This is a genomic window from Rhodococcus parequi (assembly GCF_046042785.1).
GTDB classification, from domain to species: Bacteria; Actinomycetota; Actinomycetes; order Mycobacteriales; family Mycobacteriaceae; genus Prescottella; species Prescottella parequi.
This window is the reverse complement of sequence record NZ_JBDLNV010000005.1, coordinates 230,687-342,940: the sequence shown is the minus strand read 5'-3', so window position 1 is coordinate 342,940 and position 112,254 is coordinate 230,687. Positions and strand designations below refer to the sequence as shown.

Annotated in this window: 112 protein-coding genes and 1 riboswitch (2 of these 113 only partly in view); of the genes, 56 read left to right on the top strand and 56 right to left on the bottom strand. The window is 69.1% G+C overall.

Going from position 1 to position 112,254, the window contains the following annotated elements:
• A protein-coding gene (locus ABEU20_RS16135) for an NAD(P)H-quinone dehydrogenase (protein ID WP_420165394.1) crosses the window boundary here: on the bottom strand, positions 1-165 show its start. Its footprint begins 1,239 nt before the window's first position; only the first 165 of its 1,404 coding nucleotides appear in the window; its start codon is at positions 163-165; its stop codon lies off the left edge, out of view.
• Positions 166-343: 178 nt separating this feature from the next.
• Here ABEU20_RS16135 and ABEU20_RS16130 point away from each other — a divergent pair, with 178 nt between their 5' ends.
• Complete coding sequence (locus tag ABEU20_RS16130; protein ID WP_420165393.1) at positions 344-814, top strand: gamma-glutamylcyclotransferase; 471 nt, start codon at positions 344-346, stop codon at positions 812-814.
• Between the two features lie 7 nt (positions 815-821).
• On the opposite strand, the gene ABEU20_RS16125 is transcribed toward ABEU20_RS16130, so the two are convergent.
• From ABEU20_RS16125 to ABEU20_RS16115, 3 genes are read right to left on the bottom strand one after another with little or no spacing between them, the layout of a single operon-like run.
• Complete coding sequence (locus ABEU20_RS16125) at positions 822-1,973, bottom strand: M20 family metallopeptidase (protein WP_420165392.1); 1,152 nt, start codon at positions 1,971-1,973, stop codon at positions 822-824.
• Positions 1,970-3,118 (bottom strand): M20 family metallopeptidase, encoded by a 1,149-nt coding sequence (locus tag ABEU20_RS16120; RefSeq protein WP_420165391.1) that lies wholly within the window; start codon positions 3,116-3,118, stop codon positions 1,970-1,972. Before ABEU20_RS16120 ends, ABEU20_RS16125 begins: the two co-directional genes overlap by 4 nt.
• 58 nt (positions 3,119-3,176) lie before the next feature.
• Positions 3,177-3,875: an enoyl-CoA hydratase/isomerase family protein gene (locus ABEU20_RS16115; protein WP_420165390.1), complete on the bottom strand. Its 699-nt coding sequence runs from the start codon at positions 3,873-3,875 to the stop codon at positions 3,177-3,179.
• 54 nt (positions 3,876-3,929) lie between these two features.
• Between ABEU20_RS16115 and ABEU20_RS16110 the strand changes: the two genes are divergently transcribed.
• From ABEU20_RS16110 to ABEU20_RS16095, 4 genes are all read left to right on the top strand, one after another.
• Complete coding sequence (locus tag ABEU20_RS16110; RefSeq protein WP_420165389.1) at positions 3,930-4,715, top strand: purine-nucleoside phosphorylase; 786 nt, start codon at positions 3,930-3,932, stop codon at positions 4,713-4,715.
• Positions 4,712-6,208: a phospho-sugar mutase gene (locus tag ABEU20_RS16105; protein ID WP_420165388.1), complete on the top strand. Its 1,497-nt coding sequence runs from the start codon at positions 4,712-4,714 to the stop codon at positions 6,206-6,208. Before ABEU20_RS16110 ends, ABEU20_RS16105 begins: the two co-directional genes overlap by 4 nt.
• Before the next feature lie 48 nt (positions 6,209-6,256).
• Entirely contained in the window at positions 6,257-6,883 is a 627-nt protein-coding gene (locus tag ABEU20_RS16100; protein ID WP_420165387.1) for a PepSY domain-containing protein, read from the top strand.
• 90 nt (positions 6,884-6,973) lie between these two features.
• On the top strand, positions 6,974-7,399 hold the full coding sequence (locus ABEU20_RS16095) for a PepSY domain-containing protein (protein WP_420165386.1): 426 nt from the start codon (positions 6,974-6,976) through the stop codon (positions 7,397-7,399).
• On the opposite strand, the gene upp is transcribed toward ABEU20_RS16095, so the two are convergent.
• Complete coding sequence (upp, locus tag ABEU20_RS16090; RefSeq protein WP_420165385.1) at positions 7,396-8,019, bottom strand: uracil phosphoribosyltransferase; 624 nt, start codon at positions 8,017-8,019, stop codon at positions 7,396-7,398. The two genes, ABEU20_RS16095 and upp, sit on opposite strands and share 4 nt — an antisense overlap.
• 109 nt (positions 8,020-8,128) lie before the next feature.
• Between upp and ABEU20_RS16085 the strand changes: the two genes are divergently transcribed.
• Genes ABEU20_RS16085 through ABEU20_RS16065 form a run of 5 tightly spaced genes read left to right on the top strand, consistent with a single transcriptional unit; the run spans position 8,129 to position 11,550 of the window.
• The gene (locus ABEU20_RS16085; RefSeq protein ID WP_420165384.1) at positions 8,129-8,449 is read left to right on the top strand and encodes a type VII secretion target; all 321 of its coding nucleotides are present in this window, start codon (positions 8,129-8,131) and stop codon (positions 8,447-8,449) included.
• Positions 8,446-9,594, top strand: a complete 1,149-nt coding sequence (locus tag ABEU20_RS16080; protein ID WP_420165383.1) for a C40 family peptidase — start codon at positions 8,446-8,448, stop codon at positions 9,592-9,594. The genes ABEU20_RS16085 and ABEU20_RS16080 overlap by 4 nt, the downstream gene beginning before the upstream one ends.
• Positions 9,595-9,620: 26 nt before the next feature.
• Positions 9,621-9,965, top strand: a complete 345-nt coding sequence (locus ABEU20_RS16075) for a hypothetical protein (protein ID WP_420165382.1) — start codon at positions 9,621-9,623, stop codon at positions 9,963-9,965.
• A complete protein-coding gene (locus ABEU20_RS16070; protein ID WP_420165381.1) occupies positions 9,962-10,267 on the top strand; it encodes a YbaB/EbfC family nucleoid-associated protein in 306 nt (101 codons plus the stop codon). Before ABEU20_RS16075 ends, ABEU20_RS16070 begins: the two co-directional genes overlap by 4 nt.
• Positions 10,268-10,314: 47 nt before the next feature.
• A complete protein-coding gene (locus ABEU20_RS16065) occupies positions 10,315-11,550 on the top strand; it encodes a primosomal protein (RefSeq protein ID WP_420165380.1) in 1,236 nt (411 codons plus the stop codon).
• Positions 11,551-11,570: 20 nt separating this feature from the next.
• Here the strand turns inward: ABEU20_RS16065 and ABEU20_RS16060 are convergent, their stop codons facing one another.
• A complete protein-coding gene (locus ABEU20_RS16060; protein ID WP_420165379.1) occupies positions 11,571-12,659 on the bottom strand; it encodes an adenosine deaminase in 1,089 nt (362 codons plus the stop codon).
• Positions 12,660-13,248: 589 nt separating this feature from the next.
• Here ABEU20_RS16060 and sdhC point away from each other — a divergent pair.
• From sdhC to ABEU20_RS16035, 5 genes are all read left to right on the top strand, one after another.
• On the top strand, positions 13,249-13,653 hold the full coding sequence (gene sdhC, locus ABEU20_RS16055; RefSeq protein WP_107983715.1) for a succinate dehydrogenase, cytochrome b556 subunit: 405 nt from the start codon (positions 13,249-13,251) through the stop codon (positions 13,651-13,653).
• A 1-nt stretch (position 13,654) separates the two neighbouring features.
• Entirely contained in the window at positions 13,655-14,098 is a 444-nt protein-coding gene (locus ABEU20_RS16050; protein ID WP_420165378.1) for a succinate dehydrogenase hydrophobic membrane anchor subunit, read from the top strand.
• Positions 14,099-14,113: 15 nt separating this feature from the next.
• The gene (sdhA, locus tag ABEU20_RS16045; protein ID WP_420165377.1) at positions 14,114-15,865 is read left to right on the top strand and encodes a succinate dehydrogenase flavoprotein subunit; all 1,752 of its coding nucleotides are present in this window, start codon (positions 14,114-14,116) and stop codon (positions 15,863-15,865) included.
• A complete protein-coding gene (locus ABEU20_RS16040; RefSeq protein ID WP_420165376.1) occupies positions 15,865-16,641 on the top strand; it encodes a succinate dehydrogenase iron-sulfur subunit in 777 nt (258 codons plus the stop codon). Before sdhA ends, ABEU20_RS16040 begins: the two co-directional genes overlap by 1 nt.
• A gap of 116 nt (positions 16,642-16,757) precedes the next feature.
• Entirely contained in the window at positions 16,758-18,095 is a 1,338-nt protein-coding gene (locus ABEU20_RS16035) for a D-alanyl-D-alanine carboxypeptidase family protein (RefSeq protein ID WP_420165375.1), read from the top strand.
• A gap of 28 nt (positions 18,096-18,123) precedes the next feature.
• Here ABEU20_RS16035 and yhjD read toward each other — a convergent pair whose 3' ends face one another.
• From yhjD to ABEU20_RS16000, 7 genes are all read right to left on the bottom strand, one after another.
• Positions 18,124-19,149: an inner membrane protein YhjD gene (yhjD, locus tag ABEU20_RS16030; RefSeq protein WP_420165374.1), complete on the bottom strand. Its 1,026-nt coding sequence runs from the start codon at positions 19,147-19,149 to the stop codon at positions 18,124-18,126.
• 7 nt (positions 19,150-19,156) lie between these two features.
• On the bottom strand, positions 19,157-20,200 hold the full coding sequence (trpS, locus tag ABEU20_RS16025) for a tryptophan--tRNA ligase (RefSeq protein ID WP_420165373.1): 1,044 nt from the start codon (positions 20,198-20,200) through the stop codon (positions 19,157-19,159).
• 14 nt (positions 20,201-20,214) lie between these two features.
• Entirely contained in the window at positions 20,215-20,652 is a 438-nt protein-coding gene (locus ABEU20_RS16020) for a barstar family protein (protein WP_420165372.1), read from the bottom strand.
• Positions 20,652-21,116 carry a ribonuclease domain-containing protein gene (locus ABEU20_RS16015; protein WP_420165371.1) on the bottom strand — a complete coding sequence of 155 codons (465 nt, stop codon included), beginning with the start codon at positions 21,114-21,116 and terminating at the stop codon, positions 20,652-20,654. Before ABEU20_RS16015 ends, ABEU20_RS16020 begins: the two co-directional genes overlap by 1 nt.
• Positions 21,116-21,919 (bottom strand): exodeoxyribonuclease III, encoded by an 804-nt coding sequence (locus ABEU20_RS16010; protein WP_420165370.1) that lies wholly within the window; start codon positions 21,917-21,919, stop codon positions 21,116-21,118. Before ABEU20_RS16010 ends, ABEU20_RS16015 begins: the two co-directional genes overlap by 1 nt.
• Before the next feature lie 20 nt (positions 21,920-21,939).
• The gene (locus ABEU20_RS16005) at positions 21,940-23,070 is read right to left on the bottom strand and encodes an MFS transporter (protein ID WP_420165566.1); all 1,131 of its coding nucleotides are present in this window, start codon (positions 23,068-23,070) and stop codon (positions 21,940-21,942) included.
• Positions 23,071-23,266: 196 nt separating this feature from the next.
• Complete coding sequence (locus tag ABEU20_RS16000) at positions 23,267-24,484, bottom strand: NADP-dependent isocitrate dehydrogenase (RefSeq protein ID WP_420165369.1); 1,218 nt, start codon at positions 24,482-24,484, stop codon at positions 23,267-23,269.
• A gap of 301 nt (positions 24,485-24,785) precedes the next feature.
• A riboswitch (SAM riboswitch) is annotated at positions 24,786-24,901 on the top strand.
• 142 nt (positions 24,902-25,043) lie between these two features.
• Between ABEU20_RS16000 and ABEU20_RS15995 the strand changes: the two genes are divergently transcribed.
• A complete protein-coding gene (locus ABEU20_RS15995; protein ID WP_420165368.1) occupies positions 25,044-26,354 on the top strand; it encodes a bifunctional o-acetylhomoserine/o-acetylserine sulfhydrylase in 1,311 nt (436 codons plus the stop codon).
• Complete coding sequence (gene metX / locus ABEU20_RS15990; RefSeq protein ID WP_420165367.1) at positions 26,351-27,496, top strand: homoserine O-acetyltransferase MetX; 1,146 nt, start codon at positions 26,351-26,353, stop codon at positions 27,494-27,496. The genes ABEU20_RS15995 and metX overlap by 4 nt, the downstream gene beginning before the upstream one ends.
• 30 nt (positions 27,497-27,526) lie before the next feature.
• On the opposite strand, the gene ABEU20_RS15985 is transcribed toward metX, so the two are convergent.
• Both ABEU20_RS15985 and ABEU20_RS15980 read right to left on the bottom strand, forming a co-directional pair.
• Positions 27,527-27,802 carry a DUF3017 domain-containing protein gene (locus ABEU20_RS15985; protein ID WP_420165366.1) on the bottom strand — a complete coding sequence of 92 codons (276 nt, stop codon included), beginning with the start codon at positions 27,800-27,802 and terminating at the stop codon, positions 27,527-27,529.
• 9 nt (positions 27,803-27,811) lie between these two features.
• Positions 27,812-28,672, bottom strand: coding sequence for a bifunctional methylenetetrahydrofolate dehydrogenase/methenyltetrahydrofolate cyclohydrolase (locus tag ABEU20_RS15980; protein ID WP_420165365.1), 861 nt, complete (start codon positions 28,670-28,672; stop codon positions 27,812-27,814).
• 31 nt (positions 28,673-28,703) lie between these two features.
• Between ABEU20_RS15980 and ABEU20_RS15975 the strand changes: the two genes are divergently transcribed.
• Positions 28,704-29,210, top strand: a complete 507-nt coding sequence (locus ABEU20_RS15975) for a GNAT family N-acetyltransferase (RefSeq protein ID WP_420165364.1) — start codon at positions 28,704-28,706, stop codon at positions 29,208-29,210.
• 9 nt (positions 29,211-29,219) lie between these two features.
• Here the strand turns inward: ABEU20_RS15975 and ABEU20_RS15970 are convergent, their stop codons facing one another.
• Positions 29,220-29,837 (bottom strand): pentapeptide repeat-containing protein, encoded by a 618-nt coding sequence (locus ABEU20_RS15970; protein WP_420165363.1) that lies wholly within the window; start codon positions 29,835-29,837, stop codon positions 29,220-29,222.
• Between the two features lie 79 nt (positions 29,838-29,916).
• Between ABEU20_RS15970 and ABEU20_RS15965 the strand changes: the two genes are divergently transcribed.
• Positions 29,917-30,381 carry a tRNA (cytidine(34)-2'-O)-methyltransferase gene (locus tag ABEU20_RS15965; RefSeq protein ID WP_420165565.1) on the top strand — a complete coding sequence of 155 codons (465 nt, stop codon included), beginning with the start codon at positions 29,917-29,919 and terminating at the stop codon, positions 30,379-30,381.
• On the opposite strand, the gene ABEU20_RS15960 is transcribed toward ABEU20_RS15965, so the two are convergent.
• A complete protein-coding gene (locus tag ABEU20_RS15960) occupies positions 30,378-31,280 on the bottom strand; it encodes a LysR family transcriptional regulator (protein WP_420165362.1) in 903 nt (300 codons plus the stop codon). The two genes, ABEU20_RS15965 and ABEU20_RS15960, sit on opposite strands and share 4 nt — an antisense overlap.
• Positions 31,281-31,382: 102 nt before the next feature.
• Between ABEU20_RS15960 and ABEU20_RS15955 the strand changes: the two genes are divergently transcribed.
• Positions 31,383-32,420, top strand: coding sequence for a YeiH family protein (locus ABEU20_RS15955; RefSeq protein ID WP_420165361.1), 1,038 nt, complete (start codon positions 31,383-31,385; stop codon positions 32,418-32,420).
• Positions 32,421-32,592: 172 nt separating this feature from the next.
• Complete coding sequence (locus ABEU20_RS15950) at positions 32,593-33,615, top strand: alpha/beta hydrolase (RefSeq protein ID WP_420165360.1); 1,023 nt, start codon at positions 32,593-32,595, stop codon at positions 33,613-33,615.
• A gap of 30 nt (positions 33,616-33,645) precedes the next feature.
• Here ABEU20_RS15950 and ABEU20_RS15945 read toward each other — a convergent pair whose 3' ends face one another.
• On the bottom strand, positions 33,646-34,539 hold the full coding sequence (locus ABEU20_RS15945) for a LysR family transcriptional regulator (protein ID WP_420165359.1): 894 nt from the start codon (positions 34,537-34,539) through the stop codon (positions 33,646-33,648).
• Positions 34,540-34,630: 91 nt separating this feature from the next.
• Here ABEU20_RS15945 and ABEU20_RS15940 point away from each other — a divergent pair, with 91 nt between their 5' ends.
• On the top strand, positions 34,631-35,695 hold the full coding sequence (locus tag ABEU20_RS15940; RefSeq protein ID WP_420165358.1) for a TDT family transporter: 1,065 nt from the start codon (positions 34,631-34,633) through the stop codon (positions 35,693-35,695).
• A 13-nt stretch (positions 35,696-35,708) separates the two neighbouring features.
• Here the strand turns inward: ABEU20_RS15940 and ABEU20_RS15935 are convergent, their stop codons facing one another.
• From ABEU20_RS15935 to ABEU20_RS15910, 6 genes are all read right to left on the bottom strand, one after another.
• Positions 35,709-36,095: a DUF302 domain-containing protein gene (locus tag ABEU20_RS15935; RefSeq protein ID WP_420165357.1), complete on the bottom strand. Its 387-nt coding sequence runs from the start codon at positions 36,093-36,095 to the stop codon at positions 35,709-35,711.
• 21 nt (positions 36,096-36,116) lie between these two features.
• On the bottom strand, positions 36,117-36,383 hold the full coding sequence (locus tag ABEU20_RS15930) for a metal-sensitive transcriptional regulator (protein WP_420165356.1): 267 nt from the start codon (positions 36,381-36,383) through the stop codon (positions 36,117-36,119).
• A 95-nt stretch (positions 36,384-36,478) separates the two neighbouring features.
• Complete coding sequence (locus ABEU20_RS15925) at positions 36,479-38,644, bottom strand: MMPL family transporter (protein WP_420165355.1); 2,166 nt, start codon at positions 38,642-38,644, stop codon at positions 36,479-36,481.
• A gap of 190 nt (positions 38,645-38,834) precedes the next feature.
• Positions 38,835-39,143, bottom strand: coding sequence for a rhodanese-like domain-containing protein (locus ABEU20_RS15920; protein ID WP_420165354.1), 309 nt, complete (start codon positions 39,141-39,143; stop codon positions 38,835-38,837).
• Positions 39,125-40,828: an FAD-dependent oxidoreductase gene (locus ABEU20_RS15915; protein WP_420165564.1), complete on the bottom strand. Its 1,704-nt coding sequence runs from the start codon at positions 40,826-40,828 to the stop codon at positions 39,125-39,127. The genes ABEU20_RS15920 and ABEU20_RS15915 overlap by 19 nt, the downstream gene beginning before the upstream one ends.
• A 64-nt stretch (positions 40,829-40,892) precedes the next feature.
• A complete protein-coding gene (locus tag ABEU20_RS15910; protein WP_420165353.1) occupies positions 40,893-44,174 on the bottom strand; it encodes an error-prone DNA polymerase in 3,282 nt (1,093 codons plus the stop codon).
• A 564-nt stretch (positions 44,175-44,738) separates the two neighbouring features.
• On the opposite strand from ABEU20_RS15910, the gene ABEU20_RS15905 reads away from it, so the two are divergent.
• From ABEU20_RS15905 to ABEU20_RS15895, 3 genes are all read left to right on the top strand, one after another.
• Positions 44,739-45,248 (top strand): MaoC family dehydratase, encoded by a 510-nt coding sequence (locus ABEU20_RS15905; protein WP_420165352.1) that lies wholly within the window; start codon positions 44,739-44,741, stop codon positions 45,246-45,248.
• Positions 45,238-46,920, top strand: a complete 1,683-nt coding sequence (locus tag ABEU20_RS15900; protein WP_420165351.1) for a PHA/PHB synthase family protein — start codon at positions 45,238-45,240, stop codon at positions 46,918-46,920. The genes ABEU20_RS15905 and ABEU20_RS15900 overlap by 11 nt, the downstream gene beginning before the upstream one ends.
• A gap of 84 nt (positions 46,921-47,004) precedes the next feature.
• The gene (locus ABEU20_RS15895; RefSeq protein WP_420165350.1) at positions 47,005-47,346 is read left to right on the top strand and encodes a hypothetical protein; all 342 of its coding nucleotides are present in this window, start codon (positions 47,005-47,007) and stop codon (positions 47,344-47,346) included.
• A 24-nt stretch (positions 47,347-47,370) separates the two neighbouring features.
• On the opposite strand, the gene ABEU20_RS15890 is transcribed toward ABEU20_RS15895, so the two are convergent.
• Both ABEU20_RS15890 and ABEU20_RS15885 read right to left on the bottom strand, forming a co-directional pair.
• Positions 47,371-47,745 (bottom strand): helix-turn-helix domain-containing protein, encoded by a 375-nt coding sequence (locus tag ABEU20_RS15890; protein WP_420165349.1) that lies wholly within the window; start codon positions 47,743-47,745, stop codon positions 47,371-47,373.
• 10 nt (positions 47,746-47,755) lie between these two features.
• Positions 47,756-48,361: a DUF459 domain-containing protein gene (locus ABEU20_RS15885; RefSeq protein WP_420165348.1), complete on the bottom strand. Its 606-nt coding sequence runs from the start codon at positions 48,359-48,361 to the stop codon at positions 47,756-47,758.
• Positions 48,362-48,474: 113 nt separating this feature from the next.
• Between ABEU20_RS15885 and ABEU20_RS15880 the strand changes: the two genes are divergently transcribed.
• From ABEU20_RS15880 to ABEU20_RS15835, 10 genes are all read left to right on the top strand, one after another.
• Positions 48,475-49,380 carry a MurR/RpiR family transcriptional regulator gene (locus ABEU20_RS15880; protein WP_420165347.1) on the top strand — a complete coding sequence of 302 codons (906 nt, stop codon included), beginning with the start codon at positions 48,475-48,477 and terminating at the stop codon, positions 49,378-49,380.
• Between the two features lie 128 nt (positions 49,381-49,508).
• Positions 49,509-50,642, top strand: coding sequence for an ABC transporter ATP-binding protein (locus tag ABEU20_RS15875; protein ID WP_420165346.1), 1,134 nt, complete (start codon positions 49,509-49,511; stop codon positions 50,640-50,642).
• A complete protein-coding gene (locus ABEU20_RS15870; RefSeq protein WP_420165345.1) occupies positions 50,635-52,002 on the top strand; it encodes an ABC transporter substrate-binding protein in 1,368 nt (455 codons plus the stop codon). The genes ABEU20_RS15875 and ABEU20_RS15870 overlap by 8 nt, the downstream gene beginning before the upstream one ends.
• 8 nt (positions 52,003-52,010) lie before the next feature.
• Positions 52,011-52,769, top strand: a complete 759-nt coding sequence (locus ABEU20_RS15865; protein WP_420165344.1) for a tyrosine-protein phosphatase — start codon at positions 52,011-52,013, stop codon at positions 52,767-52,769.
• A 32-nt stretch (positions 52,770-52,801) separates the two neighbouring features.
• Positions 52,802-53,701 (top strand): phosphodiesterase, encoded by a 900-nt coding sequence (locus tag ABEU20_RS15860; RefSeq protein ID WP_420165343.1) that lies wholly within the window; start codon positions 52,802-52,804, stop codon positions 53,699-53,701.
• Positions 53,702-53,730: 29 nt separating this feature from the next.
• On the top strand, positions 53,731-54,696 hold the full coding sequence (locus ABEU20_RS15855; protein WP_420165342.1) for a carbohydrate ABC transporter permease: 966 nt from the start codon (positions 53,731-53,733) through the stop codon (positions 54,694-54,696).
• Between the two features lie 9 nt (positions 54,697-54,705).
• Positions 54,706-55,590 carry a carbohydrate ABC transporter permease gene (locus ABEU20_RS15850; protein ID WP_420165341.1) on the top strand — a complete coding sequence of 295 codons (885 nt, stop codon included), beginning with the start codon at positions 54,706-54,708 and terminating at the stop codon, positions 55,588-55,590.
• Positions 55,591-55,620: 30 nt separating this feature from the next.
• On the top strand, positions 55,621-57,741 hold the full coding sequence (locus ABEU20_RS15845; protein WP_420165340.1) for an MMPL family transporter: 2,121 nt from the start codon (positions 55,621-55,623) through the stop codon (positions 57,739-57,741).
• Positions 57,742-57,808: 67 nt separating this feature from the next.
• Positions 57,809-59,803, top strand: coding sequence for an SDR family oxidoreductase (locus tag ABEU20_RS15840; RefSeq protein WP_420165339.1), 1,995 nt, complete (start codon positions 57,809-57,811; stop codon positions 59,801-59,803).
• Between the two features lie 129 nt (positions 59,804-59,932).
• A complete protein-coding gene (locus tag ABEU20_RS15835) occupies positions 59,933-61,390 on the top strand; it encodes a flavin-containing monooxygenase (RefSeq protein WP_420165563.1) in 1,458 nt (485 codons plus the stop codon).
• A gap of 7 nt (positions 61,391-61,397) precedes the next feature.
• Here ABEU20_RS15835 and ABEU20_RS15830 read toward each other — a convergent pair whose 3' ends face one another.
• The 7 genes from ABEU20_RS15830 to ABEU20_RS15800 are packed head-to-tail and all read right to left on the bottom strand — an operon-like array spanning position 61,398 to position 68,705.
• Positions 61,398-62,318: a sucrase ferredoxin gene (locus tag ABEU20_RS15830; protein ID WP_420165338.1), complete on the bottom strand. Its 921-nt coding sequence runs from the start codon at positions 62,316-62,318 to the stop codon at positions 61,398-61,400.
• Between the two features lie 21 nt (positions 62,319-62,339).
• Positions 62,340-62,915, bottom strand: a complete 576-nt coding sequence (locus ABEU20_RS15825; protein WP_420165337.1) for a YdeI/OmpD-associated family protein — start codon at positions 62,913-62,915, stop codon at positions 62,340-62,342.
• A 1-nt stretch (position 62,916) separates the two neighbouring features.
• Entirely contained in the window at positions 62,917-63,438 is a 522-nt protein-coding gene (locus ABEU20_RS15820) for a hypothetical protein (RefSeq protein WP_420165336.1), read from the bottom strand.
• A 38-nt stretch (positions 63,439-63,476) separates the two neighbouring features.
• Complete coding sequence (locus ABEU20_RS15815; protein ID WP_420165335.1) at positions 63,477-64,244, bottom strand: alpha/beta fold hydrolase; 768 nt, start codon at positions 64,242-64,244, stop codon at positions 63,477-63,479.
• Positions 64,241-66,331 carry a heavy metal translocating P-type ATPase gene (locus ABEU20_RS15810; RefSeq protein ID WP_420165334.1) on the bottom strand — a complete coding sequence of 697 codons (2,091 nt, stop codon included), beginning with the start codon at positions 66,329-66,331 and terminating at the stop codon, positions 64,241-64,243. The genes ABEU20_RS15815 and ABEU20_RS15810 overlap by 4 nt, the downstream gene beginning before the upstream one ends.
• Positions 66,332-66,369: 38 nt before the next feature.
• The gene (locus ABEU20_RS15805) at positions 66,370-67,926 is read right to left on the bottom strand and encodes a DNA polymerase Y family protein (RefSeq protein WP_420165333.1); all 1,557 of its coding nucleotides are present in this window, start codon (positions 67,924-67,926) and stop codon (positions 66,370-66,372) included.
• Positions 67,923-68,705 carry a hypothetical protein gene (locus tag ABEU20_RS15800; RefSeq protein ID WP_420165332.1) on the bottom strand — a complete coding sequence of 261 codons (783 nt, stop codon included), beginning with the start codon at positions 68,703-68,705 and terminating at the stop codon, positions 67,923-67,925. Before ABEU20_RS15800 ends, ABEU20_RS15805 begins: the two co-directional genes overlap by 4 nt.
• A 166-nt stretch (positions 68,706-68,871) precedes the next feature.
• On the opposite strand from ABEU20_RS15800, the gene ABEU20_RS15795 reads away from it, so the two are divergent.
• On the top strand, positions 68,872-70,101 hold the full coding sequence (locus tag ABEU20_RS15795) for a serine/threonine-protein kinase (protein ID WP_420165331.1): 1,230 nt from the start codon (positions 68,872-68,874) through the stop codon (positions 70,099-70,101).
• A 13-nt stretch (positions 70,102-70,114) separates the two neighbouring features.
• Here ABEU20_RS15795 and ABEU20_RS15790 read toward each other — a convergent pair whose 3' ends face one another.
• Both ABEU20_RS15790 and ABEU20_RS15785 read right to left on the bottom strand, forming a co-directional pair.
• Positions 70,115-70,789: a response regulator gene (locus ABEU20_RS15790; RefSeq protein WP_420165330.1), complete on the bottom strand. Its 675-nt coding sequence runs from the start codon at positions 70,787-70,789 to the stop codon at positions 70,115-70,117.
• Positions 70,790-70,798: 9 nt separating this feature from the next.
• Entirely contained in the window at positions 70,799-72,154 is a 1,356-nt protein-coding gene (locus ABEU20_RS15785; protein ID WP_420165329.1) for an ATP-binding protein, read from the bottom strand.
• 104 nt (positions 72,155-72,258) lie between these two features.
• On the opposite strand from ABEU20_RS15785, the gene ABEU20_RS15780 reads away from it, so the two are divergent.
• The gene (locus ABEU20_RS15780; protein WP_420165328.1) at positions 72,259-73,551 is read left to right on the top strand and encodes a PspC domain-containing protein; all 1,293 of its coding nucleotides are present in this window, start codon (positions 72,259-72,261) and stop codon (positions 73,549-73,551) included.
• Positions 73,552-73,585: 34 nt separating this feature from the next.
• The gene (locus ABEU20_RS15775) at positions 73,586-73,807 is read left to right on the top strand and encodes a hypothetical protein (RefSeq protein ID WP_420165562.1); all 222 of its coding nucleotides are present in this window, start codon (positions 73,586-73,588) and stop codon (positions 73,805-73,807) included.
• 65 nt (positions 73,808-73,872) lie between these two features.
• On the opposite strand, the gene guaA is transcribed toward ABEU20_RS15775, so the two are convergent.
• The 4 genes from guaA to guaB all read right to left on the bottom strand — a co-directional run bounded on the left by guaA (position 73,873) and on the right by guaB (position 80,131).
• Positions 73,873-75,444 carry a glutamine-hydrolyzing GMP synthase gene (gene guaA / locus ABEU20_RS15770; RefSeq protein ID WP_420165327.1) on the bottom strand — a complete coding sequence of 524 codons (1,572 nt, stop codon included), beginning with the start codon at positions 75,442-75,444 and terminating at the stop codon, positions 73,873-73,875.
• A gap of 41 nt (positions 75,445-75,485) precedes the next feature.
• A complete protein-coding gene (locus tag ABEU20_RS15765) occupies positions 75,486-77,237 on the bottom strand; it encodes an FAD-dependent oxidoreductase (protein ID WP_420165326.1) in 1,752 nt (583 codons plus the stop codon).
• Positions 77,238-77,437: 200 nt separating this feature from the next.
• Complete coding sequence (locus tag ABEU20_RS15760; protein WP_420165325.1) at positions 77,438-78,577, bottom strand: GuaB3 family IMP dehydrogenase-related protein; 1,140 nt, start codon at positions 78,575-78,577, stop codon at positions 77,438-77,440.
• A 30-nt stretch (positions 78,578-78,607) separates the two neighbouring features.
• Positions 78,608-80,131: an IMP dehydrogenase gene (guaB, locus tag ABEU20_RS15755; protein ID WP_420165324.1), complete on the bottom strand. Its 1,524-nt coding sequence runs from the start codon at positions 80,129-80,131 to the stop codon at positions 78,608-78,610.
• 193 nt (positions 80,132-80,324) lie between these two features.
• On the opposite strand from guaB, the gene ABEU20_RS15750 reads away from it, so the two are divergent.
• Positions 80,325-80,729, top strand: coding sequence for a DUF5319 domain-containing protein (locus ABEU20_RS15750; protein ID WP_420165323.1), 405 nt, complete (start codon positions 80,325-80,327; stop codon positions 80,727-80,729).
• Positions 80,730-80,820: 91 nt separating this feature from the next.
• On the opposite strand, the gene ABEU20_RS15745 is transcribed toward ABEU20_RS15750, so the two are convergent.
• The 3 genes from ABEU20_RS15745 to ABEU20_RS15735 all read right to left on the bottom strand — a co-directional run bounded on the left by ABEU20_RS15745 (position 80,821) and on the right by ABEU20_RS15735 (position 83,295).
• Positions 80,821-81,801, bottom strand: a complete 981-nt coding sequence (locus ABEU20_RS15745; RefSeq protein ID WP_420165322.1) for an anti-sigma-D factor RsdA — start codon at positions 81,799-81,801, stop codon at positions 80,821-80,823.
• Positions 81,794-82,372: a sigma-70 family RNA polymerase sigma factor gene (locus ABEU20_RS15740; RefSeq protein WP_420165321.1), complete on the bottom strand. Its 579-nt coding sequence runs from the start codon at positions 82,370-82,372 to the stop codon at positions 81,794-81,796. The genes ABEU20_RS15745 and ABEU20_RS15740 overlap by 8 nt, the downstream gene beginning before the upstream one ends.
• 128 nt (positions 82,373-82,500) lie before the next feature.
• Positions 82,501-83,295 (bottom strand): hypothetical protein, encoded by a 795-nt coding sequence (locus tag ABEU20_RS15735; protein ID WP_420165320.1) that lies wholly within the window; start codon positions 83,293-83,295, stop codon positions 82,501-82,503.
• Positions 83,296-83,800: 505 nt separating this feature from the next.
• On the opposite strand from ABEU20_RS15735, the gene ABEU20_RS15730 reads away from it, so the two are divergent.
• From ABEU20_RS15730 to ABEU20_RS15715, 4 genes are all read left to right on the top strand, one after another.
• Positions 83,801-84,091, top strand: coding sequence for a WhiB family transcriptional regulator (locus ABEU20_RS15730; RefSeq protein ID WP_420165319.1), 291 nt, complete (start codon positions 83,801-83,803; stop codon positions 84,089-84,091).
• A gap of 194 nt (positions 84,092-84,285) precedes the next feature.
• On the top strand, positions 84,286-84,954 hold the full coding sequence (locus tag ABEU20_RS15725) for a fasciclin domain-containing protein (RefSeq protein WP_420165318.1): 669 nt from the start codon (positions 84,286-84,288) through the stop codon (positions 84,952-84,954).
• A 65-nt stretch (positions 84,955-85,019) separates the two neighbouring features.
• Positions 85,020-85,685: a sigma-70 family RNA polymerase sigma factor gene (locus ABEU20_RS15720; protein WP_420165317.1), complete on the top strand. Its 666-nt coding sequence runs from the start codon at positions 85,020-85,022 to the stop codon at positions 85,683-85,685.
• Between the two features lies 1 nt (position 85,686).
• On the top strand, positions 85,687-86,421 hold the full coding sequence (locus ABEU20_RS15715) for an anti-sigma factor (protein WP_420165316.1): 735 nt from the start codon (positions 85,687-85,689) through the stop codon (positions 86,419-86,421).
• A gap of 86 nt (positions 86,422-86,507) precedes the next feature.
• Here ABEU20_RS15715 and groL read toward each other — a convergent pair whose 3' ends face one another.
• The 4 genes from groL to ABEU20_RS15695 form a co-directional block, all read right to left on the bottom strand.
• A complete protein-coding gene (gene groL / locus ABEU20_RS15710; RefSeq protein ID WP_420165315.1) occupies positions 86,508-88,121 on the bottom strand; it encodes a chaperonin GroEL in 1,614 nt (537 codons plus the stop codon).
• Between the two features lie 116 nt (positions 88,122-88,237).
• The gene (gene groES / locus ABEU20_RS15705) at positions 88,238-88,540 is read right to left on the bottom strand and encodes a co-chaperone GroES (protein ID WP_005518479.1); all 303 of its coding nucleotides are present in this window, start codon (positions 88,538-88,540) and stop codon (positions 88,238-88,240) included.
• Between the two features lie 197 nt (positions 88,541-88,737).
• Positions 88,738-89,172 (bottom strand): hotdog fold thioesterase, encoded by a 435-nt coding sequence (locus ABEU20_RS15700; RefSeq protein ID WP_420165314.1) that lies wholly within the window; start codon positions 89,170-89,172, stop codon positions 88,738-88,740.
• Positions 89,169-90,140, bottom strand: coding sequence for a zinc-binding dehydrogenase (locus tag ABEU20_RS15695; protein WP_420165313.1), 972 nt, complete (start codon positions 90,138-90,140; stop codon positions 89,169-89,171). The genes ABEU20_RS15700 and ABEU20_RS15695 overlap by 4 nt, the downstream gene beginning before the upstream one ends.
• Before the next feature lie 234 nt (positions 90,141-90,374).
• Here ABEU20_RS15695 and ABEU20_RS15690 point away from each other — a divergent pair, with 234 nt between their 5' ends.
• The 10 genes from ABEU20_RS15690 (at position 90,375) to ABEU20_RS15645 (ending at position 99,676) form a co-directional block, all read left to right on the top strand.
• The gene (locus ABEU20_RS15690; protein WP_420165312.1) at positions 90,375-91,712 is read left to right on the top strand and encodes an aromatic ring-hydroxylating dioxygenase subunit alpha; all 1,338 of its coding nucleotides are present in this window, start codon (positions 90,375-90,377) and stop codon (positions 91,710-91,712) included.
• Positions 91,709-92,056, top strand: coding sequence for a bifunctional 3-phenylpropionate/cinnamic acid dioxygenase ferredoxin subunit (locus ABEU20_RS15685; protein ID WP_420165311.1), 348 nt, complete (start codon positions 91,709-91,711; stop codon positions 92,054-92,056). The genes ABEU20_RS15690 and ABEU20_RS15685 overlap by 4 nt, the downstream gene beginning before the upstream one ends.
• On the top strand, positions 92,053-93,291 hold the full coding sequence (locus tag ABEU20_RS15680; RefSeq protein WP_420165310.1) for an NAD(P)/FAD-dependent oxidoreductase: 1,239 nt from the start codon (positions 92,053-92,055) through the stop codon (positions 93,289-93,291). The genes ABEU20_RS15685 and ABEU20_RS15680 overlap by 4 nt, the downstream gene beginning before the upstream one ends.
• A gap of 7 nt (positions 93,292-93,298) precedes the next feature.
• Positions 93,299-93,868, top strand: a complete 570-nt coding sequence (locus ABEU20_RS15675) for an aromatic-ring-hydroxylating dioxygenase subunit beta (RefSeq protein ID WP_420165309.1) — start codon at positions 93,299-93,301, stop codon at positions 93,866-93,868.
• A gap of 65 nt (positions 93,869-93,933) precedes the next feature.
• The gene (locus tag ABEU20_RS15670) at positions 93,934-94,803 is read left to right on the top strand and encodes an alpha/beta fold hydrolase (protein ID WP_420165308.1); all 870 of its coding nucleotides are present in this window, start codon (positions 93,934-93,936) and stop codon (positions 94,801-94,803) included.
• Entirely contained in the window at positions 94,800-95,636 is an 837-nt protein-coding gene (hcaB, locus tag ABEU20_RS15665; protein ID WP_420165307.1) for a 3-(cis-5,6-dihydroxycyclohexa-1,3-dien-1-yl)propanoate dehydrogenase, read from the top strand. Before ABEU20_RS15670 ends, hcaB begins: the two co-directional genes overlap by 4 nt.
• The gene (locus ABEU20_RS15660) at positions 95,633-97,234 is read left to right on the top strand and encodes a long-chain-fatty-acid--CoA ligase (RefSeq protein WP_420165306.1); all 1,602 of its coding nucleotides are present in this window, start codon (positions 95,633-95,635) and stop codon (positions 97,232-97,234) included. Before hcaB ends, ABEU20_RS15660 begins: the two co-directional genes overlap by 4 nt.
• A complete protein-coding gene (locus tag ABEU20_RS15655) occupies positions 97,231-97,629 on the top strand; it encodes a hypothetical protein (RefSeq protein WP_420165305.1) in 399 nt (132 codons plus the stop codon). The genes ABEU20_RS15660 and ABEU20_RS15655 overlap by 4 nt, the downstream gene beginning before the upstream one ends.
• A 156-nt stretch (positions 97,630-97,785) precedes the next feature.
• Positions 97,786-98,607: a class I SAM-dependent methyltransferase gene (locus ABEU20_RS15650; RefSeq protein WP_420165304.1), complete on the top strand. Its 822-nt coding sequence runs from the start codon at positions 97,786-97,788 to the stop codon at positions 98,605-98,607.
• Between the two features lie 67 nt (positions 98,608-98,674).
• On the top strand, positions 98,675-99,676 hold the full coding sequence (locus tag ABEU20_RS15645; RefSeq protein ID WP_420165303.1) for an endonuclease/exonuclease/phosphatase family protein: 1,002 nt from the start codon (positions 98,675-98,677) through the stop codon (positions 99,674-99,676).
• Here ABEU20_RS15645 and ABEU20_RS15640 read toward each other — a convergent pair.
• The 4 genes from ABEU20_RS15640 to ABEU20_RS15625 form a co-directional block, all read right to left on the bottom strand.
• Positions 99,646-101,331 (bottom strand): HNH endonuclease signature motif containing protein, encoded by a 1,686-nt coding sequence (locus tag ABEU20_RS15640; RefSeq protein WP_420165302.1) that lies wholly within the window; start codon positions 101,329-101,331, stop codon positions 99,646-99,648. The two genes, ABEU20_RS15645 and ABEU20_RS15640, sit on opposite strands and share 31 nt — an antisense overlap.
• A gap of 530 nt (positions 101,332-101,861) precedes the next feature.
• Positions 101,862-102,680 carry an alpha/beta fold hydrolase gene (locus ABEU20_RS15635; protein WP_420165301.1) on the bottom strand — a complete coding sequence of 273 codons (819 nt, stop codon included), beginning with the start codon at positions 102,678-102,680 and terminating at the stop codon, positions 101,862-101,864.
• A gap of 104 nt (positions 102,681-102,784) precedes the next feature.
• Positions 102,785-103,717: a 3-carboxyethylcatechol 2,3-dioxygenase gene (locus tag ABEU20_RS15630; protein ID WP_420165300.1), complete on the bottom strand. Its 933-nt coding sequence runs from the start codon at positions 103,715-103,717 to the stop codon at positions 102,785-102,787.
• A 60-nt stretch (positions 103,718-103,777) separates the two neighbouring features.
• Positions 103,778-104,509, bottom strand: coding sequence for an IclR family transcriptional regulator (locus tag ABEU20_RS15625; RefSeq protein ID WP_420165561.1), 732 nt, complete (start codon positions 104,507-104,509; stop codon positions 103,778-103,780).
• A 289-nt stretch (positions 104,510-104,798) separates the two neighbouring features.
• On the opposite strand from ABEU20_RS15625, the gene ABEU20_RS15620 reads away from it, so the two are divergent.
• Complete coding sequence (locus tag ABEU20_RS15620) at positions 104,799-105,395, top strand: helix-turn-helix domain-containing protein (protein WP_420165299.1); 597 nt, start codon at positions 104,799-104,801, stop codon at positions 105,393-105,395.
• An 83-nt stretch (positions 105,396-105,478) separates the two neighbouring features.
• Positions 105,479-107,215 carry a TIGR03767 family metallophosphoesterase gene (locus ABEU20_RS15615; protein WP_420165560.1) on the top strand — a complete coding sequence of 579 codons (1,737 nt, stop codon included), beginning with the start codon at positions 105,479-105,481 and terminating at the stop codon, positions 107,213-107,215.
• A 40-nt stretch (positions 107,216-107,255) separates the two neighbouring features.
• Here ABEU20_RS15615 and ABEU20_RS15610 read toward each other — a convergent pair whose 3' ends face one another.
• Positions 107,256-107,837, bottom strand: coding sequence for a potassium channel family protein (locus ABEU20_RS15610; protein ID WP_420165298.1), 582 nt, complete (start codon positions 107,835-107,837; stop codon positions 107,256-107,258).
• 248 nt (positions 107,838-108,085) lie between these two features.
• On the opposite strand from ABEU20_RS15610, the gene ABEU20_RS15605 reads away from it, so the two are divergent.
• A complete protein-coding gene (locus ABEU20_RS15605) occupies positions 108,086-109,501 on the top strand; it encodes an exopolyphosphatase (protein ID WP_420165297.1) in 1,416 nt (471 codons plus the stop codon).
• Here the strand turns inward: ABEU20_RS15605 and tsaD are convergent.
• The 5 genes in view from tsaD to ABEU20_RS15580 are tightly spaced (at most 26 nt apart) and all read right to left on the bottom strand, a layout consistent with a single transcriptional unit that may run on beyond the window.
• A complete protein-coding gene (tsaD, locus tag ABEU20_RS15600; RefSeq protein WP_420165296.1) occupies positions 109,446-110,486 on the bottom strand; it encodes a tRNA (adenosine(37)-N6)-threonylcarbamoyltransferase complex transferase subunit TsaD in 1,041 nt (346 codons plus the stop codon). The genes ABEU20_RS15605 and tsaD overlap by 56 nt on opposite strands.
• A gap of 5 nt (positions 110,487-110,491) precedes the next feature.
• The gene (rimI, locus tag ABEU20_RS15595; protein WP_420165295.1) at positions 110,492-110,989 is read right to left on the bottom strand and encodes a ribosomal protein S18-alanine N-acetyltransferase; all 498 of its coding nucleotides are present in this window, start codon (positions 110,987-110,989) and stop codon (positions 110,492-110,494) included.
• Entirely contained in the window at positions 110,986-111,642 is a 657-nt protein-coding gene (tsaB, locus tag ABEU20_RS15590; RefSeq protein ID WP_420165294.1) for a tRNA (adenosine(37)-N6)-threonylcarbamoyltransferase complex dimerization subunit type 1 TsaB, read from the bottom strand. Before tsaB ends, rimI begins: the two co-directional genes overlap by 4 nt.
• A 26-nt stretch (positions 111,643-111,668) precedes the next feature.
• Positions 111,669-112,169: a tRNA (adenosine(37)-N6)-threonylcarbamoyltransferase complex ATPase subunit type 1 TsaE gene (tsaE, locus tag ABEU20_RS15585; RefSeq protein ID WP_420165293.1), complete on the bottom strand. Its 501-nt coding sequence runs from the start codon at positions 112,167-112,169 to the stop codon at positions 111,669-111,671.
• Positions 112,159-112,254, bottom strand: the 3' end of a protein-coding gene (locus tag ABEU20_RS15580) for an alpha/beta fold hydrolase (RefSeq protein WP_420165292.1). It continues 999 nt past the right edge of the window; the window shows 96 of its 1,095 coding nt (coding positions 1,000-1,095); the start codon falls outside the window, past its right edge; the stop codon is at positions 112,159-112,161. Before ABEU20_RS15580 ends, tsaE begins: the two co-directional genes overlap by 11 nt.

The window sequence follows — 112,254 nt, the reverse complement described above, 5'->3', positions numbered from 1 at the left end:
GCCGGTGGAGGCGATGAAGGTCTTCGACGGGACACAGTCGAACAGCACGCACGCGCCACCGATGCCGTCCGAATCGATCAAGGACACCGAGGCGCCGTGCTGGGCCGCCACCAGGGCGGCCTCGTATCCGGCAGGTCCGCCACCGATGATCACGATCCGGGTCATTCGTCCTCCAAGCTTGCCTCGACGGCCGGGATCTCCAGCCAGGCCCGGGTACAACGCTATTCCAGTGACCGGGAACACGCAGGCAAGGGCCCCCTCCCATGCGCCGAACATGTCGGATCCCGCGCCGGACGGTTCTCCCGCTTCCCCAGTTCCGAGCGGACGGATTAGGCTTGCCGCCGTGCCGATCTACGCCGCCTACGGGTCCAACATGCATCCGGAACAGATGCTCGAGCGCTGCCCACACTCCCCGATGGCGGGCACCGGGTGGCTCCGCGGCTGGCGGCTCACGTTCAGCGGCGGCGACATCGGGTGGGAGGGCGCACTCGCGACCGTCGTCGAGGACCAGGACGATCCGGACGCCGGCGTCTTCGTCGTCCTCTACGACGTTCCCACCGAGGACGAGGAGCGCCTGGACCGCTGGGAGGGCTCCGAACTCGGCATCCACCGCAAGATCCGGCTCCGCGTCGACACCGCCGACGGCCCCGTCCTGGCCTGGCTGTACGTGCTCGACGCCTACGAGGGCGGCCTGCCCTCGGCCCGCTACCTCGGTGTGATGGCCGAAGCCGCGGAGATCGCCGGCGCCCCGGCCGACTACGTCCGGAGCCTGCGCACCCGCAACAGCCGCAACGTCGGGCCCGGCACGCCCTAGCCCGCGTTCAGGACTGCAACACCAGATTGGTCAGCACCCGGACGCCCGTGACCAGCGCCCGCTCGTCCAGATCGAACGTGGGCTGGTGGATGTCCAGCTGCGGGCCGTGCCCGGACCACACCCCGAGCCTCGCCATCGCGCCGGGCGCCTCCTCGAGGTACCAGGAGAAGTCCTCGCCGCCGCCCGACTGCGGGGTGTCGGCGAGCGCGTCCGGCCCGATCGCACGCACCGCGTCCTCGAACATCCGAGCCGAGACCTCGTCGTTGACGACCGGGGGCACCCCACGGCGATAGTTGAGTTCGTAGCGCACCCCGGTGGGCGCGAGCAGTCCGTGCACGATCTCCCGGACGGTCGGCTCGAGCAGAGCCCAGGTGTCGTGGTCGCCGGTGCGGACGGTGCCGGTGAGGATGCCGCTGCGCGGGATGGCGTTGGGCGCCTGCCCGGCGCTCACCGCGCCCCACACCATCACCGTCCCGCTGCGCGGATCGATGCGGCGGCTGAGCATGCCCGGTAGTCCCGTGATGACCGTGCCGATCGCGTACACCAGGTCGGTCGTCAGGTGCGGACGCGACGTGTGCCCGCCGGGCGAGTCGAGGACGAGTTCGACGGTGTCGGCCGCCGACGTGATCGCGCCGACCCGCACCCCCACCTTGCCGGCCTCGAGCCGCGGATCGCAGTGCAGCGCGAAGATGCGCGAGACGCCCTGCATCCCCCCGGCGGCCACGACGTCGATCGCACCGCCCGGCATCACCTCTTCGGCCGGCTGGAAGATCAGCCGAACTCCGATAGGCAACTGCGGCATCGAGTTCAAGGCCAGAGCAGTTCCCAGCAGGATCGCGGTGTGCGCGTCGTGTCCGCACGCGTGCGACACACCGGGCACCGTCGACGAGTACGGTGCGCCCGTCGCCTCCTGCATCGGCAGGGCGTCCATGTCGCCGCGCAACCCGATGCGCATGCCACCGGGACCGATGTCGCAGATCACGCCGGTTCCGCCGGGCAGCAGCAACGGCGACATCCCGGCCGCGGACAGCTGGCTCGCCACGAACGCGGTGGTCGCGAATTCGTGCCGTGCCAGCTCCGGGTTGGCGTGGAAGTGTCGACGCCACCGCGACAGGTCCATCGTGTGCTCGGCGAGCCACTTCTCGACATCCTCGTTCACCGGCGTTCCACCCTCTCGAGCAGCCGCGCTCGCTGGTCCTCGTCGAGCGCGGCGCGAATCGTCGTGCGTGCCAGAGCGATCGCGCCGTCGAGCACGGCACGGTCGGCCGACTCGCCCACTGCGGCCGCCGCGAACTCCGGCTGGTGCGTCACGGCACCGCCGGAATCCAGACCGACCACCGGGTGGATCCCCGGCACCACGTGCGTGACGTTGCCCATGTCCGTACTCCCCAGCGGCCGAGAAGATTCCAGTTCGGCGGACAACGGAGTCCGTCCGAGGTCCACGATCTCGTCGCGGTACACGTCGGACAGCCACGGGTCCGGGCGTAGTTCGGTGTACGGCGGCGAGACCGTACGGATCTCGTGCGTACACCCGGTCGCGAGCGCTCCGGCCGCGAAGCATGCCTCGGCGCGGGCGGTCAGTTGCTCGAGTGAGTCCGCGGTCCGGGCGCGCAGGTAGTAGAGCATCTCCGCATGCGCGGGAACGATGTTGGGGGCCGCACCGCCGTCACTGACGATGCCGTGCAGTTGCTGGCCCGGCGACAGATGCTGTCGCAGCAGCGCGAGACCCACCTGCGCGACGGTGACGGCGTCGGCGGCGTTGCGCCCGAACTCCGGTGCGGCCGACGCGTGCGCCTCCCTGCCGGTGAACGTGATCGCGAGGTCGGCGAGCGCGAGCGACATGGCCCCGACGATGTCGAACGGCCCGGGATGCACCATCAACGCCGCGGCGACGTCGTCGAAGATGCCGCGCTCGAGCATGAGGATCTTGCCCCCACCGGTCTCCTCGGCCGGCGTACCGATCACGCGGACCGTGATGCCCAGCTCGTCCGCGACCGGCGCCAGCGCGAGGCCGGCGCCGACCGCGGACGCCGCAATGATGTTGTGGCCGCAGGCATGACCGATCTCGGGCAGCGCGTCGTACTCGGCGAGGATGCCGATCACCAGATCGCCGCTGCCGTAGCTCGCCTCGAACGCCGTAGGCAGGTCCGCGATCCCGGTGCGCACGTCGAAGCCGCGGCCGCGCAGGAACTCGACCAGTTTGGCGGCGCTGCGATGCTCCTCGAACGCCAGCTCCGGCTCGGCGTGAATGGAGTGCGACAGCGCGATCAGATCCGATCGCGCGGCCGACACCGTGTCCGACACTGCTGGGGATCCTGATCTCACAGACCCCAGTCTCTCATTCCTGCGCGCAGAGTCCCGATCAACCGAACTTGAAGTTGCTCTCGTCGGTCTTCGTGTCGAGGGCCTCGAGCGTCTCGCGATGGATGCCGCGCTTGATTCCGGCAAGGTTCGCACCGCGCGTGGAGACCAGTGCGGACGCCCGCGCGACGGCGGCACCGAGGACCAGATCGCCTTCGACCGCGTCGTCGACGATGCCCGCCGCGAGGGCATCGGCTCCGCCGTAGCGGCGGCCCGTCGTCATCGCCTCGACAGCCGTCTGCCGTGCCAGCCGGGACGTGAGCAGCGACGACATGCCCACCGTGAACGGCATGTTCAGGTTGACCTCGGGCAGGCAGTAGTAGCCCCGGTCGCTGCGCATCACCCGGAAGTCCTGCGCGACGGCCAGCATGGCGCCCGCGCCGAAGGCATGGCCCTGCACGGCGGCGATCGTCGCCATCGGGAAGGTGAGCAACCGGGAGAAGACCGTGTGCACGCGATCGAGGTAGCCGGGCAGCTTGTCCAGGTTGCCGAAGATCCAGTCGGTGTCGAGGCCGTTGGTGTAGAACTTGCCGGTTGCCGTGGTGACCAGCGCGGCGGGCCCCTCGTGCGCCTCGACCTCGTCCAGCAGCGCGTGCGTCGCGTCGATCCAGTCGGGGTGGAACCTATTCTCGTTGTCCGTCTCCCCCTCGTTGCCGAGGTACAGGACGAAGACGTCGCCTTGGCGATTCAGGTATGGCATGAGCGCGATACTACCCGCGAGTAACATCGCGTGTCGCCACTACTGTGTCCCTTCATGGACACCCTCGAGCAGCAGGCCGCCGACGCCCTCGCCGACCGCACCGGGATCGCGAAGCACCGCGCCGCGGTCGTCCTCGGATCGGGCTGGCAGGCCGCCGCCGACGCGCTGGGCGAACCGGTCGCCGCCGTGCCGATGGCCGACCTGCCCGGATTCGCCACACCGTCCGCCTCCGGACACGCCGGGACGGTACTGTCCGTCCGCGTCGGCGACACCCCCGTCCTGGTGCTGCTCGGCCGCGCGCACGCCTACGAGGGACACGACCTCTCGCGCGTCGTGCACCCGGTTCGCACCGCGATCGCGGCAGGCGCCGAGACCGTCGTCCTCACCAACGCCGCGGGCGGGATCCGCGAAGGAATGAGCGTCGGACAGCCCGTCCTCATCAGCGACCACCTCAACCTCACCGCGCGCTCCCCGCTGGCCGGCGCACAGTTCGTCAATCTGGTCGACGCCTACAGCCCCCGGCTGCGGGCGCTCGCCCGAGAGATCGACCCGACACTCGCCGAGGGCGTGTACGCCGGACTGCCCGGCCCGCACTACGAGACACCCGCCGAGATCCGGATGCTCCGGACGCTGGGCGCGGACCTGGTCGGGATGTCGACCGTGCACGAGACCATCGCGGCCCGCGCGCTCGGCGCGGAGGTCCTCGGCGTCTCCCTCGTGACGAACCTCGCCGCCGGCATCACCGGGCAGCCCCTCGACCACGCGGAGGTCCTCGCCGCGGGGCAGGCGTCGGCCGGGCGCATGGGCGGGCTGCTGCACGACCTGCTGGCGCGGTTGTGACCCTCCGTTTCGGGACCGCGGGCCTGCGCGGACCGGTCGGCGACGGGCCCGGCTGCATGAACGTGGGCGTCGTCGAGCGCACGACGGCGGGACTCGCGGCGTGGTTGCGCGACAGGTGCCTCGGCGGCGGCGTGGTGGTCGTCGGCCGCGACGCCCGGCACGGATCCGAGGACTTCGCGACCGCCGCCGCCGAGGTCCTCGCGGCCGAGGGTTTCGACGTCGTGCTGCTGCCGCGCCCGCTGCCCACTCCCGTCGTCGCGTTCGCGGTGCGCCGTCTCGGCGCGGTCGCCGGCGTGCAGATCACCGCGTCGCACAACCCGCCCGCCGACAACGGTTACAAGGTGTACGTGCACGGCGGGGCGCCGCTCGCCGCCCCGGCCGACCGGGAGATCGAGGAGGCGATCGGCCGCGTCGCCGGCATTCGGCGCGCTGCTGTCGCTCCGGTGGACGACACGCTCGTCGACAAGTACCTCGAGCGGGTCGCGTCGCTGCCGTTCGGCGACCGCCGCGGCGTCCGCATCGCACTCACTCCCCTGCACGGCGTCGGCGGCGACATCGCGGTCACAGCGCTGCGCGACGCCGGGTTCACCGATGTCCACACCGTCACAAAGCAATTCGCGCCCGACCCCGACTTCCCGACAGTGACGTTCCCGAACCCGGAGGAACCCGGGACCACCGACGAACTGCTCGCGGTCGCCGCAGCCGTCAGTGCCGATGTCGCGATCGCGCTCGATCCGGATGCCGACCGCTGCGCCGTCGGCGTTCCCGGTCCGGACGGCTGGCGCATGCTCACCGGCGACGAGACCGGTGCGCTGCTCGGCGACCGGATCCTCACGCACACGCCCGGGGACGCTCTCGTCGCGACGACGATCGTGTCGTCGACGCTGCTCGGGAGGATCGCCGACGTCCACGACGTCCGCTCGGCCCGAACGCTCACCGGGTTCAAGTGGCTCGTGCGCGCCGGCGAGGGCCTGGTGTACGCGTATGAAGAGGCCGTCGGGCACTGCGTCGACCCGGACGTCGTGCGGGACAAGGACGGCATCTCGGCAACCGTGCTGATCGCCGATCTCGTGGCCGATCTGGCGGCCGACGGGCGCACTCTGCTCGATGCGCTCGACGACCTCGCCGCACGGTTCGGCGTCCACGTCACCGGCCAGGTGTCGCGCCGGTTCGACGACCTCGCCGAGATCGGTGGTGCGATGGACCGGCTCCGCACCCACCCGCCGACCGAGATCGCCGGAATCGCCGTCGAGGCAACGGACCTCGCGTCGGTGCGCGGACCGCTCCGCACCGACGCTGTCATCCTCGCCGGCCCCGGACTCCACGTCACCGTTCGGCCGTCGGGCACCGAACCGAAGCTCAAGGCCTACTTCGAGGTGGTCGAACCGGTTCCGTCCGCCGCGGACCTCGCGGCGGCCCGTGTCGCCGCGCAGGCTCGGGCCGACGCCGTGCGAGCCCACCTTGCGAGTGGTAGCGGGCCCGGCACATCCTGAAGGTCGAGCACTCCCATCCGAAGGCGACCACGGAACGGAGAACGAGACATGTCTTATCGGAACGGCTCCCCCTCGCGAACCAGCGCCGCAGCACTCGCGGTCACGGGGGCCGCACTCGTCGCTCTGGCCGGTTGTGGCGGAAGCGACGACAGCACACAGGACGCCACCACGACCACGAGTACTGCCACCCCCACGAGCACGACAACTGCCACGAGCACCGGCACGGCCAATGCCGCGGCCCCGAGCACGCAGGCACTCGAACGAGCGGGCGCCACCGCCGTGGCCGCGGTTCCCGGGAGCGTCCTCGTCTCGATCGAAACCGAGCACGACGGCACGTGGGAGGCCCAGGTCGTCACACCCGACGGGGTGGAACACCACGTCGACGTCTCCTCCGAGGGTGCGACGGTCCTCGGGACGCCTCGGGTCGACGACGAGGACGAAGCCGACCGCGCGAAGCACCGCGATCGCGTGCAGGCGGCGACCCTCGACTTCGCCGCGGCCGCGGCCGCCATGCTCGCCGAGGCCCCGGGCGGAGCCGTCACCGAGCTCAACCTCGACACGGACAACGGCACCACGGTGTGGGAGGCCGACGTGCTCGACGGGTCCGGTACGAAGCACGAAGTGACGATCGACGCGGCCACCGGCACCGTCATCTCGAACACCACCGGACGCTGACCGCTCAGCGGAACTTCGAGCCCGGTCGCATCAAACTCTGATACAACCTTCTGGTCATCGAAGTTCGGCGATTCGAGAGGTTCGGGCGATATGAGAGTTTTCCGAGACAGTGCCACCTCCCGGGTGCGGGCGGCTGCCGTGCTCGGTGTCGCGCTCGTCGCCCTGGCCGGCTGCAGCAGCGACGACGGAAGCAGCGCGGCTACCACCACGTCCAGCGCTGCGGCGCCGAGCACCTCCGCGAAGTCCTCGGCGTCCTCCGGAGCCTCCGCGAACGCGACGACGTCTGCCCAGGGGGCTCCGAACCCGGGCACCGAGGAAGCGACACTCGACTACACCGCCGCCACCGGCGTCGTGCTCACGGAGGTCCCCGGCGGCCGGATCACCGATCTCCGGTTCGTGGTGGAGAAGGGCGGCACCTACGTGTGGGAAGCCGACGTGCTCGACGCATCCGGAGCTCAGCGTGCGGTGGACGTCGACGCAGTCTACGGCCGGATCCTGCAGAACGTGCCGCGCTAGCGCGGACCGAACTGCCGATCACCGGCGTCGCCGAGGCCCGGCACGATGAAGGCGTTCTCGTCGAGACGTTCGTCGACGGTGGCCGTGACCAGGCGCACCGGGTGGCCGGAGTTCGCGAGCGCCTCCACGCCCGGCGGGGCCGCGACCACGCATACCGCGGTGATGTCGGTGGCGCCACGCGCGACGAGCAGGTCGATCGTGTGCACCATCGAGCCGCCGGTCGCGAGCATCGGATCGAGCACGAAGACGGGCAGACCCGAGAGGTCGGCCGGCAGCGATTCGAGATAGGGCACCGGCTGGTGCGTCTCCTCGTCCCGGGCCATGCCGACGAACCCGACCCGTGACTGCGGAATCGTCAGGCTCGCCTGATCGACCATGCCGAGTCCCGCCCGCAGGACCGGAACCAGCAGCGGCGGCTGCGCCAGGCGGTAGCCCGTCGTCACCGCCACCGGCGTCGTGACGTCGAACTCCTCGACCTGAGCGTCGCGGGTGGCTTCGTAGATCAACATCTGGGTCAGTTCGCGCAGTGCGGAACGGAACGTGGGGCTGTCACTGCGCTCGTCCCGCATCGTCGTCAGAAGAGCAGCTGCCAGCGGATGGTCGACCACGTGCGTTTCCATGACTGCACAGAATAGTGGGCCGGTTCCCGCTCCCGAATTCGATGGGAACCGAACGGCTCCCCGCGACGTCCAACCCATCGACGGAATTCTTTTCGACGGGGGGAACCGCATGGGTGAGTTCTCGGCACAAACTGCTGGAATCGCGGCGTTCGGCGCCACGGCGGCCGCTCTGGCCGCACAGACAGAGGCTGCGGGGGTGTCTGCCGCCACGGCAGGTCCCGCGCTGCTCGGGCCGGTGTTCGGGATCGTCGGGGGCGATTTCGTGGCGGCGCTCGCAGCCGCGCAGTCCGTCCACGTCTCCGAGGTCGGCCGCCTCGCCGCCGCCTGGTCCGCCATGAGCGCGGCCGCCGCGAGCACCGCCGCCGCATACGACACCACGGACGCCGGAAGCGCCGACACGCTCACCGGCACGGGTGCGGGGTTGTCGTGATCGACGTTCTCGCGCGCCCCGTCGTCGACCTCCTCTCCGCCTTCGGCTCGGGCGCCCTTCCGGGCGCGTCCCCCGCCACATCGCTACGGGCGGCATCGGACGCCATCGACGCTGCCCATGCCCTCGGCCGGACCGGGATCAGCGAGCTGGGCGGGGTCTGGACCGGTGTCGCCGCCGACGCTGCGGTCGCCAAGGCCGAGACCACGCAGTCCGCGTCGGTCCAGCTGTCGGACCGCGGCCGCGAGATCGCGGTCGTCGTCGAGGCGGCGTCCGAATGTGTGCGGGCCGGGAACGCCGAACTCGCCGCGATCCTGCAGTCCTTCCTGTCGCTCGCCTCGTCCGCACTCCCCGCGCTGGCGACACCGGCCGGCCAGATGATGCTGATCGGCGCCGCGATCGAGCACCTCGGTCGCGCCCTGACCGTCGTCGAGCGGGTGCGCGCCGAGCTGGCCGTGCACACCGCGAAGGTCGTGGACCTCACCGCCCCGGACCCCGTACCCGCCGACGCCCGCACGGTCGCCGCGTCCGCCGGCGTGCCCGCAGGAATTCCGGCGCCGCCGCAGGCCGACGTCGCCGGTCGGGTGCTGTCGGCGCTCGCCGGTGCCCCCTCCGGGTCGTTCGGATCACTCGGCGACACCGCGACACCCGTCTCGTACGGATCCGGCTCCTACGGTTCCGGTTCCGCCGTGGCCTCCACCGAGAGCGGCAGCGCGGGAGGTTCGAGTTCGTACGATCCGCGCTTCGGTGGGGTCGGAGTCGAGATCGTGCTGCCCGACGGCAGCACCGCCGTCGCCCCCAACGAGGAGGCCGCCGACGCGGTGCGCAACGCCCTCACCCAGCAGGGCGTGCCGTACCAGTGGGGCGGCACGACGCCCGGACAGGGACTGGACTGCAGTGGCCTCACCCAGTGGGCCTACCGCGAGGCCGGGGTGGAGCTGCCCCGACTGGCCCAGGAGCAGAGCGTCGGTGTCCCGGTCACACAGGAGAACGTCATGCCCGGCGACCTCGCGGTGTGGGACGGCCACGTCGCGATGGTGATCGGCAACGGCCAGATGGTGGAAGCCGGCGACCCGGTGTCCGTCAGCGCGATCCGAACCAGCAACAGCGGCATGGGCTTCCACGGGTTCTACCGGCCCACGGAATGAGTGCCTCGTCCCACGATCGGAGTGACATGACAGAACCCTTCCCACCCCCACCGCCGTGCTCGGCGAGCGTCGCCAACCGCGCGCGCACCGTCGCGGTCCGTGCCACGGAGACGGGCCTGCCGCTCGACATCCGCATCGACCGCAACGAACTGCGCTACGGCGGCGAACGTCTGGCTGCCGAGATCCTGCGCCTGTGCCGGGAGGCGGGTCGAGAGGCCGGCGCCCGGCGACGCGAACAACTGAGCCGCGACGGTGTTCCCGGCGACGTGCTCGATCGGCTCGGGCTACCCACCCGCGAGCAGGTCGCTGCCGGCCAACGCGTCGACGACGAGAACCGGGCCGCCCCTGCGAGTTGGATGCGGCCGGCATGAGCGGACGCGACATGGACGCCCTCGTCGAGCGAGCGACGGCACGACTGGATCTCCTCGACGGTGCCCTGTCCGCGCTGCACGCCGTGCGGGCGGAGGCCGTGAGCGACGACGGCCGTGTGCGAGTCGAGGTCGACGGCAACGGCAGCCCGACCGGGTTGTGGCTCAGCGATTCCCTGCAGGACCTCGACGCCGCGGTGCTCGCCCGGGCCGTCACGCACACCGCGCACCTCGCCGCGGCCGCGGCGGCCGAGGAACGCAACCGGATCACGTCCGAGCTGTTCGACACGTTCGAGACGCGATGACTGTGTCCAGCTATATCTTTGCGCCGCGGCTGGCTAGGCTTCCGGCCATGGCTGGAGACATCGTCCCGATCGAACTCGGTCTCACCCGAGGCGACCTCGTCACACTGTGGGCCCCGAGCTGGCGCGAGGGCGACGACGAGTGGGAGGCGTTCCTCGGCCACGAGGAGGATCTGTACGGGTTCCCCACGGTCGCCGAGCTCGCCGCGTTCATCCGAACGAACCGCGACAACGACCTCGTCGACCACCCGGCCTGGGCGACCGTCTCCCGGCTCGCCGCACCCGAACTCGAGCCGGACGACACCCACGGGTTCGATCTGATCGGTGTCCCCGAGCTGGCGGCGAGCGATCCTGAGCCGGCGATCGTCGCCGAGCTTCGCAGCACCCTCGACATGGTGCGAAACCTGGGCGAGGTGTGCGAGCTCGAACCGGTCGTGAAGTTCTTCGCGAACCACTCCGAGCTGAACTATCTGCGCGGCGGCGTGGACGTGTTCGCCGGGCGCGAGGGCGAGGAGCTGTGGGACCGGATCGGGACCGCGGTCGCCAAGGACTGGGACGCGGTGATCGACGCCGTCGACTCGATCGTCTCCACCCCCGATGTCGATGCGGAGGCCCTCTCCGTCGCCGAGGCCGAGGTCCTCGCGGCGGAGGAGAACGTGGTCGACGCCGACGACGAGGCCGACGCGGACGAGGATCTGGACGAGTACGACACCGATTCCGCGGAGGACGAAGAGGAAGAGACGTTCTGGACCGAGGTGGGTATCGACCCGATCCAGATCATCACCTCCGAGACCACCTACTACTCGCTGCGCTGCTATCTCGACGATCACGCGGTGTTCCTGGGCCGCGGCGGAAAGATCTCGGTGTTCGGTTCGGAGCGCGCACTGGCCCGCTACCTCGCCGACAACCACGACCACGCGCTCGCACAGTTGAGCACGTACGAGCAGGTCCAGAACGCCGCGGTGGACGGTTCGCTCGACATCGAGGTCACCGACCAGAACGTCTACGTCCTTCCGGGGTTGGCCGACGACCTGGCGGACGGCCCGGACACCGTCGACGCCGACCAGCTCGAGCTGGCCGTCGAGCTGTTCACCGACGCGGCGGACTTCGCCAAGGACGACGCCACCGATGCCGCGCTCGCCGCGTCGACACCGCTCGGCTGGTACGTCTCGTACATCCTCGAGCCCGATCCCGGACGCATGACGCCGAGCCCGCCGTTCCAGGCCGAGGCCGAGTCGTGGCGCGCGCTGGAGAACGAGTTCGAGACGCGCCTGCGGCCCGAGTAGCCGGCAGTCGGTCGTGCTGATCAGCCGATCAGCACGGCGTAGCCGGGTTTGATCACCTCGTCGATCAGCGCCAACCGCTGGTCGAACGGGATGAACGCCGACTTCATCGCGTTGATGGTGAAGCGTTCGAGATCGCTCCAGCCGTACCCGAACGTGTTGACCAGCGCCAGCATCTCGCGGCTCATCGTGGTGTCGCTCATCAACCGGTTGTCGGTGTTGACGGTCACCCGGAACCGCAGCCGCGCGAGCAGGTCGAACGGGTGCTCCTCGAGGTTCGCGACCGCGCCGGTCTGCACGTTCGAACTGGGGCACAGCTCGAGCGGGATCCGCTTGTCGCGCACGTAGTTCGCGAGCAGTCCGAGGGTCATCTCACCATCGGGGCCGACCGTGATGTCGTCGGTGATGCGCACCCCGTGTCCCAGCCGGTCCGTGCCGCAGAACGCGATGGCCTCGTGGATCGACGGCAATCCGAACGCCTCGCCGGCGTGGATCGTGAAGTGGGCATTGCACGTGCGCATGTACTCGAAGGCGTCGAGGTGCCGACTCGGCGGATACCCGGCCTCCGCGCCGGCGATGTCGAAGCCGACGACGCCGCGATCGCGGAAGCGGACCGTCAGCTCTGCGATCTCGCGTGAGCGGGCTGCGTGCCGCATCGCGGTGAGCAGGCAGCCGATCCGGATCTCCCGTCCCTGCGCGCGGGCGCTCTCCTCTCCCTCCCGGAAACCGGCGAGAACGTGCTCGACGACCTCGTCGAGACTCAATCCGCTCTCGAGATGCTGCTCGGGCGCGAACCGCACCTCGGCGTAGACGACGCCGTCGGCGGCGAGATCCTCGGCGCATTCCCGTGCGACCCGGCGCAGACCGACCGGTGTCTGCATCACCGCGACGGTGTGTGCGAACGTCTCGAGGTAGAGCTCCAGCGAACCGCTGTCGGCGGCTTCCCGGAACCACGTGGCGAGTTCGTCGGCCGTCTCCGCGGGCAGTTCGGTGTAGCCGCATTCCGCGGCCAGTTCCGCGACGGTGCCCGGCCGCAGTCCACCGTCGAGGTGATCGTGCAGCAGCACCTTGGGCGCGCGGCGGAGATAGTCGAGATCCAACGGCGCTGTCATGGCTAGACGGTAGCCGCGGGACCTGTCGATCGCGTGGCATCCGCATGCCGAGTGTCGGAACGAGCTGTGGCCGGCAGGTGGGATCACGAATTGCTGTGGACCACTTCCGTCACACAAGATGACGGCCGTAACCATGCGAAATGATGTTACCGGCGAGTAGAAACTCGCCGACGCGGCACAGACCGTGTGAGACATTTTCCACATTGCATCCGCAGGCCACAGACCCATGGCCCCGAGGCGCGATCCCACGTCGCACGCGTGCACACCGGACGCGACGCCGACCATCGCAGACCGATGACCATTGTCCTGCAACGGTTTACGTCGAAACAGGGCCCTTGGTCCCCAGTCGGGGCCCACTACTGAATGCATGCAGACAATCGACTGTCACCGCCAGACTCGATATGGGAAGGCAAACCTAACAACCATTTTCGACGCCGTACGAACCGCAGAGGGAATTAGTTCCCGGATTCAGTTGGGTTTAGAGTTCACAGAAGTCGGTTTAGGTTCTCGTCGAGCCCGAGCTGCTGGACACTCGAAAAGCTGTGCAGGCTCGACGCGCCCACCAAAGACGTTGGAGGCACAGCACTCGATGAGCAGCACGACTGAAGCCGCTCCCGCTAAGGAGCGCACCCGGTCGCTTTACCGGGGAGACCCGGGCATGTGGTCCTGGGTTCTACACAGGATCACTGGCGTAGCGACATTCTTCTTCCTTTTCGTCCACGTCCTGGACACCGCGCTCGTGCGCGTCAACCCGGACACGTACGACCGAGTCATCGAGACCTACAAGAACCCCCTTGTCGGCCTCATGGAGCTCGCCCTCGTCGCCATGGTGCTGTACCACGCACTCAACGGCGTGCGCGTGATGCTCGTCGACTTCTGGTCGAAGGGACCCCAGTACCAGCGCGTCATGCTCTGGGTGATCATCGCGATCTGGTTCGTGGTGATGATCCCGGGTGCCGGCCGCATCTTCTACAACATGTTTGCGGGGCACTGACATGACGACAGAAGCCAAGTCTCTCGGCACGGCGTTCGATCGCCCCGCCAGCCTGGACAACCCCCGCTCGCCGCGTAAGCCGGCGAAGAACAACTTCGAGCTCTACGCGTGGCTGTTCATGCGTTTCTCGGGCCTGGCGCTCATCATCCTGGTCCTGGGTCACCTGTTCATCATGCTGATGCTCGACGACGGCGTGCATCGCATCAACTTCGCGTTCGTCGCGGGTCGCTGGTCCAGCCCGTTCTGGCAGTTCTGGGACCTCACCATGCTCTGGCTCGCCCAGCTGCACGGCGGTAACGGCCTCCGTACGGTCATCGCGGACTACTCGCGCAAGGACTCCACCCGGTTCTGGCTCAACACGATCCTGGTCGTGTCGATGATCCTGATCATGGGTCTGGGCACCTACGTCATCTTCACCTTCGACCCCAACATCTCGGCGAGCTAGGGGAGCAGAGACTTCATGCAGGAACATCGTTATGACGTCGTCATCGTCGGCGCCGGTGGCGCTGGCATGCGCGCAGCCATCGAGTCCGGCCCCCGCGCCCGCACCGCGGTCCTGACGAAGCTGTACCCCACTCGTAGTCACACCGGCGCCGCCCAGGGCGGCATGTGCGCCGCTCTGGCGAACGTCGAGGAAGACAACTGGGAGTGGCACACCTTCGACACCGTCAAGGGCGGCGACTACCTCGCCGACCAGGACGCCGTCGAGATCATGGCCAAGGAAGCCATCGACGCGGTGCTGGACCTCGAGAAGATGGGTCTTCCGTTCAACCGCACCCCCGAGGGCAAGATCGACCAGCGTCGTTTCGGTGGTCACACCCGCGATCACGGTAAGGCTCCGGTTCGCCGTGCGTGCTACGCCGCCGACCGCACCGGCCACATGATCCTGCAGACGCTCTACCAGAACTGCGTCAAGCACGACGTCGAGTTCTTCAACGAGTTCTACGCGCTCGACATCGCGCTGACGGAGACCCCCGAGGGCCCCGTCGCCACCGGTGTCATCGCCTACGAGCTCTCCACCGGCGAGATCCACGTCTTCCACGCGAAGTCGATCGTGTTCGCCACGGGTGGCTCGGGCCGCATGTACAAGACGACGTCCAACGCGCACACCCTCACCGGTGACGGCATGGGCATCATCTTCCGCAAGGGCCTGCCGCTCGAGGACATGGAGTTCCACCAGTTCCATCCGACAGGCCTCGCCGGCCTGGGCATCCTCATCTCGGAGGCCGTCCGAGGCGAGGGCGGCATCCTCCGCAACGCCGACGGCGAGCGGTTCATGGAGCGCTACGCCCCCACCATCAAGGACCTCGCGCCGCGCGACATCGTCGCCCGCTCGATGGTGCTCGAGGTGCTCGAGGGTCGCGGTGCCGGTCCGAACAAGGACTACGTCTACATCGACGTCACGCACCTCGGCGAGGACGTGCTCGAGGAGAAGCTCCCCGACATCACCGAGTTCGCGCGAACCTACCTGGGCGTCGACCCGGTCACCGAGCTCGTTCCGGTGTACCCGACGTGCCACTACGTCATGGGCGGCATCCCCACCAAGATCAACGGTGAGGTGCTGCGCAACAACGAGGACCACGTGCCCGGCCTGTACGCCGCCGGCGAGTGCGCGTGCGTCTCGGTGCACGGCGCCAACCGCCTCGGCACCAACTCGCTGCTGGACATCAACGTCTTCGGTCGTCGCGCCGGCATCGCCGCCGCGGAGCACGCCGAGAAGTCCGACTTCGTCGAGCTGCCCGAGAACCCGGCCGAGAAGGTCGAGAAGTGGCTCGAGGTCATCCTGTCCGATCACGGCCACGAGCGCGTCGCGGACATCCGCACCGAGCTGCAGCAGTCGATGGACAACAATGCGTCGGTGTTCCGCACCGAGCAGACGCTGTCGCAGGCGCTCGAGGACATCCACGCCCTCAAGAAGCGCTACAACCACATCACGGTCCAGGACAAGGGCAAGCGCTACAACAGCGACCTGCTCGAGGCCGTCGAGCTGGGCTTCCTGCTCGAAATGGCCGAGGTCACGGTCGTCGGTGCGCTCAACCGCAAGGAATCGCGTGGCGGCCACGCCCGCGAGGACTACCCGGAACGCAACGATGCCGAGTACATGCAGCACACGATGGCGTACAAGGAAGGGTCGGAGCTCATCTCCCCGATCCGTCTGGACTACAAGCCGGTTGTCCAGACCCGCTACGAGCCGATGGAGCGTAAGTACTGATGTCCGCACCTGTCATGGACAAGGACGCACCCGCGCTGCCGCCCGTCCCCGAGGGCGCGGTCATGGTCACCCTCAAGATCGCCCGGTTCAACCCGGAGGACGGCGAGGGCCAGCGCTGGGAGAGCTTCCAGGTTCCCACCCTGCCGACCGACCGTCTGCTGAACCTGCTGCTGTACGTGAAGGGCTACCTGGACGGCACGCTGACGTTCCGTCGGTCCTGCGCGCACGGCGTGTGCGGTTCGGACGCGATGCGGATCAACGGCGTCAACCGTCTGGCCTGCAAGGTCCTGATGCGCGACATGCTGCCCAAGGACGGCCGTCCGATCACGATCACCGTCGAGCCCATCAAGGGTCTGCCGGTCGAGAAGGATCTGCTGGTCAACATGGAGCCGTTCTTCGACGCGTTCCGCGCCGTGAAGCCGTTCCTCATCACCACGGGCAACGAGCCGACCCGCGAGCGCATCCAGTCGCAGGCGGACCGTGCCCGGTTCGACGACACCACCAAGTGCATCCTGTGTGCTTGCTGCACCACGTCGTGCCCGGTGTACTGGAGCGACGGCACCTACTTCGGCCCGGCCGCGATCGTGAACGCGCACCGCTTCATCTTCGACAGCCGTGACGAGGGCGCGTCCGAGCGTCTCGACATCCTGAACGACAAGGACGGCGTGTGGCGCTGCCGCACGACCTTCAACTGCACCGACGCGTGCCCCCGTGGCATCCAGGTGACGAAGGCGATCCAGGAAGTCAAGCGCGCGCTGCTGTTCGCCCGCAAGTGATGCTCTCGTAAGCACCCACAGCACCACCGTTTTGCGCACTTGGCGCTGCTCCCGACCAGTTCGGGGCAGCGCCAAGTGCGCAATACGCGTTTCAGGGCCTACCCTGGAATTTCGTTATGGCTGCTCACCCGATGTCCGCGCGGCGGCGAATCCTCCTGACCGCCACTGCCTCCGCACTCCTCCTCGGTGCCGGGGGCGCTCCCGCCGTGGCCCTGCCCCTGGCGGGGCAGGCTCCCCTCCCAGCGGACCCGGCGGTCGCGCCCACCACCACTCCCCCGTTCAGCACACCGAACACCGACGCGTGCCCGCAGCGGCTGTCGCCGCCGCCCGCGATCGACCTGTCGGAGGTGCCGCGTCCCGGTGAGACCGCGCCCGCCCCGGTTCCGGTGCCGGAGGAGCCGGTCGGCGGAGAGGCCCTCGGCAACTGCGGCATCGTCGCCGCACCCGGCACCCCGCCCCTTCCCGCCGAGATCTCCGCGACCGGGTGGGTCCTGTCCGACCTCGACACCGGACAGGTCCTCGCCACGAAGGATCCGCACGGCCGCTACCGACCCGCCAGCACCATCAAGGTGCTGCTCTCACTCGTGGCGCTGGACGAACTCGACCTGGACACGACGATCGTGGCGGATGCGGCGGCAGCTTCGATGGAGGGCAGCTCGGTGGGTCTCGGCGCCGGCGGCACGTACAGCAACCTGCAGCTGATGCAGGGGCTCGTCATGCGGTCGGGCAACGACGCCGCTCAGGCCCTCGCACAGCAACTCGGCGGCGAGCAGGCCACCGTGGCCAAGATGAACGCCAAGGCCGCGTCGCTGGGCGCGTCGGACACCCGGACGGCGTCCGTGTCCGGACTGGACGGGCCGGGCATGTCGACGTCGCCGTACGACCTCGCGCTGTTCTTCCGCGCGGCCATGCAGAACCCGACGTTCGCCCAGCTGATCACGACGGACACCGTGATGTTTCCCGGTCATCCCGCCGATCCGACGAAGCCCGACGACAAGCCCGTCGATCCGTACCCGATCTTCAACGACAACCAATTGCTCGCCAACTACCCGGGCGCCCTGGGTGGCAAGACCGGATACACCGACGACGCCCGTCAGACGTTCGTCGGCGGTGCCGAACGCGACGGCCGACGCCTCGCGGTCACGTTGATGGCGGCGGATGTGCTGCCGATCCGTCCGTGGGAGCAGGTCGCGCGCCTGCTCGACTACGGCTGGGCTCTCGACCCTGCCGTCTCGGTGGGGGTCCTCGTCGATCCGACGAGCACGTCGGACGAGCCCGCGGTCCAGGTCTCCGGACCCGAGACACACGGTCCCGGAGGCATGGACCTGGCGTCGGGCTCGGATCTACCGAACAAGGACCTCGCGGGACGCGTCGCGGTCGGCATCGTCGGGACGGGAATCGTTGTCGGACTGCTGGGGTGGGCGCGGGTGATCACCCGCCGGAAGCGACGCTGATCCGGCCCTGATCCGGCGCTGTTGCCGCTCAGTCACCACGCCTGCGCCACAGGCCGGCCAGCCCGATCGCGGCGAGCGCGCCGGCGCCGGTGAGTGCCAGCGCCTCCTTCGCCGACGCACCCTCGCGGACCTGCACGCGGGGCTTGATGACGGCGGCCTCGGGCGGCGGCACGTACGCGTTGGCGAGGTTCTCCCGGGCCGTGGCCGCCCACGCGGTGGCGAACAGGATGAGGCGCGCGCTGAGGTTCGCGAACACCAGGAGACCGATGATCGGACCGAAGGCCGCACCTGCCGGACCCCGACTCACGGCCTCGAGGTAGATCGCACCGACCTGACGGAAGATCTCGAAGACGATGGCGGCTGCGAACGCTGCGCGCCCGGCGCTGCGCAGCGTCACCGTCTCGCGCGGCATCCGCGCGATCACCCAGGACAGCAGCGCCCAGGTGGCGAGCACGCCGATCGCCAACGAGGTGATCCGCAGCAGGACGCCCACACCGGTCACGTTCTCCACACCGAGCCACTCGACGACCTGACGGGCGACCGGACCGTTGCTGAGCGCCGACAGTCCGAACGTCACGAGCATCGCCCCACCCAGACCGAGGAGCGCCCCGAAGTCCTTGAGCTTCGTGATCACGAAGTTCCCGGCCTCGTGGGTGTGCTCCCACATCGCCGTCAGCGCGTCCCGGAGGTTGGTGATCCAGCCGATGCCGGCATACGCGGCGCCGAGGAGACCGAACACACCGACACTCGTGCGCGCGGAGATCGCGGAGTCGATCAGTCCGTTGACGGTGTCGCCGAGCCCGCTGGGCATGTTCTTGCTGACCTGGTCCTGGATCTCGGTGACCCACTCCGGATTTCCCGCGAGCGCGAAACCGGCGATCGCGAACGCGACCATCAGGATCGGAACGATCGCGAGGATCGTGAAGTACGTGATCCCGGCGGCGTAGTAGTCGCCCTTCTGCTGCTGGTAGCGACCGCCCGCCCGCACGAGGTGATCGAGCCACGGCCGCGCCGCACGCTGCCTGTCGAGAAAACTGGGCGCGGCCTCGGCCATGTACGGGTTACCTCCTGGTTGTCAGGAATCCCACCTTCTCATAGACCTGCCCGAGTGTCCGGGCAGCGACAGCACGGGCCCGATCGGCACCGGAGGCGAGAATGCGGTCCAACTCCGCGCGGTCCGAGAGGTAGCCGTCGACCTTCTCGCGCAGCGGCGTCACGAACTCGGCGAGGACCTCGGCGGTGTCGGCCTTGAGGTCGCCGTAGCCCTTACCCTCGTAGCCCGCGACGAGGTCGTCGATGCCCTTGCCGGACAGTGCCGACTGGATCGTGAGCAGGTTGCTGACGCCGGGCTTGTTCTGCGGGTCGAAGCGGATCTCCCGCTCGTTGTCGGTGACTGCGGACTTGATCTTCTTGGCGGAGACCTTGGGGTCGTCGAGGAGGTTGATCAAACCGGCCGGCGTCGGGCCGGACTTGCTCATCTTCGACGTCGGATCCTGCAGGTCGTAGATCTTGGCGGTGCCCTTGATGATCTGTGCCTCGGGGATCACGAACGTCTTGCCGAAGCGGGTGTTGAACCGGCCGGCGAGGTCGCGCGCGAGCTCGAGGTGCTGGCGCTGGTCCTCGCCCACCGGCACACGCTGCGGGCGGTAGAGCAGGATGTCGGCGGCCATCAGCACCGGGTAGGTGAACAGCCCGACGCTGGCGTGGTCGCTGCCCTGCTTGGCCGACTTGTCCTTGAACTGCGTCATCCGGCTCGCCTCACCGAAACCGGTGATGCAGTTGAGGACCCAGGCCAGCTCGGCGTGCTCGGGCACCTGGCTCTGCACGAACAGCGTCGACCGCTCGGGATCGATGCCGAGCGCCAGCAGCTGAGCGACGGCCCGAAGGGTGCGCTGCCGCAGTTCCTTGGGGTCCTGCGGCACGGTGATCGCGTGCAGGTCGGGGATGAAGTAGAAGGCGTCGAAGTCGTCCTGCAGGGGCACCCACTGCTGCAGCGCACCGAGGAAATTGCCGAGGTGGAACGAGTCGGCGGTGGGCTGGATACCGGACAGGACGCGAGGCTTCGCGGTCGGTGCGGTCGTGGGGTTCTCTGCAGTGCTCGACATAATTCCCGATACTTTCACGCGCCGGGATCGGCGATGCGAGGGAGGTGCACGCCGACCGAGGTGAAACGTTCGACGACGGCGTCCGCGTGTCCGGACCGCACCTGCAACGCGATCGACGCGACACGGCCGCCCATCGCCTCCGCGAACCACGCCAGTTCGGTCGGCTGTTCGTTCAGCAGCGTGTCGGCGTCGAGTACCAGCACCACCGGGTCCACGCCGACCGTGTCGGCGAGCTCGCCGAAGCACTCGTCGAACCCATCCTTGTTGCGGCCGAAGTAGTACGGGAACTGCAGCGCCGCAGCGAACTCGTCGAACAGCGCCGCGACCGTCGGCATCCGTCGGCCGCGCACGTGCCGCACCGGGCGCGCGGTCCGCAGCTCCTCCTCGATCCCGGCGGTGCGGCGGGGATCGGCGACCAGCAGGGACAGTCCGTGCGGAAACGTCGGGGTCATCAGCGCATCCTCGCGAACGTCTCGTAGTGGTCGTCGGTGTACCACGCGGACCCGTCGCTGCCGGTCACGATCCGCTCGGCATCGCGGCCACGGCCGTCCACCTTCCGGTTGACGTCCCACTCCTGGTAGCGGACCTTCTGCCCGCCGGCAGTCGCGGGCAACCGGCCCTCGTGATTCCCGAACGTCCGGCCGCCCTGTGTGCCGGGGGCGTCGCCCGGCGGCCAGCGTCCGGCGTCGACGGCCGCGAGGGTGACCCACGCGGCCTGGGGCACGCCGCTCACCTGCCGGGGAGCCGTGGTGGTCGCGGCCTTCGCGGACGCGGCGGCGCTGCTCGTGGCCGACACCGACGACGCGACGGACGATTTCTCGTCGCCCCCGTTCTGGGTGCCCACGAACAGCGCGACCGCCAGTCCCACGAGGGCGACCAGCAGGGCGACGATCGGGCTCTTGCGCCGCGCGGCCATCAGCGGAACTGCACGGTGACGGGCGCGTGGTCGGACCAGCGCTCCGCGTACGTCGCGGCGCGTTCGACGCGAGCCTCCTTCGCGCGCGCGGCCAGGCCGGGCGTGGTGAAGTGGTAGTCGATACGCCACCCGGCGTCGGTGTCGAAGGCCTTGCCGCGGTACGACCACCACGAGTACGGGCCGTCGACCTCGGGGTGCAGTTCGCGCACGACGTCGACCCACGCGCCGCCGGTGAGCAGCGCAGCCACCCACTCGCGCTCACCGGGCAGGAACCCCGACTTCTTGACGTTGCCCTTCCAGTTCTTGATGTCCCGTTCGGTGTGGGCGATGTTCCAGTCGCCGCACACGAGCACGTCGCGTCCGGCCGCCGTCGCCGCCTGGGCGCTCGCCGTCAGATGCGCCGCGAACGACGCCATGAAGCGTTCCTTCTGCTCCTGCTTGGGCGTCTCGGCCTCGCCGGTCGGCAGGTAGAGGCTGCCGACGGTGAGCGCGTCGAAGTCCGTCTCGATGTAGCGTCCGGCGTCCGCGAACTCGTCGTCGCCGAAGCCGATGCGGACGGCGTCGGCCGGCCGGCGCGAGAGCACCGCCACACCGTTGCGTCCCTTCGCGGACGGTTCCGCGGACGCGACGTGCCAGCCCTGCTCGAGGGCCGGTGCCAGCGTCTCGTGCAGTTGCTTGTCCGACGCCCGCGTCTCCTGCAGGCACACGACGTCGGCCTGGGATCCGGCGAGCCAGTCGATCAGGCCCTTGCGGGCGGCGGCGCGGACGCCGTTGACGTTGACGGTGGTGATGATGTGCGGCACGCGGAGAACCGTATCGGACGTCACCGACGAGCCGTCACCACCGCGACGGCCAGCACCGCCAGGCCGGCGAGCGCCAGCCCCGACCCCACCAGTGCGGGCGCCGTGTAGCCGAGACCGGCCGCGATCACCACACCACCGATCCACGCCCCGAAGGCGTTGGCGATGTTGAGAGCGGAGTGGTTGAGTGCGGCCGCGAGCGCCTGCGCGTCGGCGGCGACGTCCATCAGCCGGGTCTGCAGTCCCGGCACGAGCGCCGACCCCGCCGCCCCGACGAGGAACAGCACCACCATCGCGGTGTACGGGTTGTGCGCGGCGAGCGCGAAGAGCGCAAGGAGCGCCACCAGGGCGGCGAGCATCGCGAACAGCCCGGGCGTGAGCGCCCGGTCCGCGAGGCGGCCGCCGAAGACGTTGCCGACCACCATGCCGAGCCCGTAGACCATGAGCGCGAGCGGCACCAGCGCCACCGGAAGTCCGGCGACGTCGGTCATGGTCCAGCCGACGTACGTGTAGACAGCGAACATGCCGCCGAAACCGACGGTGGCAACGACGAGCGTGAGCCACACCTGCCCACGCCGCAGCGCCGCGAGCTCGGTCCGCGGATCGGTGGTCCGCACGTCGTGCAGGGGCGGCACCCGGAGCGCGATCGCCGCGACCGTCAGCGCACCGATGATCGCGACGACACCGAACGCGCTGCGCCAGCCCAGCCCCTGTCCGATCCACGTGGCGGCGGGTACCCCGACGACGTTCGCGACCGCGAGCCCGCTCATGACCATCGCGACGGCCTTCGCGCGGCGTCCGGGACCGGCCAGGTGGGCGGCGACCAGCGACGCGACCCCGAAGTAGGCGCCGTGCGGCAGTCCGGCGACGAAGCGCGCCACGAGCAGCCCTCCGTAGTTCGGCGCGACGATCGTCGCCGCGTTGCCGACCGTGAAAGCGATCATGAGCGCGATCAGCAGCGTCTTGCGCGCCGCCCGCGCCGTCAGGGCCGCGATGACCGGCGCCCCCACCACGACGCCGAGCGCGTACGCGGTGATGACGTGCCCGGCGGTGGGCTCGGAGATTCCCAGACCATCGGCGATCTGGGGCAGCAGGCCCATCGCGACGAACTCGGTGGTGCCGATGCCGAACCCGCCCATCGCGAGCGCGAGCATCGCGCGGCGGCGACCGGCGGCCGAGAGTTTGTCGGCAACGGGCGTGGAAACAGTGGCCGAGACGGTCAAGAAGTGGAGCCTTCCGAGCTCGATACGAACGGACGCGACACCGAACGGCGACGTCCGACGGTAGCGGGGAAACGGAAACGGGACGTTCCCACGAAGGGAACGCCCCGTTTCGGCGAGGGTTACGCGATTATGCGCGGGCCTTCTGCAGGTTCTCGTCGAGGGTCGCGAGGAACTCCTCGGTGGTCTGCCAGGCCTGGTCCGGACCGACCAGCAGTGCGAGGTCCTTGGTCATCTGGCCGTTCTCGACGGTCTTGATGACGACGTCCTCGAGCTGCTGAGCGAAGTCGATCAGCTCCGGGGTGTTGTCCAGCTTGCCGCGGTGCTCGAGGCCACGGGTCCAGGCGAAGATCGACGCGATCGGGTTGGTCGACGTCGGCTTGCCCTGCTGGTGCTGACGGAAGTGGCGCGTGACGGTGCCGTGTGCGGCCTCCGCCTCGACCGTGCGTCCGTCCGGCGTCATCAGCACGGAGGTCATGAGGCCCAGCGAGCCGTAGCCCTGCGCAACGGTGTCGGACTGGACGTCACCGTCGTAGTTCTTGCAGGCCCAGACGTAGCCACCCTCCCACTTGAGCGAGGATGCGACCATGTCGTCGATGAGGCGGTGCTCGTAGTGCAGGCCCGCGGCGTCGAACTCGGCCTTGAACTCGGTCTCGTAGATGTTCTGGAACTCGTCCTTGAACATGCCGTCGTAGGCCTTGAGGATGGTGTTCTTCGTGGAGAGGTACACCGGGTAGTTCTGCTGCAGGCCGTACGCGAGCGAGGCGCGCGCGAAGTCCTGGATGGACTTCTTGTAGTTGTACATACCCATGACCACGCCGCCGTCCTCGGGCAGGCGGCACACCTCGTGCTGGATCGGCTCGGAGCCGTCGTCCGGGGTGTAGGTGATGGTGACGGTGCCGGCGCCGGGAGCCTTGAAGTCGGTGGCGCGGTACTGGTCACCGAAGGCGTGACGGCCGACGATCACGGGCTTGGTCCAACCGGGGACCAGACGCGGGACGTTCGAGATCAGGATGGGGGCGCGGAAGATCGTGCCGCCCAGGATGTTACGGATGGTGCCGTTCGGCGAACGCCACATCTTCTTCAGGCCGAATTCCTCGACCCGCGCCTCGTCCGGGGTGATCGTGGCGCACTTGACGCCGACGCCGTGCTTCTTGATGGCTTCCGCGGCGTCGATGGTGACCTGGTCGTCGGTGGCATCGCGATGCTCGATCCCCAGGTCGTAGTACTCGAGATCGACATCCAGGTACGGATGGATCAGCTTGTCTTTGATGAACTGCCAGATGATGCGCGTCATCTCGTCGCCGTCGAGTTCGACGACCTTGCCTTCGACCTTGATCTTGGACATGGGGGCTTCGCGTCCTCCTAGGAAGTGTCCCTGGTTCCGTTCCCTGGGTACTGGGGGTGCACGGGCCGCTTTGTGGGCGGACCCGCCAACGGTTCAATTATCAAACGTAGACGTTTCGGATCCCCCTCGGCAGGGACGACCCAAACATGACGAGCGTACTGCTATTGATTCGGAGCGCAAGCACGCCCCCTGGGCTCACACACCTACCTACCGGTAACTTTGCGTGTTTCACCACCCCTCGGGTTCGAAGTTCCGCACCCTCCTTCCCGTGTGCCCGTTTCTGCCGCTAAGATCACGGCCAGGTCATGAGTGTCAGCGTCAAGCCCCGGCTCGCTGGCCGGCAACCCTCCAACCGCGGTGGGGTGCCCCGGGTGATGACCAGGTCTTCCGACGCAGGTCGGGAGACAAGCGCGGGTCCGCTGGGACGGACCCACTGACCGGGCCATGCCCCACCGGAGGTTCTTCATGTGTAGTTGTCACGAGTAGCCGGTCCACAGGCGCGCAGACGATGCTGCGCCAACCTCATCTGCAGACTTCACAACCTGGAGTAGAACGACTCATGACCGAAATCACGGACGCAGTCGACCCGACGGCGAACTGGAGCTTCGAGACCAAGCAGGTCCATGCCGGGCAGTCGCCCGACGGAGCCACCAACGCCCGCGCGCTGCCGATCTACCAGACCACGTCGTACACGTTCGACAGTACCGATCACGCCGCGGCGCTGTTCGGCCTGGCCGAGCCGGGCAACATCTACACCCGCATCATGAACCCGACGCAGGACGCCGTCGAGCAGCGCATCGCCGCGCTCGAGGGTGGCGTCGCCGCTCTGCTCCTCGCCTCCGGCCAGGCCGCCGAGACGTTCGCGATCCTCAATCTGGCCGAAGCGGGCGACCACATCGTGTCGAGCCCGCGCCTGTACGGCGGCACGTACAACCTCTTCCACTACTCGCTGCGCAAGCTGGGCATCGAGGTCTCGTTCGTCGAGGATCCCGACGACATCGAGCAGTGGCGCGCCGCGATCCGCCCGAACACCAAGGCGTTCTACGGCGAGTCGATCTCGAACCCGTTGGGCGACATCTTCGACATCCCCGGGATCTCGAAGGTCGCGCACGAGAACGGCATCCCGCTGATCGTCGACAACACCGTCGCGAGCCCGTACCTGATCCGCCCGCTCGAGCACGGCGCCGACATCGTCGTCCACTCGGCCACCAAGTACCTCGGCGGCCACGGCACCGCGGTCGCCGGTGTCATCGTCGACGGCGGCACGTTCGACTGGACGCAGGGCCGGCACACCAACTTCACCACCGCCGACCCCAGCTACCACGGCGTCGTCTACGCGGACCTGGGCGCACCGGCGTTCGCACTCAAGGCCCGCGTGCAGTTGCTGCGCGACCTGGGCGCGGCCATCTCGCCGTTCAACGCCTTCCTCATCTCGCAGGGCATCGAGACGCTGAGCCTGCGGATGGAGCGGCACGTCGCCAACGCGAAGGCCGTCGCCGAGTACCTCGACGCCCGGCCCGAGGTCACGTCGGTCGCGTACGCCGGCCTGCCCTCGTCTCCGTGGCACGAGCGCGCGAAGACGATCGCCCCGCGCGGCACCGGCGCGATCGTCGCGTTCGAACTGGCCGGTGGCGTCGAAGCCGGAAAGAAGTTCGTCAACGCGCTGTCCCTGCACAGCCACGTCGCCAACATCGGTGACGTGCGCTCGCTGGTGATCCACCCGGCGTCGACGACCCACTCGCAGCTCACTCCCGCGGAGCAGCTCGCCTCGGGCGTCACCCCGGGTCTGGTCCGGCTCGCCGTCGGCATCGAGGGCATCGACGACATCCTCGCCGACCTCGACGCCGGCTTCGCGGCGGCAACATCTTGACCGTCAGCTCTGTCCGCAACGCCCGTCCGGCGGGGTTCCCCCCGCCGGACGGGCAGTTGTGTTTTATCCCCATCGGCTCGCTCGAACTCGAGAGCGGCGTCGTTCTGCCCGACGTCACGGTCGCGGTCCAGCGGTGGGGTGCACTGGCGACCGACCGGGACAACGTGATTCTCGTCGAGCACGCCCTGACCGGCGACTCGCACGTCACGGGACCCGCGGACGACGAGCACCCCTCCCCCGGCTGGTGGGACGGCATGGTGGGCCCGGGCGCCCCGATCGACACGAACGAGTGGTGTGTGATCGCCACCAACGTGCTCGGTGGCTGCCGCGGCACCACGGGTCCCGGATCGATCGCCGCCGACGGTGCGGTGTGGGGTTCACGCTTCCCGGAGATCTCCATCCGCGACCAGGTGGCCGCCGAGGTGGCCCTCGCCGACGTGCTCGGCATCGAACGTTTCTCCTCCGTCGTCGGTGGGTCGATGGGTGGCATGCGGACGCTCGAGTGGATCGTCGGCCATCCCGATCGGGTGGACTCGGCGCTGGTCCTCGCGGTCGGCGCCCGTGCCACGGCCGATCAGATCGGCACCCAGACCACCCAGATCGCCGCCGTCACGAGCGACCCCGACTGGCAGGGTGGCGACTACCACGGCACCGGACGGATCCCGCGTGTCGGCCTGGGGCTGGCCCGCCGCATCGCCCATTTGACGTACCGCACCGAGGCCGAACTCGATTCCCGATTCGCCAATGATGCGCAGGCCGACGAGAACCCCCGCGACGGTGGCCGTTACGCGGTCCAGAGCTACCTCGACCATCAGGCCGAGAAGCTCGTCGCCCGGTTCGATCCGGCGACGTACGTGCTGCTGACCGAGGCGATGAACCGACACGACGTCGGCCGTGGCCGCGGCGGTGTCGCCGCGGCGCTGGCGTCGACGAACGTCCCGGTGATCGTCGGTGGCGTCGACTCCGACCGGCTGTATCCGCTGCGCCTGCAGCAGGAACTCGCCGACGGGCTGGCGGGCAGCGACCGGTTGCGCGTGCTCGCGTCGAAGGACGGCCACGACGGCTTCCTCACCGAAGCGGATGCGGTGGCCCAACTGTTGAAAGAGACGATGGAACTGGCGCGCGCCGCCCGTCGGGGCTGAGCACGGACGACACCCGGATGCGGCCGCGCGTCAGTCGGTCCCGAGCGGGTCGATCGACGCCGCCAGTGTGATGATCGTGGCGCCGACCACCGCCATCGCCGCCACGTCGAATCCCTTGCCACGCACGGCCAGCAATCCGACTCGGTCCGGCGACAGCACCGCACGCAGGAAGGCCGCGAGCACCATGGCGCCCCCGAGAACGAGGGCGCCACGGCGCCAGCGGTCGGCGAGAACCAGCACGAAGGCCGCCGCCACCACGAGGAGGACGGCGAGCAACGGCCAATTCCTGCGCACGAACTGCGTCACGGACGAGTCCTAGTCGGACAGGCCGGCGAGCTGCTCGGCCCGCTCCACGACGTTGCTGAGCAGGAAGGCGCGCGTGAGCGGTCCGACACCACCGGGGTTGGGCGACACGAAACCGGCCACCTCGCGGACGTCGTCGGCGACATCCCCGCGCAGGCCGTCGGCGGTGCGGCTGACGCCCACGTCGAGAACCGCGGCACCGGGCTTGATCATGTCGGCGGTGACGAGTCCCGGGACGCCGGCCGCGGCGATCACGATGTCCGCCTGACGCACCTGTGCGGCCAGGTCACGGGTTCCGGTGTGGCACAGCGTGACCGTGGCGTTCTCGGTGCGGCGGGTGAGCAGCAGGCCGATCGGGCGGCCGACGGTGACGCCGCGGCCGACGACGGCGACGTGGGCACCGGCGATCGGAACCTCGTAGCGGCGCAGCAGGTGCACGATGCCCCGCGGGGTGCACGGCAGCGGCGCTTCCTTCCCGAGGACGAGGCGTCCCAGGTTCACCGGGTGCAGGCCGTCGGCGTCCTTGTCGGGGTCGATGCGCTCGAGCGCGGCGTTCTCGTCGAGGTGCTTGGGAAGCGGGAGCTGCACGATGTACCCGGTGCACTCGGGGTTGGCATTGAGCTCGTCGATCGTGGCCTCGAGCTCTTCCTGGGTGATGTCGGCCGGCAGGTCGCGGCGGATCGAGGTGATCCCGACCTTTGCACAGTCGCTGTGCTTGCCGCGCACGTACGCGGCCGAGCCGGGGTCGTCGCCGACGAGGATGGTGCCCAGTCCGGGCGTGATGCCCTTCTCCTTCAGGGCTGCCACCCTGGCCTCGAGGTCCTCGAAAATCTCGTCGCGGGTTGCTTTGCCGTCCAGGATCGTTGCAGTCACGGCGACCATTGTTCCAGGCTAGGGTCGCTGCATGTCACCGGCTCCGGATCTTCGTGGTCCCCGTGTCCTGTTGACCCCCGTCCGGCCCGCCCACCACGAGCGGCTGAGGGAGATCCATCGGCTCCCGGAAGTGAGCCGATGGTGGAAGGAACCCGACGCCGACTGGCCGGCCGCCGAGCCCGACACGGTCGCGTACGCAGTAATTCTCGACGACCGGGTCGTGGGATTCGCGCAGTGGTATCAGGAGGCCGATCCCGAGTTCCGGCACGCCGGCGTGGACCTGTTCCTCGACACCGCGGTGCACGGACTGGGTTGGGGAACCGAGGTGGTCCGGACGCTCTGCACCCACCTCGTCGACGACCTCGGCTTCCACCGGATCGTCATCGACCCCGAGGCCGCGAACGCGCCGGCGATCGCGTGCTACCGCAAGGTGGGCTTCCGCGACGTCGGTGTCATGCGCGAGTACTGCCTGGGCGCCGACGGTGTGTGGCGCGACGGGCTCCTGATGGACCTGCTGGCGCGTGAACTGGTGCGCTGACCGACGCCGTCACCACGGTTCGACGACCAGGCCGTGCGCGGCCGCGTAGGCGACCGCCTGCGTCAACTCGACCTGGGTCTTGTCGAGTTTCGCGGCGGTCCACAGTCCGGGGTCGGCGTGCGCGCCACGCAGATCCGCTCCCTCGAGCCGGATCGCCTCGACCCGCGCGCCCGACAGGTTCACCGAGCGCAGGACTGCGCCGCGCAGATCGGCCTGCACCAGGTTGGCCTCCCGGAAGCGGCAATCCGTGAAGTCCAGCCCCCGCAGATCCGCGCCGCCCATCGACGCCAGCGTGAAGTCGACCTCCTCGAGCACCAGCGGTCGCATCTGGCACTCGACGAAGATCGAACCGAGCATGCTGCAGCTGCGGAAGCTACTGTGCCACATGGTGGTCCGCGCGAACATGCACGACCGGAACGCACTGCCGTGGTGGTGCGAATCGGTGAGGTCGGCACCGGTGAAATCGCATTCGGTGAACACCACGAACTCGGTGTTCAACTCGGACAGGTCGGCGTCGCGGAACGAGCACGCGGTGTAGTGCTGCCGGCTCCACTTCTCCCGGGCCAGGCGGGCATCGGAGAAGTCCTCCCCCACGATCTCGACGATTTCTCCGGTCATGAGTCCCATGCTGCCCCCGCACACCGACAAATTCGACCGGCGTGATCCGCTCGGCGGCCGGCTGTCCGCGCCTGGCAAGCTGAACGGCGTGTTCCGAGTGATGTTCCACGAGCCCCGCATCCCACCCAACACGGGAAACGCGATCCGCATGGTCGCCGGGACGGGCTGCGAACTGCACCTCGTCGGCCCGCTCGGGTTCGACCTGTCCGAGCCCAAGCTTCGGCGCGCGGGCCTCGACTACCACGACCTCGCGTCGGTGACGGTGCACGAGAACCTCGAGGCCGCGTGGACCGCGCTGCAACCCGACCGGGTCTTCGCGTTCACCGCGCACGCATCTACGTCGTACGCAGACCTCGCCTACCAGCCGGGCGACGTGCTGCTCTTCGGCCCCGAGCCGACCGGGCTGGCGCAGGAGGTCCTGGAGGATCCGCACGTCACCGCGCAGGTGCGGATCCCGATGGTGCCGGGCCGGCGGTCGCTGAACCTGTCGAATGCGGCGGCGGTCGTCACCTACGAGGCCTGGCGCCAGCACGGCTTCGCCGGGGGCGTCTAGCCGACGGCCGTTCGGCGCACCATCCGCACCAGGTCTCCGGCGGGACCGGACAGCTGACGCGGACCGCGCCACACCGCGCGCAGGCTGCGTTCGAGGACGAGCCCGTCGACGTCCACCACCTTCAGCTCGCCCGCGGCCACCTGATCGGCCACTGCGAGGGTGCTCATCACCGCCGGCCCGACACCCGCGATGATGCTGGTGCGGATGGCCGCGGCGCTGCCGAGCTCGAGCAGCGGCGGCGTGCGCGGCAGGTCCTGCAGGGCGACGTCGAGGGTGGTGCGGGTGCCCGAGCCGGGTTCGCGGACCACCAGCGGTGTCTGCGCGAGTTCGGCCACGGTGATCGGCTTGCGGCGCCGCGTCCACGGATGCGCCGGATGCACGACCACGACGAGCTTGTCCCGCGCGACGGTCACGCTGTGCAGGCTGCGCGGCAGCGTCGGTGATTCGACGAATCCGACGTCGCACGCGCCCGACTCGAGCCGCTCGAACACCTGGGTGGAGTTGAGCACCTGGAGGTGGATGGTGACGTCGGTGTCGAGACCCCGGAAGCGGCCGAGCCACCCGGGAAGCAGGTGTTCGGCGACGGTCATGCTGGCGCCGATCGTCAGTTCCGCGGATCGTTCGGCGCGCAGCCCGTCGGCGACGTCGAGCAGTCGATGTGCCTCGCCGAGCAGTCGGCGCGCCCAGTGCACGATCACGGTGCCCTGCGGGGTGAGCGTGGATCCGGTGGTGCGCCGATCCAACAGCGGCATGCCGAGTTCCCGCTCGAGTTGCTTGATGGCGCGGCTCCCGTTGGGCTGCGCCATTCCCGCGTTTCTGCTTGCCGCGCTGAGACTTCCGTGGTCGTCGACGCCCACGAGCAGTTCCAGGACATCGAGGTCGGGCCAGCGGCGGCGCATTCGCAGATTGTATGCGCCCAACTATTGACATATCCGATCGATATGCCCTCATGCCGTTTTGCCGTCTACCGAACGACCGTTCAGTGCCGGAATCTGGAAGTCATGAGCAGTAGCGTCGACCAGCAGACCGCCGCCCCGGCGGCGTCCACCCGCGCGCGGGCCGCCGCGTCCTCACTGCTGCCGGGTGTCGCGGTGGCCGCCGTCGCCACCGCCGTCGCGATGGGCATCGGACGCCTGCTGCCGACCGTCAGCCCGCTGCTGATCGCAATCGTGCTCGGCGCCCTCGCCGCCAACACCGTGCACCTGCCCGCGACGATCCGGCCCGGGCTCACATTCTCGTCGAAGAAACTCCTGCGGGTCGGCATCGCCCTGCTGGGTCTGCAGCTGATGCTCAGCGACATCGTGGGACTCGGGTGGGGCATGATCGCCGTCGTCGTCGCGATCGTCACGCTCGGTATCACCGGAACCATGGCGATGGGTCGCATGCTCGGGCTGTCGTGGACGCAGCGTCTGCTGATCGCGTGCGGGTTTTCGATCTGCGGTGCGGCCGCGACCGCCGCGGTCGACGGTGTCGTCGACGCCAAGGAGGAGGAAGTCCTCACCGCGGTGGCGCTCGTGGTGCTCTTCGGCACCTTGATGATCCCCACCATCCCGCTGCTCTCGCGCGCACTGGGCATGGACGAGACCGAGGCCGGAATGTGGGCGGGCGGCTCGATCCACGAGGTCGCCCAGGTCATCGCGGCCGGCGGCGCGCTCGGCGGCGGCGCTCTCGCCGTCGCGGCCGTCGTGAAGCTCGCCCGCGTCGTGATGCTCGCTCCGGTCATGGCCGTGATCGGCCTCCAGCAACGCCGCCGGTCCGACGGTGCGACGACCGGCACCCGCCCGCCGCTGGTACCGCTGTTCGTGGTGGCGTTCCTCGCGTGCGCGGCACTGCGCTCGAGCGGCATCCTCCCCGACAGCTTCCTCTCGGCCGCCAAGTTCACTCAGACCGCGCTGCTGACCGCCGCGATGTTCGCGCTCGGCACCGGCGTCCACATCGCCACCATCAGGAAGGTGGGACCGCGCCCCCTCGCGCTGGCCGCGATGTCGACGGTGTGGGTCGCCGCGATCGCGTTGGTCGGCGTGCTGATCGTGAACTGAGTCCGCGCGGGTGAGCAGCGCCCGCGGTGCGATTGTCCGATCTGCCCCACTCGGACCGAGGGACGCGATACAGTGCCTCCGAAAACCGGATGTATCAGGGGAATTGCACGTTACGCAGCGTTTCGGGTATGTCGGGTCCAGCCCTCTCGGAACCATCGAAGGACCAACACCCATGCGAAACGGAGCATTTCGCCGTGCGAGAAACGCCGGTGCCGCTCTGGCCATGTCTCTCACGGCCCTGCTGATCCCGCCCCTGGTGGGCCACACCGCTGTCGCGAACGCCCAACCGGCATCGCACCTGGTGCGAATCGACGACGCCGACTCCCGTGCGGTCACAGCGCAGGTGTACTCGGAGTCGATGGACCGCGTCGTCCCGGTCCGTGTGTTGCTGCCCGCCGACACGTCCCGGACACGCCCGACCCTGTACCTGCTCAACGGCGCCGGCGGCGGCGAGACCGACGCGACCTGGCAGGCCAACACCGACGTCACCGAGTTCTTCGCCGACAAGCAGGTCAACGTCGTGACCCCGATGAGCGGCACCGCCAGCTACTACACCGACTGGGAGCGCGACGACCCGGTTCTGGGACGCAACAGGTGGCAGACCTTCCTCACCCGAGAACTGCCGCCGATCATCGACGCCGAGTTCGGCGGGAACGGCACCAACTCGATCGCAGCCATCTCCATGACCGCGACGTCCGTCCTCAACCTCGCGATCGCCGCGCCCGGTCTGTACAAGGCCGTCGGGTCCTTCAGTGGGTGCGCCGAGACGAGCACCCCGATGGGATCGGCGTTCGTCGACCTGGTGGTCCGTTCGGCAGGAGGCGGGGATCCCGTGAACATGTGGGGGCCGCCGGGGAGCCCGGCACGGCTGGCCAACGACCCTGTTCGCAACGCGGAGAAGCTCCGCGGCACCGAACTGTTCGTCTCGTCCGGCTCGGGCCTGCCGGGGACGCACGACTACCTGGACGCGCCAGGTGTCGACGGGGATCCGGTCGCGTTCGCACGTCAGGTCGTCGTCGGCGGCGCGATCGAGGCCGCGACCGACGTCTGCACCCGGAATCTCGCGAATCGTCTTCGCGCCCTGGACATCCCGGCGACATTCGACTTCAACCCCACCGGCACCCACTCGTGGGGGTACTGGCAGGACGACCTGCACCAGTCGTGGCCGCTGATGGCGCGGTCGATGGGTATCTGAGGCCGCCCGCCGCGAACCGACACCGGCCGCTCAGCTACGGCCGCACGCGATGTCGAGGAAATCGCGCGCCGCACCGCGCAGCCCGCGGGAGCCGTCCCACACGGCGAGCAGTCGACGCGGCATGCGCAGGCCCTCCACCCGGACGGACGCGAGCCGTCCGTCGTGCAGATCGGTTTCGACCGCGAGTGACGAGACGACCGCCGGGGCGTTGCCCGCGACGACCGCGGCCTTGACGGCGGTGCACGACGTGAGCTCGAGCAACGGGTCGACGCAGCCGGGCACCGCGTGTTCGAGTGTCGTGCGCGTGCCGGATCCCGGCTCCCGCTGGATGAGCGGGGTGGCCGCGAGTTCGCTGGGGTCGATCGGGGCCCGCGCGATCCACTTGTGTCCGGGCGGCACGATCACCACCAGTTCGTCGTGCGCGACCTCCACCGCGCGCAGGCCGTCCGGGGCGGCCGGGCCCTCGACGAACCCGAGATCGGCCTCACCCGCTCGCACCTGGGCGGCGACGTCGGTGGAGTTCAGCAGTCGCACCGAAGTGACGACGTTGGGGTACTTGCGCCGCATCGCGACAGTCCAGCCCGGCACGAGGTATTCGGCGATCGTCATGCTGGCGGCCACCGTCAGGTTCGCGTCCCGCTCGCCGCGCAGGGCGGCGACACCGGAGGCCATCTCCTCCGCCGAGTCGAGGATCGCCGACGCCCATTCGAGGATCAGCGCGCCCTCCGCGGTGGGCTGGACACCGCCCGCGCCGCGATCGAAGACCCGCAGCCCGAGCTGACGTTCCGCGGAACGCACCCGCGCGCTGACGGCCTGCTGACTGAGTCCGTGTTCACGTCCGGCGGCGCCCATGCTTCCGAGCCGGCCCACCGCGACCAGCACGTCCAGCGCGGCGAGTTCGGGAACACGGTTCGAAAGCGGCATACCCCCAAGGCTAGACCCACAAACGGCGTTTGTATCCCGTCCACTCCGAGGCTTCTACCGGGAACAACACTGGAACGGCAGTGTTGGTTTCATGCTTACCGCCCCGCGTCTGGCCCATCTGACACCCAACTGGTTCGCAGTGGTGATGGGTACCGGCATCATCGCCGTCGCCACGTCGTCGCTCCCGGTGAACCTGCCGGGTCGCCGCGGGATCGCGCTGATGTTCTGGATTCTCGCGGTGGCCCTGCTCGCGGTGCTCGTGACGGCCTTCGCCGTGCACTGGATCCGACACACCGAGCACGCCCGCGACTACGCACGCAGCACCACCATGTTCCCGTTCTACGGCGCACTGCCGATGGCCGTGCTCACGGTCGGAGCCGGCACCGCAGCGGTGGGGTCGACGGTCCTCCCCGCCGGTCTCGCTTTCGCTGTCGCGGGGACCCTGTGGGCGATCGGCACGATCGGTGGCCTGGCGACGAGCGCGGTGATGGCGACGCGGTTGCGCGCCGTGGCCGATCGCGGCACCCCGGTCCCGGCGTGGCTGATGCCGGTGGTACCGCCGATGGTGTCGGCCGCGACCGGCGCCGCCCTGGTGACGCACCTGCCCGAGGGTCCGGCGCGCGCCGCGATGCTCGCGGGCTGCTACGCGTTGTTCACGCTGGCCCTCGTCTTCGCCCTGTTCATCGTCGCGCTGATCGCGGCCGAATTCCGCGACGGTGGGCTGCCGCCGCTGCAGGCGCTGCCGACGATGTGGATTCCGCTCGGCATCGTGGGGCAGTCGATCGCGGCCGCCAACAATCTGGGCACCGCAGCCGGACACGCTGTCGGGCACGACACCGCGACTGCTCTGCACCTGTTCGGCCTCGGCTACGGCCTGCTGATGGGGACGGTCATGATCGTCGTCATCGCCGCGGTCTGTGTCCTCACGGCGCGCGCCTTCCGGCAGGGTCTGACGTTCACCATGAGCTGGTGGAGCTTCATCTTCCCGGTCGGCGCGTGCGCCGTCGGCATGGGGGCGTTCGGCGTCGCGGGCGATTTCGAGATTCCGCGACTGTTGTCGGCCGGACTGCTGGGCGCCCTGGTCGTCGCCTGGTGCGTCGTGGCCGTGCACACCGCACACCGGCTTCGGACCAGGGCGCTACCCGCTCCGGCGTGAGCCGGGTGGACCGTCAGGCCAGCGCGTCGATCGCGGCCTGCAGGCGGGTCGTCGCCTCGGCGGCGACCGCCTCGAGCCCGGGCTCGTCGGTCACCGCGACCATGAGCGCCGGGTTCATCGCCTCGACGATCACGCCGTCACCGTCGGAACGGACGACGACGTTGCACGGCAACAGGAGCCCGATCTGCCGGTCCACGCCGACCGCGCGATGCGCGAGCTGGGGGTTACAGGCGCCGAGGATGACGTACTGCTCCATCTCGGCACCGATCTTCGCCTTCAACGTCGCCTGCATGTCGATCTCGGTGAGGACGCCGAAACCCTGCTCCTGCAACGCCGCCCGCGTCTTGGCGATGGCGTCGTCGAACTCGGTGTCCAGCCGGGTCGAGATTCCCAGTTCCATCACGTGCTCCTCACGGTTGTTTCAGGCCAGGGCCAGGAACAGCTTCTCGAGTTCGGCCTCGGTGAGCGGCTCGGACGCCTTGCCGTCGCCGGACAGGCATTCACGCAGGCCGGTTGCGACGATCTTGAAGCCGGCGCGGTCGAGGGCGCGGGACACGGCCGCCAACTGCGTGACGACGTCCTTGCACTCGCGGCCGTTCTCGATCATCGAAATGACACCGGCCAGCTGTCCCTGAGCGCGGCGCAGTCGGTTGAGCACCAACGCGATGCTCTCTTCGTCTCCGGTCATGTGAGACCTCCTCGTTTCCCTTTCAGATTACCCGCAGGGGTATCGCTCCGCGGCGGGCTGTGACCGAGGTCTACCGGTCGCAGCCCGCCGGGAAATCAGCCGTGCGAGAACGTGATGTTCGGCAGGGCCTTGCGCAGCCAGGTCGGCGACCACCAGGCCGCGTTTCCGGTCAGCCGCAGCAGTGCCGGCAACAGCACCAGGCGGATCAGGACGGCGTCGAGCAGCACGGCGATGCCGAGCAGAATGCCCATCTCCTTCGGCGGCAGCGGTTCCGCCAGCGCGAAGCTGAAGAACACGCCCACCATGACGGCCGCGGCCGCGAAGATGATCCGACCCGAGTGCGCCATGCCACCGATCTGGGCACCGCGCGCGTCACCGGTCTTCTCGTACTGCTCCTTGACCGTCGACAGCAGGAACACGGTGTAGTCCATCGCGATCGCGAAGATCATCGCGAAGAAGAACACCGGACCCCAGCCGTCGAGGAAGCCCTGCGGGGTGAAACCGAGCAGGTCGGACAGGTGCCCGTCCTGGAAGATCAGCTTCGACGCACCGAACGCCGCCGCGGTGGAGAGCAGGCTGACGACGGTACCGATCAGGGAGACCAGCGGTGCCTGCAGCGCCACGAGCAGCAGCAGGAAGCCGAGCACCAGGATCACGCCGATGACGATCGGCAGGTAGTCGTTCAACGCCGTCTGCAGGTCCAGGTTCTCCGCCGGCGCGCCGCCGACGAGTGCGCTGTCGGGCAGTTCGCCGCGCAGGGTGTCGAGCGTCCCGCCGAGTGCGGGGTCCGACGGGTCGACCGTCGGTAGCGCCTGCATCATCACCAGGCCGGAACTGTCCGAGGCCGGCATGGCGGGCGTCACCGCGGCCACGCCGTCGACCGTCGCCGCGGCCTCGGCCGCTGCGGGTGCGTCGGCCTCGGGGACCACGATCTGCAGCGCGCCCGGCGCACCGATACCCATCTGTTCCTGCACCAGTTCGTAACCCTGACGCACGGCCGCGTTCTCCGGCACGACCTGGATGGACGGCATGGCGACCTTCAACCCGAGCACGGGGATCGCGAGGCCGATCAGGATCGCGACGGCGCCGACCGCGAACGGCAGCGGGTGCCGATCGAGCAGCCTGCCCCACCTGGTGAACAGCGGCGAGCCGTCGGTCTCGTTCTGCTGCTTCTTGGCGTACGGCAGCGAGCCCGCGTTGACCTTGCGACCTAGCTTCGCGAGTACCGCGGGAAGCAGCGTCAGCGTCGCGGCGAGAACGAACACGACCGCGAGCATGATGCCGACCGCCATCGTCCGGACCGCGGGTGCGGGGACGAGCAGCACGGCGGACAGACTCACCAGCACCGTCAGACCCGACAGCAGGACGGCCTTACCGGCGGTGTCCATCGTCTCGGCGACCGCCAGCCGCGCGTTGGCGGTCTTGCGCAGCGCGTCGCGGAACCGGACGACGAGGAACAGTGCGTAGTCGATGCCGAGCGCGAGCGCGAACATCATCGCGAAGTTCATGGCCCACACCGAGATCGGCGTGATCTCGTTGAGCAGCACCAGTCCCCCGGCGGACGCGACCAGACCCGCGAGGGTCAGCAGCAGCGGCAGCCCCGCGGCGACGAGCGAACCGAACGCCAGCACCATGATGCCGAGCGTCACCGGCCACGACATCATCTCGGCCTTGATCATCGCGTCGTGGTTGGCCTTGTTGAAGTCGCTCCACAGTGCCGACGCACCGGTCGGGTAGACGTCGATGCCGTCGCCCGAGAGCGCCGTCAGCTCACCGCCGAGGTCGTCGACCGCACGGACCATGTCGTCGGTGTTCGCGTTCGCGCCGGCGACGAGGATGCCGGTGTGGCCGTCGGGGCTGACGGTCATGCCGGGCTGCGGCGGGATCACCTCGCCGATGCGGGCGTCGCCCTTCAGCACCGCCGTCGCGTCGCCGAGCACCTGCTGCACGGCCGGGTCGTCCAGCGGCTTGTCGTCGGAGTGGACGACGACCTGGATCGCCGACGACGCGTTGCCGCCGAAGTGTTCCTGCGCGAGCTCGCGCACCTGCACGGATTCGGAGCCGTCGGCCTGCCAGCCGGCGCCGGCCAGCGAGCTGAACACCGACGGCGCCGCGGCGCCGAGGGCGACGACGAGCACGAGCCACGCGGTGATCACCCACTTGACGTTGTCGGCCATCGCGGCACCGAGCCGGGCGAGCGGGCCGCCGACGGACTCGGTGGATGGCGGCGGGGAGTCCTGCCGCTGTCCGGTGGTGGTCATGGGAGGTGCCTTTCGGTGTTGTGGGTGTCTGGTTCCGTCCCGCGTTTTGCGCACTTATCGCGGTTTCACGGGTGGGATTCGCGCGATAAGTGCGCAGAACGCGAGGGACGAAAATACGGGTGGGGGTATATGGGAGGGCCGAAGAGAACCCGGTCGAGAACCACTCGGTTTCGACCGGGTTCGGGTAGTGCTAGCTGCCGGACTCGACGGCGCGGCCGGACTGCAGCCACGCCATGGTGCCGCCGGCGACGTTGACGGCGTCGACGCCGCGGGCCTCGAGGTACTGCGCGGCCTGGGCGCTGCGACCACCGGCCGCGCAGATGACGTACACGGTGCCGTCGGCCGGAACCTCGTCGACGCGCGCGACGAACTCGCTGAGCGGGATCAGGATCGCGCCGGGGACCCGCGCCTCGGCGAATTCGTCCGCCTCACGGACGTCGACGAGCGGGGCGCCGGTGGCCAGCACCGCTTCGAGTTCGGTCACGTCAATTTCGCGCATGGGGTTCCTTCCGGGGGTTCTGCGATGTCAGGAGATGCCGACGGCGCGTTCGCGCGCTGCCCTGCATCCCACGTCTTGTAGCCGCCGTCGAGGTTGGCCGCGGGGCGTCCCAGTCCGGCGAGCAGGCGCACCGCGGTGTGGCCGCGCTGGCCCACCTGGCAGTGCACGATCAGGTCACCGGCCGGCAGTTCCCCGACCCGGTCCCTGAGCTCGTCGAGCGGGACGTTGACGGCGCCGGGAACGGCGCCGGCCGCGAACTCGTCGGCGGTGCGGACGTCGACGAGCGACGCGCCACCGGCGACCAGGGTATCGAGTTCGTGCCACTGGACCGTCCGGGTGGAGCCGGTGCGCAGGTTGTCGGCGATGTAGCCGAGCATGTTCACCGGGTCCTTGGCCGAGCCGAACTGCGGCGCGTACGCCAGCTCCAGGTCGGCCAGGTCCGACGCGGTGAGCCCACCGGCCATCGCGGTGGCGATGACGTCGATGCGCTTGTCCACGCCCTCGCCGCCCACGGCCTGGGCGCCGAGGATGGCGTCGGTCTCGGGGTCGACGAGCAGCTTGATCGCCATTTGCTGAGCGCCCGGGTAGTACCCGGCGTGCGACTGCGGGTGGGTATGAACGACACGGTGCGCCCGCCCTTCCGCGCGCAGCCGCTTCTCGTTCCAGCCGGTCGCCGTGACGATCAGCCCGAACACTCCGACCACGGCCGTGCCCGACGAGGACTTGGCGCGCACCGGGCGGCCGGCGATGACGTCGGCGACCAGGCGGCCCTGCCGGTTGGCCGGGTTGGCGAGCGGGATCATCGCGACGCCGCCGCCCACCGCGTCACGCTTCTCGACGGCGTCACCGACGGCGAAGATGTGCGGGACCGAGGTGCGCATCCGGTCGTCGACGACGACGCCACCCCGCTCCCCCAGATCGGCCCCGGCCATCTTCGCCAGCGCGTTCTCGGGCCGGACGCCGATCGCCATGACGACGACGTCGGCCGGGAGCGTGCGCCCGTCCGCGAGTTCGGCGGTGTTCGCGCCGATCGAGGTGAGCTGCGTGCCGAGTTCGAGGCGCACGCCGTTCTCTCGCATGCGGTCGGCGACCGGTGCCGCCATCTCCGGATCGAGCGGCGCCAGCACCTGGTCGGCGAGCTCGACGACGGTGACGTCGAGATCGCGGTGACGCAGGTTCTCGGCCAGCTCGACGCCGATGAAGCCGGCGCCGACGATGACAGCGCTGGGCGCCCCGGACGACTGCGCCGACTCGATCTGCTCGACCAGCCGGTCGACGTCCTCGACGTCGCGCAAGATCAGCGCACGTTCGACGCCGGGCAGCGGCGGCACGATGGGGCTCGCACCGGTACTGAGGACCAGTTCGTCGTAGTTCTCGACGTAGGTGTCGCCCGACGCGAGGTCGTGGACGGTGACGGTGCGGGCGTCGGGGTCGATCGCGGCGACCTCGCTGCGGACGCGGACGTCGAGCCGGAAACGCGCCGCGAGGCTCTCGGGCGTCTGCAGTAGCAGTTCGTCGCGGTCCTCGATGACGCCGCCGGCGTAGTACGGCAGACCGCAGTTCGCGAACGACACGTGTGCGCCGCGCTCGAAGACGACGATCTCCGCCGACTCGTCCAGACGACGCATGCGGGTGGCCGCGGACATTCCGCCGGCGACACCTCCGACGATGACAACCTTCACGATCTACCTCCTCGATGTTGCGATCGACTATACCCCAGGGGGTATCTGACGAGGTGTGAAGCCGCTCTCAGCGGAAGTCCCGCGACCTGCTCGACATCCGCAGGTCCATGAGCTGGAGATGATCCGCGACCACGGTCACCGCACCCTCCGCGTTCTGCACCTTTCCCCGCACCAGCAACGCCGGGGCGCCGGTGGCGAGCTTGCGATACCTCGCCCACAGGCCGACCGAGCACACGACATTGACCATCCCGGTCTCGTCCTCGAGGTTGACGAAGGTCACGCCGGCCGCGGTGGCCGGCCGCTGCCGGTGCGTCACCGCTCCCCCGACCAGCACCCGGTCGCCGTCCGGGACGTCCAGCAGCCGCGACGCCGGGAGCACTCCCAGGGCGTCGAGCTGCGGGCGTAGGAACTCCGTCGGGTAGCTGTCCGGGGAGACGCCCGTGGCCCACACGTCGGCGGCCGCGAGTTCGAGGTCGCTCATGCCGGGTAGGGCGGGCGCGCGGGTGGACGCCCCGGTACCCGGCAGCCGGTCGGGCCGCTCCCCCGACGCGGCGCCGGCCGCCCACAGCGCCTCGCGCCGGGACAGACCGAAGCACCCGAGAGCACCGGCGGTCGCGAGCGATTCGACCTGCGCCGTGGTCAGCTCGATCCGGCCGGTCAGGTCCAGGATCGACCGGAACGGCCCGTCCTCCGCCCGGGCCGTGGTGATGCGCTCGGCCAGTTCGGCACCGATCCCGCGCACCTCGCCCAGCCCCAACCGCACCTCGGTGCCGTGCTCCTCGAGGGTGGCGTGCGCGAGGCTCGCGTTCACGTCGGCCCCGTGCACCCGTACTCCGTGCCGGCGGGCGTCGGCGACGAGGGACTGCGGCGAGTAGAAGCCCATCGGCTGTGCCCGCAGCAGGCCCGCGCAGAAGGCCGCCGGATGGTGCAACTTGAACCACGACGAGTAGAAGACGAGCGACGCGAAACTCTGCGAATGGCTTTCGGGGAAACCGAAGTTCGCGAAGGCGTACAGCTTCTCGTAGATCCGGTCGGCGACGTCGCCTGTGATGCCGTGCAACTCCCGCATGCCGTCGTAGAGCCGTCCACGCAGGCGTTCCATCTTCTCGGGCGAGCGCTTGGAGCCCATCGCGCGCCGCAACTGGTCGGCCTCGGCGGCGCTGAATCCGGCGGCGTCGACGGCCATCTGCATGAGCTGCTCCTGGAACAGCGGCACCCCGAGCGTGCGCGCCAGCGCCTTCTCGAGACAGGGATGGTCGTAGACGACGGGTTCGCGACCGTTGCGGCGCCGGATGTAGGGGTGCACCGAGCCGCCCTGGATCGGGCCGGGCCGGATCAACGCGACCTCGACGACGAGGTCGTAGAAGTTGCGGGGCTTCAGGCGCGGCAGCGTCGCCATCTGGGCCCGCGACTCCACCTGGAACACACCCACGGAGTCCGCCCGCTGCAGCATCTCGTATACCGCCTGCTCGGACAGGTCGAGCTGCGCCAGGTCCACCTCGATGCCCTTGTGTTCGGCCACCAGGTCGATCATGTAGTGCAGCGCCGAGAGCATGCCGAGGCCCAGCAGGTCGAATTTCACCAATCCCACTGCGGCGCAGTCGTCCTTGTCCCACTGTAGGACGCTGCGGTTCTCCATGCGCGCCCACTCGACCGGACACACGTCGGCGATGGGACGGTCACAGATCACCATGCCGCCGGAGTGGATACCGAGGTGCCGCGGGAATCCCTCGATCTGCGCGGCCAGTTCCAGCACGGCAGGCGGAATATCGGTGCCGGTCTCTTTGCCGACGCCGCTCCACCGGCTGACCTGCTTGCTCCACGCGTCCTGTTGCCCCTGCGAGAATCCGAGCGCCCGTGCCATGTCCCGCACCGAGGACTTGCCGCGGTAGGTGATGACGTTGGCGACCTGCGCGGCGTACTCGCGGCCGTACTTCGCGTAGACGTGCTGGATGGCCTCCTCGCGGCGGTCGGACTCGATGTCGACGTCGATGTCGGGTGGGCCGTCCCGCTCCGGCGAGAGGAATCGCTCGAACAGCAACTGGTTGCGCACCGGATCGACGTTGGTGATCCCGATCGCGTAGCAGACCGCCGAGTTGGCGGCCGATCCCCTTCCCTGACAGAGGATGTCGTTGTCCCTGCAGAACGAGACGATGTCGTGGACCACGAGGAAGTAGCCGGGAAAGGTCAACCGTTCGATGATCCCGAGTTCGTGTTCGATCTGCGCGTACGCCGCCGGATTCGACGACGGCGGGCCGTAGCGCCGCCGTGCGCCCTGCATGGTCAACTCCCGCAACCAACTGGCCTCGGTGTGTCCGTCCGGGACGTCGAACGGCGGCAGCTTCGGTGCGATGAGCCGCAGGTCGAACGCACACGCGAGCCCCAACTCGGCCGCTCCCGCAACGGCCTCCGGGTGGCTCGCGAACAACCGCGCCATCTCCGCCCCGGACCGCAGATGCGCGCCCCCGGTCGGCGCGAGCCAGCCCGCGGCCTCGTCCAGGCTCTGCCGGGCGCGCACCGCGGCCATCGCCATCGCGAGACGCCGCCGGGACGGCCCGGCGAAGTGCGCCGCAGTGGAGGCGATCACGGAAAGCCCTTGCCTTGCGGCTATTTCCCCGAGAACCGCGTTGACCTCGTCGTCCTCGGGCAGACCGCGATGGGTGAGCTCGACGGACACCCGATCGGCCCCGAACCGGTCGACGAGGTCACGCAGCGCCGCCTCGGCGGCGGCGGGCCCGCCCGCGGCGAGCGCACTGCGCACATGCCCCTTACGGCAACCGGTGAGGATCTGCCAGTGCCCACCCGCCGCCGCGGTGAGCTCGTCGTAGTCGTAGCGAGGCTTGCCCTTCTCCCCGCCGGCAAGGTGTGCGCCCGCGATCTGCCGAGACAGCCGCCGGTACCCCTCCTGCCCGCGAGCCAGCACCAACAGGTGCGTGCCGTCGGGGTCGGGAACGCCGGTGCGCGGGGCGGCATCGAGGGACAGCTCCGCCCCGAACACCGTCCGCATGCCCAGTTCCTTCGCGGCCTCGGCGAAACGGACCACGCCGTACATGCCGTCGTGGTCGGTGAGCGCGATCGCGTCCAGTCCGAGGCGCACCGCTTCCTCGACGAGTTCCTCGGGCGAACTGGCACCGTCGAGGAAGCTGAAGGCCGAGTGGGTGTGCAGCTCCGCGTACGGCACGGTGGCACCGACCGGACGTACAGCACCGTCGGCCAGGTACGCGCCGCGCTTACGGGACCAAGCCGGGCTGTCGCCGCCGTCGCCCGGGAACTGCGACTCGTGCCGCGGGCGCCCCGACAGCACCCGCTCCATCTCCGCCCACGTCGGCGGACCGTTGCCCCAGCCCATCCGCACCCTTCCCTTCGGACCGCACATCCGCCGCCGAACCACCCGACGCCGGAGCCCGAGCGGGGAAGACGCTTCGAACACATGTTCTATGGTCGCACCGCTTCGGTCGCACGTCAATCCCGCAGGTTTACACCTTTTCGATTCACGGCAACAATCGAATTGATGTGACACCAATTCTTACCCGGCGGTAGGTGATGAATTCGGTCGCGCGACCGAATATTCTTACCCGAAAGTAGAAAACAGAAATTGATTCGGATGCGGAGGTCGTGAAATTAGACATACCGCCCGAGCTTGCACCTTCCGACGTGCCCAAACGCGCGAGAAGCGGACATAACACGCCTCCTACCTGGACGAATGTCAAACAGAGAGTTTTCCGAAGACGTGCTGCGCAAAAGGAATCACCGTTATAGGCTCCGCCCGATCGCACCCGATTCTTCAATTCCAGTGAAATCGCATCCGCTCGATCCCGGGCGCGATCGATGCACCTTTCGAGACGCTCAACAATTCGGGCACCCGACCGAATCGGACCACAGGGACGAGATGACTACAAATACGACCAGCAGCATGTCTGCGCGCAGCATCACGATGGCCGACCTCCCCGACCTCGCCGGCACGAGCCTCGGCACTTCGCATCGAGTCCTGATCACGCAGGAGCAGATCGCACTGTTCGCCGACGCCACCAACGACCACCAGTGGATCCATGTCGACCCGGAGCGGGCGGCGACCGGTCCCTTCGGCTCGACGATCGCACACGGCTACTTGACCCTGTCCCTGGCCGTCGAGCTCTTCTTCCGCCTGCTCGACGTCACCGACTGCGCCCAGGTGATCAACTACGGCCTCGACAAGGTCCGCTTCCCCGCTCCGGTTCCGGTCGACTCGTCGGTGGGTGCGGTCGCCGACGTGACCGCCGTCGAACCGTGCCCGGGTGGCTATCAGCTCGCCGTGACCCTCACCTTCGACGCGGCGGGCGTCGACCGCCCGGTGTGCGTCGCGCAGATGATCCTGCGCTACCTGGGCCCGGTGGGCTCCACCGACTCCACGTCGAACGCTGCCGGAGGCGACCGTGCTCGATAACGCGATCCGCCGGGTCTCCGCCAGGGTCGACCCCGCCGGCTGGTTTGCCGCGAGCGCATCGGTGGCCCGGAACGCAGCCTGCAACCCCGCAGCCGTCGCCGCCGCCACCGGCAGGCTGGCAGTCGGGTTGGCACAGATCCCGCCCGACGCGGTGCGAGTGGCCGTCGGCGCGAGCATCCAGCCGCCCGCTCCCGGGGACGCCCGGTTCCGAGACCCAGCCTGGCAGGACAATCCCGCCTACTACGCGGTGCTCCGCTCGTACCTCTGCGCACGCTCGTACGTCGACAGCCTGGTCGATGCGGGCACCGCGGATTCCTTCACCGCCGCCAAGGCGCGCCAGTTGGCGCATCTGCTGCTCGACGTCGCGGCGCCCACCAACAACCCCGTGACCAACCCGGAGGTACTCACCCGCGCGATCGCGACGGGTGGAAAGAGCTTGGCTCGCGGCACGTCGTACCTTGTCGAGGACGTGGTCAGACGCGGTGGCCGCCCCAAACGCACCGACGACACCGCTTTCACGGTCGGCGAGAACATGGCCGCGACGCCGGGCCGGGTGGTCTTCCGGAACGACCTGATCGAGCTCATCCAGTACGCACCGCAGACCGAGCAGGTGCATGCGACGCCGCTCCTGGCATGCCCGCCCTGGATCAACAAGTTCTACATCATGGACATCGGCCCGGGACGCAGCTTCGTCGAGTGGGCAATCCGGCACGGCCGCACCGTCTTCCTCATCTCGTACCGCAACCCGGACGAGTCGATGAGCGGGGTGGGATTCGACGACTACCTCACGGACGGGGTGACCGCGGCAATGGACGTCGTCGGGGACATCACCGGGGCATCGAAGATCGACCTGGTGGGCCTGTGCCTCGGCGGAGCGATGGCGTCGATCGCGGCCGGCTACCTGGCTGCGGCCGGTGACGACCGCCTGGGCACGCTCACGCTCGCCAACACCCTGCTCGATTACAGCAATCCCGGCGACCTCGGGCTGCTGACCGACGCCGAGACCCTCGCGAAGATCGACATCGTGATGCGACGGGCCGGATACCTCGACGGCGCGGACATGGCCCAGACCTTCGACCTGCTGCGAGCGAACGACCTGATCTTCCGGTACTGGGTGAGCCGCTGGATGCTGGGCGAGGAACCGCAGTCGTTCGACCTGCTCGCGTGGAACGAGGACTCGACCCGCATGCCGGCGTCGATGCACAGCGCCTACCTGCACACGCTCTACGGCGAGAACCAGTTGGCCCTGGGTCGTTTCACGATCGCCGGACGGACGATCTCGCTCGGCGACGTCGGCGGCGACGTGTACATCGTGGGCGCACTGGACGATCACATCGTGCCGTGGCAGTCGTCGTACGCGGGGGCCGTGCTGTTCGGCGGCGACGTGCGGTTCGTCCTGTCGAACGGTGGCCACATCGCCGGCATCGTCAATCCGCCGGGCAAGAAGACCTGGGTCGAGGCCTGCAGTGAACCCGACGGCAGGGCGCCGAGCGGATTGCCGGCGGACCCGTCGGTGTGGCGGGAGTCGGCCGAGCGCCGTTCCGTCTCGTGGTGGGAGGACTGGGCGACCTGGTCGCAGCAGCGCGCCGGCGACCTGCAGGCCCCGCCGCCGATGGGCAGCAAGCAGCATCCGGCCATCGGAACGGCCCCCGGCACTTACGTTTTCACCTGATTCCACTCCACACCCAGCGCGTTAGCAATCATCATGCTAATTTGCTAACGACAGGTTCGATCACGCCATCTCCGAGGAGCCCCCATGGCCGCACAGTCCACCACCACCGCGAACACCACCGCGACCGCGCGCACCGCCGCCGAGAAGACCCTCACGGACGGAATCGGTTCCGTCGCCACATCATTCGAGGAGAACCTGGGCCGCGTGCAGAGCCTCAACGAGACGTTCCTCGACGCCGCGAAGCTGAGCGGCACTCTCACACTCGACACCTACGACAAGGCGCTGACCTCCGTCCTCGACTACAACAGGTCGATGGCGTCGGCCGCGAAGTTCGACTGGGTAACCACCCTCGTGGACGCCCAGGCCTCCCTCGTGCAGGGCCTCAGCGCCGCCGCCACCACGGCCGCGCGGGAAGCGCTCCGGTAGGGCCGGCCCAGGCCCCCGGCCGGATCACTGCGTCGGCCGGGGGCCTCGCCGCCGCTTCGCGATCGTCACGTCGCGGAACGTCTCGTACATCTCCTCGAGCGCGGACCGCTGAGCCTTGGTCAGATCGGCGTCACGTCGGATCGCGGCCACCACCTCGGGCACGTTCTCGGCGTCGGCCCGGCTCGCCTGCGCGGTCAGCATGTCCGCCGACGTGTGCAGGTGCTCGGCGATCGCCGCCAGTACGTGCTCGCTCGGCGCTCGAAGGTCCCGCTCGATCTGTGACAGATACGGATTCGAGATCCCGACCATCTCGGCGAACTTTCGCATGGGCACGGCGGCGAGCTCGCGCTGCTGCCGGATGATCTCGCCGAGAGTCGGGGGCCGGACGTCGTCCACCATGTCGGCCAGCCTACTGAACCACCTGTGGGGTCCGGATCCACCGTTGCCACGTGGGCCGTGCCAGCGCAGCGAACGCACGATAGCCCCCACTGCCGGGATGAGCACCGTCGCCGTCATGCACCTGCTGCATCCAGACCGCGTCGGCGACGAGGGCGTCGAAGACCGAGACGTACTCCACACCGGCGGCGGCGCAGACCTCGGCGAACCGACGATCCAGCCGAGCCGTGCGAGCGTTCTGATCCGCGTCGGCCATCGGCGGCGGTCCGACCACCATCGGCCGCCACCCCGCCGCTGCACACTCGTTTAGCACGCCGGTGAGGTTGGCGACGGAGGTCTCCGGATCGACACGCGGTGCCCCACCCTCGACGGTCGTGTCGTTGGAGCCGAACGAGAACACCACCCGGCCGTCGCAGTCCTCCGGCAGACGCGCCTCGCACTCCGGCCGCCAGCGCGCTCGTATGTCGCTCGACGTCTGCCGCCGCACCCCGAGGTTGTACGTCGTCAGCGCCACGCCCTTCGTCCCTGCCGCGAGCCTGCCCGCCCAGCCGAGGAACTCGCAATCGCCCACTCCCGCAACGAAGGAGTCACCGACGAAGCACACGCGCACGTCATCCATACCCACGATGATGTCAGTGGGCGACGGCGACGGCGACGAGGCGGGCGGCACTTCCGGCGACCGCACCGTCCCGGAGGCCCGAACCGTTCACCGCGGTGTGTTATCCAGAGCCCATGAGCGCAGACTCCCCCGGTACCCAACCGCCGATCGGTACGACGACCGCGACCATCCGCGCCCTGTCCGCGGGCCTGGCCCCGAGCGAACGCCGCGTCGCCGACGTGTGCGCCGAACGCCCCCGGGAGGTGGCGTGGTGGTCGGCGGCAGACCTGGCCGCCGCGGCGTCGACGTCGACCGCGACGGTGGTGCGAGCGTGCCAGAACCTCGGCTTCTCGGGCTTCCAACACCTGCGCATGCTGCTGCTGCGCGACCTGGGCGCGGAGTCGTCGACGGCCGCCGAGGCGGCCGCACCGCCCGGAAGCGTGGGCGTGCTGCGCACGATCGTCACGGAAGTGGGTTCGGATCTCGCCAGCGGTCTGGCACCGCTGTCGGAGGACGCCTTCGACGACGCCGTCCGGGTGCTCGCGAACGCGCGGCGTATCCTCGTCGTGGCCAACGGTGGATCGTCGACGGCCGCCACGGCGTTCGCCGTCCGCTTCCTGCTGTCGGGGCGGGCAGCCGAGGCACCGACCGACACCGTCGTGCAGGCTCTCACCGCGCGCACCCTCTCCTCCGACGACGTGTGTGTCGCGGTGAGCGACTCGGGGATGAACGCGTACACGATCGACGCCACGAGGGCCGCTCTGGACGCCGGGGCCCATGTCGTCGGTGTCACCGCGCATGCCCGCTCGTCGCTCGCCGCACTGGCGGACACCACACTGATCGTCGGCAGTGGGTCGGGCCCGTACGCCGCGCACGGAGTCTCTGCGACGATCATCCAGCTGACCTTCCTCCTCGGCCTCCAGGTCGCGGTGTCCGAGGTGGACGGCACAAGCCGGGGTTCCACCGAGCGGGACGTGGAACATCTTGTCGCCCTGATGAATCCGAAGAGCGAGTCACTCGACCCCACGGAACTCGACTAGCCGCGAAACGCTCACGGGTCGTTGGACGGACATTCAGTGCTCGTTCACCTTCGACTGGCTGACTACTCCATGTAATGAGAATTCCGAATCCAACCGATTCGGGTAATCACGTTTCATCGGAGAGGGTCATGGGCAGTATTCGAATCGAGGGCCTGGGCAGGAACTTCGGCGGCGTGACCGCCGTCGACGACATCTCGATGGAGATCCGCGACGGCGACTTCCTGGTCCTTCTCGGACCTTCGGGGTGCGGCAAGACGACGCTCCTGCGGATGATCGCCGGGCTCCTCGAACCGACCGGCGGCCGCATCGTGCTCGACGGCGAGGACATCACCGGCACACCCGCCCGCAAGCGCGACGTCGCGATGGTCTTCCAGAACTACGCGCTGTACCCGCACCTGTCGGTGGCACGGAATCTCGGGTTCCCCCTTCGGGTCCGGAAGGTCGCGAAGGACGAGGCCACGGCTCGCGTCGACGAGGTGGCGCAGCAGCTCGAGATCGCGCACCTCCTGGATCGCAAGCCCAAGGAACTGTCCGGCGGCCAGCGTCAGCGCGTCGCCGTCGGACGCGCGATCGTGCGCAACCCCAAGGCGTTCCTCATGGACGAGCCGCTGTCGAACCTCGACGCAAAGCTGCGGACGGCCACCCGCCGTGAGCTCACCGATCTGCACCGGCGCCTCGGGGCGACGTTCGTGTACGTCACCCACGACCAGGTCGAGGCGATGACGATGGCCACCCGGATCGCGCTGCTCAACCGCGGATCCGTCGAACAGATCGGTACGCCCGAGGAGGTGTACGACCGACCGGCTTCGGTGTTCGTCGCCGGCTTCCTCGGCAGCCCCGCGATGAACCTCCTCGACGCGACCGTCCTGAGTGCGCGCGGCGCCGTCCGTGCGGAGGCCCCCGGCGTCCGCGCCGACCTGTGGCCCGGCACCACCGAGGACATCGACGTCGTCCTCGGCGTGCGGCCCGAACACCTCCGCCCGGGCATCGGCACCGAGCCCGTAGCCCTCATCGCGACAGTCGATTCGGTCGAGAACCTCGGCAGCGAGGAGATCGCGTACTGCACCGTCGGCGATGCCGTCGTGTGTGTCCGCTCCCCGCGGCCGATCGCGATGCGCGCCGGCCAGTCCCTCACCCTCACCACCGATCCCGAGCACGTACACCTGTTCGACCGCGCGAGCGGACGCCGGCTCGAGTGGATCGACACGTCTCAGCCCTACGACTACCCCGTCTCTTCTGCTAGGAGCCTGACCAATGCGTAGACGCACTACCGGCCTGGCGCTGCTGTCACTCGCCGCCGCCCTCACCGTGGCCGGATGCGCCACCGGCGCCACCGGCGCCACCGCGTCGAGTTCGTCGGCGGACGGACTCGCCCCCGAACTCGACCCGAACCAGAAGGTCGACATCGTCTTCGAGTCGTACAACCTCACCCAGGCGGGACCGTGGACGGACACCGTCACCGGCCTCATCGCCGATTTCGAGGCCGAGCACCCGAACATCTCGGTCAAGGCCCAGCCACCCCAGGGCACGTCGACCGCCGGCAGCGGCACCGCGAGCAGCGTGCAGACGCAGCTGCTGGCCGGCAACCCGCCGGACGTCGCGCAGTTGACGTTCGACACCCTCGACTTCGCCGTCAACCAGCTCGGCGCCCACTCGCTCGATTCGCTGGTCGGCACCGACACCGTCCAGGAGCACCTGGCCGGCGCGCACCCGTATCACCCGCGGGCCGCAACGCTCGGAGACTGGGAGGGCCAGACGTACGGCATGCCGTACGTCTTCTCCACCCCCGTGCTGTTCTACAACGCGAGCGTGTTCCAGAAGGCCGGGCTACCTGCCGACACGGACCTGTCGACGTGGCCGAAGGTCGCCGACGCCGCGAAGAAGATCACCGCGTCCACCGGGAAGCCGGCACTGACCGTCTCGTGCGCGGTCAAGGGCGGCAACTGGTGCATGCAGGGCCTGTTCCGGTCGGCCGGCGGGAACGTGCTCTCCGACGACCGGGACAGCGTCGAGTTCGCGAGCGACGATTCGCTGGCGGCGGTGCAGATGCTGCGCGACCTGTACGACCAGGGCGTGCTCGCCAACCAGGACTCCGCGGGCCAGATGGAGAGCTTCATGAAGGGCGACACGGCGATCCAGCTGCAGTCGTCCGCGATCCAGGGGATGCTGCTGGGCGCCTCGAAGGCCGCAGGCTGGGAGCTGAAGGCCGCGGCCATGCCCGCCTTCGACGGCCGTGAGGCGGTGCCCACCAACTCCGGTTCGGCCCTGTTCGTCTTCGCGCAGGATCCGGCGAAGCAGCGCGCCGCCTGGGAGCTCATCACGTTCATGACGAGCGACCACGCGTACACCGAGATCTCGTCGAAGATCGGCTACCTGCCGCTGCGCACGTCGCTCACCACCGATCCGGCCGCACTGAAGTCGTGGGCCGACGGCAACCCGCTTCTCGCCCCCAACCTGAAGCAGCTCGACCGGCTCGAGCCGTGGCAGTCGTACCCCGGCAACAGCTACGTCCAGATCGACGACATCCTCGCCACCGCGGTCGAGGAGTCGGTCTTCTACGGCAAGGACCCCGCAACCACCATGGCCGCCGCCCAGAAGCGCGCCCAGGACCTGATCGGCTGACACACGAGATGACGACTCCCCTCCGCACCCCGACCAGACGTCTGCCCGCGGGCGGCGTGCACAACCTCCGCGACGTCGGCGGCTATCCCGCCGCGGGCCTGACCACGAAGTGGGGCAAGCTCTTCCGCTCCGACTCCCTGCACGGCATCGATCCGGCGGGCCGCGCCGAACTGGCCGACCTCGGGCTGGCCCTCGTCCTCGACCTGCGGGAGAGCGACGAGCGGGCGAGCGCGCCGAACGCGCTCGACGGCGTCGGACACCGCGACGTCCACCTGCCCGTCTATCGCGACGGCATCGGGAGCCGAGGGGCGACGCACACCGCGCAGACCCTCGATCTCGGCGGCATCTACACCTGGATGCTGAGCGAACACGGCGGCGCACTCACCGATGCGGTGCGCCTGATCGCCGGCTCGGGTAGCGAGCCGGTTCTGGTGCACTGCACCGCCGGCAAGGATCGCACCGGGCTGGTGATCGCCCTGACCCTGGCGGCCGTCGGTGTCGAGGACCGCGACATCGCCGCCGATTACTCGCTGTCCGAGGTGATGCTGGCCGGCGAATGGGTGGACGCGATGACCGCGGTGATGGCGGCGCGTGGCCTGCCCGCCGAAATCGACATCGCCCAGATCGTCGCCTCCAGCCCGGCCCCCCTGATGCTCGCCACCCTCGCGTCACTGCGCGCGAGCCACGGCGACGTGCGCGGCTACCTGCGCGCACACGGCATGACCGACACCGAACTCGACGACCTACGCGCCTGCCTCGTCGGCTGACGCCCACCCCTCGAACGCGAAGGAAGACAAACATGTCCGAGAACGGACAGTACGGCGCCCCCGACCATTTCGTCCTGCACATCAGCGACACCCACTTCGTCGGGGACGGCGAGTTCCTACACGGCAGCGTCGACAGCGACAGCAAGTTGGCCCGCGTCTTCGACCGCCTCGACCGCGCGGGCCAGCGACCCGAGGCGATCGTGTTCACCGGCGACCTCGCCGACGCCGGCAACCCGCAGGCGTACACCCGACTGCGGGATCTGGTCGAGCCGGCGGCGGAGAAGCTGGGTGCCCGGGTGATCTGGGTGATGGGCAACCACGACAGCCGGCCCGAGTTCCGTGCCGGACTGCTCGGCGTCGAGCCCACGCAGGAGTCGGTGGACATCGTCCACGACGTCGACGGCCTGCGGATCGTCGCACTCGACACGACCGTCCCCGGCCACCACCACGGCGAGATCACCGACGAGCAGCTCGATTGGCTCCGTGACGTTCTCGCGACCCCGGCGCCGCACGGCACCTTGCTGGCCCTGCATCATCCGCCGGTGCCGAGCACGCTGGAACTGATCGAGGCCGTCGAACTCCGCGACCAGCGCCGGCTCGAGGACCTCCTGCGGGGCACCGACGTCCGCGGCATCCTCGGTGGCCACCTCCACTACTCGACCACGTGCACCTTCGGAGACATCCCGGTGTCCGTCGCCTCGGCCACCTGCTACACCCAGGACCTGTTCCCGACCGGCGGAGGCATGCGCGGACAGGACAGCGGGCAGTCGTTCAACCTGATCCACGTGTACGCGGACCGGATCCTGCACACGGTCGTCCCCGTCGAGGAGGGCCCGACGCTGTACGAGGTGACGCTCGAGCAGATGCGCTACTTCCAGTCGCTGTCACCCGAGGAGCAGCTCGCGGCGATGGCTCGCACCACGAGCCACTGACGCCTTCCGAAACCGATTGCGAGAAATCAATGTTCGTCGAAGTTCCGGCGGGCGCCCTGCAGCAGACCGCCGCCTCGTCCCAGCCCGTGCGGGCCGGGGCGGGGTGGCGCTCGCGTGCGTCGCGCCGCGCCGTCCCCTACCTCTTCCTGCTGCCGGCGACGGCCCTGCTCGTCCTGTGGACCTACAAACCGCTCGCCGAGACCGTCGGGCTGTCCTTCTACAAGTGGAACATGATTCCGACCAGCCCGAAGAAGCCGGTCGGCCTCGACAACTACACCGCGGTGCTGTCACTTCCGGAACTGCACCAGGCCCTGTGGAACACGGTGGCGTACATCGCGGCGTTCATGGTGTTCTCGCTGGTGCTGCCGCTCCTGATCGCGCTGCTGTGCACGCGGGTGAGCGGACGGTCCCGCACCTTCTACCAGGCCCTGACCTTCGTACCGTTCCTCGTGACACCCGTTGCGAGCAGCGCGATCTGGCGCTGGCTGTTCAACCCGGACAACGGCATGATCCCGCGCATCTCCGCGTCGATGGGGCACGATCTGGGCAACGTGTTCCGTGATCCGAAGCTCGCGCTGCTCGGTGTCGTCGTGATCGTCGGCTGGCAGATGCTCGGCTTCGGCGTGCTCGTCATCTCCGCCGGTATGGCCGGGATCAGCCCCGACTACGGTCACGCCGCCGCGCTCGACGGCGCCACGCCGTCGACGATCACCCGGCGCATCACGCTGCCGCTGCTCTCCCCCACGCTCGTCTTCCTGGCGCTCATGACGATCCTGCTGAGCGCGCAATGGACCTACCCGGTGATCGACGTCCTCACGCAGGGCGGCCCGAGCGGATCGTCGACCAACATCTACTACCTGTTGTACGAGTTCGGTTTCCGCAACTTCGACGCCGGGCTCTCGGCCGCCGCGGGCACTCTCTTCTTCCTCGGCTTCGGCTTGATCGCATTCGTGTTCGTGCGGTTGTCCGAGCGGCTGAGCTTCTACGACAACTAGGAACCATCGATGGCCTTCGTCCTTCTCGATCCCGCCCCGCCCAGCACGTCCGCATCCGCACCGCCCGAGGCACCCGCGCCGCCGCGCCGACGCAACCGTCGGGTCGCGCTCGGCCACATCGTCCTGGCCGCGCTCGCGCTGTTCAGCATCTTCCCCGTCTACTGGATGTTCGCGACCGCGCTGCGCCGGCCGGAGGACTCCCTGTCCGGCAGCCCCGTTCCGTGGCCGCTGAACCTCGACAACTTCCGGTACGTGTTCGACACCATCCCGATGCTGTCGATGCTCACCAACACGTTCGCGATGGCGTTCGTCGTCGCGATCAGCCAGCTGTTCGTCGCGCTGCTCGCGTCGTACGCATTCGCCCGGTGGGACTTCGTCGGCAAGCGACTGCTGTTCCTGTTGTTCGTCGGGTCGTGGCTGGTGCCGTTCCAGGTCACGATGATTCCCAACTACCTGCTCATCTCGCAGATGGGTCTGCTCGACACCGTCGCCGGCGTGGTGCTCCCGAATCTGTGCTCGGCGTTCGGCGTGATGCTGCTGCGTCAGCACCTGGAGGCCTTCCCCCGCGAGCTGCTCGACGCGAGCGAGATGGACGGCCAGGGCGCGTGGGCATCGCTGTGGAAGGTGATCGTCCCCAACATGCGTCCGGCCCTCGCGGCGCTCGGAATCATGCTGTTCATCTCGGCGTGGAACGAGTACCTGTGGCCGTCGCTGGTGCTGCGCAACTCGGATGCGCTGGTGCAGATCGGTATCCGCAGCTTCCTCGGCGCCGAGGGCAACAACTGGGGTGCGGTGATGGCGGCGTCCGGCATCGCGTGTCTGCCGATCTTCCTCATCTACATCTTCCTGCAAAGGCACGTCGTCGACGCGTTCGTGCGGTCCGGATTGAAGTGACGCACTGCACTTGTCGCTAGAGTCGCGGGAATGACACGCTGGGCCTCGATCGTCGTTGCACGCAAGTGGTGGGTACTGGCGGTCGTTCTGATCGCTGCCGTCGGGGCCGGAATCTGGGGCATCGGCGTGTTCTCCAAACTCAGCCAGGGCGGCTACACCGATCCGGGTAGCGAATCGGCGGAGGTGTCGCGGATCGTCGACGACAACTTCGGCCGCCAGGATCCCGACATCGTGGCGATCTACACGGTGCCCGCCGGACGGACTCTCGCCGACCTGGAACCGGTCGTCACCGCGACGCTCGACCGGTTCGCTGCCGACGTGCCGACCCAGTCGGTGACGTCGTACTGGACGGCGGTCCCGCCGGCGAAACAGTTGCTGCTCTCGAACGACGGGACGAAGGTGGCCGCGTCGATCGTGCTCTCGCCCGACGCGGACGTGACCGTCGCCAACTTCGGCGACCTGCTGCCGAAGCTCGAGATCGAGGGGGTGGATTCCGAGTTCGCGGGCGGGGCCGTGGTCGGGGTCTCCCTCAGCAATCGGTTGCAGGCCGACCTGGTGCGCGCCGAGGCGATCGCCATCCCGATCACCCTGGTGCTGTTGGTGTTCGTCTTCGGTGGTCTGGTCGCGGCCGCGGTCCCGGTGTTCGTGGGCCTGCTCTCGGTGCTCAGTTCACTGGGCATCCTGCGCCTGCTCACCGAGGTCACCGAGGTCAGTTCGTTCGCGCTCAACGTCGCCTCGCTGATCGGTCTGGGCCTGGCGATCGACTACGGCCTGTTCGTCGTCAGCCGTTTCCGGGAGGAGCTGACGGCGGGATCGACGCCCGCCGACGCGGCCCGTCGCACGGTGCTCACCGCCGGACGCACCGTCATGTTCTCGGGCCTGCTGCTGGTGTGCGCGTTCGCCGGCATGCTCGTGTTCCCACAGGCGGTGATCCGCTCGCTCGGGTTCGGCGCGATCGCGGCCGTGACGGGTGCGGCCGTGCTGTCGCTGACGGTCGTCCCGGCGCTGCTGGCCGTCCTCGGTCACCGCATCGACGCGCTGTCGTGGCGCAAGGGTGCGGCGCAGCGCGGCGAGGAGCGCGCCCGGCGGTTCTGGGGCGGCGTCGTCACCAAGGTGATGAAGCGCCCGGCGGTCGTCGCGGTCGGCATCACCGCCGGACTGCTCGTGCTCGCGGCGCCGCTGACGAAGGCGACGCTCGGCGAGATCACCTACACCGCGCTGCCGGCCGACGATCCGGCGCGCATCGCCACCGAGACGCTCACGACCGAGTTCCCGTCGACCGGCGAGGGCGCGACCGTGGTGCTGCGCGGCCCCGACGGTGCTCCCGCGTCGCCGGGCGACCTGTCGAAGGTCGTCGCGTCGGCCAAGCAGGTGGACGGCATCTCGCAGGCCGTGGTCCTCGCGACGAAGAACGACGTGACCGCGATCCAGGCTCTCTACGCCGAGGGTGTCGAGGGCGGCGCGGCCGGCGACGCCGTGCAGGGCCTGCGGGCCATCGATGCCCCGCCCGGCACGCAGCTGCTCGTCGGCGGTGGCCAGGCGTCGGTCGACGACGGCAATGCCGCGATCGTGCGCTGGCTGCCCGCGATGATCGCGATCATGGTGGTCTCGACGCTGGTGCTGATGTTCCTGGCGTTCGGGTCGGTGGTGCTGCCGGTCAAGGCCGTCGCAATGGCGGGACTGAGCCTCGCCGCCACGTTCGGCGTCCTCACCTGGATATTCCAGCAGGGGCACGGCGCCGACCTGCTCGGTGTCACCCCGGCGCCGCTCGAGGCCACGTTCGTGGTGCTCATCCTCGCGGTGGTGTTCGGATTGTCCACCGACTACGAGGTGTTCCTGATGTCACGCATGGTGGAGGCCCGGGCCGCCGGCGCCACCACGGAAGAGGCCGTCCGGACCGGCGCCGAGCGCACCGGCCGCGTGGTCACGGCGGCGGCGATGCTGCTCATCGTCGTCACCGGCGCGTTCACGGTGTCGGGGCTGTCGATCATGCGGTTCCTCGGAGTCGGCATGATTCTCGCGCTCGTCATCGACGCGACGGTCGTGCGGATGCTGCTGGTGCCGTCGCTGGTCAAGCTGATGGGTGAGGCCAACTGGTGGGCCCCGGCGTGGATGCGTCGGATCCACGAGCGCGTCGGCCTCGGGCACTGAGCGTTGCCGGCACCGAGTTGCGTGCACCCCTGGTGACACTCCTTACTTCGGAGTAAGTTCCGGGGGTATGGCCACGTACATCGTCACGGGCGGCACCGGGTTCCTCGGCAGGCACACGATCGAGCGACTGCTCGAACGGGAGCCGTCGGCACAGGTCCACGTACTGGTCCGGCCCGGATCTCTGTCGAAGTTCGAGCGCCTGGCCGACCATTGGCCGGACAGCGACCGGGTCCACGCGTTGGTCGGCGATCTCACCGAACCGGACCTGGGACTCGAAGCGGCGCCACCGGCCGCCGACCACGTGCTGCATCTCGGCGCGATCTACGACCTCACCGCGGGCGAGGAGCAGGCGTCGACCAACATCGACGGCACCCGGGCGGTGATCGACCTCGCCGACCGCCTCGGCGCGACCCTGCACCACGTCTCGTCGATCGCGGTGGCCGGCGATCATCGCGGCCGCTTCACCGAGGACGACTTCGATCTCGGTCAGCGCTTCCCGACCCCGTACCACCGCACCAAGTTCGAGGCCGAACGCCTGGTGCGGACGTCGGCCGTGCCGTGGCGGGTCTATCGACCGGCGGCGGTGGTGGGCAGTTCGGTCACCGGCGAGATGGACAAGGTGGACGGCCCCTACTACTTCTTCCCCGCGCTGGCGGCGCTCGCGAAGCTGCCGTCCGCACTACCCGTCGCCGTCCCGAAGCTGGGATACACCAACGTGGTTCCGGTGGATTTCGTCGCCGCCGCGATCGTCGAGTTGATGCTGCGGCCGAATCTCGACGGCCGAACCTTCCATCTCGTCTCCCCCGACGCCCAGCCGGTGCGGCAGATCTATGCCGCACTCGCGAAGGCCGCGCACGCCCCCACCCCGATCGCCGATCTCCCAGGAGCACTCGCCCGGCCGCTGCTCGATCCGCCCGCCCCGATGCGTGGAGTCCGCGACGTCACACTGCGCCGGATGGGCGTCCCGCCGGTCATGCTCGACCACCTCACGCTGCCGACGCGTTTCACGACGGAGCAGACACGAGAGGCACTGCAGGACAGCGGCATAGCGGTGCCACCCTTCCCGTCGTACGCGGGGACGCTGTGGGCGTACTGGCGCGAGCACCTCGACCCGGACCGCGCCCGACGCGACGACCCGGCCGGCCCGCTCGTGAACCGGAACGTCGTCATCACCGGCGCGTCGTCCGGCATCGGACGCGCGGCCGCGATCGCCACCGCCGCCAAGGGCGCGACGGTGCTGCTGCTCGCCCGCCGCGCCGACGAACTCGACGCCGTGGTGTCCCAGATCCGCGAGACGGGTGGATCGGCGCACGCCTACCAGTGCGACATCACCGACAGCGAAGCCGTCGAGCGCACGGTGAAGTCGATTCTCGCCGAACACGATCACGTCGACATGCTCGTCAACAACGCGGGCCGGTCCATCCGGCGCGGCCTGTACCGCTCGACCGACCGGCTGCACGACTTCGAGCGCACGATGGCGGTCAACTACTTCGGCGCGGTGCGCATGGTGCTGGCACTGCTGCCGCACATGCGCGAGCGCCGCTACCGCCACATCGTCGACATCAGCACCGCGGGCGTGCAGGCCCGGACCCCCCGCTTCGCGGCATACGTCGCGAGCAAGTCCGCCCTCGACGCCTTCGCGGACGTCGCCGCCGCCGAGACCCTCTCGGACGGCATCACGTTCACCACGATCCACATGCCGCTGGTCCGCACCCCGATGATCGCGCCGACCGGTCAGTACAACGCCGGCCCCGCCGCGAGCCCGGAGAAGGCCGCGGCCATGGTGGTCCGCGCGCTGATCGACAAGCCCAAACGCATCGACGTCCCGGTCGGCACGCTCGCCGAATTGGGCGCCATGTTCGCACCGCGCCTCAAGGACCGCGCGCTGTCGCAGATGTACCACGCGTTCCCGGATTCCCCGGCCGCGCGCGGGGAGGCCGCAACCGAGGCGCCCCTCGCGCCCCAGGCGTCCACCCCCGCCCCTCGACCGACCGGTCCGACCGCCTCCGCCGCGCGACTCGGGCGTCGTCTGGCCCGGCTGATTCCGGGCACGCACTGGTGACGCGTTTGCACTGGTGAACGGGTGTATTTCGTCCCACGAATCGCACAGAATTTCGATTCGCGAGTTGGCCAAACCGTCTTTCGCTGTGCTAAGCAAGAAGGAGGGATCAACGAAAATAGGGAGAAAACTTTGACGCCAAGGATCGCGATTTTGGGAGCCGGTCCGAGTGGCCTCGCACAGTTGAGGGCATTCGAGTCAGCGCGGAAATCAGGTCTTGGGTCGATGCCCGAAATTGTTTGTTACGAAAAGCAGAGCGATCTGGGCGGCATGTGGAACTACACGTGGCGCACGGGTCTCGACCAACACGGCGAACCGGTACATGGGAGCATGTATCGCTTCCTCTGGTCCAACGGGCCGAAGGAATGCCTGGAGTTCGCCGACTATTCTTTCGAGGAACATTTCGGCCGACCGATTCCGTCGTATCCGCCGCGGGCCGTGCTGCACGACTACATCATGGGACGCGTCGATCAGGACGACGTCCGCAAGTACATCCGTTTCGACACCGCCGTCCGGTGGGTCGAGTACGTTCCGGCGGAGAAGTCGGAGGACGGCCCGGGCAAGTTCGCGGTGACCGTCGCCGATCACGCCAAGGATGTGCTCGAGACCGAACTGTTCGACCACGTGGTGGTCGCAACCGGACATTTCTCCACGCCCAACGTTCCGCATTTCGACGGCATCGAGGATTTCCCCGGACGCGTCCTGCACGCCCACGACTTCCGTGACGCGCGGGAATTCACAGGTAAGCGCCTCCTGCTGATCGGCAGCAGCTATTCCGCGGAGGACATCGGCACCCAGTGCTTCAAGTACGGCGCGGCCGAGGTGACGTTCAGCTACCGGTCCAACCCGATGGGCCACGACTGGCCGGAGGGGCTGTCCGAGGTACCGCTGCTCACCGGGATCGACGGCAACACCGTGCACTTCCAGGACGGCACCAGCCGTGAGGTGGACGCGATCGTCCTGTGCACCGGGTACCGACATCACTTCCCGTTCCTGCCCGACGAACTGGCGCTGAAGACGAACAACCGCCTGTATCCGCGCGACATCTACAAGGGCGTCGTCTCGCAGGCGAATCCGCAGTTGTTCTTCTTGGGCATGCAGGACCAGTACTTCACCTTCAATATGTTCGACGCCCAGGCCTGGTATGTGCGCGACGTGATTCTCGATCGCATCGAATTGCCTGATCGCGAGGCCCGCGAGCGGGATATCGATGCGTGGCGCGAGCGCGAGGAAAACCTGCGTACCGCGGTCGACGAGATCGATTTCCAGGCCGCCTACATTCGCGACCTGGTCGATCGGACCGACTATCCCGAATTCCACGTCGAAAAGCAGGGCGAGCTTTTCAAGAAGTGGAAGCAGGACAAAAAGAACGACATCATGGGCTATCGGAACTGCAGCTACACGTCGACGCTGACCGATACCGTCGCGCCGCCGTTGCACGACGAGTGGATGAACATTCTCGACGATTCCGCGGAGTCTTTTCTCGCCAACGATTTCGGAATCAAGGGGCGTTCCCGCGGGCCGCGCAAGGTGACTCCGATCGGGTCGCCGCACGCCCGCCCGGCGGCCCGCGTCGCCGAGTCCGGCTGACGAATCGCTACATCGAACTCCCCGCCGACACCTCGGCGGGGAGTTCGTGCACGTTCACCGCGACGACCGGGCGGACCGGCTTGGCGTCCGCGCCGCAACTGGCCGGCCGGGCCGACAGCTCACGCTGCGCGAGCGACACCCGCCAGCGGCGCCCGTCGCGGTGGCTCACCACGGGGTCCGGCACCGTCTCGTCCACCGTCAGATCGTCGGTTCCGGCCGGCACGTCCTCACGAACCGCCACCTCCGCGACCTGCCCGCGCTGTCCCCAGATGCTGCGCCCGCGCAGTCCCGGCAGGTAGACCTCGTCACTGCGCGCGGCGCGCACTGCGAGCCCACTCTCGGCAGGGGTGAGGCGGCCGTAGGTGTTGCCGCTCGGCAGCAGGATCATCGACGGCGCGAACCGGTGTCCGCCGGTGTGCGAGCACTCCCACACGTCGTCGGGAAACTCCTCGGCGAGCGTCGCCGCGACCGGACGCCCCAGGACCGCACAGCACTGGTCGCGTTTGCCGTGCGCGCACACCAGCACGACCGGACCGTCGACGCGCTCCCCCAGCCCCGGCGCCGGGCCGGCGACCCTCGACAGATCGATGTCGAGCAGGTCGGCGACGCGCGCGATCTCGAGGCGCTCGCACCACGCGTGGTCCGGGTGCGAGTTCGCCAGCAGCACCGTCCTAGTGCCGCGCATCTGCTCACTGCGTCCCGGACGCCGGATGAACATGATGCGGGCCCCGGCCGCGGCGGCCCGGTCCGACAGCGCCCCCGCCAGTTCGGCACCCAGCGCGGTCCCGTCGAGCACGTCGCGCCCCCACGCTCCCGGATACTCGACGCACACCCATCCCGCGACCTGCGCCGCGGTGCCGGGCAGTGGTTCGTCCGCGGACAACACCGAACACGTGAAGGGGCCAGCCTGAGGTACCGATTCACTCACCCCGTCATTGTGTACCGACACTCACCCGTAGAACTTCCGGCCCTCGGCAAACTGCTCGACGAACGACGCGATCCGCCGGGCCCGGGTCTCCGGACGTTTGGCGTCCTGGATGCGGTACAGCGCCGCGAACCGGTTGCGGCTGTCGAGGGTCGCGAAGAATGCTTCCGCTGTCGGGTTCGCGGCCAGCGCGTCGGCGAAGTCCTGCGGCACCTGCGCGTCCTTGGGTCCGTCGTAGGCACGCTCCCACCGTCCGTCGGACTTCGCGGCCTCCACCGCGGCCAGGCCCGACGGCTCCATCAGCCCACGCTCGAGAAGGGCCTCCACGGCCTCGCGGTTGCGCTTCGACCACGGACTGCGGGGACGGCGGGGAGTGAAGCGTTGCAACCGGAAGTCGTCGTCGAGCCTGCGCGCCTGGCTGTCGATCCAGCCGAAGCACAGCGCCACCTCCACCGCCTCGGGATAGCTGACGGTCGGGTGCGGCGATCCCTTCTTCGCGAGCTTCAACCACACCCCGGGAGACGAGGAGATGTTGGTGCGCAACCACTCCCGGAACGCGGCCTGATCCGCGAACTGTTCGATCGGTAGTTCGTCGGCCATGTCAGCGTCCGCGCCACACCCGGGCGAAGCCGCGGGTCAGGTACGCCAGCGACCCGAGCGCGAGCACCCACTTGGTGGTGCTGACCGCGGTCGTCGCGCGGATGGTGCGGTCGGTGATCCGATACCGGTGATCGAGCAGGTACAGACCGGCGACGTTCTCGATGTAGTCGCCTGCGGCCGCGGCGACGGGAGCGGCGAGCAGCACCCGCTTGACCGTCGGCGACAGCGGAGCGAGCTGGTCGAGACGCCGCGCGCCGGCCCGCAGGGCGGCCGCGTAGAGAACCGGGTGCACGAAGTCCGGGTAGAAGTGGCTGCGGTAGCGCTCCGTCTCGGCGGCGTCCATCCCGTCGAGGACCGTCCGGTACGCGTGCGCCGACCGGGCGGTCTGCGTCTTCAGCAGCTTCGGCCCGACCGGGCCGAGCAGCCGCAGGATGTTCGCCTGCGACACCACGAAAGCACCCGACCAGGCGATCAATTTACCGTTTGCACCAAGTGCTCCACCCCGGAAACCCATGTCCCGCATACTGCCACGCGGGGCGCGGGTTCAGGGCCGCATCAGGGTCAGGGCGCCATCAGGAAGGGCAGTACCGCGTTCTCGAAGTCGCGGAAACGGTCCCGGTGGATGCTGTGCCCGCACGCGAACGACACCACCTCGCAGTCCCGGATCGCCTGGACCGCGACGTCGAGCAGTACCGGGTCCACCATGCCGGTCGGCCCGCCTCGCAGGATCAGGGTCTTCGCCTCGATGTCCGTGAGGCGTTGCCACCACAACGGATGCGGCTCGTGGAACTGGGTGAGCGCCGACGCCGTCATCGACCGGTCGAACGCCCACACCGCGCGTGGGCTGCGCAGCATGCTGGTGGTCGCGTGCCACAGCTCGACGAGCGACGGCAACCGCCCGCCGAAACTGGGAACGGGATCGCCCGGCCGGAGCGGCAGCGGCGCCTCCTCCAAGACCAGGCGGCGCACCAACTCCGGGCGCTGCTGCGCCACCAGCGACGCCGCATGCCCGCCCAGTGAGTGCCCCACCAGGTCCACCCGGTCGAAGTCGAGGTCCTCGCACAGCCCGAGGATGTCGTCGCCGAACTCACCGAACAGGTACGACGCGGCCCGTGCGCTGCGACCGTGACCGCGCAGATCCACCGCCAGGACCCGACGTCCTCGCGCCGTCACCGACCGCGCGAACCGGTCCCACGTGCGGTTGTCCCCACCCATGCCGTGCACCAGGATGACCGGAACCTGATGCGTCCCAGACGAACCGCCACTGTCGCGGTAGGAAATCGTGTGACCGCTGCGGGTGACCGTCGTCTCGGTGAGCTGCACGGTCATCGAGCGTAGTCGGGCTCTCGTTCGGGAACGGAGCGGGTCACCCGCTGCGGGGTGAGGTTCAGCCGACGCAACAACTGGGCGTTGGCCGCGACCACCACCGTCGACGCCGACATCAGGATCGCGCCGATCTCCATCGGCAGCACGAACCCGACCGGGGCGAGCACGCCGGCCGCGAGCGGCACCGAGATCACGTTGTAGCCCGCCGCCCACGCGAGGTTCTGCACCATCTTCCGGTATGTCGCGTGCGACAACTCGATCACCGACACCACTGCACGCGGGTCGTCGCTCACCAGCACCACCCCGGCCGACGCGATCGCGACGTCGGTGCCGGCGCCGATCGCGATGCCGACGTCGGCCTGCGCGAGCGCCGGCGCGTCGTTGACGCCGTCGCCGACCATCGCGACCCGGCGTCCGGCGGCCTGCAACTCCTTGACCTTCGCCCCCTTGTCCTGAGGCAGCACCCCGGCGATCACGTCGTCGATGCCGAGGTCGTCGCCGACCGCACGGGCGACGGCGTACGCGTCACCGGTCAGCATCACCACCCGCACGCCGCGGGCGTGCAGCGCCTCGATCGCGTCGCGGGACTCCGGGCGGATCTCGTCGGCCAGGGCGAGCGCGCCGACGACGCGACCGTCGCGCAACACGTGCAGGACGGTCGACCCCTGCGCCGCCCACTCCTCGGACACCGGCAGCGCCGACGCTCCGTGACCGTCGAGCATGCCCGGCCCGCCGACGCTCACCTCGGCGCCGTCGACGGTCGCGGTGACACCGACACCGTTGCGTGCCTGGAACGCGGTGGCCTGCGGGATCCGCAGGTCGCGGTGCTCGGCCGCCGCGACGATCGCGCGCCCCAGCGGGTGCTCGCTGTCGCGTTCCACCGCCGCGGCGAGCGCGATCAGGATCTCCTCGTCCACGCCCGGCACCGCACCGGCCGCTACCAGGGCGGGCTCGCCCTTGGTGAGCGTGCCGGTCTTGTCGAACAGGACGGTGTCGACGGTGCGCATCGCCTCGAGCGCCCGCCGGTCGGTGATGAGCACGCCGGCGCGGGCGGCCCGTTCGGTGGCGATCGAGACGACGAGCGGTATCGCCAGACCCAGCGCGTGCGGGCACGCGATGACCAGGACCGTGATAGTGCGGGTGATCGCCTCGTCGGGGGTGCCGAAGATCGACCACACCAGCAGCGTGACGACCGCCGCGCCCAGCGCGAACCAGAACAGCAGCGCGGCGGCCCGATCGGCGAGCACCTGCGCCCGCGACGACGAGTTCTGCGCGTCGGCGACCAGTCGTTGGATCCCGGCGAGCGCGGTGTCCGCACCGACCGCGGTGATCTCGACCCGCAGCGCCGAATCGGTCGACACCGTCCCGGCGACCACGGAGTCGCCGAGTTCGCGGCGCACCGTGCGCGACTCCCCGGTGATCATCGATTCGTCCAGGTCACCGGCACCCTCGACGATCCGCCCGTCGGCCGGGATCCGTCCACCCGGACGCACCATGACGACGTCGCCGGTCGTCAGGTCGGCCGTCGAGACGGTGGTGACGGTCCCGTCGACGCCGATGCGTTCGGCCTCGTCCGGCAGCAGGGCTGCGAGGGAATCGAGCGCGCTCGACGCCTGCCCGAGGGAGCGCATCTCTATCCAGTGACCGAGCAGCATGATCACGATCAGGAGCGCGAGTTCCCACCAGAAGTCGAGGTCGTGTCCCAGAATGCCCAGGCTCGACCCCCACGACGATACGAACGCGACACTGATCGCGAGCGCGATGAGCAGCATCATGCCGGGTTGACGCGCCCGGATCTCGCTCACCGCGCCGGTGAGGAACGGCCGGCCGCCCCACACGAACATGACCGTGCCGAGCAACGGCGAAACCCATTCCACCGCAGGGTTGTCCGGCAACGTGTAACCGACCAGGTCGGCGAACATCATGTTCGCACCCACGACCGGGATCGCGAGAACCAGCATGATCCAGAAGAGTCTGCGGAACTGGGCAACGTGATCGCCGTGCCCGGCGTGACCCGAGTGCCCGGCATGGTCCGAGTGCCCGGCATGTTCGGCGTGCCCCTGGTGAACGTCTTCTCCGTGCGGCCTCATGATCCCTAACCTATACCCCCTATGGGTATTCTGCAGCACTATTCGTAGATGCCTTCCACTCCCCACCTTCCTCCCTCGTAGATCAGAAGCAAGGCCCGCGAATCGGCGAGCAGGACCTGCGCCCGGGAGGCCGCACGCGCAGCCGAGGCGTCCCACCACCGCTCGTCGACCGACCACGGACCCGCCCAGCCCTGCACACCCCAGTCCCGACTCCCCCAGCGCAGTCGTGCGGGTACGGCACTGAACTCGCCCCGCCCGGTCACCTCCACCGGGCCGCCCGAGCGATCCTCGAGCGTCACCGCGGGGATGTTGGGCAGCACCGTGGACGGCGCAGGTTCGGGCAGTCGCCCCGGCCACGGCGCCGACGGATCGGCTCCGGGAACCAGCTCGTCCCCCAATGACACCAACGTGATTCGATCCATCGGCCCCCTGCCGCCGCTGAGCACACCCACCTGGACCGCCTCGCCGCCGAGCAGGCCCTGCACCCGGACCAGCGCCCGCCGGGCCCGCTCGTCCTCCTCGCCGACGCCGCCCCACAATCCGAGTTGCAGCGCACCGGCCGCAACCACCTCAACCGGTTCGAGGCTCAGCACCGTGATCCCGGCGGTGGGCCGCGAGTCGCTGCGCCCGGTGAGCCAGCCGTCCAGTTGCCAGCGGATCCGGTCCGCGGTGCCCTCCGGCGTCAACGGCTCGGCGCACCGCCACGTCCGGCTCAGGTGCTCGCCGTTGCCGGTGCTCGCCGACACCTGCAGCCGGGTACATGCCACCGACGCCGCCGAGAGTTTGGCGTGCAACCGCTCCGCCAGCGCCCGCCCCGCGAACGCCGCGGCGTCGACCCGCTCGATCGGGGGATCGCACTGCTGCTCCACCTCGAGATCCGGGGGCAGCGGCCGCGCCGACGGTGGCCGCTCCGGTTCCCCGCGCGCGGTCCGGTGCGCGAGGACGGCGTCGGTGCCGAACCGTGACGCCACGTCCACCGCGGACAGCGCGGCGAAGGCCCCGACGGTGCGCAACCCGAGCCGGCGCAGCAGATCGACCAGGTCGGTCCGATCGGGCGCCGCGAGGCTGGGCTCGGCCGCGATCTCCGCGATCGGCAAGGGTGCGAGGAACCGGGCGCCGCCCCCGCCCGGCACCAGCGCCGCGTGCCGGGCCGCGATCACCGCGGTGGACAGTTCGTCGGCGATCCCGATCTGGCATTCGACACCCGCCGCCGCGACCGCGTCCACGAGCCGCTCGGCGGCCGCCTCCTCGGATCCGAAGTACCGGATCGCGCCGCGAGCCGCCAGGACCAGCAGACCGGGACGCAGCACCTCGACACCCGGCGCCGCCTCGTCGACGGCCGCCGCCACGGATTCGAAGAGTCGCGCATCTCGCTCCGGATCGGACTGCGCCACATGCAGTTCCGGACACCGGGCCTGCGCATCCCGGCGCCGCAGCCCGCGACGCACCCCGTCGGCCCGGGCCTGCGCCGAGCACGCGATCACCCGATTGGCCAGGAACACCGCCACGGGCCGGGTGGCCGGGAGGTCCGCGACGGCGGCCGCGGCCACGGCGGGCCAGTCCGGACACCACACCGCCAGCACACGCGAGCTCATCGGACGGCCGCCTCCGGCGCGAACGCGACCGCCTCCGGAACCCACTCGACCCGGCCCTGCGTGGACCGCACGTCGAGGCAGGCGGTCCGCGTCTGGAACGAGCGCCCCTGCGCCCGCACCGCCAGCCGGACCGACCGCAGCCTGCCGCGTCCGGCATCGGCCCCGCGCCCGACCCCGTCGTAGCCACGCACCCGCGCCTCCAACCGGACCTCGGCCCCGCCCCAGTCCCCGTCGGTCACGATCAGCGTGGACTGCTTGCTGCGGGCCCGGGCCACCACGGCACGCGCCCGCGACGGGGGCACCGAGACGCCGCCCAGCCCGAGCACCACCAGATCCATGCCGTCGAGTAGCACCGCCGCGACCTCCACGGGGTCCGGACCCGGGTTCGGCACGAACGCCAGCCGGCGCAACTCGGCACCCATCTCGGTGGCCGCGAGCAGACCGAGTCGAGGACAGCCGATCACGGCCGCGTGCCCGCCGTCCGCGGTCACCGAGGCCAGCAGACCGAGCAGCAACGAGGTCGCCCCGGAGATCGAGACCACCGATCCACGCGCGAGCCCACCACGCGGCAGGAGTGCGGACAGCGGCCCGGGCACCGGAAGAACCCGATCGCCGTCCCGGCTCTCGCGGCCGTCCGCCGTCTCCCCACGCGACGGCACCGCCGCCATCCGGCGGCGCAGATACTCCAGGCGCTGCTGCCGCGTCAGCCCCGCCAACGGGGCGGACTCGTCGGGCTGTGGCCCGGGTGGAGGTACGGACAGTCGGGCGGGTTCGGTCATGGGCTGCTCCCCGGGGGCACACGCTGGTTCTTCAGGTTCTCGGCACGCGCGGGGAAGACACGAGCACTCGAATTCTCGTTCGAACACGTTTTCGAATCCTGTTCAGTAAAGCGCCCCCACGCCGGGACGTCAAGGGAACCTCCGCGAATCCACTAACCTCGGGGACGTGACTCAGCAGGAACGCTCCGGACAGCCCCGACGCAGCCGGGCGGTCGTCGGACCGGACTACCTGATGGCGGGTAGATACCGGCTGCGTTCCAAGCTCGGCGGCGGCGGAATGGGCGCGGTGTGGCTCGCCCACGACACCCTGCTCGACCGTGAGGTGGCCGTGAAACAGGTCACCTCCACGGCCGGCATGGACGACGCCGCGGCCCGCGAGGTCCGGCAGCGCGCGCTGCGCGAGGGCCGCAACGCCGCACAGTTGTCCCACGAGCACGCCATCGCGATGTACGACGTCGCCGTCGAATCCGACGAGCCCTGGCTCGTCATGGAGTATCTGCCGTCCCGCAGCCTCGCCGAGGCCATGAGCTACGTCGACACCCTGCCGCCGCTGCAGGTCGCGCAGATCGGTGCGCAGATCGCCGCGGCGCTCACCGACGCCCACGCGGCGGGCATCCTCCACCGCGACATCAAGCCCGGGAACATCCTCGTCGCCGATCGCGGCGACGCGCTCGGCATCGTCAAGATCAGTGACTTCGGGATCGCGCGCGCGAAGGGCGACGCCCCCAGCGGCAAGGCCGGCGTCATCACCGGAACCCCCGCGTACTTCGCCCCCGAGGTGGCCCGCGGCGACGACCCCACCGAGGCCAGCGACGTCTTCTCGCTCGGCGCCACGCTGTACACCGTCGTCGAGGGGCAGCCGCCGTTCGGACTCGACACCGATCCGATCGCGCTGCTGCACCGGGTGGCGAAGGCCGAGATCTACCGGCCGAGTCTCAGTGGGCCGCTCACCGACACGCTCCTGCACATGCTCGAGCCCGACCCGGCCCGCCGTCCCACGATGGCGCAGGCGCGTGACGCCCTCGCGGCCGTGGCCCTCGGCTCGGATGCGGTCGGGCGGACCGGACTCCTGATCGGCGAACCCGTCAAGACCTCCGACGGCGCCATCCCGAACTGGGCGTACCGCTCGGCACCGGCGGCGATCCCCCGACGCCGCCTGACCCCCACGACGGCCACGGATCTTCCTGCGGTGCAGTCGAACACGCCGCTGGGTTCGGTTCCCCGCCCGGCCGGACGCACGTGGCTGCGTCAGCTCACCGACGGACTGAACGGCCCCCAGGCCCCGACCGATCTCCGTGGCCGGGTCGTCGCGGCCGCACCGCTCGCGATGGCCGTCATGGTCGGCGTCATCGTGCTGGCGCTCGTCATCGTGCTCATCGTCGCGCTCCTGGCCTGACGCGCCCCGGCAGTCAGTCGATGCGGCGGCGGTGTGCCCAGCGTGTGAGCGCATTCCGGTTGGACTGCTGCGTCTTCCGCAGCACGTTCGAGGCATGCGTCTCGACGGTCTTCACCGAGATCACCAGTTCCTCCGCGATCTCCCGGTACGTGTAGCCGCGCGCCAGCAGACGCAGCACCTCGAGTTCCCGCGGGGTGAGCGAGTCCAGTTCCGGATCCAGCGGCGGCTCCGGCGCGCTCGACCGTCCGGTGAACGAGTCCAGCACGAACCCCGCGAGTCGCGGGCTGAAGACGGCGTCTCCCCCAGCCACCCGGCGCACACCGTCGGCCAGCTCCGCACCCGAGATCGTCTTCGTGACGTAGCCGCGCGCACCGGCCCGGATCACCGCGATGACGTCCTCCGCGGCGTCGGACACGCTGAGCGCCAGACACACCGGGCCCGAGTCGATCCCGTGCAGCACGGCGACACCGCCGCCGTCGGGCATGTGCACGTCGAGCAGGACCACCTGCGGTCGCAGCGCGTTGATACCGGCGATCGCCTCCGCGACACCGCCGGCCTCGCCGACGACTTCCATGTCCGCCTCGCGCCCGAGTTCGGCACGCACCCCCGCCCGGAACACCGCGTGATCGTCGACGAGGAACACCCGGAACTTGTCGGGGGTGGTCTGTGGCGAGGCCGTGAAAGTCACGGCCCCACCCTAGGACATCGGTTCGGCCTCGTTCACGACGTCCTCGGCGTCGTCGTCCGACACCGGCCGCGGCATGTGGATCCGCACCTCGGTTCCCTTGCCCACCGTGGAGCGGACCTCGACCCGACCACCACGGCGTTCGATCCGGGCGCGGATCGACTTCGCCAGCCCCTGCCGATCCTCGGGGACGGTGTCCGGATCGAAACCGACGCCGCGATCGCGCACGAACACGCTCACCTGGTCGCGTTCCGTTTCGGCGTACAGGTCGATGCTCGACACCCCGGAGTGCTTGGCGGCGTTGACGAGCGACTCGCGGGTGGCGCCGAGCAGCGCCGTGAAGCACTCCCGCGACAGCCCCCCTCCCTCACCGCCCTCGGCCGCGAGCTCCACGTCGCCGACGGTCACCGGTCGCACCGTGACGCCGTGCTGGTCCTCGACCTCGCCGGCGATCGTCTGCAGGGCCTCCGACAGGCTCGTGTGGGCCGTTTCCCCGCCCCCGAACAGCCACCGGCGCAGCTCCCGTTCCTGTCCGCGCGCGAGTCTGGTCACCTCCTGCGGCGAATCGGCCTGCTTCTGGATCAGCGCGAGGGTCTGCAGGACCGAATCATGCAGGTGCGACGCGATCTCCTCGCGTTCCTCGTTGCGGATCCGGGCGGCGCGCTCCTCCCCGAGCGCCCGCCACAGCCGCAGCCACAGCGGCACCGTGAGCAGGCCCGCGCCGACGAGCGTCACGACGACGGCCAGCAGCGACGAGCGCAACGCATCGAGGTCGATCTGGGCGAGCACGACGACGCCGAGTCCGGTGACGATCAACGTCACGCCGCCGAGGATCCGGGCCCACGTGAGCACCGTCGGTCGGCGTGGGAGTCCGAGCACCGACCGAGACCCGTCGACGTCGAATTCGCGCCACACCAACGCGGCACCGATCGCGACGACGAGGAACGGGGTGACGACCGATGCCGCGGTACCGCTGACCAGCCAACTCAGGCTCGCGGCGACCGCGAGCCCGATGACGGCCAGGCCGATCGCCCGGCGACGCTCCGACGTGTCCGGCCGTTCGGTGTCCGTACCCTGCGGGGTGAAGATCCACAGCAAGCCGTAGGCCACGATGCCTGCACCCGCCAGCGACGCCAGCAGGGCGAACGCGACACGCACCTTGAACACGTCGACGTCGAGGTGATCGGCGATGCCCCCGGCCACGCCGCCGACGATGCGGCCGCCCGCCCGACGCTCGAGCTTCGGGTAGAGCGGTTCGTCCACGGCGGGAACCGCCGAGACGGCGAGTATGGGCGCGTTCGTCGCCTCGTTCGGATCGGCCAGGGGTTGCACAGTCTCGATCCTGGCACGAATCCGGATGTCGGACATCAGGGCCCGACCCTGAGATTCCCGCCGTCCGATCGGGCGGGTCAGGGAAAGATCAGGGTAGTTCCCGATGGTGTGAACCACGCGCCGACCGGAACGATGGATGCATGACCACAGGGAGCTTTTCGGATCAGCTTCACGACCTCTGGCGGACCCGGCCGTTGCGGCTGCCGCAGCAGGGACATGTCGCGGGTGTCGCGGCCGGAATCGGCCAGCGCTACAGCGTCGACCCCGTCCTGGTGCGCGTCGCGTTCGCCGTGTCGACGCTCTTCGGCGGCGCCGGCATCATCCTGTACATCGCATGCTGGCTGTTGCTGAGCAAGCCGGGCGACCAGGTGTCCCCGGCCGAATCGCTCCTCGGGCGCGGCCGTAGCTCGCAGTCCGGCACCAAAACCGTGGTGCTGGTCGTCGCCCTCGCGATCGCACTGAGCACGATCGGACCGATCGGATTCGGGATGGGCGGCTCGGTCGTGCTGAGTTTCGCGCTCATGCTCGGCGGCCTGTGGCTCCTCTATCAGCGGCAGCCGGTTCCGCCGCCGCTCCCGGCGAGTGTCGCGCAGGCCGTTCCGAGCCACCCGGTCACGTCTTTCCAGACCGCGCAGGCCGGCGCCTACCCGCCGCCCGCGTACAGCCCGTACACGCGGCTGCCCGATCACTACGAACCGTCCCCCGCGCCGCCCGTGGACAGCGGCACCGGGGACTCGGGGCACACGAGTCCCACTCCCCCCGCGTGGGATCCCCTCGGGGTTGCTCCGTTCGCATGGGATCTGCCCGAGCCCGCCCGTGCCCCCGAACCGCCGGCCGAGTTGCCGCGCAAGCCGCGCAGCCGATTCACGTCCGTGGTCCTCGGCCTTGCGGTTCTCGCCGCTGCCGCCGCTACCGGCGTGTGGGCCGCGACCGGGGCGGAATGGTTGTCCCCCGCCCGGATCGGCGCGATCTCACTCGCGGTGATCGGCGCCGGACTGCTGCTCGGTGCGTTCCTGCGCCGCGGCTACGGACTGCTCGTCGTGGGGTTCCCACTCGCCGGATTCGTGGTCCTCGCCTCCATCGTCGGACCGCTGAACTTCGATGAGTCCAGGGTCGGCGAACGCACGTGGACGCCCCGATCGATGGCCGAACTCGCCCCGGTGTACGAGGGCACGGCGGGCGACTTCACCCTCGACCTGCGTCAGCTCCCGCTCACCGAGAACCGAGACGTGCACATCGACGGCAAGCTCGGCAACTACACCGTGATCGTGTCGCAGAACATGGACGTCCGCACCGACTGCTCCGTCGTGCTCGGCTCCACCGATTGCATCGGGGACGCCGCCGTCGACGGAGGCGCAGACGGCGTCGGCGGGCCGGTTCTGAACCTGAAGGTCGACAACAAGGCCGGAGAAGTGAGGGTCTACCGTGGCTGAATTCGCTGACAACTCGGACATCCCCGGCTCGGACATCCCCGAGGACACCGACGAGCACACCCCGCCGACGGCGTCCCGACGCCCCTCGATCGGCCTGTTCCTCGCCGGCCTCGCTGCACTACTGATCAGCGTGTGGGCCCTGGTCGGACCGTTCTCGCTCGAGCCCCTCGCGAACGTCGAGTTCCGCTGGCTGTTCGTCGTCGCGGCCGTCGTCATCGGCGCGGTGCTGGTGTTCTCCCCGGGACGGCGGCGCTAGCCGCAGAAAACGACAGCGCCCCGGCCTGTGTGGTGGCCGGGGCGCTGTCGCGTGTCAGTGCGGGATCACTCCCACTCGATCGTTCCCGGCGGCTTGCTGGTCACGTCGAGCACGACGCGGTTGACGTCCGCGACCTCGTTGGTGATGCGGGTGGAGATGCGCTCGAGCACCTCGTAGGGCAGACGCGTCCAGTCCGCGGTCATGGCGTCCTCGCTCGAGACCGGGCGCAGCACGATCGGGTGACCGTAGGTGCGGCCGTCACCCTGGACGCCGACACTGCGGACGTCCGCGAGCAGCACGACGGGGCACTGCCAGATCTGGCCGTCGAGTCCGGCGGCGGTGAGCTCCTCACGCGCAATGGAATCCGCGTGCCGCAGGATGTCGAGACGGTCCTGGGTGACCTCGCCGATGATGCGGATGCCCAGGCCCGGTCCGGGGAACGGCTGGCGTCCGACGATCTCCTCGGGCAGACCCAGCTCGCGGCCGACGGCGCGCACCTCGTCCTTGAACAGCAGACGCAGCGGCTCGACCAGCTTGAACTGCAGGTCCTCGGGCAGGCCGCCGACGTTGTGGTGGCTCTTGATGTTCGCGGTGCCGGTGCCGCCGCCGGACTCGACGACGTCGGGGTACAGCGTGCCCTGGACGAGGAAGTCGACGGTCTCGCCGTGCGCGGCGCTCTCGCCGAGCACCTCGGACACCGCACCCTCGAAGCTGCGGATGAACTCCCGGCCGATGATCTTGCGCTTGGTCTCCGGGTCGGACACGCCGGCCAGCTCGCGCAGGAACGTCTCGGACGCGTCGACCGTGACGAGGCGGGCGCCGGTCGCGGCGACGAAGTCCTTCTCGACCTGCTGGCGCTCACCGGCGCGCATCAGACCGTGGTCGACGAACACGCACGTGAGGCGGTCGCCGATCGCGCGCTGCACCAGGGCCGCGGCGACAGCGGAGTCGACGCCACCGGACAGGCCACAGATGGCCTTGCCGTCGCCGACCTGCTCACGCACCTGCTCGATCAGCGCGTCCGCGATGTTCGCGGCCGTCCACGCGCCCGGGATCTCGGCGATCTCGTGCAGGAAACGGCTGAGCACCTGCTGACCGTGCGGCGAGTGCAGGACCTCGGGGTGGTACTGGACACCGGCGAGCTTGCGGGCGCGGTCCTCGAACGCGGCGACCGGCGCCCCGGCGCTGGAGGCGGTGACCTCGAAGCCCTCGGGTGCGGCGGTGACGCCGTCGCCGTGGCTCATCCACACCGGCTGCGTCGCGGGCAGGCCGTCGTGCAGGACGCCACCCGAGACGGTCATCTCGGTGCGGCCGTACTCGCGTGCACCGGTGTGCGCGACGGTGCCGCCGAGGGCGTTGGCCATCGCCTGGAAGCCGTAGCAGATGCCGAAGACCGGGACACCCAGGTCGAAGAGGCCGGCGTCGAGCTGGGGCGCACCCTCTTCGTACACGCTGGACGGGCCACCCGACAGGACGACCGCGAGCGGCTTCTTGGCCGCGATCTCCTCGACGGTCGTGGTGTGCGGCACCACTTCCGAATACACCTTCGCCTCGCGTACGCGGCGCGCGATCAGCTGCGCGTACTGGGCTCCGAAGTCGACTACGAGAACCGGCCTGTCCTGCTGGGTTTCTGACACCTGCACAGTCTAATATGCGCAGCTCCGACGCCTTCCCCGGCCTAGGCGACCCCGCTCCCCGCTTCGGTGTCCTCCTTCTGACCTCCACGGATCTCGACGATCGGGAGGGTCAACGCGGCCGGCGCGCCGGCCGGCACCACCGGGGAATTCGGCGCGACGACGGGAACTCGCCGGTAGGGCGCGCCCTGCGCGGGCCGGGTGTCCTGCTCGCCCTTGTTCGGCCACAGCGACGCCGCCCGCTCGGCCTGCGCGCTGATCGTCAGCGACGGGTTCACGCCCAGATTCGCCGACACCGCGGCACCGTCGACGACGCTCAGCGTCGGGTAGCCGTACACGCGGTGGTAGGGATCGATGACGCCGTGGTCGGCGTCGGAGCCGATCGTGCAGCCCCCGAGGAAATGCGCGGTGAGCGGGATGTTGAACACCTCGCCCCACGTGCCCCCCGCGACGCCGTCGATCTTGTCGGCGATCCGGCGGGTGGCCTCGTTCCCGGCCGGGATCCACGTCGGGTTCGGCTCGCCGTGGCCCTGCTTGCTGGTGACCTTGCGGCGGCCGAGCACTCCGCGCTTGGTGTACGTGGTGATCGAGTTGTCGAGGTTCTGCATCACGAGCGCGATGATCGTGCGCTCGCTCCAGTCCTTCACCGACAGCATCCGCAGCATCTTGCCGGGGTTGGCGGCGATCAGCTTCAGCAGCTTCACCCACCGCGGGGTGGAGCCGCCGCCGTCGGTCATGAGCGTCTGCAGCAGGCCCATCGCGTTGGAGCCCTTGCCGTAGCGGACCGGTTCGATGTGGGTGTCCGAGGTGGGGTGGAACGACGACGTGATCGCAACGCCGTGCGTCAGATCCATCGCGGGGTCGACCTTGTACTTGCCGGCGCCGACGATCGACTCGGAGTTGGTGCGGGTGAGCTCACCCAACCGGTCGGACAGCTTCGGCAGTGTGCCGGTGTCCTTCATCTTGTGCAGCAGGTGCTGGGTACCCCACGTGCCGGCCGCGACGACGACGTACTTCGCGGTGTACGTCTTGTGATTCTTGCGAACCTTCGCCCCGGTACGTCGGGTCACGACGTCCCACGTACCGTCCGACGCCTCGTGCAGCGACTCGACGGTCGTCATCGGGACGATCGTGGCACCCGCCTTCTCGGCGAGACCGAGGTAGTTCTTGATGAGGGTGTTCTTGGCGCCGTGGCGGCACCCGGTCATGCACTCACCGCACTCGATGCAGCCGGTACGGGCCGGGCCGGCGCCGCCGAAGTACGGGTCGGGGACCGTCTCGCCGGCCTCGCCGAAGAACACACCGACCGGCGTCTGGATGAACGTCTCGCCCACACCCATGTCCTCGGCGACCGACTTGATGACCTCGTCGGCGGGCGTCATGTGCGGGTTCTGCACGACGCCGAGCATCTTGCGGGCCTGCTCGTAGTGCGGCGTGAGTTCGGAGTCCCAGTCGGTGATGTCGCGCCACTGCGGGTCCTCGAAGAACGAGGCCGGCGGCTTGTAGAGGGTGTTGGCGTAGTTGAGCGAACCGCCGCCGACGCCCGCACCGGCGAGGATCAGGACGTCGCGGAGCAGGTGGACCCGCTGGATGCCGTAACACCCGAGGGCAGGCGCCCACAGGAACCGCTTGAGATCCCACGACGTCTTGGCGAAGTCTGCGTCCTCGTACCGACGGCCCGCCTCGAGCACTCCGACCTTGTAGCCCTTCTCCACCAGCCGGAGCGCGGTGACGCTGCCACCGAATCCCGAGCCGACGACGAGCACGTCGTAGTCGGTCGCACGCTGCTTGCCCATTTGCACACCTCCACCGAAGAACCGGGTTTGCTACTCGCCAGTATGCACCGCTTTCCTGTGACCCGAGCCACAAGGGTGCCCTAACTGTAACTACAGGTTCCACCAATGGTGCGGGATCCGTGGAACGACTGTGGCCGAATGTCACACCGGTTCAGTCCAACTGAACGGATGTGACATTCGGCCACAGAGGGAAGGGCAGGTCAGGCGCGAACGCTCAGGCCCACCTTCTGGAACTCCTTGAGATCCGAGTAGCCCGACTTCGCCATCGAACGACGCAGGCCGCCGACGAAGTTGAGCGAACCGTACGGGTCGTCCGACGGCCCGTTCAGCACCTGGTCGAGAGCGGGACGCTCGCCGTACGACACCGGCAGCAGCGAGCCGCGCGGCATCGACGGGTGCGCCGCAGCGGACGGCCAGAACCAGCCGCCGCCCGGAGCCTCCTGCGCGACCGCGAGGGGCGCGCCGATGACGGCCGCGTCGGCACCGCACGCGATGGCCTTCGCGAAGTCACCCGACGTGGTGATGTCGCCGTCCGCGATGACGTGCACGTAGCGGCCACCGGTCTCGTCGAGGTAGTCACGACGCGCCGCGGCGGCGTCGGCGATCGCCGTCGCCATGGGGACGCCGATGCCGAGGACCTCACGGGTGGTGGTGGCGCCCTCGGTGGAGCCGTAGCCCACGATGACACCGGCCGCGCCGGTACGCATCAGGTGCAGCGCGGTGCGGTGATCGCTCACGCCACCCGCGATGACCGGGACGTCGAGCTCGGAGATGAACGTCTTGAGGTTCAGCGGCTCGCTGTCCCCGTGCGCGACGTGCTCCGCCGAGATGATCGTGCCGTGGATGACCAGCAGGTCGATGCCGGCCTTGACCAGCTCCGGTGTGAGCGCGCGAGCGTTCTGCGGGCTGACCCGGACGGCGATGGTGACACCGGCGTCGCGGACCTGCGCGACAGCGGCGGCCAGCAGACCGGGCTGGATCGGCGCGGCGTGCAGTTCCTGCAGGCGCGCGACGGCAGCGTCCGGATCGACTTCCTTCTCCGCCATCTCCGCGAGCTCGACGAGCTTCTGCTCGACGTCGGCGTGCCGACCCCACAGGCCCTCACCGTTGATGACACCGAGACCGCCGGCCTTGCCGAGCTCGATCGCGAACGACGGCGACACCAGCGCGTCGGTCGGATGAGCCAGCACCGGGATGTCGAAGCGGTACGCATCGATCTGCCAGGCCGTCGACACCTCCTTGGAGGAACGGGTCCGGCGAGAGGGAACGATGTTGATGTCGTCCAACTCGTAGGTGCGTCGGGCAGTCCTGCCCATGCCGATTTCGACGAGGTCGCGCACGCGCGCCCCTTTCTCGATTGTGTTGTGTGCTTAGCGGGCAGCGTAGTTGGGCGCTTCGACCGTCATGGTGATGTCGTGCGGGTGGCTCTCCTTGAGACCGGCCGCAGTGATCTGGACGAACTGCGCCTCCTGCAGCTGCTCGATCGTGGCGGAGCCGGTGTAACCCATCGCCGCCCGCAGACCACCGGTGAGCTGGTGAATGACCTGCGCGAGCGGGCCACGGAACGGCACCCGGCCCTCGATGCCCTCGGGAACCAGCTTGTCCTCGGCGAGCACGTCGTCCTGGAAGTAGCGGTCCTTCGAGTAGGACTTGCCCTGACCACGGCTCTGCATCGCACCGAGCGAACCCATGCCGCGGTAGCTCTTGAACTGCTTGCCGCCCACCAGGATCAGCTCGCCCGGCGACTCGGCGGTACCGGCCAGCAGGGAACCGAGCATCGCGGCGGACGCGCCGGCCGCGAGGGCCTTGGCGACGTCGCCCGAGAACTGCAGGCCGCCGTCCGCGATGACCGGGACGCCGAGCGGCTTGCACGCCGCGGTGGCCTCGAGGATCGCGGTGATCTGCGGGGCACCGACACCGGCGATGACGCGGGTGGTGCAGATGGAACCGGGACCGACACCGACCTTGACGGCGTCCGCGCCGGCCTCGACCAGCGCGAGGGCGCCGGCGCGGGTCGCGACGTTGCCGCCGATGAGCTGGACCCGGTCGCCGATCTCGGCCTTGAGCTTGGTGATCATCTCGAGCACACCGCGGGAGTGGCCGTGCGCGCTGTCGACGACGAGGACGTCCGCGCCCGCATCGGTGAGCGCCATCGCGCGGGTCCACGCGTCGTCGCCGACGCCGACCGCGGCACCGACCAGCAGGCGTCCGTCACGGTCCTTGGTGGCGTTGGGGTACTGCTCGGTCTTGACGAAGTCCTTGACCGTGATGAGCCCGGTGAGCTTGCCCTGGCCGTCGACGATCGGCAGCTTCTCGATCTTGTGGCGACGCAGCAGACCGAGCGCGACCTCGGCGGTGACGCCCTCACGCGCGGTGATCAGCGGCGCCTTGGTCATGACCTCGGCGACCTGACGGTTCTGGTCGACCTCGAACTGCATGTCGCGGTTGGTGATGATGCCGACGAGCTCGCCGGCGTCGTTCGCGACCGGGAGACCGGAGATGCGGAAACGCGCACACATGGCCTCGACGTCGGCGATGGTGTCGGTCGGCCGGCACGTGACCGGGTCGGTGACCATGCCGGCCTCGGACCGCTTGACGGTCTCGACCCATCCGGCCTGCGCCTCGACGGACGAGTTGCGATGCAGCACACCCATGCCGCCGGCACGCGCCATCGAGATGGCCATGCGCGCCTCGGTGACGGTGTCCATCGCGGAACTCACGAGCGGCACGTTCAGCCGGACCTCGCGCGTCAGCTGGGTCGAGGTCTCGACCTGGTTCGGGACGACGTCCGATGCCGCGGGCAGCAGCAGCACGTCGTCGAAGGTGAGACCCAGCATCGCAACCTTGTTCGGGTCGTCTCCCCCGGTGTGCACGTGCCCTGCGGAACTACTCATGCGGCTCGGGCCCTCCATCAAGCGTCGATCGGTAAAGGAAGAAGGTATGGACGCCGGAAACTATTCCTTCGCCCGCCGTCCATGGTATCGGCTCGCGGATACCGGCTCGCTCCGGGCGGCTCACGGACGCTCGGCGACGCACCGGACGTGATCTAGCTAGCGCAGACCGGGCTGACCTGCGTACCGTGGTGTTGTGCGCGATCAACTGCCTCCCGGCCTTCCCCCGGACCCCTTCGCTGGTGACCCCGCCGACCCGTCCGCTGCGCTCGACGCGATCGAGCCGGGTCAGCCGCTCGACCCCCACGAGCGTCTCGCCGTGGAAGAAGATCTCGCGGATCTCGCGGTGTACGAGGCACTCCTGAGTCATCGCGGCATCCGCGGACTGGTGGTGTGCTGCGACGACTGTCAGCAGGATCACTACCACGACTGGGACATGCTGCGCGCGAATCTGCTCCAGTTGCTCGTCGACGGCACGGTTCGTCCGCACGAGCCGGCCTACGATCCGGCGCCCGACGCGTACGTGACGTGGGACTACTGCCGCGGCTACGCGGACGCATCCATGAACGACGCACTGCACGGCGACAGCTTCGATCTCTGAGGCTGATTTCCAGCCCCACGAACGACGACTACGGCCCGGCGAGGAAACTCGCCGGGCCGTAGTCGTGTGCCGTATGTCGGCGTGTGTGGTGTCAGGGTGACGGCGTGACCGGGGACGGCCCGCCCAGGGATCCGCTCGAGGCCTTCGTGGTCGACGTCGACGACGGTGCCGTCGTGGTCGTCGTCGGTGACGGCGTCCCCGACGACGGGGTTGCGGGGTTGGTGGTGGGCGTGGACGACGCCGCAGCGGACGACGACGGTGCCGTCGACGTGCCGGGGAGAATGCCGAGCGAACGCGGGTCCACCGGCCAGCCCGGGATCCCCGGGTTCGATGGCGACAGTTCTGCCCCGGGATCCGTAGTCGACGAGTCGACGGCGCTGGAAGTGGCGGCACCGGTCGCGGGCGGCGCGGGAGTCGCCGGCGGCGGTACGGCCTTGTCCAGCTCGGTGAGCAGGCGCTGACGCCACACGTTCAGTTCGTCGCGGGTCCCCGCCTCGTTGACCGCGCTCGCGCGGGCACCTGCCGAATCGAGCTTGGCCTTCGCACCGGCGGCATCGCCGGACGCGATGAGCCGCTCCGCTTCCTCGAGGTTGGAGGTGGTGTCGATCTTCGCCACGGTGGACGCGGCCCGCTCGGTGAAGACGACCTGCTTCACACCCCACAGCGGATCACCGGGTTCGGCGTTGTAGGAGAAGATCGTCATGCCACCCATCGCGATCGCGACGACGGCCGCGGCTGCAGCGATCGGGCGAAGCAGCCGCAGATGGTTGCGGCCGGAACGGGTGCGGGTGACGAGAGCGTCCCGGGCACCGAGTTCGGCCTGGACCCGCGCGACGATGTCGTCGAGATCGGGTTCGGCCGGCATCGGCTGCGCGAGGATCTCGGCACGCCAGTTCGAGAGCAGAGCCGCGACCTGATACTCCTCGGAGCTATCCGTCGCAACGGGCCCGTCGGTGGAGATCGCGTCGATCAGGGCGTCGTCGCGGCGGACCGCGGCGACATCGATCGGCATGCCGTTTCCGGCGAGATCGGCGTGGGGGTCGCCCGGCTCGCCACTGTTTCCCCTAGCCATGTCTCTCACCTGCTTTCGTCACTTCCTTCTTCAACTTCGCGAGAGCCCGGTGTTGAGCCACGCGCACCGCTCCGGCAGTACTACCGACTGCCGCCGCCGTCTCCTCGGCCGACAACCCGACGACGAGCCGGAGGACGAGGATCTCGCGATGCTTCTCGGGAAGCGTCTGCAGCAATGCGTTCACCTGTCGGCTCGTCTCCGAGTTGAGAGCCCGTTCCTCCGGGCTGTCGTCCGCGGACACGACATCTGGTACTTCAGCAACAGGATCGGATTTGTTACGCGCCGCGTTTCGGTGCGCGTCGGCGACCTTGTGCGCGGCGATTCCGTACACGAACGCCATGAACGGCCGGCCCTGGTCCTGGTACCTGGGAAGCGCCGTCATCACCGCGAGGCACACTTCCTGTGCCACGTCGTCCGCAGACAACTGGCCGCGTTCGGCGGCACCGACCCGGGCCCTGCAATACCGCACGACCAATGGGCGGATACTGGCGAGAACCTGGGCCAGAGCGCTCCGGTCACCTTGCGCGGCAGCAGCGACTGCGGAGTTCAACTCCTCACCCGTGTTAGACATCGTCAGAGCGGATCCTGGCGTTACAGTGGCACGTCCCCCCAGCCGGGTGTGCTTCCACCTCGCAGCGGAACCCTGTCACTCTAACTACAGAGTCCGACCGGACATCGCATCGTCGGAATATCCGGCGGTCATTTTGCGAACTTCCCGCCCCGACCTGCGATCTCGGCGGCGCACTCGTCCCGCACGGCCCGCACGGCGGGATCCGACCCGACTCCGTCGAGCAACATCGCCGCCGCCCAGCGGAGCGGCAGCAGTCCGTGCGCGCCACTGTCCGCGAGCACTCCTTCGGCGGTCCCGATCGCGCGGTCGAGTGTCGGCAGACCGGTTGCGGCAGCGGCGGAGAGCAGCGCCGACTTGATGCGATGACGCACCGACGGGTGGCTCGCGGACCGCTCGACAGCCCTGTCGGTGCAGGCCGTCGCGGTCGCGAAATCTCCGGACGCCAGCGCGATCTCCGCAGTGACCCAGTCCAGCCGCACGTGCTGACGCCACAGCGCGTCCTCGTCCCCCACGCCGGCGAGGTGTGTGGCACACCGCTCGAGCAAGCGTCGGCCGAGCGCGAGCCGACCGCAGCCCAGAGCGTCGGCAGCGAGACCGGTCAGCGCGTCGCAACGCGCCTCGTGCCACCACCGATCGTCCGGACCACCGGTTCCGATCAGCGCCAGCGCGGCGCCGTCGTATCCGGACGCCACCGCGTGGCCGCCGAGTTGACGCAACAAGGACGCGCGCGTGCTCGACGCCAGCGAGGCGAGCGCCGGATCGAGACCCGGCATGCGCTGCAGGTCGTCGAGCGCCGCCCTGGCCTGCGCGTACCGGCCCTGCCCACCCAGTGCGACCGCACGCAGCCAGCGCCCCGTCGGATCCGACGGAACGGGCAACGGGTTCCGGCCCGGCGTGGAGCCGAACGCAGCGTCGAACAGCATCCGGTGATCATCGCACTGCGCTCGGCGCCGCAGGTTCCCGCCCACAGGGAGCCCGAGGCCGACAAATCCCAGAAAGTTGACAATTCTCCAACTGGACGACCGTCAAACATTATTTACGCACCAAGATCGACGTCCACCGAGTCACGTCCTCCAAGTTTGAAGAATATGTGGCGGCCGGGTTAACGACAATCGCCGAAGAATACTCGGGAGTAACCCACGGAGCGAGAACATTCAGGACGACCGTTCAGGAGACACGCGCAACCACGTGCAGGAACACGTTCACGCCCCTTACTGGCACGCAATCACACACCTGACCGCATGTAAATGTCCAGGGCGTTAATTCTTCGCCCCCAAGATATGCAAATCGCCACTAGTCGAAAGTGTTGACGGGATTTCGTATACACCTTTACGGTTGCGGGGCATGACCGATTCATTGGTCTCGTCCACCCGGGGGGTGGCGGGCCGCTCGCAGAGTCACCGCGAGCCTGCTGACAGAGGAGTACTGATGCCTGTTCCAAACCATCTACCCGGCCCAAACGCCGACATCTGGGATTGGCAGATGCGTGGGCTGTGTCGTGGCGTCGAATCGTCGGTGTTCTTCCATCCTGACGGGGAACGTGGACGGGCGCGGGCTCAGCGGGAGAGCCGCGCGAAGGAGATGTGCCGAAGCTGCCCGGTCCTGGCCCAGTGCCGGAACCACGCACTGACGGTCTGCGAGCCGTACGGCATCTGGGGAGGAATGTCGGAGTCCGAGCGCGAGATCCTCACCCGACAGTCACGGCGCCGCATCGCCTGACCGACGTTGAACGAAGCCCGGGACACCACCACCACGCACCGGTGTCCCGGGCTTCGTCGTCTCCGGGGCGCGCTGTTCCAGTCCCGGTGACAGCCTCCATTCCCACCCACCGCGAATCCGACCCGTCCTCCTGCCCGGCGGCTCCGAAGCACTTAGCGACAGTGCACGGAACCCGCCGTCAGGAAGGCAATCCCATGAACTCCAAGACGCCCCGCGTCATCGCCGCCGCCGCCACCGCTTCGATCGCCCTGTTCGGAGTGGCCGCCTGTTCGTCCGACGACTCGTCCGACTCCACGACGTCGTCCACACCGTCCATGTCCTCGTCGATGCCGAGCGAATCGGGCATGATGACGTCCGGCTCGGCAGCCCCCGCCGCTGATCTGGTGGGCCCCGGCTGCGCGGAGTACGCCGCCACGGTCCCGGACGGGCCCGGCTCGGTCTCGGGCATGGCGCAGGATCCGGTCGCGGTCGCCGCGTCGAACAATCCGATGCTCACGACACTCACGGCCGCGGTGTCGGGTCAGCTCAACCCGGACGTGAATCTCGTCGACACCCTCAACGGCGGACAGTTCACCGTCTTCGCCCCCACCGATGCGGCCTTCGCGAAGCTGGATCCCGCGACGGTCGACCAGTTGAAGACCGACGACGCCCTGCTCACCAAGATCCTCACCTACCACGTCGTGCCCGGTCAGCTGCCGCCGAGTGAGGTCGACGGCACGCACACGACGGTCGAGGGCGGCGACGTGACGGTGACGGGCTCGGGCGACAACCTGAAGGTCGACCAGGCCGGTGTGGTGTGCGGCGGCGTGAAGACCTCGAACGCCACCGTCTACCTGATCGACTCGGTTCTCATGCCCCAGTAGATCCCCGCCGGTAGATCCGCCGGCAGAACGCACCACAGTCACCACCGCCCGAGAGGATCCGGCCGATGCACGCTACGGTTGTCCACTATGCACCCGAGCGAGCACGTGTGAGTTCGGCCGGACCCTCCGGTGGTGACGACTTCTGCCCGGCGGACAACGTCGGACTCGTTGCCGTCCGCCGCGCCGAGTCCGACGAACTACGAGCGCTCCTGGCGCGGGTCGCGCGCGGCGACCAGGCCGCCTTCGCCACCTTCTACGACCGCACCGGCCCCCGTGTGTACGGACTCGTCCTGCGGGTGCTCCGAGACCCGGGGTTCTCGGAGGAGACGACGCAGGAGGTCTACCTCCAGGTGTGGAAGTCCGCCGCCGGGTTCGATTCCGGCCGCGGGTCACCGTTGTCGTGGCTGATGACTCTCGCGCATCGCCGAGCCGTGGACCGCGTCCGATCGGAGCAGTCGCACACCGATCGCGAGATCGTCTACGAGACCACCAACCGGACCGACGAGTTCGACGAGGTCACCGAGGAGGTCACGCGCCGTGCGGAACGTCAGGCGGTGGTCGACTGCATGCAGACACTCACGGACCTCCAACGCCAGTCGGTGACGCTCGCGTACTACGGTGGCCGGACCTACCGCGAGGTCGCGGGCGAACTGGGCGTCGCCGTTCCGACGGTGAAGACCCGCATCAGAGATGGATTGGCAAGGCTCAGAGGATGTCTGGGGGTGATGTGACGTGGACGACGACCTGATCGAGTGGGCGCACCTGTACGCCCTCCACGCCCTCGACGACGAGGACCTTCGTGCGCTCGACGCACGCTTGGGCGACGCGGACGAGACGACCCGGGCGGAGTTCGACACGGCGGTCCGGTTGGCGCGCGAGACGATGGCGGCAGCCAGTTCGCTCGTCGCCGTCACGCCACCCGCATCGCTGCGCCGCGACCTGCTGCGGCAGGTGTCGGGGGACGACCTCGCGAAGCGTCGAAACGACGAGCAGCGAAACGACGAGCGGCGAAACGGCAAGCGCCGCTGGCAGGTCGCGGTCGCGTCGGCCGCAGCTGCCGTCGTGTTCCTGGTCGGCGGCGTCGTCATCGGCCGGCAGGTCACTCAGGCGCCCCCGGCACCGTCCGTGACCGCGCAGATCCTCGACTCCCCGGATATGCAGTCGTCGTCGACGGACATTCCGGGCGGCGGCACCGCGACCGCGATGTACTCCAAGGATGCGAATGCCGCGATGCTCGTGATGAACGGCGTCGCACCGCCGCAACCGGACACGGTGTACCAGATGTGGCTGGTCCGGGACAGTGAGCCGGTGCCGGCGGGCACGATGGGACCGGAGCAGGTCTCCCCCACGACGACCGCGGTTCTGCAGGATCTCGACGGCGCGACGCAGCTCGGTTTCACGGTGGAGCCGCCCGGCGGGTCGTCGCACCCGACGGGCACCATGTTCGCCGCGATCCCGCTCACCTGAGGCCGAGACCCTCGAAAGCAGAAGACCCCCGGAAGAATTCGTCGAATTCGTCCGGGGGTCTTTCGCGTCGGCAGGTGCCGAGGAGATCAGTGAGCGTGGCCGTGGCCGTGGTCCGCTGCTTCCTCGACGGGCTTCTCGACGACGGCGCTCTCCGTGGTGAGCACCATGCGAGCGACCGACGCGGCGTTGACAACCGCGGAGCGGGTCACCTTGACGGGGTCGACGACACCGTCGGCGAGCAGGTCGCCGTAGGTGAGGGTCGCGGCGTTGAAACCGTGGCCCTTGGGCGCCTCGGAGACCTTGCTGACCACGACGGCACCGTCGAGGCCGGCGTTGGTGGCGATCCAGTACAGCGGAGCCTCGAGCGCGGTGCGCACGACCTCGACACCGGTGGCCTCGTCGCCGGAGAGCGACGCTGCGAGATCGGTGAGGGCCCGACCGGCCTGCACGATGGCGGAACCGCCGCCGGGGACGATGCCCTCCTCGACCGCAGCCTTGGCCGCGTTGACCGCGTCCTCGACACGGAACTTGCGCTCCTTGAGGTCGGTCTCGGTGGCCGCGCCGACCTTGATGACGGCGACGCCGCCGGCCAGCTTCGCGAGGCGCTCCTCGAGCTTCTCACGATCCCAGTCGGAGTCGGTGTTCTCGATCTCGCGCTTGAGCTGGCCGACGCGGGTCTCGATGTCGGCCTCGGTGCCTGCGCCGTCGACGATCGTGGTCTCGTCCTTGGTGACGACGACACGACGGGCGCTGCCCAGCAGGTCCAGGCCGGCGTCCTTGAGCGTGACACCCATGTCGGCGGTGATGACGGTGCCGGCGGTGACGACGGCGAGGTCCTCGAGGAACGCCTTGCGGCGGTCACCGAAGAACGGCGCCTTGACGGCGACGGCCTTGATCGTCTTGCGGATCGAGTTCACGACGAGGGTCGACAGCGATTCGCCCTCGATGTCCTCGGCGATGATCAGGACCGGCTTGCCGGACTCGGCGATCTTCTCGAGCAGCGGCAGGAACTCGGGCAGGGAGCTGATCTTCTCGCGGTAGAGAAGGATCAGCGCGTCCTCGAGCACCGCCTGCTGCGCATCGATGTCGGTGATGAAGTACGGCGACAGGAAGCCCTTGTCGAACTGCACGCCCTCGGTGACGACGAGTTCGGTCTGCAGGGTCGAGGACTCCTCGACCGTGACGACGCCGTCGACTCCGACACGGGTCATGGCCTCGCCGACCAGCTCGCCGATCTCCTCGTCGCGCGACGAGACGGTGGCGACCTGCGCGATGGCGTCCTTGCCCTCGACCGGCGTCGCGGCGGCGAGCAGTGCCTCCGAGACCGCGTCGGCGGCCTTGGCGATGCCGACGCCGAGGGCGATCGGGTTCGCGCCTGCCGCAACGTTCTTCAGGCCGGCCTTGACCAGCGCCTGGGCCAGCACGGTGGCGGTGGTGGTGCCGTCGCCCGCGACGTCGTTGGTCTTGGTGGCGACGCTCTTGACGAGCTGCGCACCGAGGTTCTCGAACGGGTCCTCGAGCTCGATCTCGCGCGCGATGCTCACGCCGTCGTTGGTGACGGTGGGGCCACCGAATGCCTTGGCGAGCACCACGTGCCGACCGCGGGGGCCGATGGTGACCTTCACGGCGTCGGCGAGCTGGTCGACGCCGCGCTCGAGCGCGCGCCGGGCCTTCTCGTTGAACTCAATTTGCTTGGACATTGATTCAGCTACTCCTGAGATTCAGGGTTTCGTCCCGAAACGGATTTCAGGGTTACCGCCGGAAACGCACTCCGCCCCGGGTCCGATGAGGAACTCCGGGGCGGGAGGCGTGAGGCCTACTTCGCGACGACAGCCAGAACGTCGCGAGCCGACAGGATCAGGTACTCCTGGCCGGCGTACTTGATCTCGGTTCCGCCGTACTTGCTGTAGATGACGGTGTCGCCCTCCTGGACGTCCAGGGGGATGCGCTTCTCGCCATCCTCGTCCCAGCGGCCGGGGCCGACGGCGACGACGGTGCCCTCCTGGGGCTTCTCCTTCGCCGTGTCGGGGATGACCAGGCCGGAGGCAGTCGTCGTCTCGGCCTCGTTGGCCTGGACGAGGATCTTGTCCTCGAGCGGCTTGATGTTCACGCTCGCCACGATGAGCCCTCCATTTTCAGGGGTTTCGTTGGGCCCGAGGCTGTTCCTCGGACCACGATAAGTTCAGTCACCACGTGACTCCTCACGTGCCCCGTCGTCGCGGGTGCCGGGACTCGCTCAGCGTCGACTAGCACTCTATACATGCGAGTGCCAGCACTCAAGGCATACCCGAGTGCCGGCACCCGGCGTGGCGGCCGTCAGTACTGCGAGGGCATCTCCAGCACCGCCATCGTGCAGCGAGACACGCAGACCAGCTTGCCCTCGTCGTTCACGATCTTGATCTCCCACACGTGCGTCTTGCGGCCCATCGCGAGCGGCGTCGCCTCGCCGTGTACCCATCCCGAGCTCACGGGACGCACGTGGTTGGCATTGATCTCCATGCCGACGCAGTGGAACCTGCTGCGGTCCACCGCGAAGATCGACGCCCAGCTCGCGAGCGTCTCCGCCAAGGCGACCGACGCGCCGCCGTGCAGGACACCGGCCGGCTGCTTCGTCCGCTCGTCGACCGGCATCCGGCCGCGGAGCGAGTTCTCGGTCATCTCGGTGATCTCGATGCCGAGATTCCGGTTGAGCGTGTCCGCGCCCTTGTCGTTGGCGATGTCGATGGTCGGATCGCCGATCCAGATGCTCACGAAACCTTCACCACGACCTTTCCGTTGACGTCTCCGTCGATCATGGCCTGGAAGCCGGCGTGAATGTCCTGCAACGGGATCACGCGGTCGATCTTCGGCCGCAGCCCGGTGGCCTCCATCATCCGCAGCATCGACACCAGCTCGGCGCGGGTGCATCCGGTCGAACCCAGGATGCGCTGCTGCAGATAGAAGATGCGGGTCAGGTCGGCGGGCGGGTTGGACCCCGACGTCGCGCCGGCGATGACGATGGTGCCGCCCGGACGAAGCGAGCGCATCGAGTGCGCCCACGTGGCCTCGCCGACCGTCTCGATGACGACGTCGACCTTCTCGGGGAGGCGTGCGCCCGCCTCCACCGCGGTGTGCGCACCCAGTTCCAGCGCGGTGGCGCGCTTCTCGGCGCTGCGGCTCGCGGCGTACACCTTGGCGCCCGCCGCGGCGGCGAGGCTGATCGCGGCAGTCGCGACACCGCCGCCGGCGCCCTGCACCAGCACGCGGTCGCCGGCCGTGATCCGCGCCTGGGTGAACAGCATCCGGTATGCCGTGGTCCACGCGACGGGCAGGCACGCGGCCTCGTCGAACGACAGCCACTCCGGCTTGGGGATCAGGTTGCGGCGGGGAACCACGAGGTATTCGGCGAACGCGCCGTCGTGCTGCTCGGACAGCAGCGCGCGGTTCGGGTCGAGCGTCTCGTCACCCATGCCGCCGTCGGCGTCGGCGATCACCGGGTAGACGATCACCTCGTTGCCGTCCTCGTCGACACCGGCCGCGTCGCAGCCGAGGACCATGGGGATCCGGTCGGCCGGGTGTCCGACGCCGCGCAGCGTCCACACGTCGTGCATGTTGAGGGCGGACGAGCGAACCGCGACCTTGGCCCAGCCGTCCGGGACGACCGGATCGGGGACCTCGCGAAGTTCGAGTCCTCCCAGCGGGTCGTCCGCGTTCTGGGCGACGGCGACGGCTGCGAGCATGAAATCTCCTGTGCTGTCGGACACAGCGACCGGGTGCGGCGCTGCGAAACATCTGTTCGGATACCCATGCTCGGCCTGTCGGTGTATCTCGCGCGAGCGCGCGTTCCGCACCTCGGCACGACCGCTGGCATCGAAAGCAGTCGCGGTTGTCTCCTGTTGTCATACCCGGCTGGGCCTCGCACCCGGCTGGTCGACGTCACCGTCCGCATCGCCGAAGTTCAAGGGAGACGACTCATGTGTACCTCCGATGGAGGCAGCCCGATCACGGGCTCGATCCAGCGGCCGGCCGCCCTGACCACGTTCGTCGACGTGTCGACGATGGTCGACACCGACAACGGCTACGTCGATCGCGCGGTCTTCACCGACCAGTCGATCTACCAGCAGGAGCTGCGCCGCATCTTCGCCCCGAGCTGGCTGTTCCTGGGGCACACGTCGCAGATCTCCAAGCCCGGCGACTTCCTCACCACCTACATGGGCGAGGATCCGGTCATCGTCTCGATGGGCAAGGACCGCACGATCCGGGCGTTCCTGAACTCGTGCCGCCACCGCGGCGCCCGGGTGTGCCGCGCGGATTTCGGCGCCACCAAGAACTTCACGTGCACCTACCACGGCTGGAGCTTCGACACCGCCGGCAAGCTGGTGAGCGTCCCGAACGAGGCCGGCTACCCGGAATCCTTCGACAAGAAGGACTGGGGCCTGGTCGAGGTCGCCCAGCTCGACACCTACCACGGGCTGATCTTCGCGACGTGGAATCCGGCGGCGCCGCCGCTGAAGGAAGCGCTCGGCGGCATGGCCTACTACATGGACGCGATGCTCGACCGCGATCCGGAGGGCACGGTCGCCGTCGGCGGCATCCACAAATGGGTGCTCGACGGCAACTGGAAGTTGGCGGCCGAGCAGTTCGCCACCGACTGGTACCACGTCAACATGTCGCACGCGTCGGCGCTGATGGTGCTCTCCCCCACCGGCCGCGGCCCCAAGTCCGAGATCGTCAACACCCCCGGCCGCCAGTTCAGCGACCCGCTGGGTCACGGTGCAGGCTTCCCGACGCACCCGCGCAGCCGCTTCGACGCGCAGCCGGTGCACGACTACTACGACTACGACGCGCTGCGTGAACGCCTCGGCGACGAGCGCGTCGAGGGGCCGATGACCACCGGTCACGCGACCGTCTTCCCCAACTTCTCGTACCTGCCCGTCAACGGCAGCATCCGCGTCTGGCACCCCAAGGGCCCGGACAAGATGGAGGTCTGGGCGTGGACCATCGTCGACAAGTCGATGCCCGAGGACGTGCGTGAGGCGCAGCGTCTCTACAACCTGCGCACCTTCGGTCCCAGCGGCATCTTCGAGCAGGACGACGGCGAGAACTGGAGCGAATGCCAGTCCATCGCAGGCGGTTTCATGACCAACAGTGTGCCGCTGAACTACCAGATGGGCCTGGGCTCCGAGCGTGAGGACGGCGTCTACCCCGGCAAGACCAGCGAGTTGTACAGCGACGCTGCCGGCCGCGGCTTCTACCGGCGCTGGGCAGAACTGATGAACACACCGGCATGGCACGAAAAGAGCGCGAAGTGAGCGAGACCATCACCAAGATCAAGATCGGCGCGGTCGGCGACATCGAGGACGGCGAGGCGCTGGTCGTCGACGCCGAGCAGACCGGCACGGGCGAACCGATCGCAGTCTTCCACGACGAGGGCGAGTACTTCGCGCTCAACGACCGGTGCAGCCACGGCGAGGCCTCCCTCGCGGACGGCTGGATCGAGGGCGGGCAGGTCGAGTGCCCGTTGCACTCGGGCAAGTTCTGCCTGCGCACCGGATCCGTGCTGTCCATGCCCGCCACCGAGGACGTCGCGGCCCACAAGGTCGAGGTCGAGGGCGACGAGATCTGGTTGTACCCCGGCCAGGCTGCCGCGCAATGACCGATCCCGTGAGCACTCCCGAGCGCATCGTCGTCGTGGGTGGCGGACTCGCCGGTGTCAGTGCCGCCGGCGAACTCCGCACCCGCGGCTTCGACGGCGAGATCACGCTCGTCGACGGCGGGCCCGCCCCGTACGACCGTCCGCCGCTGTCCAAGGCCTTCATGTTCGGCACTGCCGACGAGTCCGATCTCGCCCTGGCCAAGCCCGATTGGTATGCCGCGCAGCGGATCACTCTCCGCACGGGGGCCGCGGTGACGGCACTGAAACCCGACGACGGGATCGTCGAACTGGCCGACGGCACCCGCCTGGACGCGGATGTGACGATCCTGACCACCGGCGCCGGCGCCCGACCGTTGCCGGTCCCCGGCGGCGACCTGCCGCAGGTGCACCTGCTGCGCACGATCGACGACGCGCGCGCCCTCAAGGCACGCCTGGTTCCGGGGGCGCGACTGATCGTGATCGGCGCCGGCCTCATCGGCGCCGAAACCGCCTCGGCGGCACTGCAGCTGGGCGCGACCGTGACGCTGGTCGATCCGCTCGATCCGCCGATCGTTCCCGCGGTCGGCCCCGAGATGGCGCGCTACCTGCACGACCAGCACACCGAACACGGCATCGCGGTGTACACCGCAGGCGTCTCGGAGATCCGGCCGACCGGCGAATCCGTGACCGTCGTACTGACCACCGGCGAGGAACTCCTCGCCGACGCGGTACTCGTGGGCGTCGGGTCGATCCCGTCGACCGAGCTCGCAGAAGCCGCGGGTCTCGACGTGGACGGCGGTGTGCTCGTCGACGAACACTTCCGCACGAGCCATCCGGCCGTGTTCGCCGCCGGTGACGTCGCGCGCCGACGCGCTGCCGACGGCACCCTGCACCGACGCGAAGAGCACTGGGAAGCAGCACAACTGAACGGACGCGCGGTCGCCGCCCGCGTCCTGGGGCAGGAACCCGACCCCGAGTGCGCGGGCTGGTTCTGGTCCGACCGGCACGGGATCCACGTGCAGGGCGTCGGATCGATGACCGCCGAGGGCGAGACCGTGATCCGGCCGCACCCCGACGACGCCACCCGACCGCAGATGGTGTTCCGAGTCCGGGGCGACACCCTGGTCGGAGCCGCGTTCATCGACGGCGGTCCCGCAGTGCGGGCCGCGCGCATCATCATCGACCGCGCTCTTCCTGTGGATCCGGCCGCTCTGGCCGATCCGTCCGTGAATCTGCGCAAGCTCGCCAAAGGATGACTTGACCATGGCAACCGACACCACCTCGGCGGCGGTCCCCGCCCAACGGCAGATCGCCGACGCCGCCACGCATTTCCGTGTGCAGCAGCTGTACTTCCACGAAGCCGAACTGATCGACGACGGCCGTTTCACCGACTGGCTCGACCTGCTCGCGGAGGACCTGCACTACTGGGCGCCCACCCGCAGCAACCGCCTGCGCCGTCAGCAGTCGCTCGCGGTCGCGGCGCGCGGGGAGGCCGCGTTCTTCGACGAGACCCGCGCGAGCCTCGCCTGGCGCATCCGGCGCTTCGACTCCGGGATGGCGTGGGCCGAGGATCCGCCGTCGCGCACCCGCCACCTGGTGAGCAACGTCGTCGTCCGTCACGCGGACGCGGACGAGCAGGAGATCGGGCAGTGGTACGCGCGTTCGAACTTCATCGTCTACCGCAACCGGCTCGAGCGTGAGGTCGACATCTACTCCGGCGGTCGTGAGGACATCCTCCGCGAGACCGGAAGCGGCGACCTGGTGGTCGCCCGCCGCACGATCCTTCTCGACCAGAACGTGTTGCTGGCCAAGAACATCAGCACCTTCTTCTGATCCCTCATTCCTGCTCGGAACAACCAGGCGACGATCCTCCCCAGACACAAGGAGCGCGTGACACAGTGACAACGAATGCAGCGGCAGAGACGGCCGTGACCACCCGCGAGGTCCAGACCTCGCTCGGCACCATCAAGGTGAGCGAGGCCGGCAGCGGCCCGGTCCTGGTGATGCTGCACGGCGGTGGCCCGGGTGCGTCGGCGATCGCCAACTACAGCCAGAACCTGCCGGCTCTGACGCCGCACTTCACGGTCGTGCTGCCGGACCAGCCGGGATTCGGTGGCAGCTACCGCCCCACGGAGGAGGACCTTCGGGAGCGGAGCATCACGCAGATCACGGTGGACGCGCTGATCCAGACGCTGGATGCGATGGGCATCGAGGAGTTCCACCTGATGGGCAACAGCCTCGGTGGCGCCGCCGCGATCGCGCTCGCGCTCGCGATCCCGCACCGCGTCACCCGTCTGGTGCTGATGGCCCCGGGCGGCGGCTGGCTGCCGTTCGGCCCGACGCCGACCGAGGGCCAGAAGGCGATGTTCCGCTACTACAACGGCGGCGGCCCGACCGTGAAGAAGATGAAGGACTTCGTGCGCACCATGGTCGCCGACCCCAGGCAGTTCGACGACGCCAACATCGAGGCCCGCTACGAGGCGTCTCTGGACGAGAGCCACATCGAGTTCTACCACCGCTACAACGCCGCGTTCGCGCGCCGTCACGGCATGGATCCGCTGTGGCGCGACGCCCACGAGATCGAGGCGCCGACGCTGCTGCTGTGGGGCACCGAGGACCGCACCATCACGTTCGAGGGCTCGCAGCTCATGCTCAAGCAGATCCCGAACGTGCAGTTGCACGCCTTCAGCAAGTGCGGCCACTGGGTCCAGGTGGAGCGACAGAAGGAGTTCGAGCGGCTCGTGGTGGATTTCCTGGAGGATCAGTGACCGGGTGGCTCGGGGGCAACGTCGCCCTCATCACCGGTGGCGGTTCCGGGCTGGGCCGGGCCGTCGCCGAACGGTTCCTCGACGAGGGCGCATCGGTCGTCGTCGCGGACCGTGATCCCGCCAAGTTGAGCGAAGTGATCGAGGCGGCCGGAGATCGCGGCGACCGCGTCCACACGGTGGAGGCCGACGTCCGGTCCGCCGCCGACCAGCATCGCGCGGTCTCGGAGGCCGTCGCACGCTTCGGTAAACTGGACACCCTGGTGCCCAACGCCGGCATCTGGGACTACCAGCGCTCGATCACCCGGTTCGACGGCGAATCGTTGTCGGCGGCGTTCGACGAACTGTTCGCCGTCAACGTCAAGGGCTACCTACTGGCCGTCGAGGCGTCGTGGCGGGAGCTGGTCAAGACCCGCGGCAGTGTCGTGATGACGCTGTCGAACTCGGCCTTCTATCCGAACGGAGGCGGTCCGCTGTACACCGCGAGCAAGCACGCCTGCCGCGGACTCGTGCTCGAGCTGGCGTACGAGCTGGCCCCGAAGGTCCGGGTCAACGGCGTCGCCGCGGGCGGCATGCGCACGGACCTGCGCGGACCGGAGTCGATGGGCATGGCCGAACGGTCCATCGAGGCCTCGTTCGCCCGGAGCGCCACGACGGGCGACAACCCACTGCTGCCGCTGCACGACGCCAGTGTCGATCCCGCCGATTTCACGGCGCCCTACGTGCTGCTGGCCTCGTCGGCCAACAGTTCCAACATCACCGGTGCGATCATTCCCGTCGACGGCGGCATCGCTGCCCGTGGGTTCCGCACCGCGGCAGGCGGAGACGATCTGTGAGCACCGAGAAGCATCCTGTCGACATCAGCCCGGCACGTGCGCTGCAGAACCTGGGCCGACTGCACGGTGCCCGCACCGCGCTGATCTACGAAGACCACACGATCGACTACCGCGAACTCACCGCGCGCGTGCACGCCATGGCGCTCACTTTCCACGCGTCGGGTGTCCGCAAGGGCGACCGGGTGGCCTACCTGGGTCTCAACAGCCCGACGTTCCTGGTGAACTACCTCGCTGCGGCGTGGGTGGGAGCGGTGTTCGTGCCGATCAACTTCCGCCTGGCCGCCGCCGAGATCGCCTATCAGCTCGGCGATTTCGGACCGCGCGTTCTGGTCGTCGAACCCGGCCACATGCCCGTCGTCGACGAGATCGATGCGGCGGTCCTGCCGTCGCGTCTGCTCGCGGTCGACAACGACGACGCGGTGCCGCTGACGGACGGGCCGGGCGAGCACTGGGAGCGACTGACGTCGGCCCTCGCCCGCGGCGAAGCCCTCGGAATCACGATGACGCCGCTGCCGCGGTACGCGGACGACCTGGCCGCGCTGATGTACACGTCGGGCACCACCGGACGCCCCAAGGGCGTCATGCTCACGCACGGCAACATCTGGTGGAACTCGTTCAACGTGGACTCGGTGGTCGAGACCAGCCGCAGTGACGTCAACCTCGCGGTGGCGCCGCTGTTCCACATCGGCTGCCTCAACTCGTTCACGCTGCGAAGTCTCGCCCGCGGCGGCGCGACGCTGGTGCGTCGCACGTTCGATCCGGCGCGCACGCTCGCGGACCTCGTCGAGTACAAGGTCAACACCATCTTCGCGGTGCCCGCCATGTTCTCGGCCGTCGCACAGCTTCCGCAGTTCGCAGGTGCAGACCTGTCGCGGCTGCGCTCGGCGATCGTCGCAGGCGCGCCCGTGCCGCCGAGCCTGGTCAAGGAGTACGGCCACCACGGTGTCGCGCTGCAGCAGGCGTGGGGTCTGACCGAGACCGCACCGTTCGCGACGTCGCTGCCACCCGAGCGGACCCTGGAGCGGGCGTCGTCGGCCGGTCTCCCGATGCCGTTCACCGAGATCAAGATCGTCGATCCGGTGACGGGTGTCACTCTCACCGAACCCGATGCGGCCGGCGAGATCTGCGTGCGCGGGCCGAACGTCACGCCGGGCTACTGGGCCAACCAGCAGGCCACGGATGCCGCGTTCGACGCCGAGGACTGGTTCCACTCGGGCGACCTGGGCTGCCTCGACGAGGAGGGCTTCCTCTACATCGTCGACCGGATCAAGGACATGATCATCACGGGCGGCGAGAACGTCTACCCGGCCGAGGTCGAGCGGGTGCTCGTCGAGCACCCGGGCGTCACGGACGCGGCCGTCGTCGGCGCACCCGACCCCAAGTGGGGCGAGATCGTCGTCGCCGTCCTCGTGGTGTCCACCGACAGCGATCCGACGCTCGAAGAGATCCGCGACTTCACCGGCGAGCGCCTCGCCCGGTACAAGCTGCCGAAGGAGATTCTCGTGCTGGACTCCCTGCCGCGCAACGGTTCCGGCAAGCTCGACAAGGTCTCGTTGCGCAAGCTGGCGGCCGACGGACACGGTTCGCTGAGCCGATGAGCACCCCGGGCTGGCCGCTGACGTACTCCGTCGACGACGGTGGCACCTCGCACGAGGTCCGCGCACGGTTCGCCGTGCGCGGACCCCTCGGCAACGCGTATCCCGCCGGCATCGCGGATGTGGAACTCGATCTCCGAGGCCTGGGCGACACTGCCGTTCTGGGCGATCTCGCGGAACGCATCCTGCGGGAGAACCCGCAGTGCCGCCGGATCGTGCTGCCGGTCCCGGCCGGCGACCTCGATGCCATCGGTTTCGGGGAGGACGCCGGGTTCCGCTACGTCGTCGACGTCGACATTCCGGGAGAACGCGAGGAGGTCACCGAACTGTCCCTCCTGGTCCGGGAACCGGGTTGGGTCGCGGACGCACCGACGGCTGTCGACGACCTGCCCCTGTAACCCAGCGAGCTCTCGAAGGGCGGTCGGATTCGCCCGAATCCGACCGCCCTTCAGTCGTTTTCGCAGCTTCGTGCGGCGCGCCTCCCGCCGATTCGCGTCGGGCTCTGGTACTTGGTTGAGGTGAATACACCTGTCACGCCGAGCCCCTCGGCCCTCATGTCCGTCGCCGCCCGCGCCGCCCACGCGATGGTGGACTCTCCGCCGCATCTGATCGTCGACGACACCGCACGACTGATCTGCGCGGCCGCCGGCAACCCGTCCCCCCTGGACTTCCATCTCGCCCATCCCGGCGAGCCCGTGCTCGCGGCAGCCCGCGTGTCCGCCGCAGCCCGCAGTGCGTACACCGAGCGGCGGCTGCATTCGTCCGGCATCCGGCAGTACGTCGTGCTGGGTGCGGGCCTCGACACATCGACGCGGCGCATGCCGACGGCCTGCGCGGCCTGGCACGTCGACCTGCCGGGCGTGCTCGCGTGGCGCGGCTCGCTCCTCGACGGGGCAGGCACCTCGGACCTCGGCGCGCCGGTGCCGGTCGACCTCACCGTCGACGACCCGGTTGCCGAACTCGCACACGCCGGTCTTCGCATCGACGAACCGGCGTTCGTATCGTGGCTCGGGGTGTCGATGTATCTCGACGCCGGCGCAGTCCAGCGGACCGTCACATCTCTCGGCGCCCTCGCGCCGGGATCCGAGCTGGTGTTCGACCACATCGTCCCCGGGGCCGCACGGGACGAGGCAGGCAACAACTACGTCCGGGCCGTCGCGGCGGCCGTCGGTGCACAGGGCGAACCATGGCGCTGTACGCCCACCTCGACGGACCTCGCCACATGGCTGGAAGGTGCGGGCTGGTCGACCGTGGATTCGACCGCCGAGGCCGATTCGGTGCCTGCCGGTTTCTGGGACCGCTCGGATGCGCTGCGCCCGATGCAGCTCGTCCGCTTCACCCATGCCCGGCTGACCCCTGGGCTGGGACAGGCCTGAGCCGGGGGCTGGCACCGGGCGAAACGGATAAACTGCGTCGTCTCGATCGACGACGGAGGGGGATCCGATGACGGGCTCGATCGCGCTGCGGCGGGCAGCGGCGGTGATCGGCGGTGTCGGCATCGCGTCGGGACTGGCCGCTCTGGTCGCTTTCCGCTCTGGCGCCTCCACCAACGTGGTCATCGTCGCGGCCTCGTTCGCACCGTTCCTGTTGGCGGTGACGATCGTCGGTGCGATTGTCGCCGCCGCAGCGCGGCAGTGGATTCTGCTCGGGATCTCCGCGCTGGTGGTGGCGCTGGGTGCGTGGGCATTCGGCCCGTTGTGGGTGGGTGGAGCGTCGGGCGGCGACGGGGCACCGGCCGGCCCCACGGTCCGCGTGATGCAGTCCAACATCATGGTGGGCTCGGCGGATCCCGTCGCGCTGGTGCAGGCGGTGCGGGACCGGGGTGTCGACGTCCTCACACTCCAGGAACTGACCGAGCCGGCCGCGGCCGCGCTTCGTGAGGCAGGCCTGGAAAGTGTTCTGCCACACACGTTCCTGGAACCACGCGCGGGAGGTGTCGGCGCGGGTATCTACAGTCGGTTGCCGCTGTCGAACGGGCGGACGGTGGACGGCATGGCGCTGACGAATCTGGTCGTCGACGTGGATGCCGGGCTGGATCGGCCGGTGGTGCTGTACGACGTGCACCCGGTGCCGGCCTACATTGCACCGGCGGCCGACTGGACCGAGGACTTCGACCGCCTGCGGGACGCGATGGATGCCGCCGCGGTCCACGACAACGTGATCGTGAGCGGCGACTTCAACGCCACCTACTCGCACCGCAAGTTCCGGGATCTCCGGCACGGCGGCTACGTCGACGCCGCCGATCAGTTGGGCGCGGGAATCCTGCCGACGTACCCCACGGACAAGCGCTACCCCGCGATCGTCGGCATCGACCACATCCTCACCAAGGGTGCGCAGGCCACCTCGCTCGAACGCATCGAGGTGGCCGGGTCGGACCATTACGGACTGATCGCGGATCTGCGATTGAGTGATGCTCAGAATGGCGGCGACTCCTCTCCGCGATAGGCGGCGCGGCTGCCTCTGTCGACAGGCCTGCGCGGCAGTTGCGGCGCCAACGTCGGGGCAGCGTCTCGGACATACATCCCGCCGGGCAGCGTCACCGTCGCGGTGCCGTAGCGACTTGTCCACACGACGACACCACCGCCGAGCATCGAGGCACCGACTCGGCCCATGGTCTTGAGATTGTGGTGGAACCGGCACAGGCACTGCAGGTTCGACCCGATCGTCCATCCACCCGCAGTCGGGTTGCGGTGCGAGAACGGCACCACGTGATCGAGTTGGCAACGGGCGGCCGGCACGGAGCATCCCGGGAATCTGCAGTGCCCGTCGCGCGTGCGGGCCATTGCCGCCGTCGCCGCGTCCGGGCGGTACTGCAGCGCCCCATCGGGCGGGGTCGTCAATCCCCCATGCCCATCCGGTCGACGCCCACGCTTCGTCGCAGGATTTGCGTCGAGCGCCTTCTCGATCTCCGCGATCGTTCGGCCGACACCACACGGTGGCGGCCCAGAACTCGGACCTGATCGCGAGTGCGCGCGCGGCACATCACCGCCGCGATGCCGGGATCCCCGCGCCCGGAACACGTGCAGGCCCGGTCGCCGCGGCGCGTGGTGAGGTGTCGAACCGTCGGCCCGGCTCCCGGTCTCGGTCTCGGTCTCGGTCTCGGTCTCGGTCTCGGTACCAGCTGGGGGTTTCTCCCGTTCGTCCGTAACCAACCCGAGTTCGGCTGCCACGTCTACCATCTCGGTGAGCATCGCCCGCCAGGTCGCGTCTTCGGACAGCATCTGTGCGAGCATCGGATCGATCGGTCCGTGTCCGTCGAGGTACGCGGGCGAGGCGGTAAGTCCGAGCAGAGTCGCGACGTCGACGGTGATCTGCACCAGCGGCTTCCGCCGCGACGGCACAGTCGACGCACCGGCCTTGGGGCAGTCGGCCCGCTCGCACGTGCACGGCAGGGCAGATTCGCCGTGCAGCAGCGCCACGAATGCGTCGACCAGCAGGATCGGCCGACCGCGGCGATCCTTCCTGCACACGGTGTCGGCCATCTCGCACACCAGTTGCCAGGCAGCCTGCCCCTGTTCGGCGGTCAGCACCGCGGTGAACTCCGACAACGGTCCGGCAGGGCGCACCTTGATCCGGCACTCCGCTTCGGCAACTTCACGATCCGATGCCGCCTCGTCGGGACGGGCGCGCACGATCAATTCTCGAATCTCGCGCCCGAGTGCGGCCGGCGCCAATCGCCGGGCAGATCGGATGATCTCGGCTTCGAGGAGAGCAACGGTTTCCGGCCGCAGTCCCGTCGTCTCGCGATGAATCCGCCAGACGCGGGCGTAATCGAGATCGCCGGCCAGGAACGCGGCACACGTGAGCGGGAGACGGAGCCGCAGATCGACGCCGAGGTCACAGAAATGGGAGGCCATCGTGTGCGAACAGCCCAGCCTGGTCGACACCTCCGCGATCGCCTCGTTGCCGCAATCGCGAATGTCGCCGCCGCACAACGCCACATCGCGCCCGAGTGCCGACAGCCTCAATTCGCCCGCCAGCAGGACCTTGCGGGCGGCGTGCATGTTCTCGATCCGCGCCAGCTCCAACAGCTCGACGAACCGCAGCGCGTCCCGCGCGACGTCGCCCGCCGCCTCTCCGACCCCACCCCCATCGAACATACTTTCGACTATACGGCCGCCCTCCGACAACCCGGGCGCGTCTACCGGATCTCTGCGAATGACCGGGAAGACTCCGACGATGACGTCCGATTTCGGGCCCGACGCATCGGGGTACCGTCGGCGAGCGATCGCCGACTCACTGCGCCGCTATCTGCTGGATGCGACGTCCATGCCGGCCGCACCGACGCCGGAGCCGGATGATTCGACCGGATGGTTCGCCCCCGCTCCCGGCGGACACAACGAGAAGTACGGGCGAGAGCCCTGGACCAACATGCGACGTCGAAGTCGGCGTCGCCGGGCGAGCGGTCGCCGTGTCGTTCACGTGGCGCCCCGACGACGACCCGACGCGGTCGTACGTGGTCGTGCTGTACGCCCCGGACTGGGACGACGTCACCGGATCCGACTCTCTCATCACGACTCTCGACCTGCTTCTCGACACTCCGGACTGGCCTACCCGCGCCCATCCCATCGGAGGCAACGTCGCGGTCGTGATCCCAACGCCTGATGTCCGGACACTTCGAGAGCCGACATCACGCGACATCGTCACACCCCACAACCCGCTCCAGATGCATACGCAGCGCCCTCGCCACGACGTCCGGGGCCTCGAGCATCGGGATGTGCCCGACGCCCGGCAACACGATCTCCTCGACCTCGCCGGACAGTTCGTCGACGAAGCCCTGCGTGCAGGTGTCCCGAGGCAGGAAGGTGTCGAACTCGCCGAGGATCAGCGACGTGGGCACGGTGATTCGATCGAGTCCGCGTAGCGGGCCGTCACGAAGGAACGCCGAAAGGATCGGCAGGTACACCGGGCAGTGCGACACGGCCCTAATGACATTCGTGGCGTCGTCCGGATCTACCCGGCTGACGTCGTGGCTGCAATTCGCGATGATGGGGCGCTGGAAGAAGCGATGCGCGGCAGCACGGTCACCGAGCACCCGCGCGAGCGCCATGAGCGGGAACTGCGCCACGAATCCGGAGCCGACGCGGAATTCGATGCGGGAGAATCGTTTCCACCCGCCTCCCGGATTCACCCCCGCAACCGAGCGGGCCCTGCCCCGACGCGCCAGCTCGAACGCGACCTGGCCGCCCAGCGAGTTGCCGACGACATGACAGGTGTTCCAGCCCATCGCGTCGAGTTCCCGTTCGATGCCGTCGGCGATGCCGGCGATCCCCAGGTCGCGCCACCGCAGTCGCGGTCCGCCCCAGTGTCCGGGCATCGTGAGCGCGAGAACGTCGTAGTCGGACGCCAGGTCGTCGGCCACCCGATGCCACACGTGGTGCGACAGCGTGAAGCCGTGCAGCAACAGCACCGGCTCGCCGGATCCCCTGAGATACGCCGACGTCACCATGTCGTCTCCTCCCCCGAGGCGTCCTTCATGGGTAGCACTCGGGTCCGGGGACGACAAGGGCGGGCGTCTCCGACAGACGCCCGACCCGATGTCGAAGAGCGGAACTACTTCGCCGTGGTCACCGCGAAACCGGCCACCCACTCGGGGATGGCACGGTAGTAACGCGACTGCAGCTCGTACGAACCGGTTGCCGCGAGCGCCGCGTACGCGGCGATCCAGGTGCGGACCTCGTGCGACGAGCCGCCGCCCTGCGCCTCGAAGAATTCGTTGGTCCAACCGTCGAACTGCTCGATGTCACCGGACGCGACGATGTCGAGAACCTCGTTGTCCCACACGGGGTTGAGCGGCTTGCGAGTGGAGGTCCCGGCGGCCAGGTCGATACCGGACTGCACGACGCGCTGCTCACCGCGGGCGCGCTGCTCGGGGGTGGGCGGGTTGCCGAGGATCAGCGCCTCGGCGACGCGCGGCGGCGCACCCTCGAGAATCGGGACCGGCGGGTCGTGCGACAGTCCACCGGACGCGAGGAACAGCACGCGCTTGTCGAGCCGCGCCGCCGCCTCGCCGAGCGCCTTGCCGAACTGCCGGATACGACGCACCGGGCCGAGCGGCGCGGCCACGCCGTTGACGAAGACCGGCACGGTCGGCACCGACTGGATGCCACCGAACAGCATCTCGAGCGGCTGCACGAAGCCGTGGTCGACCACCATGCGTGCCGAGATCGTCAGGTCGATGTCCCGTTCGAGGACGCCCTTGGCGATCGCATCGGCCGCTTCGTGGTCGACCAGGATCTCCCCTTCGGCGGAACCGAAGTCGCCCACCGCGAGTGCTCCCGTGGCGAGCGCGAAGGGCGGCATCTTGCCGTAGAAGAACCCGTTGTAGTGGTCCGGCGCGAACAGTACGACGAGTTCGGGGTCGTACTCCTGCACGAAAGCCCGCGCGCCGGCGACGGCGTGATCGACCTCGTCGAGCACCTCCTGCGCCGGATCGTTGAGCCCGATCAGCGGGGAGTGGGACAGCGCAACCAGCGCAACTGACATGAATGGCTCCTTCGGCCTGAATCACTGTCCGGGAGAAGTTCGCTCCCGGGAGTCGGGGGACTACGAGGCCAGCGCGACCTGCGACGCACTCAACGCGCGCGACGCCGCCATGCAGACCCGCCGCAGCGCCGGCTCCGCAGCCGCGGGTGCGTAGCGAGATACCTGGCCGGACACCGAGAACGCGGCGACCGGACGGGATCCGGCTCCCGTGACGACGCCACCGACGCACACGAGACCGTCACGACTCTCCTCGTTGTCGAAGGCCACGCCGGTGCGGCGAATCTGCGCCAGCTCCGCGCGCAAGCGACCGATGTCGGTGATGGTCTTCGACGTCCGCGCCGCCAGATTCGAACCGATCAGTTCCTCGGAGTCCTGACCGGAGTACGCGAGCAGCGCCTTGCCCACCGCGGTGCAGTGCGCGGGCACGCGCCCACCGACCCGGGAAGGTGATGCGACGGTCCGGTGGCCGTACAGCTTGTTGATGTAGAGGACGTCCGGGCCGTGCAGCACCGCGAGGTGCACGGTCTGCCGGGTGGCCTCGTACAGATCGGCCAGGAACGGGGTGAGGACGTCGCGGACCGTGGAGTGCTGCGGGGCATACACGCGGCCACCGAGATTGTGCAGCTCGGAACCGAGCCGGTAGTCGCTCCCGACGCGCTCGACGGCGTGGTTGCGCTCGAGCATCCCGAGGATGCGGAACGCCGTCGACTTGCTCAGCCCGGAGCGGCGCGCGAGTTCACTGACACCGACGCCCGAGTACGCCTCCTGGCCGAAACTGGTGAGCAGGCTCATCGCCTTGTCGACGGCGGCACGGCCGTCCCGACCCGAACCCGAACCCGAACGAGACAGATCGGCCAATTCCTGGACACCCATCGATCCCACCACTTCACTCTGCGAAACGGACATCTCCGGCGCGACCCGGCGCCTGGTCCGAGTGTGCCCACCAGCCGATTACATGTCAAGATTGACGATATTGATATTAAAAGTGACAACCGGCCCGACTCGGCTTTAATCGTCAGCAGCATTGCGCTCATTCGACGGCACCGGTCGGCACCGAGCACTTCGACCGAGAGGAGGGTCCGTGGACAGCAACCCGCTGATCGCACGCAATGTTCAACGGTTCCGCAACGAGCGGCAGATGAGCATGGGCGACCTCGCCAAGCGTGCGGACCTGTCGAAGCAGACGCTGTCGAAAATCGAACAGGGTGTAGGCAATCCCACAGTCGAGACCATCGACGCGATCGCCGCAGCACTCGACGTACCCCTGCGACGCCTCGTCACCGAGTGGGGCACCCGCGTATTCGTGGTGCGCGCCGGCGAGGGCATCTGGAACGACAAGACCGGCACGGGCACGACGAAGGTCCTCGACCAGATCTACGGCTCCGGCTACGTCCGCACGAGCATCATGCGACTGAAGGCCTCGACGACCGACGGCCCCGACGAACTCGTCCGGGCCGCGGATTCCGCCGGAACTCTGATCCATGCCTACGTCATCAGCGGCAAGGTGCGCGTCGGTCCCGCCAACGAACTGGCCGACCTGGGCCCCGGCGACTTCGTGCAGTTCCCGAGCGACGTCCCGTGGGTGCTGGCCGCGTCCACCGCCGAGGCGACCGTGCACGTCGTGACGACGATGCCCCAGGTTCCCCAGTTCGGCCCACTGAGCGACGAGAGCGCCTGACAGCCGACACTCCGCCGATTCCACCGCAAACGGGCGTTGGATAACGAATCGTCGCCTACAGTGTCCGCGTGGGTGAACAGCAGATGAACGGAATGAATCGGCGCACCTTCCTGGGGGCCGCCGGTGTCGGCGCACTCGGGATCTCGGCACTGCCGCTCGTCGGTAACCGATCGTGGAATCCGCTCGCAGCGCAGGCCCATGCGGCCGCACCGCTGCCGGCGTCGATCGCCGGTACCACCCTCGAATCCGTCGCGGTTCCGTTGGGCTCCAGCGGATACCGCCGCCTCACCGCGGGCCCGGGCTGGCCGCTCGTGGTCCGCGCAGACCTCGCCGAGCCGCAGTCCGGACGCGAGGATCGCCGCACGGACCTGGCATCGATCGTCCAGCTGACCGACGTCCACGTGCTCGACGCCCAGTCGCCCGTGCGGTTCGAGTACGTTCACCCGTTCCAGGGCGCGGCATTCCGCCCGCAGGAGACCATGACGGCCCAGGGCCTGATCTCGCTGATCGACCGCGTCAACTCCCTCCGCAAGGGCCCGCACACGCAGCGCGACTTCGACGCCGTCGTCACCACCGGCGACAACACCGACAACAAGGAATTCGTCGAACTGGGCTGGTTCCTCACTGCCCTCAACGGCGGCGTCATCACCCCCAACACCGGTGACCCGACCCGGTACGAGGGCGTGCAGAACTCGGGTGCCGACCTGTACTGGAATCCCGAGTCGTCCATCCAGGACATCTACAAGAAGACCGGATTCCCGGAGATCCCCGGCCTGCTGCACGCGGCCCTGCAGCCCGTCACCAGCTCCGGGCTGAACACGAAGTGGTACTGCGTGTTCGGTAACCACGACGATTCGGTCGAGGGCACCCTCCCGAGCGGCATTCCGTTCCTCGAGCAGATGTACACGGGCAACAAGAAGTTCGAGGTTCCCGACTCCTCGGATCAGGCGGCCCGCATCTCCAGCGCCCTGAGCTCGGACCCGACGGCGGTGCTGAACCTGCTCTCCGCGATCACCACCCCGCCGCGGACGGTGACACCGGACGCGCGGCGCCAGCCGTTCACGCCGCGCGAATTCATTGCTGCCCACCTCGATCCCGCGAACACCGGCCCCGGCCCGGTCGGCCACGGCTTCGCGCCCGACGCCGACGAGACCGGGATCGGCTACTACACGTTCGAGATCTCGCCGGGTGTCATCGGCATCAGCATGGACTCGACCAACCGCGCCGGATTCGTCGACGGCTCGCTCGGCGAAGCACAGTTCAGGTGGATCGAGCAGACGCTGCTCGCCGGCAGCAGCAAGTACTTCGACACCAACGGCGCGCTGATCACGCAGAGCCGCACCGACACCTATTTCGTGCTGTTCAGTCATCACACCAGCACGACGATGGCGAACACGCTGCCCGACCCCGAGCGGCCCCTCGAGCCGCGCGTCAAGGGTGCGCAGCTGGTGGACCTGCTGCACCGCTTCCCGAACGTCCTCGCCTGGGTCAACGGACACACCCACGAGAACCGGATCACCCCGCAGGTGGGCCAGACGCCGGAACAGGGCTTCTGGGAGATCAACACCGCCTCGCACATCGACTTCCCGCAGCAGGGCCGCATCATCGAGGTCGTCGACAACCACGACGGCACCGTCTCGCTGATGACGACGCTGATCGAGGCCGACAGCCCGTACCAGGTCGACTACGACGACTTCTCCCCCGCGGGTCTGGCCTCGATGTACCGCGAGTTCTCGTTCAACGACATCCACGCGGACGCCAAGCTCCTGGGCGGTTCGCCGGACCACAACGTCGAACTCGTCCTCGCGACTATGCGCTGACACGCCGCGACGCGCTGGGAAGACGCGCTGGAAAGAACTGTCACCGGGAGGCCGGTGGGGACATCTCGTCCCCACCGGCCTCCCGTGTGTCCTTGAGTGCCCTGCCCCACTTGACGGCCTGGGTCAACAACTTGACGCCCACCGCGAGCATCACCAGGTTGCCGACGATCATCACGGTCACGACGGCGCGCGCCGGCTGGGTCACGGCCGCGATGTCCCCGAATCCGACGGTCGCGAACACCGTGAGCGTGAAGTAGAGCGCGTCGATCCGCGTGAGAGCCTCGTTGAAAGACCCCGTATCCATCTGCGACAGAAGAAATATCGTCGTCGCCGACCCCAACAGGTACACGGGCAGCGTGACGGCAAGCGCTTCTGCCGAGCGCACCTCCGGTGTGGGCGAGCGAATGATCTGACGGACCTGCCAGGCACACAACGCCACCACGCCCACGGCCCCGCCGGTGAGCACCACGATCGCTCCCGCATCCGAGACGTGATCCATCGGCAGTGCGAAGTAGGCGATCAGCAGAATCACCACGGTGGCGGCGGACCGTATCAACGCCTTTCGCAGCATCCGACGCCGGTCGTGGCGGTCGAGGCTTGCCAAGTGGATCGCGTCGGACATGAACCCTCGCTTCCGAAGTCGCTGGAGCGGCGCTCGCGGACCGCTCACAGCGGTCCGTTGCACCGCAAATGTCCGACCCGACCTGCACCGACGCATACCCACCGAGCGCCGTCACCCGACATTGGGTAACGTTCAGATAACGACGCCCACGGCCGGCATCGAATTATCTCAGTTTCCGGCCCGGATGGGCCCGGAACACGAGCGAACTGACACGAGCCGACCCGAACACCGAAAGCAGGAGGTGGACCATGCGAAACTCACTCGGTATCTCCACCGGAGCAGCCGGGGTGTGCAGCGCACTCGTCTCCTCCGATGACACCGGCGTCCAGGACGTCGAATACCGCACGATCTCCGCCGACCTCGGCACCCAGACCGATCCGGGTGACCTGGCACTGTCCGCGATAGGGCTGATGACCACCCAGGTCCCCGACCGCCGGATCGAGCCCGACGCCATCGCGGTCGCGTACCGCACCGAATCCCAGGCTGCTGCGGTGCGTTCCGCAGCGAAATCCCAGAAGCGGTCGATCCGGCTGGTGCCCGAGACCGCCGCCACCCTCACGTACCTGCGCAGCACCGGGCTCGTCGCGCAGTACGGCATCATCGCCCTCGTCGATCTCGGCGCGTCCGGCCTCACCGTCACCATCGTCGACCAGGCCGACGGGACCGTGTTCTTCCGCGATCGCACCGCGACCGTCAGCGCGGACGCCGCGGCCGACGAGACGGCCGACGACGCCGGTTCTCGCGTGGCCGAGTTCGTGGCAGAGGCCTTCGCTCAGGCCCTGCAACGGCCCGAAGCTCTCGTCCTGGTCGGCGGCGGTGGCCGGATCCCCGGTATCGCCTCCGCGCTCGAAACCACGTTCGACGGCACGACCATCGAGGTGGCGGAACCCGAGGCCGCGACCGCGAAGGGCGCCGCACTGCTCGCGGGATCTGCCGAACGCCAGAAGTTTCCACTCGTCACCGGATCCGGCGGACGGGTTTCCGGTGCGCTGGTGGCAGCCGTCGTGGTGGGTGGGCTGATGCTCGGCTACGGCGTCAAGGAGATGGTGCCGCAGAGCGAGGAGAACTACTCCCCCACCGGGAGTCAGGTGATCGAGACCCCCACGACCGTTCCCTACCAACCTCCTCCGAGTCCTCAGGAAACGTGGCTCCCGACGAACGATCCGCACCCGACGACCACCGTTCCCGTTCCGCAGCCACCGCTGCCGGTGCCGACGTACGACTACAGCACGCCGGAACCGAGCACGAGCTACCCGACGTTCGAGGAGACGCCTCCCACGACGTCGGAGCCGTCCCCCGAACCGACCACGACGCCAACGACGACGACAACTCCGCCGCCGACCACGACGACGCCGCCACCGGAAGACCTGCCGTGGATCCCGCCGAAGTGGCCCGAACTGCCCACGTGGCTCCCCGAGATCCCCAGCATCTCGCCGCCGGACACCGAGGTGCCGCCGACGACCGAGCCGCCGGAGACGTCCGGTCCGGCCGAGACCCCGGAGCAGAATCCGGAATCGGGTCCGGCGACCGGATCCAGTGATACGGCTGCGCCTCCGACCACCACCGCTGCACCGGCGCCGGAGGCACCGATCGCGGCCGTGCCCCGGGTCACTCCCGAATCTGGCTCACCGACACCGGAAGTCCCGGATTCGTCGCCGAGGTGAGCGCCGACGGCTGCGCGCCGCCCGCGATCAGGTGGGCGCCGAGCGCCGCGATCATCACACCGTTGTCGGTGCACAGCCGCGGCCTGGGCACGCGGAGCGTGAGACCGGCTGCTGCGCAACGCTCCTCGGCAAGCGAACGAATCCGCGAGTTCGCGGTGGCGCCGCCGCCGAGCACGAGCGTGTCGACACCGACGTCCTGCGCGGCGCGCACGGCCTTCATCGTCAGCACGTCCGCAACCGACTCCTGGAAGCCCGCCGCGACGTCGGCGACCGGAACCTCCTCGCCCGCTCGCTGCTTCGCCTCGACGAAGCGCGCGACCGCCGTCTTGAGACCGGAGAACGAGAAGTCGTGGCGCGCGTCCCGCGACCCGGTCATCCCGCGCGGGAACACGATCGCGTCCCGGTCGCCCTGCTGCGCGAGACGATCGAGCGCGGGCCCGCCCGGGAAGCCGAGACCGAGCAGGCGCGCGACCTTGTCGAACGCCTCACCGGCCGCGTCGTCGACCGTCGTGCCGAGCTCCACGATCGGCTTGCGGCCCAACTCCTCCACGTGCAGCAGGTGCGTGTGACCGCCCGAGACCAGCAGCGCGACGCACGGCGGCATCGGCCCGTGCTCGATGGTGTCGACCGCGACATGACCGCCGAGATGGTTGATCGCGTAGAAGGGCACCCCCCACGCGGCCGCGTACGCCTTGGCAGCCGCGACACCGACCAGCAGTGCGCCGGCCAGACCGGGACCGATCGTCACGCAGATCGCGTCGGGCCTGTCGATCCCCGCAGCCGCGAGGGCGCGCTTCATGGTCGGCACCATCGCCTCGAGGTGGGCCCGCGACGCCACCTCCGGCACGACACCGCCGTAGCGAGCGTGCTGGTCGACACTCGACGCCACCTCGTCGGCGAGGAGCTCGCAGCTACCGTCGCCGTTCCATCGGACGATGCCGACACCGGTCTCGTCGCACGAACTCTCGATCCCCATCACGATCATGGCCGTCACTCCTTGCCCTGCCGCTGCGCGGCCTCGGCGTCGGTCGGTGCCGGGCGACGCATCGTGAAGGCGTCCGCGCCGCTCGGCTGGTAGTACCGCTTCCTGGTGCCGACGATCTCGAAGCCCTCACGCCGGTACAGCGCGATCGCCGGCTCGTTGTCGGTGCGGACCTCGAGGAACACCGGTCCGCCCCACTTGTCCGCCACCCGCAGCAGCTCGCCCAGCAGCGCCCCGCCGACACCGCCACGCTGCGCCGACGGATCGACACCGATCGTGTGCACCTCGGCCTCCGGTGTGATGCTCGTCCCGAGCAGCGACACTCCCGCGTAGCCGATCAGTGCGTCGTCGCCGTCGCGGGCCGCGAAGTAGTGGTTGTGGCCGGCCGCCAGCTCCGACCGGAACGCGTCCGCGCTCCACGGATCGTCGCCCGGGAACAACAGCTGCTCGAGCTCCGCGCACCGGGTGGCGTCGGTATCGGCGAGCGGGACGATGCGAAAGCTCATTTGCGCCGGTCCGCCAACTCCACCGCGTCCGGTCGGCGCAGGTACAGCGGCACCAGCGGTTCCGGCTCCACCCCGACGCGCAACGCCTGCGCTGCGACCGCGACCAGCCCCGCAGCCGACGGCGTCTCCGCCGGCAGCACCGGCAGATCGAACAGGTCCACGTGCGACGCCGAGCCGGCGATCACCTGCGACGGCTCGCCGTCGAGGTCGGACGGCTTGATCACCTCGGGACCCTCGACGCGGACCCCCTGCGAGTAGCGCGCCCAGTACACCTCGCGCCGACGGGCATCGGTCACCACCAGCAGGTCCCGGCCGTCCGCCGCATCCACCGCGATCGCGTCCAGACTGCACACGCCGTGGACCGGGATGCCGAGCGCGTCACCGAACGCCGCCCCGGTCGCCATCCCGACCCGCAGACCGGTGAACGGCCCGGGGCCCACGCCGACGACGACGGCGTCGAGATCGGCGGGGGTGTGCCCGGATTCGGACAGGCACTCGAGGATCTGCGGCGTCAGGACCTCGGCGTGGGCACGAGGGTCGACGGTCGCCCGCGTCGCCAGCGCCTGCGGGACGTCGGTAACGGAGTCGGGGTCGAAGCGCACGACGCCCGCGGTGACCGCAGGAGTGGAGGTGTCGATGGCAAGCACAAGCACGGTAATCCAGGCTACTCGGCCTGCCGTTACGTGCTGGACACCCACTCCCACACGGCCGTGCGGACATCCGACTCCGGCTCGCGGCGCAACCGCACCAGCAGGTGCCGGTCCGCGAGATGCTCGACGACGCCCTCGCCCCACTCGACCACGACGACAGCCGACGCGAGGTCGGTGTCGAGGTCGAGTGCGTCGAGCTGGTCGTGCATGTCCACGGTCTCCGACGCCACGGCCTCGTTCAACCGGTAGGCGTCGACGTGCACGAGCGCAACGGGGGCGCCGCCGTCCGGTCGTGCGCCCGCACGGTGCTCGCGCGCGATGATGAACGTCGGCGATGTCACCCGCCCCTCGACGCCGAGACCGGCGGCGATGCCCCGGGTCAACGCGGTCTTGCCGGCACCGAGCGGGCCGTCGAGCACTACCAGGTCACCGGCAGCGAGATCGGCGGCGAGCGCGCGTCCGAGCGCCTCGGTGTCCTCGGTCGTCGGCAGGGTCGCCTCGCCCCGCCCGGTTCGCGTGTCAGCCGACATCTGTTCGCTCCAGTTCACCCACCAGCGCCGTATTCTCGCGATCTTCGCGTCTCGACACGGCGCGCCGGACCAACCGATCGATCGC

Excerpts from the sequence above, each read along its gene's own strand:
- ABEU20_RS16115 (WP_420165390.1), bottom strand. The coding sequence starts at position 3,875 with ATGCCATACCTGAATCGCCAAGGCGACGTCTTCGTCCTGTACCTCGGC.
- ABEU20_RS16110 (WP_420165389.1), top strand. The coding sequence starts at position 3,930 with ATGGACACCCTCGAGCAGCAGGCCGCCGACGCCCTCGCCGACCGCACC.
- ABEU20_RS16100 (WP_420165387.1), top strand. The coding sequence starts at position 6,257 with ATGTCTTATCGGAACGGCTCCCCCTCGCGAACCAGCGCCGCAGCACTC.
- ABEU20_RS16095 (WP_420165386.1), top strand. The coding sequence starts at position 6,974 with ATGAGAGTTTTCCGAGACAGTGCCACCTCCCGGGTGCGGGCGGCTGCC.
- upp (WP_420165385.1), bottom strand. The coding sequence starts at position 8,019 with ATGGAAACGCACGTGGTCGACCATCCGCTGGCAGCTGCTCTTCTGACG.
- ABEU20_RS16085 (WP_420165384.1), top strand. The coding sequence starts at position 8,129 with ATGGGTGAGTTCTCGGCACAAACTGCTGGAATCGCGGCGTTCGGCGCC.
- ABEU20_RS16075 (WP_420165382.1), top strand. The coding sequence starts at position 9,621 with ATGACAGAACCCTTCCCACCCCCACCGCCGTGCTCGGCGAGCGTCGCC.
- ABEU20_RS16070 (WP_420165381.1), top strand. The coding sequence starts at position 9,962 with ATGAGCGGACGCGACATGGACGCCCTCGTCGAGCGAGCGACGGCACGA.
- ABEU20_RS16065 (WP_420165380.1), top strand. The coding sequence starts at position 10,315 with ATGGCTGGAGACATCGTCCCGATCGAACTCGGTCTCACCCGAGGCGAC.
- ABEU20_RS16060 (WP_420165379.1), bottom strand. The coding sequence starts at position 12,659 with ATGACAGCGCCGTTGGATCTCGACTATCTCCGCCGCGCGCCCAAGGTG.
- sdhC (WP_107983715.1), top strand. The coding sequence starts at position 13,249 with ATGAGCAGCACGACTGAAGCCGCTCCCGCTAAGGAGCGCACCCGGTCG.
- ABEU20_RS16050 (WP_420165378.1), top strand. The coding sequence starts at position 13,655 with ATGACGACAGAAGCCAAGTCTCTCGGCACGGCGTTCGATCGCCCCGCC.
- sdhA (WP_420165377.1), top strand. The coding sequence starts at position 14,114 with ATGCAGGAACATCGTTATGACGTCGTCATCGTCGGCGCCGGTGGCGCT.
- ABEU20_RS16040 (WP_420165376.1), top strand. The coding sequence starts at position 15,865 with ATGTCCGCACCTGTCATGGACAAGGACGCACCCGCGCTGCCGCCCGTC.
- ABEU20_RS16035 (WP_420165375.1), top strand. The coding sequence starts at position 16,758 with ATGGCTGCTCACCCGATGTCCGCGCGGCGGCGAATCCTCCTGACCGCC.
- yhjD (WP_420165374.1), bottom strand. The coding sequence starts at position 19,149 with ATGGCCGAGGCCGCGCCCAGTTTTCTCGACAGGCAGCGTGCGGCGCGG.
- trpS (WP_420165373.1), bottom strand. The coding sequence starts at position 20,200 with ATGTCGAGCACTGCAGAGAACCCCACGACCGCACCGACCGCGAAGCCT.
- ABEU20_RS16020 (WP_420165372.1), bottom strand. The coding sequence starts at position 20,652 with ATGACCCCGACGTTTCCGCACGGACTGTCCCTGCTGGTCGCCGATCCC.
- ABEU20_RS16015 (WP_420165371.1), bottom strand. The coding sequence starts at position 21,116 with ATGGCCGCGCGGCGCAAGAGCCCGATCGTCGCCCTGCTGGTCGCCCTC.
- ABEU20_RS16005 (WP_420165566.1), bottom strand. The coding sequence starts at position 23,070 with ATGCTCGCGCTCGCGATGGGCGGGTTCGGCATCGGCACCACCGAGTTC.
- ABEU20_RS16000 (WP_420165369.1), bottom strand. The coding sequence starts at position 24,484 with ATGTCCAAGATCAAGGTCGAAGGCAAGGTCGTCGAACTCGACGGCGAC.
- ABEU20_RS15995 (WP_420165368.1), top strand. The coding sequence starts at position 25,044 with ATGACCGAAATCACGGACGCAGTCGACCCGACGGCGAACTGGAGCTTC.
- ABEU20_RS15975 (WP_420165364.1), top strand. The coding sequence starts at position 28,704 with ATGTCACCGGCTCCGGATCTTCGTGGTCCCCGTGTCCTGTTGACCCCC.
- ABEU20_RS15970 (WP_420165363.1), bottom strand. The coding sequence starts at position 29,837 with ATGGGACTCATGACCGGAGAAATCGTCGAGATCGTGGGGGAGGACTTC.
- ABEU20_RS15960 (WP_420165362.1), bottom strand. The coding sequence starts at position 31,280 with ATGCGCCGCCGCTGGCCCGACCTCGATGTCCTGGAACTGCTCGTGGGC.
- ABEU20_RS15955 (WP_420165361.1), top strand. The coding sequence starts at position 31,383 with ATGAGCAGTAGCGTCGACCAGCAGACCGCCGCCCCGGCGGCGTCCACC.
- ABEU20_RS15950 (WP_420165360.1), top strand. The coding sequence starts at position 32,593 with ATGCGAAACGGAGCATTTCGCCGTGCGAGAAACGCCGGTGCCGCTCTG.
- ABEU20_RS15945 (WP_420165359.1), bottom strand. The coding sequence starts at position 34,539 with ATGCCGCTTTCGAACCGTGTTCCCGAACTCGCCGCGCTGGACGTGCTG.
- ABEU20_RS15940 (WP_420165358.1), top strand. The coding sequence starts at position 34,631 with ATGCTTACCGCCCCGCGTCTGGCCCATCTGACACCCAACTGGTTCGCA.
- ABEU20_RS15935 (WP_420165357.1), bottom strand. The coding sequence starts at position 36,095 with ATGGAACTGGGAATCTCGACCCGGCTGGACACCGAGTTCGACGACGCC.
- ABEU20_RS15930 (WP_420165356.1), bottom strand. The coding sequence starts at position 36,383 with ATGACCGGAGACGAAGAGAGCATCGCGTTGGTGCTCAACCGACTGCGC.
- ABEU20_RS15925 (WP_420165355.1), bottom strand. The coding sequence starts at position 38,644 with ATGACCACCACCGGACAGCGGCAGGACTCCCCGCCGCCATCCACCGAG.
- ABEU20_RS15920 (WP_420165354.1), bottom strand. The coding sequence starts at position 39,143 with ATGCGCGAAATTGACGTGACCGAACTCGAAGCGGTGCTGGCCACCGGC.
- ABEU20_RS15910 (WP_420165353.1), bottom strand. The coding sequence starts at position 44,174 with ATGGGCTGGGGCAACGGTCCGCCGACGTGGGCGGAGATGGAGCGGGTG.
- ABEU20_RS15905 (WP_420165352.1), top strand. The coding sequence starts at position 44,739 with ATGTCTGCGCGCAGCATCACGATGGCCGACCTCCCCGACCTCGCCGGC.
- ABEU20_RS15895 (WP_420165350.1), top strand. The coding sequence starts at position 47,005 with ATGGCCGCACAGTCCACCACCACCGCGAACACCACCGCGACCGCGCGC.
- ABEU20_RS15890 (WP_420165349.1), bottom strand. The coding sequence starts at position 47,745 with ATGGTGGACGACGTCCGGCCCCCGACTCTCGGCGAGATCATCCGGCAG.
- ABEU20_RS15885 (WP_420165348.1), bottom strand. The coding sequence starts at position 48,361 with ATGGATGACGTGCGCGTGTGCTTCGTCGGTGACTCCTTCGTTGCGGGA.
- ABEU20_RS15880 (WP_420165347.1), top strand. The coding sequence starts at position 48,475 with ATGAGCGCAGACTCCCCCGGTACCCAACCGCCGATCGGTACGACGACC.
- ABEU20_RS15875 (WP_420165346.1), top strand. The coding sequence starts at position 49,509 with ATGGGCAGTATTCGAATCGAGGGCCTGGGCAGGAACTTCGGCGGCGTG.
- ABEU20_RS15870 (WP_420165345.1), top strand. The coding sequence starts at position 50,635 with ATGCGTAGACGCACTACCGGCCTGGCGCTGCTGTCACTCGCCGCCGCC.
- ABEU20_RS15865 (WP_420165344.1), top strand. The coding sequence starts at position 52,011 with ATGACGACTCCCCTCCGCACCCCGACCAGACGTCTGCCCGCGGGCGGC.
- ABEU20_RS15860 (WP_420165343.1), top strand. The coding sequence starts at position 52,802 with ATGTCCGAGAACGGACAGTACGGCGCCCCCGACCATTTCGTCCTGCAC.
- ABEU20_RS15855 (WP_420165342.1), top strand. The coding sequence starts at position 53,731 with ATGTTCGTCGAAGTTCCGGCGGGCGCCCTGCAGCAGACCGCCGCCTCG.
- ABEU20_RS15850 (WP_420165341.1), top strand. The coding sequence starts at position 54,706 with ATGGCCTTCGTCCTTCTCGATCCCGCCCCGCCCAGCACGTCCGCATCC.
- ABEU20_RS15845 (WP_420165340.1), top strand. The coding sequence starts at position 55,621 with ATGACACGCTGGGCCTCGATCGTCGTTGCACGCAAGTGGTGGGTACTG.
- ABEU20_RS15840 (WP_420165339.1), top strand. The coding sequence starts at position 57,809 with ATGGCCACGTACATCGTCACGGGCGGCACCGGGTTCCTCGGCAGGCAC.
- ABEU20_RS15825 (WP_420165337.1), bottom strand. The coding sequence starts at position 62,915 with ATGGCCGACGAACTACCGATCGAACAGTTCGCGGATCAGGCCGCGTTC.
- ABEU20_RS15820 (WP_420165336.1), bottom strand. The coding sequence starts at position 63,438 with ATGCGGGACATGGGTTTCCGGGGTGGAGCACTTGGTGCAAACGGTAAA.
- ABEU20_RS15815 (WP_420165335.1), bottom strand. The coding sequence starts at position 64,244 with ATGACCGTGCAGCTCACCGAGACGACGGTCACCCGCAGCGGTCACACG.
- ABEU20_RS15810 (WP_420165334.1), bottom strand. The coding sequence starts at position 66,331 with ATGAGGCCGCACGGAGAAGACGTTCACCAGGGGCACGCCGAACATGCC.
- ABEU20_RS15805 (WP_420165333.1), bottom strand. The coding sequence starts at position 67,926 with ATGAGCTCGCGTGTGCTGGCGGTGTGGTGTCCGGACTGGCCCGCCGTG.
- ABEU20_RS15800 (WP_420165332.1), bottom strand. The coding sequence starts at position 68,705 with ATGACCGAACCCGCCCGACTGTCCGTACCTCCACCCGGGCCACAGCCC.
- ABEU20_RS15785 (WP_420165329.1), bottom strand. The coding sequence starts at position 72,154 with ATGTCCGACATCCGGATTCGTGCCAGGATCGAGACTGTGCAACCCCTG.
- ABEU20_RS15780 (WP_420165328.1), top strand. The coding sequence starts at position 72,259 with ATGACCACAGGGAGCTTTTCGGATCAGCTTCACGACCTCTGGCGGACC.
- ABEU20_RS15765 (WP_420165326.1), bottom strand. The coding sequence starts at position 77,237 with ATGGGCAAGCAGCGTGCGACCGACTACGACGTGCTCGTCGTCGGCTCG.
- guaB (WP_420165324.1), bottom strand. The coding sequence starts at position 80,131 with ATGAGTAGTTCCGCAGGGCACGTGCACACCGGGGGAGACGACCCGAAC.
- ABEU20_RS15745 (WP_420165322.1), bottom strand. The coding sequence starts at position 81,801 with ATGGCTAGGGGAAACAGTGGCGAGCCGGGCGACCCCCACGCCGATCTC.
- ABEU20_RS15740 (WP_420165321.1), bottom strand. The coding sequence starts at position 82,372 with ATGTCTAACACGGGTGAGGAGTTGAACTCCGCAGTCGCTGCTGCCGCG.
- ABEU20_RS15735 (WP_420165320.1), bottom strand. The coding sequence starts at position 83,295 with ATGCTGTTCGACGCTGCGTTCGGCTCCACGCCGGGCCGGAACCCGTTG.
- ABEU20_RS15730 (WP_420165319.1), top strand. The coding sequence starts at position 83,801 with ATGCCTGTTCCAAACCATCTACCCGGCCCAAACGCCGACATCTGGGAT.
- ABEU20_RS15725 (WP_420165318.1), top strand. The coding sequence starts at position 84,286 with ATGAACTCCAAGACGCCCCGCGTCATCGCCGCCGCCGCCACCGCTTCG.
- ABEU20_RS15720 (WP_420165317.1), top strand. The coding sequence starts at position 85,020 with ATGCACGCTACGGTTGTCCACTATGCACCCGAGCGAGCACGTGTGAGT.
- groL (WP_420165315.1), bottom strand. The coding sequence starts at position 88,121 with ATGTCCAAGCAAATTGAGTTCAACGAGAAGGCCCGGCGCGCGCTCGAG.
- ABEU20_RS15695 (WP_420165313.1), bottom strand. The coding sequence starts at position 90,140 with ATGCTCGCAGCCGTCGCCGTCGCCCAGAACGCGGACGACCCGCTGGGA.
- ABEU20_RS15690 (WP_420165312.1), top strand. The coding sequence starts at position 90,375 with ATGTGTACCTCCGATGGAGGCAGCCCGATCACGGGCTCGATCCAGCGG.
- ABEU20_RS15680 (WP_420165310.1), top strand. The coding sequence starts at position 92,053 with ATGACCGATCCCGTGAGCACTCCCGAGCGCATCGTCGTCGTGGGTGGC.
- ABEU20_RS15675 (WP_420165309.1), top strand. The coding sequence starts at position 93,299 with ATGGCAACCGACACCACCTCGGCGGCGGTCCCCGCCCAACGGCAGATC.
- ABEU20_RS15655 (WP_420165305.1), top strand. The coding sequence starts at position 97,231 with ATGAGCACCCCGGGCTGGCCGCTGACGTACTCCGTCGACGACGGTGGC.
- ABEU20_RS15650 (WP_420165304.1), top strand. The coding sequence starts at position 97,786 with ATGTCCGTCGCCGCCCGCGCCGCCCACGCGATGGTGGACTCTCCGCCG.
- ABEU20_RS15645 (WP_420165303.1), top strand. The coding sequence starts at position 98,675 with ATGACGGGCTCGATCGCGCTGCGGCGGGCAGCGGCGGTGATCGGCGGT.
- ABEU20_RS15640 (WP_420165302.1), bottom strand. The coding sequence starts at position 101,331 with ATGTTCGATGGGGGTGGGGTCGGAGAGGCGGCGGGCGACGTCGCGCGG.
- ABEU20_RS15635 (WP_420165301.1), bottom strand. The coding sequence starts at position 102,680 with ATGGTGACGTCGGCGTATCTCAGGGGATCCGGCGAGCCGGTGCTGTTG.
- ABEU20_RS15630 (WP_420165300.1), bottom strand. The coding sequence starts at position 103,717 with ATGTCAGTTGCGCTGGTTGCGCTGTCCCACTCCCCGCTGATCGGGCTC.
- ABEU20_RS15625 (WP_420165561.1), bottom strand. The coding sequence starts at position 104,509 with ATGAGCCTGCTCACCAGTTTCGGCCAGGAGGCGTACTCGGGCGTCGGT.
- ABEU20_RS15615 (WP_420165560.1), top strand. The coding sequence starts at position 105,479 with ATGAACGGAATGAATCGGCGCACCTTCCTGGGGGCCGCCGGTGTCGGC.
- ABEU20_RS15610 (WP_420165298.1), bottom strand. The coding sequence starts at position 107,837 with ATGTCCGACGCGATCCACTTGGCAAGCCTCGACCGCCACGACCGGCGT.
- ABEU20_RS15605 (WP_420165297.1), top strand. The coding sequence starts at position 108,086 with ATGCGAAACTCACTCGGTATCTCCACCGGAGCAGCCGGGGTGTGCAGC.
- tsaD (WP_420165296.1), bottom strand. The coding sequence starts at position 110,486 with ATGATCGTGATGGGGATCGAGAGTTCGTGCGACGAGACCGGTGTCGGC.
- rimI (WP_420165295.1), bottom strand. The coding sequence starts at position 110,989 with ATGAGCTTTCGCATCGTCCCGCTCGCCGATACCGACGCCACCCGGTGC.
- tsaE (WP_420165293.1), bottom strand. The coding sequence starts at position 112,169 with ATGTCGGCTGACACGCGAACCGGGCGGGGCGAGGCGACCCTGCCGACG.